105 protein-coding genes, 2 pseudogenes and 1 riboswitch (1 of these 108 running past the window's edge) are annotated in these 115,343 nt (G+C 44.8%); of the genes and pseudogenes, 50 read left to right on the top strand and 57 right to left on the bottom strand.

Annotation, left to right across the window (positions count from 1 at the left end; genetic code table 11):
* From pncB to R7P64_RS08985, 4 genes are all read left to right on the top strand, one after another.
* A protein-coding gene (gene pncB, locus R7P64_RS09000) for a nicotinate phosphoribosyltransferase (RefSeq protein ID WP_258457526.1) crosses the window boundary here: on the top strand, positions 1-647 show its final stretch. Its footprint begins 664 nt before the window's first position; the window shows 647 of its 1,311 coding nt (coding positions 665-1,311); its start codon lies off the left edge, out of view; the stop codon is at positions 645-647.
* Positions 648-967: 320 nt separating this feature from the next.
* Positions 968-1,327, top strand: coding sequence for a hypothetical protein (locus R7P64_RS08995; protein ID WP_005373947.1), 360 nt, complete (start codon positions 968-970; stop codon positions 1,325-1,327).
* A 214-nt stretch (positions 1,328-1,541) separates the two neighbouring features.
* Positions 1,542-2,060, top strand: coding sequence for a glycine zipper 2TM domain-containing protein (locus tag R7P64_RS08990; RefSeq protein ID WP_005373945.1), 519 nt, complete (start codon positions 1,542-1,544; stop codon positions 2,058-2,060).
* A 170-nt stretch (positions 2,061-2,230) separates the two neighbouring features.
* Entirely contained in the window at positions 2,231-3,010 is a 780-nt protein-coding gene (locus tag R7P64_RS08985; RefSeq protein WP_318118868.1) for a methyltransferase domain-containing protein, read from the top strand.
* A gap of 63 nt (positions 3,011-3,073) precedes the next feature.
* Here R7P64_RS08985 and R7P64_RS08980 read toward each other — a convergent pair whose 3' ends face one another.
* Positions 3,074-3,955 carry a DMT family transporter gene (locus R7P64_RS08980; protein WP_005373940.1) on the bottom strand — a complete coding sequence of 294 codons (882 nt, stop codon included), beginning with the start codon at positions 3,953-3,955 and terminating at the stop codon, positions 3,074-3,076.
* Positions 3,956-4,048: 93 nt separating this feature from the next.
* Between R7P64_RS08980 and R7P64_RS08975 the strand changes: the two genes are divergently transcribed.
* From R7P64_RS08975 to R7P64_RS08965, 3 genes are all read left to right on the top strand, one after another.
* A complete protein-coding gene (locus R7P64_RS08975; protein ID WP_213866887.1) occupies positions 4,049-4,933 on the top strand; it encodes a LysR family transcriptional regulator in 885 nt (294 codons plus the stop codon).
* A 180-nt stretch (positions 4,934-5,113) separates the two neighbouring features.
* Complete coding sequence (locus R7P64_RS08970; protein WP_005373936.1) at positions 5,114-5,728, top strand: outer membrane beta-barrel protein; 615 nt, start codon at positions 5,114-5,116, stop codon at positions 5,726-5,728.
* Between the two features lie 160 nt (positions 5,729-5,888).
* A complete protein-coding gene (locus tag R7P64_RS08965) occupies positions 5,889-7,556 on the top strand; it encodes an ABC transporter substrate-binding protein (RefSeq protein ID WP_225491676.1) in 1,668 nt (555 codons plus the stop codon).
* A 75-nt stretch (positions 7,557-7,631) separates the two neighbouring features.
* Here the strand turns inward: R7P64_RS08965 and ompV are convergent, their stop codons facing one another.
* The 4 genes from ompV to R7P64_RS08945 all read right to left on the bottom strand — a co-directional run bounded on the left by ompV (position 7,632) and on the right by R7P64_RS08945 (position 11,545).
* Positions 7,632-8,408 carry an outer membrane protein OmpV gene (gene ompV / locus R7P64_RS08960; protein WP_017635134.1) on the bottom strand — a complete coding sequence of 259 codons (777 nt, stop codon included), beginning with the start codon at positions 8,406-8,408 and terminating at the stop codon, positions 7,632-7,634.
* A 221-nt stretch (positions 8,409-8,629) separates the two neighbouring features.
* Entirely contained in the window at positions 8,630-9,163 is a 534-nt protein-coding gene (locus R7P64_RS08955) for a copper resistance protein NlpE (RefSeq protein WP_005373930.1), read from the bottom strand.
* 260 nt (positions 9,164-9,423) lie between these two features.
* A complete protein-coding gene (locus R7P64_RS08950) occupies positions 9,424-10,653 on the bottom strand; it encodes a glycine betaine/L-proline ABC transporter ATP-binding protein (RefSeq protein ID WP_318118870.1) in 1,230 nt (409 codons plus the stop codon).
* Complete coding sequence (locus tag R7P64_RS08945) at positions 10,646-11,545, bottom strand: ABC transporter permease (RefSeq protein ID WP_064354518.1); 900 nt, start codon at positions 11,543-11,545, stop codon at positions 10,646-10,648. The genes R7P64_RS08950 and R7P64_RS08945 overlap by 8 nt, the downstream gene beginning before the upstream one ends.
* A gap of 500 nt (positions 11,546-12,045) precedes the next feature.
* Here R7P64_RS08945 and R7P64_RS08940 point away from each other — a divergent pair, with 500 nt between their 5' ends.
* From R7P64_RS08940 to nqrM, 3 genes are read left to right on the top strand one after another with little or no spacing between them, the layout of a single operon-like run.
* Positions 12,046-12,336 (top strand): DUF134 domain-containing protein, encoded by a 291-nt coding sequence (locus tag R7P64_RS08940; protein WP_005373924.1) that lies wholly within the window; start codon positions 12,046-12,048, stop codon positions 12,334-12,336.
* The gene (locus tag R7P64_RS08935; protein ID WP_064354519.1) at positions 12,333-12,839 is read left to right on the top strand and encodes a NifB/NifX family molybdenum-iron cluster-binding protein; all 507 of its coding nucleotides are present in this window, start codon (positions 12,333-12,335) and stop codon (positions 12,837-12,839) included. The genes R7P64_RS08940 and R7P64_RS08935 overlap by 4 nt, the downstream gene beginning before the upstream one ends.
* A 1-nt stretch (position 12,840) precedes the next feature.
* Positions 12,841-13,050, top strand: coding sequence for a (Na+)-NQR maturation NqrM (gene nqrM, locus R7P64_RS08930; RefSeq protein WP_017635136.1), 210 nt, complete (start codon positions 12,841-12,843; stop codon positions 13,048-13,050).
* On the opposite strand, the gene R7P64_RS08925 is transcribed toward nqrM, so the two are convergent.
* Positions 13,028-13,840: an aminoglycoside phosphotransferase family protein gene (locus tag R7P64_RS08925; protein WP_318123401.1), complete on the bottom strand. Its 813-nt coding sequence runs from the start codon at positions 13,838-13,840 to the stop codon at positions 13,028-13,030. The genes nqrM and R7P64_RS08925 overlap by 23 nt on opposite strands.
* 187 nt (positions 13,841-14,027) lie before the next feature.
* Here R7P64_RS08925 and R7P64_RS08920 point away from each other — a divergent pair, with 187 nt between their 5' ends.
* Positions 14,028-14,222, top strand: coding sequence for a hypothetical protein (locus R7P64_RS08920; RefSeq protein WP_021484414.1), 195 nt, complete (start codon positions 14,028-14,030; stop codon positions 14,220-14,222).
* A 75-nt stretch (positions 14,223-14,297) separates the two neighbouring features.
* Here R7P64_RS08920 and fusA read toward each other — a convergent pair whose 3' ends face one another.
* The 5 genes from fusA to R7P64_RS08895 all read right to left on the bottom strand — a co-directional run bounded on the left by fusA (position 14,298) and on the right by R7P64_RS08895 (position 21,009).
* Positions 14,298-16,322 (bottom strand): elongation factor G, encoded by a 2,025-nt coding sequence (gene fusA / locus R7P64_RS08915; RefSeq protein ID WP_318118874.1) that lies wholly within the window; start codon positions 16,320-16,322, stop codon positions 14,298-14,300.
* Positions 16,323-16,615: 293 nt separating this feature from the next.
* Entirely contained in the window at positions 16,616-17,608 is a 993-nt protein-coding gene (gene dgcA, locus R7P64_RS08910; protein WP_318123399.1) for an N-acetyl-D-Glu racemase DgcA, read from the bottom strand.
* A 50-nt stretch (positions 17,609-17,658) separates the two neighbouring features.
* Complete coding sequence (gene dgcN, locus R7P64_RS08905) at positions 17,659-18,663, bottom strand: N-acetyltransferase DgcN (protein ID WP_005373907.1); 1,005 nt, start codon at positions 18,661-18,663, stop codon at positions 17,659-17,661.
* Between the two features lie 101 nt (positions 18,664-18,764).
* Positions 18,765-19,646, bottom strand: coding sequence for a LysR family transcriptional regulator (locus tag R7P64_RS08900; protein ID WP_005373905.1), 882 nt, complete (start codon positions 19,644-19,646; stop codon positions 18,765-18,767).
* A 154-nt stretch (positions 19,647-19,800) separates the two neighbouring features.
* Positions 19,801-21,009 (bottom strand): MFS transporter, encoded by a 1,209-nt coding sequence (locus tag R7P64_RS08895; RefSeq protein ID WP_213903207.1) that lies wholly within the window; start codon positions 21,007-21,009, stop codon positions 19,801-19,803.
* A 201-nt stretch (positions 21,010-21,210) separates the two neighbouring features.
* On the opposite strand from R7P64_RS08895, the gene soxR reads away from it, so the two are divergent.
* On the top strand, positions 21,211-21,645 hold the full coding sequence (gene soxR / locus R7P64_RS08890) for a redox-sensitive transcriptional activator SoxR (protein ID WP_005373898.1): 435 nt from the start codon (positions 21,211-21,213) through the stop codon (positions 21,643-21,645).
* Between the two features lie 9 nt (positions 21,646-21,654).
* Here the strand turns inward: soxR and R7P64_RS08885 are convergent, their stop codons facing one another.
* Both R7P64_RS08885 and R7P64_RS08880 read right to left on the bottom strand, forming a co-directional pair.
* The gene (locus R7P64_RS08885) at positions 21,655-22,050 is read right to left on the bottom strand and encodes a DUF2391 family protein (protein WP_005373896.1); all 396 of its coding nucleotides are present in this window, start codon (positions 22,048-22,050) and stop codon (positions 21,655-21,657) included.
* Between the two features lie 13 nt (positions 22,051-22,063).
* On the bottom strand, positions 22,064-22,909 hold the full coding sequence (locus tag R7P64_RS08880) for a tetratricopeptide repeat protein (RefSeq protein ID WP_005373890.1): 846 nt from the start codon (positions 22,907-22,909) through the stop codon (positions 22,064-22,066).
* 200 nt (positions 22,910-23,109) lie between these two features.
* On the opposite strand from R7P64_RS08880, the gene R7P64_RS08875 reads away from it, so the two are divergent.
* Complete coding sequence (locus R7P64_RS08875; RefSeq protein ID WP_005373887.1) at positions 23,110-23,580, top strand: ASCH domain-containing protein; 471 nt, start codon at positions 23,110-23,112, stop codon at positions 23,578-23,580.
* A 54-nt stretch (positions 23,581-23,634) separates the two neighbouring features.
* On the opposite strand, the gene R7P64_RS08870 is transcribed toward R7P64_RS08875, so the two are convergent.
* Positions 23,635-24,222 carry a class I SAM-dependent methyltransferase gene (locus tag R7P64_RS08870; RefSeq protein WP_213972645.1) on the bottom strand — a complete coding sequence of 196 codons (588 nt, stop codon included), beginning with the start codon at positions 24,220-24,222 and terminating at the stop codon, positions 23,635-23,637.
* A 90-nt stretch (positions 24,223-24,312) separates the two neighbouring features.
* On the bottom strand, positions 24,313-25,830 hold the full coding sequence (locus R7P64_RS08865; protein ID WP_222712032.1) for a phospholipase D family protein: 1,518 nt from the start codon (positions 25,828-25,830) through the stop codon (positions 24,313-24,315).
* Positions 25,831-26,348: 518 nt separating this feature from the next.
* On the opposite strand from R7P64_RS08865, the gene R7P64_RS08860 reads away from it, so the two are divergent.
* From R7P64_RS08860 to R7P64_RS08845, 4 genes are all read left to right on the top strand, one after another.
* Positions 26,349-27,506, top strand: coding sequence for an efflux RND transporter periplasmic adaptor subunit (locus R7P64_RS08860; RefSeq protein WP_005373881.1), 1,158 nt, complete (start codon positions 26,349-26,351; stop codon positions 27,504-27,506).
* 13 nt (positions 27,507-27,519) lie between these two features.
* On the top strand, positions 27,520-30,678 hold the full coding sequence (locus tag R7P64_RS08855) for an efflux RND transporter permease subunit (RefSeq protein WP_213972647.1): 3,159 nt from the start codon (positions 27,520-27,522) through the stop codon (positions 30,676-30,678).
* A gap of 344 nt (positions 30,679-31,022) precedes the next feature.
* Positions 31,023-31,289, top strand: coding sequence for a hypothetical protein (locus R7P64_RS08850; protein WP_005373876.1), 267 nt, complete (start codon positions 31,023-31,025; stop codon positions 31,287-31,289).
* A gap of 395 nt (positions 31,290-31,684) precedes the next feature.
* Positions 31,685-32,533, top strand: coding sequence for a DNAase (locus R7P64_RS08845; protein WP_238844270.1), 849 nt, complete (start codon positions 31,685-31,687; stop codon positions 32,531-32,533).
* 498 nt (positions 32,534-33,031) lie between these two features.
* Here R7P64_RS08845 and R7P64_RS08840 read toward each other — a convergent pair whose 3' ends face one another.
* From R7P64_RS08840 to R7P64_RS08800, 9 genes are all read right to left on the bottom strand, one after another.
* A complete protein-coding gene (locus tag R7P64_RS08840; protein ID WP_318123396.1) occupies positions 33,032-36,133 on the bottom strand; it encodes an efflux RND transporter permease subunit in 3,102 nt (1,033 codons plus the stop codon).
* A complete protein-coding gene (locus R7P64_RS08835) occupies positions 36,130-37,458 on the bottom strand; it encodes an efflux RND transporter periplasmic adaptor subunit (protein ID WP_042523281.1) in 1,329 nt (442 codons plus the stop codon). The genes R7P64_RS08840 and R7P64_RS08835 overlap by 4 nt, the downstream gene beginning before the upstream one ends.
* Positions 37,445-38,101, bottom strand: coding sequence for a TetR/AcrR family transcriptional regulator (locus R7P64_RS08830; protein ID WP_025767986.1), 657 nt, complete (start codon positions 38,099-38,101; stop codon positions 37,445-37,447). Before R7P64_RS08830 ends, R7P64_RS08835 begins: the two co-directional genes overlap by 14 nt.
* 192 nt (positions 38,102-38,293) lie before the next feature.
* Entirely contained in the window at positions 38,294-38,953 is a 660-nt protein-coding gene (locus R7P64_RS08825; protein WP_017633566.1) for an HAD family hydrolase, read from the bottom strand.
* Positions 38,954-38,955: 2 nt separating this feature from the next.
* Complete coding sequence (locus tag R7P64_RS08820) at positions 38,956-39,975, bottom strand: ABC transporter ATP-binding protein (protein WP_005373862.1); 1,020 nt, start codon at positions 39,973-39,975, stop codon at positions 38,956-38,958.
* Entirely contained in the window at positions 39,972-40,760 is a 789-nt protein-coding gene (locus R7P64_RS08815; RefSeq protein ID WP_017633567.1) for an ABC transporter permease, read from the bottom strand. Before R7P64_RS08815 ends, R7P64_RS08820 begins: the two co-directional genes overlap by 4 nt.
* A gap of 2 nt (positions 40,761-40,762) precedes the next feature.
* The gene (locus R7P64_RS08810) at positions 40,763-41,653 is read right to left on the bottom strand and encodes an ABC transporter permease (RefSeq protein ID WP_047102769.1); all 891 of its coding nucleotides are present in this window, start codon (positions 41,651-41,653) and stop codon (positions 40,763-40,765) included.
* Positions 41,650-42,474 carry an alkaline phosphatase family protein gene (locus R7P64_RS08805; RefSeq protein ID WP_054574544.1) on the bottom strand — a complete coding sequence of 275 codons (825 nt, stop codon included), beginning with the start codon at positions 42,472-42,474 and terminating at the stop codon, positions 41,650-41,652. The genes R7P64_RS08810 and R7P64_RS08805 overlap by 4 nt, the downstream gene beginning before the upstream one ends.
* A gap of 12 nt (positions 42,475-42,486) precedes the next feature.
* Positions 42,487-43,554, bottom strand: coding sequence for an ABC transporter substrate-binding protein (locus R7P64_RS08800; protein ID WP_318123394.1), 1,068 nt, complete (start codon positions 43,552-43,554; stop codon positions 42,487-42,489).
* Between the two features lie 210 nt (positions 43,555-43,764).
* On the opposite strand from R7P64_RS08800, the gene R7P64_RS08795 reads away from it, so the two are divergent.
* Positions 43,765-44,493, top strand: coding sequence for a UTRA domain-containing protein (locus R7P64_RS08795; protein ID WP_005387087.1), 729 nt, complete (start codon positions 43,765-43,767; stop codon positions 44,491-44,493).
* 62 nt (positions 44,494-44,555) lie between these two features.
* Here R7P64_RS08795 and R7P64_RS08790 read toward each other — a convergent pair whose 3' ends face one another.
* On the bottom strand, positions 44,556-46,142 hold the full coding sequence (locus tag R7P64_RS08790; protein WP_005373846.1) for a BCCT family transporter: 1,587 nt from the start codon (positions 46,140-46,142) through the stop codon (positions 44,556-44,558).
* 303 nt (positions 46,143-46,445) lie between these two features.
* Here R7P64_RS08790 and R7P64_RS08785 point away from each other — a divergent pair.
* Positions 46,446-48,843 (top strand): annotated as a pseudogene (locus R7P64_RS08785) (glycosyl hydrolase 2 galactose-binding domain-containing protein).
* A 101-nt stretch (positions 48,844-48,944) separates the two neighbouring features.
* Here R7P64_RS08785 and R7P64_RS08780 read toward each other — a convergent pair.
* Positions 48,945-49,199, bottom strand: a complete 255-nt coding sequence (locus R7P64_RS08780; RefSeq protein WP_005387084.1) for a hypothetical protein — start codon at positions 49,197-49,199, stop codon at positions 48,945-48,947.
* A 167-nt stretch (positions 49,200-49,366) separates the two neighbouring features.
* On the opposite strand from R7P64_RS08780, the gene R7P64_RS08775 reads away from it, so the two are divergent.
* Entirely contained in the window at positions 49,367-49,732 is a 366-nt protein-coding gene (locus R7P64_RS08775) for a DUF6559 family protein (RefSeq protein WP_054576155.1), read from the top strand.
* Between the two features lie 137 nt (positions 49,733-49,869).
* Entirely contained in the window at positions 49,870-50,904 is a 1,035-nt protein-coding gene (locus R7P64_RS08770) for an ABC transporter substrate-binding protein (protein ID WP_064369399.1), read from the top strand.
* Positions 50,905-51,011: 107 nt separating this feature from the next.
* Here R7P64_RS08770 and tyrS read toward each other — a convergent pair whose 3' ends face one another.
* From tyrS to ppsA, 4 genes are all read right to left on the bottom strand, one after another.
* Positions 51,012-52,271, bottom strand: coding sequence for a tyrosine--tRNA ligase (gene tyrS, locus R7P64_RS08765; protein ID WP_213969605.1), 1,260 nt, complete (start codon positions 52,269-52,271; stop codon positions 51,012-51,014).
* 82 nt (positions 52,272-52,353) lie between these two features.
* Positions 52,354-53,160 (bottom strand): response regulator transcription factor, encoded by an 807-nt coding sequence (locus tag R7P64_RS08760; RefSeq protein ID WP_021707696.1) that lies wholly within the window; start codon positions 53,158-53,160, stop codon positions 52,354-52,356.
* A 193-nt stretch (positions 53,161-53,353) separates the two neighbouring features.
* Positions 53,354-54,133, bottom strand: coding sequence for a hypothetical protein (locus R7P64_RS08755; protein ID WP_005373824.1), 780 nt, complete (start codon positions 54,131-54,133; stop codon positions 53,354-53,356).
* A gap of 170 nt (positions 54,134-54,303) precedes the next feature.
* On the bottom strand, positions 54,304-56,676 hold the full coding sequence (ppsA, locus tag R7P64_RS08750) for a phosphoenolpyruvate synthase (protein WP_005373822.1): 2,373 nt from the start codon (positions 56,674-56,676) through the stop codon (positions 54,304-54,306).
* 251 nt (positions 56,677-56,927) lie between these two features.
* Here ppsA and R7P64_RS08745 point away from each other — a divergent pair, with 251 nt between their 5' ends.
* On the top strand, positions 56,928-57,764 hold the full coding sequence (locus R7P64_RS08745) for a pyruvate, water dikinase regulatory protein (protein ID WP_005373820.1): 837 nt from the start codon (positions 56,928-56,930) through the stop codon (positions 57,762-57,764).
* 71 nt (positions 57,765-57,835) lie between these two features.
* Here R7P64_RS08745 and ansB read toward each other — a convergent pair whose 3' ends face one another.
* Together ansB and R7P64_RS08735 are read right to left on the bottom strand one after the other, a co-directional pair.
* Positions 57,836-58,900: an L-asparaginase 2 gene (gene ansB, locus R7P64_RS08740; protein WP_053304594.1), complete on the bottom strand. Its 1,065-nt coding sequence runs from the start codon at positions 58,898-58,900 to the stop codon at positions 57,836-57,838.
* A 370-nt stretch (positions 58,901-59,270) separates the two neighbouring features.
* The gene (locus tag R7P64_RS08735; RefSeq protein ID WP_005373814.1) at positions 59,271-60,527 is read right to left on the bottom strand and encodes an adenylosuccinate synthase; all 1,257 of its coding nucleotides are present in this window, start codon (positions 60,525-60,527) and stop codon (positions 59,271-59,273) included.
* 105 nt (positions 60,528-60,632) lie between these two features.
* Between R7P64_RS08735 and R7P64_RS08730 the strand changes: the two genes are divergently transcribed.
* From R7P64_RS08730 to R7P64_RS08720, 3 genes are all read left to right on the top strand, one after another.
* Positions 60,633-61,502: a LysR family transcriptional regulator gene (locus R7P64_RS08730; RefSeq protein ID WP_005373812.1), complete on the top strand. Its 870-nt coding sequence runs from the start codon at positions 60,633-60,635 to the stop codon at positions 61,500-61,502.
* A 19-nt stretch (positions 61,503-61,521) separates the two neighbouring features.
* On the top strand, positions 61,522-61,914 hold the full coding sequence (locus R7P64_RS08725) for a ribosome recycling factor family protein (RefSeq protein ID WP_017819813.1): 393 nt from the start codon (positions 61,522-61,524) through the stop codon (positions 61,912-61,914).
* 77 nt (positions 61,915-61,991) lie between these two features.
* Positions 61,992-62,606 (top strand): LysE family translocator, encoded by a 615-nt coding sequence (locus R7P64_RS08720; protein WP_017633575.1) that lies wholly within the window; start codon positions 61,992-61,994, stop codon positions 62,604-62,606.
* A 93-nt stretch (positions 62,607-62,699) separates the two neighbouring features.
* On the opposite strand, the gene R7P64_RS08715 is transcribed toward R7P64_RS08720, so the two are convergent.
* From R7P64_RS08715 to doeA, 6 genes are all read right to left on the bottom strand, one after another.
* A complete protein-coding gene (locus tag R7P64_RS08715; RefSeq protein WP_054574550.1) occupies positions 62,700-63,221 on the bottom strand; it encodes a DUF2058 domain-containing protein in 522 nt (173 codons plus the stop codon).
* Between the two features lie 172 nt (positions 63,222-63,393).
* Positions 63,394-64,797, bottom strand: a complete 1,404-nt coding sequence (locus R7P64_RS08710; RefSeq protein ID WP_053304591.1) for an aspartate aminotransferase family protein — start codon at positions 64,795-64,797, stop codon at positions 63,394-63,396.
* A gap of 41 nt (positions 64,798-64,838) precedes the next feature.
* On the bottom strand, positions 64,839-66,359 hold the full coding sequence (locus R7P64_RS08705) for an NAD-dependent succinate-semialdehyde dehydrogenase (protein WP_318123392.1): 1,521 nt from the start codon (positions 66,357-66,359) through the stop codon (positions 64,839-64,841).
* Between the two features lie 155 nt (positions 66,360-66,514).
* The gene (locus R7P64_RS08700) at positions 66,515-66,994 is read right to left on the bottom strand and encodes an Lrp/AsnC family transcriptional regulator (protein ID WP_005373784.1); all 480 of its coding nucleotides are present in this window, start codon (positions 66,992-66,994) and stop codon (positions 66,515-66,517) included.
* 123 nt (positions 66,995-67,117) lie between these two features.
* The gene (gene doeB / locus R7P64_RS08695; protein ID WP_115386511.1) at positions 67,118-68,125 is read right to left on the bottom strand and encodes a N(2)-acetyl-L-2,4-diaminobutanoate deacetylase DoeB; all 1,008 of its coding nucleotides are present in this window, start codon (positions 68,123-68,125) and stop codon (positions 67,118-67,120) included.
* Between the two features lie 54 nt (positions 68,126-68,179).
* Entirely contained in the window at positions 68,180-69,367 is a 1,188-nt protein-coding gene (gene doeA / locus R7P64_RS08690) for an ectoine hydrolase DoeA (RefSeq protein WP_005373780.1), read from the bottom strand.
* A 271-nt stretch (positions 69,368-69,638) separates the two neighbouring features.
* Between doeA and R7P64_RS08685 the strand changes: the two genes are divergently transcribed.
* Positions 69,639-71,072 carry a PLP-dependent aminotransferase family protein gene (locus tag R7P64_RS08685; RefSeq protein ID WP_213969601.1) on the top strand — a complete coding sequence of 478 codons (1,434 nt, stop codon included), beginning with the start codon at positions 69,639-69,641 and terminating at the stop codon, positions 71,070-71,072.
* 20 nt (positions 71,073-71,092) lie between these two features.
* Here R7P64_RS08685 and R7P64_RS08680 read toward each other — a convergent pair whose 3' ends face one another.
* A complete protein-coding gene (locus tag R7P64_RS08680; RefSeq protein ID WP_318123390.1) occupies positions 71,093-72,115 on the bottom strand; it encodes an AraC family transcriptional regulator in 1,023 nt (340 codons plus the stop codon).
* A gap of 131 nt (positions 72,116-72,246) precedes the next feature.
* On the opposite strand from R7P64_RS08680, the gene R7P64_RS08675 reads away from it, so the two are divergent.
* Genes R7P64_RS08675 through R7P64_RS08665 form a run of 3 tightly spaced genes read left to right on the top strand, consistent with a single transcriptional unit; the run spans position 72,247 to position 74,624 of the window.
* The gene (locus R7P64_RS08675) at positions 72,247-73,008 is read left to right on the top strand and encodes an SDR family NAD(P)-dependent oxidoreductase (protein WP_054576147.1); all 762 of its coding nucleotides are present in this window, start codon (positions 72,247-72,249) and stop codon (positions 73,006-73,008) included.
* Between the two features lie 40 nt (positions 73,009-73,048).
* Complete coding sequence (locus tag R7P64_RS08670; protein WP_318123388.1) at positions 73,049-73,561, top strand: 2,4'-dihydroxyacetophenone dioxygenase family protein; 513 nt, start codon at positions 73,049-73,051, stop codon at positions 73,559-73,561.
* 4 nt (positions 73,562-73,565) lie between these two features.
* Positions 73,566-74,624 (top strand): zinc-binding dehydrogenase, encoded by a 1,059-nt coding sequence (locus R7P64_RS08665; RefSeq protein WP_017633585.1) that lies wholly within the window; start codon positions 73,566-73,568, stop codon positions 74,622-74,624.
* Positions 74,625-74,707: 83 nt separating this feature from the next.
* Here the strand turns inward: R7P64_RS08665 and R7P64_RS08660 are convergent, their stop codons facing one another.
* Both R7P64_RS08660 and grxB read right to left on the bottom strand, forming a co-directional pair.
* Positions 74,708-75,832: an alkene reductase gene (locus R7P64_RS08660; protein ID WP_047008063.1), complete on the bottom strand. Its 1,125-nt coding sequence runs from the start codon at positions 75,830-75,832 to the stop codon at positions 74,708-74,710.
* A gap of 10 nt (positions 75,833-75,842) precedes the next feature.
* Complete coding sequence (grxB, locus tag R7P64_RS08655) at positions 75,843-76,472, bottom strand: glutaredoxin 2 (RefSeq protein WP_137282799.1); 630 nt, start codon at positions 76,470-76,472, stop codon at positions 75,843-75,845.
* A gap of 198 nt (positions 76,473-76,670) precedes the next feature.
* Here grxB and R7P64_RS08650 point away from each other — a divergent pair, with 198 nt between their 5' ends.
* The gene (locus R7P64_RS08650; RefSeq protein WP_213906697.1) at positions 76,671-77,606 is read left to right on the top strand and encodes a LysR family transcriptional regulator; all 936 of its coding nucleotides are present in this window, start codon (positions 76,671-76,673) and stop codon (positions 77,604-77,606) included.
* Here the strand turns inward: R7P64_RS08650 and R7P64_RS08645 are convergent.
* A complete protein-coding gene (locus tag R7P64_RS08645; protein WP_069494270.1) occupies positions 77,559-78,470 on the bottom strand; it encodes a LysR family transcriptional regulator in 912 nt (303 codons plus the stop codon). The two genes, R7P64_RS08650 and R7P64_RS08645, sit on opposite strands and share 48 nt — an antisense overlap.
* Before the next feature lie 220 nt (positions 78,471-78,690).
* Between R7P64_RS08645 and R7P64_RS08640 the strand changes: the two genes are divergently transcribed.
* Positions 78,691-81,570, top strand: coding sequence for an MGH1-like glycoside hydrolase domain-containing protein (locus R7P64_RS08640; protein ID WP_318123387.1), 2,880 nt, complete (start codon positions 78,691-78,693; stop codon positions 81,568-81,570).
* Between the two features lie 106 nt (positions 81,571-81,676).
* Here R7P64_RS08640 and R7P64_RS08635 read toward each other — a convergent pair whose 3' ends face one another.
* Entirely contained in the window at positions 81,677-83,245 is a 1,569-nt protein-coding gene (locus R7P64_RS08635) for a DEAD/DEAH box helicase (protein WP_213871445.1), read from the bottom strand.
* Positions 83,246-83,393: 148 nt separating this feature from the next.
* On the opposite strand from R7P64_RS08635, the pseudogene R7P64_RS24840 reads away from it, so the two are divergent.
* Positions 83,394-83,471 (top strand): annotated as a pseudogene (locus R7P64_RS24840) (VOC family protein); the annotation flags it as partial.
* Between the two features lie 59 nt (positions 83,472-83,530).
* Here R7P64_RS24840 and R7P64_RS08630 read toward each other — a convergent pair.
* Positions 83,531-84,241, bottom strand: a complete 711-nt coding sequence (locus R7P64_RS08630; protein ID WP_005373753.1) for a biotin/lipoate A/B protein ligase family protein — start codon at positions 84,239-84,241, stop codon at positions 83,531-83,533.
* 224 nt (positions 84,242-84,465) lie between these two features.
* Between R7P64_RS08630 and R7P64_RS08625 the strand changes: the two genes are divergently transcribed.
* On the top strand, positions 84,466-84,792 hold the full coding sequence (locus R7P64_RS08625; RefSeq protein WP_167416172.1) for a DUF4156 domain-containing protein: 327 nt from the start codon (positions 84,466-84,468) through the stop codon (positions 84,790-84,792).
* Positions 84,793-84,871: 79 nt separating this feature from the next.
* On the opposite strand, the gene R7P64_RS08620 is transcribed toward R7P64_RS08625, so the two are convergent.
* Both R7P64_RS08620 and R7P64_RS08615 read right to left on the bottom strand, forming a co-directional pair.
* Entirely contained in the window at positions 84,872-85,900 is a 1,029-nt protein-coding gene (locus R7P64_RS08620) for a hypothetical protein (protein ID WP_053349297.1), read from the bottom strand.
* A 410-nt stretch (positions 85,901-86,310) separates the two neighbouring features.
* The gene (locus R7P64_RS08615; protein WP_017819834.1) at positions 86,311-87,459 is read right to left on the bottom strand and encodes a PLP-dependent aminotransferase family protein; all 1,149 of its coding nucleotides are present in this window, start codon (positions 87,457-87,459) and stop codon (positions 86,311-86,313) included.
* Positions 87,460-87,584: 125 nt separating this feature from the next.
* On the opposite strand from R7P64_RS08615, the gene R7P64_RS08610 reads away from it, so the two are divergent.
* Positions 87,585-88,454, top strand: coding sequence for an AraC family transcriptional regulator (locus tag R7P64_RS08610; RefSeq protein WP_005387011.1), 870 nt, complete (start codon positions 87,585-87,587; stop codon positions 88,452-88,454).
* A gap of 80 nt (positions 88,455-88,534) precedes the next feature.
* A complete protein-coding gene (locus tag R7P64_RS08605; RefSeq protein ID WP_167416170.1) occupies positions 88,535-89,431 on the top strand; it encodes a LysR family transcriptional regulator in 897 nt (298 codons plus the stop codon).
* Between the two features lie 80 nt (positions 89,432-89,511).
* Here R7P64_RS08605 and R7P64_RS08600 read toward each other — a convergent pair whose 3' ends face one another.
* Positions 89,512-90,549, bottom strand: a complete 1,038-nt coding sequence (locus R7P64_RS08600) for a DUF4382 domain-containing protein (RefSeq protein WP_213866906.1) — start codon at positions 90,547-90,549, stop codon at positions 89,512-89,514.
* Positions 90,550-90,781: 232 nt separating this feature from the next.
* On the opposite strand from R7P64_RS08600, the gene R7P64_RS08595 reads away from it, so the two are divergent.
* Positions 90,782-91,021 (top strand): YdcH family protein, encoded by a 240-nt coding sequence (locus tag R7P64_RS08595; RefSeq protein ID WP_005373737.1) that lies wholly within the window; start codon positions 90,782-90,784, stop codon positions 91,019-91,021.
* Positions 91,022-91,094: 73 nt separating this feature from the next.
* Here R7P64_RS08595 and R7P64_RS08590 read toward each other — a convergent pair whose 3' ends face one another.
* The gene (locus R7P64_RS08590; protein ID WP_137282793.1) at positions 91,095-91,766 is read right to left on the bottom strand and encodes a cupin domain-containing protein; all 672 of its coding nucleotides are present in this window, start codon (positions 91,764-91,766) and stop codon (positions 91,095-91,097) included.
* A gap of 208 nt (positions 91,767-91,974) precedes the next feature.
* Between R7P64_RS08590 and R7P64_RS08585 the strand changes: the two genes are divergently transcribed.
* The 6 genes from R7P64_RS08585 (at position 91,975) to R7P64_RS08560 (ending at position 98,786) form a co-directional block, all read left to right on the top strand.
* Positions 91,975-93,117 (top strand): hypothetical protein, encoded by a 1,143-nt coding sequence (locus R7P64_RS08585; protein ID WP_318118905.1) that lies wholly within the window; start codon positions 91,975-91,977, stop codon positions 93,115-93,117.
* Positions 93,107-94,033 carry a metal ABC transporter solute-binding protein, Zn/Mn family gene (locus R7P64_RS08580; protein ID WP_318123419.1) on the top strand — a complete coding sequence of 309 codons (927 nt, stop codon included), beginning with the start codon at positions 93,107-93,109 and terminating at the stop codon, positions 94,031-94,033. Before R7P64_RS08585 ends, R7P64_RS08580 begins: the two co-directional genes overlap by 11 nt.
* A 3-nt stretch (positions 94,034-94,036) precedes the next feature.
* Positions 94,037-94,831, top strand: coding sequence for a metal ABC transporter permease (locus tag R7P64_RS08575; protein ID WP_318118907.1), 795 nt, complete (start codon positions 94,037-94,039; stop codon positions 94,829-94,831).
* A 300-nt stretch (positions 94,832-95,131) separates the two neighbouring features.
* Complete coding sequence (fabG, locus tag R7P64_RS08570; RefSeq protein WP_318118908.1) at positions 95,132-95,851, top strand: 3-oxoacyl-ACP reductase FabG; 720 nt, start codon at positions 95,132-95,134, stop codon at positions 95,849-95,851.
* Positions 95,852-96,164: 313 nt separating this feature from the next.
* Complete coding sequence (locus R7P64_RS08565; RefSeq protein WP_025767960.1) at positions 96,165-96,893, top strand: hypothetical protein; 729 nt, start codon at positions 96,165-96,167, stop codon at positions 96,891-96,893.
* 519 nt (positions 96,894-97,412) lie between these two features.
* On the top strand, positions 97,413-98,786 hold the full coding sequence (locus R7P64_RS08560) for a carbohydrate porin (protein ID WP_318118935.1): 1,374 nt from the start codon (positions 97,413-97,415) through the stop codon (positions 98,784-98,786).
* A 63-nt stretch (positions 98,787-98,849) separates the two neighbouring features.
* Here R7P64_RS08560 and R7P64_RS08555 read toward each other — a convergent pair whose 3' ends face one another.
* A complete protein-coding gene (locus tag R7P64_RS08555; protein WP_005373712.1) occupies positions 98,850-99,836 on the bottom strand; it encodes a LacI family DNA-binding transcriptional regulator in 987 nt (328 codons plus the stop codon).
* A 235-nt stretch (positions 99,837-100,071) separates the two neighbouring features.
* Here R7P64_RS08555 and R7P64_RS08550 point away from each other — a divergent pair, with 235 nt between their 5' ends.
* The 3 genes from R7P64_RS08550 to R7P64_RS08540 all read left to right on the top strand — a co-directional run bounded on the left by R7P64_RS08550 (position 100,072) and on the right by R7P64_RS08540 (position 104,086).
* A complete protein-coding gene (locus R7P64_RS08550; RefSeq protein ID WP_318123383.1) occupies positions 100,072-101,511 on the top strand; it encodes a sucrose-specific PTS transporter subunit IIBC in 1,440 nt (479 codons plus the stop codon).
* A gap of 165 nt (positions 101,512-101,676) precedes the next feature.
* Positions 101,677-102,600, top strand: coding sequence for an aminoimidazole riboside kinase (locus tag R7P64_RS08545; protein WP_318123381.1), 924 nt, complete (start codon positions 101,677-101,679; stop codon positions 102,598-102,600).
* Positions 102,601-102,631: 31 nt separating this feature from the next.
* A complete protein-coding gene (locus tag R7P64_RS08540; protein ID WP_318123379.1) occupies positions 102,632-104,086 on the top strand; it encodes a sucrose-6-phosphate hydrolase in 1,455 nt (484 codons plus the stop codon).
* 64 nt (positions 104,087-104,150) lie between these two features.
* Here the strand turns inward: R7P64_RS08540 and R7P64_RS08535 are convergent, their stop codons facing one another.
* On the bottom strand, positions 104,151-104,693 hold the full coding sequence (locus R7P64_RS08535) for a dihydrofolate reductase family protein (RefSeq protein ID WP_054576134.1): 543 nt from the start codon (positions 104,691-104,693) through the stop codon (positions 104,151-104,153).
* A gap of 99 nt (positions 104,694-104,792) precedes the next feature.
* Here R7P64_RS08535 and R7P64_RS08530 point away from each other — a divergent pair, with 99 nt between their 5' ends.
* The 4 genes from R7P64_RS08530 to R7P64_RS08515 all read left to right on the top strand — a co-directional run bounded on the left by R7P64_RS08530 (position 104,793) and on the right by R7P64_RS08515 (position 109,405).
* Complete coding sequence (locus R7P64_RS08530) at positions 104,793-105,359, top strand: TetR/AcrR family transcriptional regulator (protein ID WP_213972663.1); 567 nt, start codon at positions 104,793-104,795, stop codon at positions 105,357-105,359.
* Positions 105,360-105,575: 216 nt separating this feature from the next.
* Positions 105,576-106,433, top strand: coding sequence for a glutathione-dependent disulfide-bond oxidoreductase (gene yghU, locus R7P64_RS08525; protein WP_005373705.1), 858 nt, complete (start codon positions 105,576-105,578; stop codon positions 106,431-106,433).
* A gap of 1,183 nt (positions 106,434-107,616) precedes the next feature.
* Entirely contained in the window at positions 107,617-108,786 is a 1,170-nt protein-coding gene (locus R7P64_RS08520) for a D-alanyl-D-alanine carboxypeptidase family protein (RefSeq protein WP_017819852.1), read from the top strand.
* A 211-nt stretch (positions 108,787-108,997) separates the two neighbouring features.
* A complete protein-coding gene (locus R7P64_RS08515) occupies positions 108,998-109,405 on the top strand; it encodes an SPOR domain-containing protein (protein ID WP_005373701.1) in 408 nt (135 codons plus the stop codon).
* A gap of 50 nt (positions 109,406-109,455) precedes the next feature.
* Here the strand turns inward: R7P64_RS08515 and R7P64_RS08510 are convergent, their stop codons facing one another.
* The 5 genes from R7P64_RS08510 to R7P64_RS08490 form a co-directional block, all read right to left on the bottom strand.
* Entirely contained in the window at positions 109,456-109,929 is a 474-nt protein-coding gene (locus R7P64_RS08510) for a peroxiredoxin (RefSeq protein WP_005373699.1), read from the bottom strand.
* Positions 109,930-110,055: 126 nt separating this feature from the next.
* Positions 110,056-111,072: an adenosine deaminase gene (locus tag R7P64_RS08505; protein WP_213970327.1), complete on the bottom strand. Its 1,017-nt coding sequence runs from the start codon at positions 111,070-111,072 to the stop codon at positions 110,056-110,058.
* 89 nt (positions 111,073-111,161) lie between these two features.
* A riboswitch (purine riboswitch) is annotated at positions 111,162-111,261 on the bottom strand.
* 237 nt (positions 111,262-111,498) lie between these two features.
* Complete coding sequence (locus R7P64_RS08500) at positions 111,499-111,639, bottom strand: PA3496 family putative envelope integrity protein (RefSeq protein ID WP_017633782.1); 141 nt, start codon at positions 111,637-111,639, stop codon at positions 111,499-111,501.
* Positions 111,640-111,689: 50 nt separating this feature from the next.
* Entirely contained in the window at positions 111,690-111,899 is a 210-nt protein-coding gene (locus R7P64_RS08495; RefSeq protein WP_005373692.1) for a hypothetical protein, read from the bottom strand.
* A 240-nt stretch (positions 111,900-112,139) separates the two neighbouring features.
* On the bottom strand, positions 112,140-112,349 hold the full coding sequence (locus R7P64_RS08490; protein WP_005373691.1) for a cold-shock protein: 210 nt from the start codon (positions 112,347-112,349) through the stop codon (positions 112,140-112,142).
* 401 nt (positions 112,350-112,750) lie between these two features.
* Between R7P64_RS08490 and R7P64_RS08485 the strand changes: the two genes are divergently transcribed.
* Positions 112,751-113,599: a pirin family protein gene (locus tag R7P64_RS08485; protein ID WP_213972664.1), complete on the top strand. Its 849-nt coding sequence runs from the start codon at positions 112,751-112,753 to the stop codon at positions 113,597-113,599.
* A 142-nt stretch (positions 113,600-113,741) separates the two neighbouring features.
* Here R7P64_RS08485 and R7P64_RS08480 read toward each other — a convergent pair whose 3' ends face one another.
* Positions 113,742-114,590 carry a patatin family protein gene (locus R7P64_RS08480; protein ID WP_206957468.1) on the bottom strand — a complete coding sequence of 283 codons (849 nt, stop codon included), beginning with the start codon at positions 114,588-114,590 and terminating at the stop codon, positions 113,742-113,744.
* A gap of 257 nt (positions 114,591-114,847) precedes the next feature.
* A complete protein-coding gene (locus tag R7P64_RS08475; protein WP_017635147.1) occupies positions 114,848-115,186 on the bottom strand; it encodes a hypothetical protein in 339 nt (112 codons plus the stop codon).
* Positions 115,187-115,343: the final 157 nt, after the last annotated feature.

Below are 115,343 nucleotides of genomic sequence, written 5' to 3'. Positions count from 1 at the left end.
ATTTGACGCCTATCGGCACCGTTGCTCATGAATGGTTTATGGGACACCAAGCTCTGGTGAATGTGCGAGATTCGCAAAAAGTGGCGTTGCAACGTTGGCAAAAAATGTTTGATGGTGCACTAGGTATTGCGTTAACCGATACGATTGGTATCGATGCTTTCCTTAAAGACTTTGATGAAGAACTAAGTAACGCGTACTTCGGTGTACGTCACGATAGTGGTTGCCCTTATAGCTGGGGTGAAAAAATGATTGCACACTACCAGTCGCTGAATATAGACCCATTAACAAAAACACTGGTGTTTACCGACGGACTTAACTTCGAACAAGCGTTAGATATTTGCGAGTATTTCCAAGGACGTATTCAGGTGAGTTTTGGTATCGGTACTTTTCTTGCCAATGATATGGGTGATTATGTCAATAAAGATGGTGAAGCCTACCAGCCACTTTCTATCGTGATAAAAATGGTCACGTGCAATGGTTCACCGGTCGCCAAAATTAGTGACGAACCTGAGAAAGCCATGTGTGAAGATATCTTCTTTTTGATGAATCTCAAGCGCCGCTTTGAACAACCTCTTGATTTAAATGAGTGTCGTAAAATGATCGATCGTTTAGAAACTGAAGGTCAAAATTATCTCATCGACGCGTAGGCGTTATCCTCTCTCCATGATAAGCACCCTCTATCGTTACGACAAATTTATATAGGTAAACGTGGAGGGTGATTTCGTTATAGTAATATACAGAAGTAACCAGATACAGCGCAGGAAAGCACTCAAAAGTTGATGTGTTATCTGCCTTTGATTGGTGTAAATCGATACGTTACAGCATCGTGGACGGTGTATCTCATCCGACACTAAACTTAGTCTAATCACGTAGTTTATTCCCACGTACCATGAGCTCACTCGGGTATAGACGTCTATCTGCTTTTATGACTTTGGGCTTCACGTAGTTGCTTGAATCAGGAGTCAAAATGAACCTAGTAGTACATTTGCAAAAGAAAGCGATCCGAAAATATGGCTATGAGATGGCCACTCGCCAAGCATGGAAGTGTGGTATCAAGGCAAATCTTGTAAAGCGCGTGATTGGCCTTTTTAAAGGACAAATTGTTTGTGTGGTTGAAGGTTGCCGAGCAGAGTTTTCTTCTCCTCTTAATAACCCTCTTCACGAAGATGACAAGCAGGGGCGATATGTGTTTGTTGGCGGTGTATGCTGGGAACCAAATAACATTATAGCGCCTGGTTTCCCTGATTTTATGTTTATGCACGTGCGTAATCTAAGCCACCGTCATAAGTATTTAACGGATGACGAACTATTTTTGAGCTTGGCTTAAAAATAAATCTCATAGACTAGTCCAGCCCAATCATAATCAGTAGTGATACAGTTTTAGCTCTGTTGACATTCTGCTGAGTGTTTCTTGACGTACCTCTTATAAAACAGTGTTTCTTTACTTGTTAATAACAGAGGGTTTGTTTTCGTCTGATGTGATTTCCCTTTTGCGATTTACCATAACGCTCATCAAAGCAAACCATACTGGGATGTAAATCATGAATATGAAATCTATCGCAATTGCAACGGCAGTTGTTGCTGTACTAGCAGGCTGTAAAGACAAAACGCCACCAGCTCCAACTCAAGCAAACATTACTTTGGTTGAAGCGGTGACTGAAACGGTGAAAAAGCCGCACCAAGTATGTAAAGACGTGGTAGTAACCGAGCAAGTTGCCCCTGCGGATGACAATAAAATTATTGGTACGGTTGGTGGCGCAGCAGCTGGAGCAGCGCTGGGCAACCAAATCGGTGGTGGCTCAGGTAAAGTGATTGCAACTGCAGCTGGTACGATTGCTGGTGCACTGACAGGTCGTAAGATCCAGGAGAATGTGCAAAAAGGTGATGTAGTAACAACGACGAAAAAACAGTGTCATACAGAATATACGACATCTGATAAAGTAGTGGGTTACGACGTCACTTACGAAGTTTCAGGTGCACCAACGACGGTTCGTTTGGCGAGCAAGCCAGCGACAAAAACGTTCCCAATTCAAGATGGTAACGTTGTTCTACCACAATAGTTAGCGACTTAACCGAAGCGATTAACAAGCCCTTTTATCTTTGAGATGAAAGGGCTTTTTCACATAAGCGGCGTTTTCATCTGTTTTCCTATTGGAATGTGCGGCCAGAAATACCCGTTAATTTCCGCGTTCGATACAATCACTTTTCTTAAAGTACGAACGGAAAAAACATGGAAGATTTTTACCTGACCGAGCACGGTCTGGCTGGTTATTTCGAAGCGCAATGGTTCGACAAGTTCATTGAGGATCAACAGATTGAGATGATAAGCAGTCGCTCAAAACAAGTCCCACTTTCTTTTTTGTCATCACCTCACTGCTCTCAAGTTGCTGATTTTATTGCGCAGGCGGTAATCGAAAGCAGCGTTCAGCCGTATTCCCTACTTGAGGTTGGGGCGGCGCTGGGAAGAAATTATTATGAGTTAGTGCAACGCTTACCTAACCTTAAAGAAGCGACGCTTGTGGAGCCTTCAAATAGGTTAATGGATGGCTTGAAGCAACTATTAATAGAAGAACAACGCGTCGAGCTTACTTACCTTCACGATGTGAACACCTTAAACACTTTAGAGGTAGAGAATAGAGATATCGTACAGAAATGTGCTCATGTTGATTTGACGCTAATTAACCAGCCTTTTGAGCTCGATACTCTCCAATCTCGCTTTGATTTAGTCGTATGTTTAAATGTGATTGATCAATGTGAGTCGCCACTTAGCGTGATCAATGCTCTAAAAAAAACCACCAAGGTGGGTGGGCTGATCGTTGTCTCTTGCACTTATCAGTGGAACGCGAAACACATCAAAAATAAAGAAGAGGCGGTTGATGATATCAAAGAATACTTTGCTGAAGGCTGGCGTCTAGTGTCGGAAGCCGAGCATGAATATCGCATCCGGTTTAATGATCGCTTTGCAAGGCAGTTTTTATCTCACGTAGTCGCTTACGTAAAAACCGATTAGAGCCACATAAAAAAACCGAGCACTTACGGCTCGGTTTTTTAGTCTTTGGGTTAGAGCACAACTTTAAGTAACGTGCGCTTCTTGTTGCTCTTGCAACTTTTTCTTTCGACGCTCTCGTTTAGAAAGCCAAACGAGAGGCACAACAATCATAATGGTTCCTATTGCCATAAATATATCAGGCACTTCTCCAAACCAAATCAATCCCACAAACACGGCACCAATTAAGCCACTGTATTCAGCGCTGGCAATTTTGTTGCTATCGATCGAGCGGTAAGCGATGACACATGTTGCTGCATAAATCATGATGAACAAACTTGAGCCAGCAGCAACAGGGAAAGCACTCCAGTCCCAAGGTTCTGCTTCGATCAGAACAAGCAAGAAGGCTACTGGAATACCTGCCAAGTTTGTCATCAATAATGTTTGCATCACAGACTGATTTTTTGGCAGTTTTCGAATGAGCAAGTTATTGATTGCTAAAGTAATTGCAACAACTAAAGCTGAAATTGCTGCCCAATCGATTTGGTCTGGACGAATGATGACTAACACACCGGCAAAGCCCATTATCGCTGCGGCGACCGATTGCTTAGACAACTGTTCTCCAAAAAAGATTGCTGCAAGTGGCAACATGATCAATGGCGCGGCGTAAAAGATCGCATTCGCAGTTGCGAGCGGTAAAGATGAGATCGCCAAAACCATGAATATTGCACCAAGTAACCATACGTGAGCGCGAACAGCATGCCACTTAAACCCTTCAAGAAAAGGCGCATTTTTTGTTAGCAAGTAGACTGGCAGCAGGAAAAGCACCGCTGAAATTTGTCGGAAAAAGACAAATTGAAAAATAGGCACTTCATTTCCGACACTTTTAATTAAAGAGTCCGAAAGCACCGCAATGAGATTTCCAACAATTAATAGCAGCATCGCTGCTCCGACCGATGTAACTTTCACTTTTTCCTCTCCTCTGTCTTTGCCAAAGAGTAGGTGATGTCATAGGATGAAGTGAAGTGATATTTATTAGTTTAAGTATGAGATTTTTAGATAATGAAATTGCCACCACTCAGAGCGGTTCACTGTTTTGAATCTGTTGCCAGAAACTCTAGCTTTTCGCTTGCTGCTGAAGAACTCAATGTGACGCAAAGTGCCGTTAGTCACCAGATACGACTATTAGAAGATTATTTGGGTGAATCATTATTTATCCGTCAAGGCAGAAAGCTCTCTTTGTCCGATACGGGCACCCGCTATTTAGAGGATATTAGCCCAGCAATTAGCTCAATTGCGATGGCCAGCCAAAAGGTGCGAGAAGGGGACAAAGGCAGCATACGGTTGGCGATTTATAGCTCGCTTGCCGTAAAGTGGCTTATTCCGCGTTTGTCTGATTTTAAGCGCTTACATCCAGAAATCGATCTGACACTCAATATGGTCGTTGGTGATCCTGAACAGACAGACAGCGTTGGCGATTGTTTTATCACGGTAGAAAAGCCAAAGCGAAACTACATGTCGGTAAAGTTATACGCGGAGACGCTGTATCCGGTCTGCAGCCATAAAATTTGGAAAGAGTTGCAAGATCAACCGATTCCAGAAGCGCTTTGGCGATACCCTATTTTGTCGACAGACTCAATTTATCGTGAGAGAGGAAAAGACTGGGCTGAGTGGTGTATAGCGGGCGGTTACACCTTGCCGAAAGATGTCGATGTTCAACATTTTAGTCATATGTTGTTGGCAATTGAGGCGGCGCGTTATGACCAAGGCATCGCATTTGCGAATGATTTTATGCTTAATGAAAGAGATAAAGCGCACGATTTGGTGTATATCCCTTCTCATGGATTGGAAACCGGCGACAGCTTCTATTTTATTCATAAAAAGAGTCGAGCCAAGCAAGCGGAAATCATCAAGCTCACTAACTGGTTGAAGCAGCAATGCTTGTGAAATGACTAAATTGTCAAAATTAAGAAAGAAAGTGGCAAAGTTGTGTCTAAATATTTCATGTTTTATTGAGTTTTTATTCATTAACATCCACTTGGTTTTGAAACCAAGTGAAATGGATAGCATGGCATGCTTAAGGATGGGCAAAACACAACCTCAATAATTAACAGGCAGTGAAATACAATGTTTAAAAAAACATGGCTAATGACAGCCCTTCTAGCAACATGTTCTGTTGCAAACGCAGCTCCTTACGTTGGTGCATCTGTAGGTCAAGCATCGTTTGGTGATGTTAATGGCTCTATCAATGGTGGTGGTACTAACGCTAGCACTAAACTTAAACTTGAAGATGACTCAAGCCTTTCAGGCAAAGTATTCGGTGGTTACAAATTCAACGAATACATTTCTCTAGAAGCAGCCATTGGTGGTTACGATGCTTTAGACGGCAAAGTTGTTACTGTTGGTGATATGAAGTATCTATCGATTCAGCCAAAAGCGACTCTACCGATTGGCGATCGTTTCAACCTTTTTGCTAAAGCTGGTCTTTCTTACTTCAATGCTGAATTCAAAATTAGCAACTCTGTGATTGACGGTAGCGCAGGCCATACCACCATTTCTGACAGCACTGTAACAGGCATGTACGGTTTAGGCGCAGAGTTCGCTATTACTGAAAACTTTGCTCTACAAGTTGAATGGGAATACATGATGCCTGAGCTAGACATTGCGAAATTTGGCAATGAAAAAGTAACGGTTGATGCAGACATCAATGTATTCTCTGTAGGTATGAGCTACCGTTTCTAAGAATACTTATTCAAGTTACCTCTTGGCTTAGTAAACGTTTGTGACTTCTGTTGGTCGAGCTGAGTCCAAGATTTGAATTTGTTTAGATATAGCACAGGAAGTTTAGTTGCTAAGCGTCCTGTGCTATTTTTTTGCTTTGGAATAACTCTTAGGAATCTTTGTGAACGATGTCAATCTTAGGTATCTGGATCTACTGTTAAAGCACTTTGAACCTCACCAGTATCACCTTGTTACGCTTTCTGAGCTAGAAGCGGTGGTTTGCACGTCGAGGCGCAATGTTTCTATTGTGATGAAAAAGCTTGCCACTTACGATTGGGTCGATTGGCAACCTGCGATTGGCCGAAGTAACGCTAGCCGTCTCAGTATTAATATTTCCCTCCAACAAGCGATGACCGAGTTTTTGGTTGAGGAGCTTGGCAGAGGAAGAATGAACTCAATAACGAAACTTATTGATTGGTTCGGTCAAACCGCGGTTAGAGCACTAACTATCGCATCTGAAAAAGTGAATCGATTGAATGAATCAAATAACGCTATTTTGATTTCTTCTTACCCTTGGGTATCCAAAATCGACCCTGCGAATACTTACCGTCACACTGAATTACACGTCGCGAAAAGCGTTTATGACGTATTGCTGACCCAAAATTCCAATGGTGGTATCGAGCCATCGTTAGCACACGAATGGAAAATGGAAGGCAAGGTAATGACGTTATGGTTGCGGCCAGGCATATATCGCCATGATGGCGAGCCCCTTAACATACAGGATGTGGTTTGGAGTATAGAAAGACTTAGGGAGATAAAAGGACCAGTTCACGAGCTCTGGCAATGCATTGATAGCGTGGTTGCAGAAACATCTAACTGCTTAAAAATCATATTGAAGTATCCGAACAAGTTGTTTCCATACATGCTAGCAACTCCTCATGCGTCTATTCTGTGTCGAGATGTCGTCTCTTTCGGTTCTAGTTATTCCTACCACATAGGGACTGGGCCATTTAAAATCAGCGGCTGGAACCAGGAGAGTATGACTCTTGAAGCGCACAAAGAGTATTTTTCAGCACGCGCATTGTTAGATCAAATAACGCTGTCTCATGGTGATGTTAAAACCTTAAATATGTTGAGCTTTAACCAAAGCTCCGATCACGTTGAAGTGGAAAAAATTAGCGCATTTTCATATCTGACCTACCGCGAACGCGTGGAATCCCAACTCACAAAAGAGACTTGGTATCAACTCGCTGATTACATCCATGTGCAAAAGCAAATTTATGATGCGCCAAGTGCCGTTGACAGCATTCAGTTAGAGACTCACGAGCAAGATTTATCAATAACAGATGGTGTTGTGATACCTAAACTGAAAGGTAAAGTGGTATTAGCTGAACCTGTCTGGACGATTCCGAGTTTAATTCGTCATTCCGAATGGTTGCACAGTGTGATTCGTGCAACGGGATTAGAGTTAGAGATCATTGTTATTGATGACATTAGTTTTCCTGAGGTAGTGTCTCACCAAGCAGATTTGCTCTTCATTGAGGAAGTCATGGAAGCACCATTTGAATATGGCATCTTCGAATGGCTGTCGATAGCAACTGGACTGCGTTTTAGTTTTGATCAAAGCCAGATGTTAAGCCATAGAGAAAAGGTTCGCAGGGCGATGGCAGATGATCACTCGCTACAGTCTTTATTAAACCTAGAGAAAGCGCTGCGCGATCAGTACCTATATTTGCCTTTGTTTGTTGGCTACGAAGAAGTGACAAAAACACAGCAAGTGCGAGGTGTGCAGGTGAAGAATACAGGCTATAGCGATTTACATAGGTTATGGATTGCTCATTCACACTAACGTCGGTGTTCAAGATTATGCAAATGTCCAACGCATAAAGCCATCGAAATGATGGCTTTATAAGGGCGTATCGGATTAGAAGTTGTACGACACACTTGCGCCAACAACCCATTGGTTTGCGCTATCAACGATAGAAGAGTCGCTGATACCGCTGCCTAGGCGCGTGTATTGTGTCATTTGGCTTACTTGCCAGTTGTCGTTGATTGGCATAACAAGTTTGTAGCCCACACCATAGCTTACCGTTGAATCACCTTTGTATGCTTTGCGGTTTGCGTTTGCTTCGCGTTGTTTTACACCAAAGTAATAATCTACGTAGTCTTCACTTTGATAAGTTAGGTTAGCAAAAGGAACAAAATCAACACTACCGAATTTCATGATGTGGAAGTAAGTCGCGCCCGCTAAGTAACCTTTGTAAGCACCACTGATATCGTGCTGAAGGTACGTAGAAATGACGTTGTTTTGATCCAGTGTAAAGTCTGCGTTTAAACCTAGATCGACGGCGAAACGGCGTTTATCTGTGCCTTTTAGGCTTTTCGCTGTATCACCGTCGCGCATTACACCGCTACCTACAAGGTAGGCACTCATGTTGATTAACTCATTGGTGTTACCGAAGAAGCGGTAGTTAATGCCACTTAGGTCGGCATTAAAGTCGTCACCATGGTAACCACCGTTGAGAATTGGTGCTGTATTATGCTTTTGATCTTTGAAAAGATCGCTGCCTTGAGCCACACCAGCTTCTACGTTCCAACCGCCTTCGTTGTTGTAGATGTTACCGTTACGAATGTAAGTATCGCCAGCGAAAGCTGAGCCAGCAGCTGTCAAAGTAAGTAGTGCAATTAATGTTTTTTTCATCATTTTTCCGAGTTGTTCTGTTTTGTTTTGAACACTGTACAAAATGATGTTGTAAGCATCTATCGGCAAAGCGTATGGAAATGTAATGAACAATCAGGGTAAGAAGCAGAATGTTGCTTCAGAATAGAAAGGTTGCTGGAATAGCTTTCGTTAAAATAACGAAAAATCCGAGCTGGGGTGGCTCGGATTTGAGGTATTTATCAGGTATTGATACTAACTTCTTACTGTTTCGTTAAGTTGTATAGTGGTGCTAGGTCACCCGTTACTTTTTCGCCATTCATGTCTAGCTTCATAAGTACGTTTTCACCAACAAAGTATTGGTTTGGTGCATCTTCATTTGTCAACGTTACGATGCTGCCATTTGCGTCCCAAGTGAATTGACCTTCAGATTTTGATTGACCGTCTTCTTTGTCTTGGTAGCTTTCTTCAAGTACGTAAGTGCCATCTTGATTTAGTGTGATGGTCATATCGATACCAGCACAATCCGCGCAAGGTAGTGTTCCTTTGTAGGTGCCGTTCCAGTCCAGAGCACTTTGTGCGTTGTGTTCAGAGTCTACAAATGTCTCTTCAGTAATTACTTGTTCTTCTTCTACTGGTAACGTGTCAATTGTCTCAGTCGTAACGTCTGCACTGGTGGTGACTTCAGTTTCCGTTGCTTGAGGTACTTCAACTGCGCTTGTTTCGGCAGGTTTCTCATCTTGACAGCCTGCAAGAATGATTACCGCGCCTGTTAGTGCCAACATTGTCTTTTTCATTTTATCCCTCTTTAAATCAAGATTTTGTATGAGAGTAATAGTAGACATTTATCGAGGATTTGCGTCATCAAAAAGCAATAGAATGATCTAACTATGTCAATAAAACCGGATATGAGCATGAAATTGTCAGGAAAATCAGAACAATGTAAATGTTGCTTTGGGTATCAAGCTTGAGCCCACAGACAAATATCTAAAAGGGGATTGTGAGCGAGTTAATTGATAACAGCCCACATTGTTGTGAGCTGTATTATCAACATCATCTAAGAGACGTTATTGAAGCTTGAGCGTGAAGTGCCCCGTTTTGTGCTTCGTTGATCAGAAAACAGCTCCGCAATAACCTGACGATTTAATTCGCCTTTCAAATGGCCGTGCTCATCGATGACGGGCAGTGAATATTCACACGACGTGACTTCAGTCAGCACTTGCTCAATGGCTAAATGTGGAGAGATGATAGGCACCTCTTCATAGATATCATCACGCCAATCTGATATATGAGTTAACTTCGCTGCGTTTAGCAATCCTTGCTGTGTTATCACGCCTTGATAGCCTGCATTGGTCTCATGGTAGGCATAATCACGTTTAACACGTTTCATTTCACTCAGTGCATCTTCAATGGTTTCAGCGCGAACACAGTACGAAGGTGGCTGCATCAGCGTTTCGACCGTCAGTGCTCGCGCTCTATTGACGTCTTTTACAAAGGCTTCAACGTACTCATCGGCAGGATGCAGTAAAATTTCGTCTGGTGAACCTTGTTGGACAAGTTCACCGTCTTTAAGAATCGCGATGCGATCGCCAAGTCGAAGCGCTTCATCTAAATCATGAGTAATGAAAATAATGGTTTTGTGCAGCTTCTGTTGCAGCTCTACCAGCTGATCTTGCATTTCGCTCCGAATCAGAGGGTCCAATGCCGAGAAAGCCTCGTCCATCAACAGTATTTCGGCGTCGGTAGCCAGTGCCCGTGCAAGGCCCACACGCTGTTGCTGTCCACCCGATAGTTGAGCAGGATACTGGTGCTCATAACCCGTCAGTCCAACGGTTTCTAACCATTCATTTGCTTTTTCTAAGCGCGCCTCTTTATTCATTCCCTGAACTTCCAAACCATATGCGATGTTGTCGATAACAGTGCGATGAGGCAGCAAGCCAAAGCGCTGGAACACCATAGACATCTTGTGACGGCGAAACTGTTCAAGCTCTTTGTTCGAAAGTTGTATGACATCCACCCCTTCTACCAAAATCTGCCCCATGGTTGGATCGATTAATCGGTTGAAGTGGCGAATCATGGTGGATTTTCCAGAACCGGATAATCCCATAATGACAAAAATTTCACCCTTTTGAATTTGCAGGTTGATGTCTTTTAGTCCGACCGTGTGGCCCGTTTCCGCTAAAACCTGCTCTTTACTATGTCCCAACTTAACGCGCTCAATCACGCTATTGGGTTTGGGGCCGAAGATTTTATACAGACCGCTGATTTCGATAAGTGGACTAGTCATGTTTTGAGTCTCCTAAATGAGCTTGAGTGCGTTTCGCATACGCTTGTGAAGCACGATCAAAAAGGATTGCTAGGGCGACAATTGCTAAACCATTGAGAAGACCAAGAGTGAAATATTGATTGGTAATAGACTTTAGAACAGGCTGACCTAAACCTTTTACCCCAATCATTGATGCGATGACCACCATTGACAGTGCCATCATGATCGTTTGGTTAATTCCCGCCATGATGGTTGGCATTGCAAGCGGAAGCTGAACCCCAAAAAGCCGTTGCCGAGTGCTGGCACCAAATGCGGTTGCGGCTTCCAATACTTCTTTATCAACTAGACGAATGCCCAAATTGGTTAAACGAATAACCGGTGGAATCGCGTAGATCACTACTGCGATAAGGCCAGGAATTTTCCCAATGCCCAATAACATCACAACTGGAATGAGATACACAAATGCCGGCATGGTCTGCATGACGTCGAGTAATGGTGTTACCACCGACTGAATGCGATTAGAGCGCGCCATAGCGATGCCGATAGGGATACCAAGTGCGATGGCAAGCATAGTACATACAGTGATGATACTGAGCGTACGCATAGTGTCTTCCCACATTCCAAAATAGCCAATCAGAATCAGCGAACCAAAACATGCAGCGGCCAGTTTCCAAGAGCGGCTGGCGGCATAAACGAGAGTGGTGCAGACACCTAAAATAATGAACCAAGGTGTAGAAATCAGAAGTTTTTCAAACCAGACAAGAAACGAAAGGAGCGGATCAAACAGAGACTCAATGAGTTCACCATACTCGCGAGAGAAATCTCTGTAGGCGCCGTCGAGTGTTTTGCGAATCGCCCTGAGATCAGAGGCATCCATTTCCGGGAATTCGCTGAGCCAATTTGAGTCAGACATATGTACTTCCTTTTTCTGATATACCTAAGCGCTTTCAAGAAACTTAATTTGGCAAGAAGAGTAGGGCACCTAGGCCAAGTAATGGTCGTTCGACAGGTTCTGTATCGAACGTATTACCCTTTAAGCTCAGACCAATGTTGTCAAACTTCTCTTTTTCGTTCCTTAGGTATACATCCTTTTAAATAAAACAATCATTAGTGTTCAAACTAATGATTTGCTTGGATTATAGTTTTTCTTCTTCAATAAAATGAACACATTAGCGTGTATTTGTATGAAAAATCTGCGCAAACTAACGTTTTTATTATCCGGTTAATTAGAATTGATCTTTTTGTTCGTTTGTCATCAAAATTCCTAAATTATTAGATGTCTAATTAATGCTGATGTATTACGTATTTGTCGTGTTGATTTTTGCAAACTTAGTTTATTGGCATATGCTAAAAATGTTATTGGCATATGCCAGTTTAAGGCGTAATTTGACTCTGTGTTTTTGAGGGACAATGATGGCAAGACCAAAGATAGAAAGACGAATATGCGGACGTGCGGCTCACCATTGCTTTAAGCCCAATGGCATTCCATTTAATCAGTTGGAGCAAGTCGCCATATTACCAGAAGAGTTAGAAGCGCTACGTTTAGCCGACTTAGAGGGGCTTAGCCAGCAGCAAGCTGCGGAGCAGATGGGCGTTTCCAGACAAACTTTTGGTAACACAGTAAAAAGTGCAAGATTGAAAGTCGCAAAAAGTTTAGTTGAAGGTCATGCATTAGTTTTTCCGAATGAGGAGTCAAACTTATGATTTATGCTATTCCTAATGATGGTGAGCGGGTGGCAAACCACTTTGTAAAAGCACCATACATTGCTATTTATTCTGATACTGACGGTATGCTAAAAAACTTAGCGAACATTGCTTCTATGCCACAAGCTGGTTGTAATGCGAAGTCTCAGTTGATTCAGTCTCTACAAGGGTACAATGTGGATGCTGTTCTTGTGCGAAATATCGGTGAACGTGCATTGGCAAAGCTACTTAGCAGTGGCACGCCAGTATTTAGGCTGTCTACTCGTAGTTCATTGGAAGATGTGCTTGCGGTTCCAAGAGAGCCTTTGATTGAGCCCTCTCAAGGACGCCCATCAAACAATCATAAGAAAAGTGTTCACAAACAAAAAGGCGGCTGCGGCTCCTGTGGTTGTGGTGGCCAAAAATCAAAACCCTCCTTGTTGGCAAGACCTAAAGCGCTACTCAAAGCAACATCTAGCCCTGCTATACTTAAGCTAGAGTCGATGGCTAATAAGGCAGGTTAATATGGTTTGGTTATTTACCTTTCTTGGTTTTCTCGCAATCATTTTGTTGATGTCACTTGGCGTCATTTTTCATAACAAGCGTATTCAAGGAAGTTGCGGCGGTTTAAACAACGTCGGTGTTGATAAAGTATGCAACTGCGAAACCTCATGCGCAGAACCTGAAAGGCGTTTATATCAAATCTCAGAGCCTAACTCATCACCTGAGCGCTAAGGCTTTTGGCCCATTGCGGCAAGGTTTGCCGAAACCAGTCCAAATACTTGCTGGTCTGCGGATTCTCTCTGGAGACCAGTATGTTGACTACCTCGACAACGATCCACGCTTTTGCTAGTCCGATATCGCGCGCCAATTCTGTTGTTTCACCTTTCTCTGAGCACTTTATATACTTGTCTGCTACGTTCAAGTAATCATCAAATGTGCCCATGCCCTCGATGAGCGGCGCTAAATCTATCGCGACATGCCCTGTAGAAAAACGCTCCCAGTCGAACGGCACCAGCTCGCCATTTCTACGCTGTCCCCAGTTTCCAGCATTCGAGTCTCCGGAGATCAAGTTCTGTCCATCAAAAAGGTGCGCCGATCGTTTTTGTAGCTGGTGGAAGAACTGTTCTGTCTCTGAGCCCAGTTTAAGTGTAGTGAGTGCTTGTTGAGTCGCTTGTGGTGTCCACTGGTGGCGGTGATAAACACCATCTGATGTTGGTGGAAGTCGGTGCAGTTTGACGAGTTGTTCAATGACTCGATCATCTTCAAGTAAGAATGCTTGCTCGACTGCGTGGGGAACGTATTCAATGTACAGAACGTTTTTCTGGTCGTCGAGTTGAATCAAGCGCGGTACGTGTATTCCAAGCGCGTTAAACTGCTCGGCATAGCGTTGATAAAACGCCACTTCTATTTGAGTAGGGTTACGTTTTTCTATTACTTGGACGCCATCTTTTTCGATGAGAAAAACTTTGGCACTGCCCATTTGGTTGAGTTCTTGTTGCGACACCGGACTTCCTGTCTTCATGTAGAGAGAGCTCACCTTAATCGCTGCACTCACGTTTGCCAATAGCCACGACAAAGTGCCTCAAAAATATTAAATGCAACTGTTTAAATATGATTTTGCTGTGAGTGTCTAAATTTTACACAGTCTCGTCTGTACTCCGATAAATTCGTTCTACGCTTACTATTCGTCTTAATAAAGGAGAACCAAAATGGCTGTAATGAAGCAGGATATTCCAAATCGTGTAACGGTTTACCATGACAATATCGACCAAGAACAAGAGCTGAAAAATGCGATGCTGCCAGAGAAACCGCGCTACTTTAACGGTGCTCCGACTTACAAAGCGAACAGCATCGAAGAGTTTGAAAGCAAAATCAGTCAGATAGGTTTTTCTCTCGATAAATAGTTTTTCTTTTACCTAAAAGCGCCCTCAAAATGAGGGCGCTTTTTTGTTTATGTGATTGATTTGAATCGTAGGGAATTAACCTTGTTGTGCACTGCCTTGGCAGACCTGTTTTTGCACTGCTGGTGGCGCGGGCTCGTAATGGCTTAAGGTCATACTAAAGCTGCCTTCACCACCAGTGATGGAGCGTAATCGACGAGCGTAATCTTGCAGCTCGTTTACTGGTGACTTGGCTCTGAGTAAGGTGAAGCTGTTATCTATTGGCTCGGTACCTTCGATCAAGCCTCGGTTTCCAGATAAATCTCCAGAAACATCGCCAACGTTCGCGGTTGGGATGTGCAGTTCCATCTGGACAATGGGTTCTAGCACAATAGGATCGGCGTTGTTAATCGCATCTAAAAAGGCTTTCTTACCTGCGATGACAAACGCTATTTCTTTCGAATCGACGGAGTGATATTTACCGTCATAAACGGTGACTTCCACATCCTTAATTGGGTTGCCAGAAATCGCGCCTTCCTCTAACGCTTGCAAAATACCTTTTTCAACAGCAGGAATGAGCGCGGTTGGAATAGCGCCACCCACCACTTTGTTGATGAACTTAAATCCAGCGCCACGTTCGAGTGGACGAACCTTCAATTGCACTTCACCAAACTGGCCTGCACCGCCACTTTGTTTTTTGTGTCGATAATGCCCTTCGGCAGGTTTGGTGATGGTTTCAAAGTATTCGACGCTTGGTTGGCAGGTTTCGACGTCCAGTTTGTACACGTTCGCCATCTTTTCTAATGCGACTTTGAGGTGAAACTCCCCTTGGCCGCTGATGATGGTTTCGTTGGTGCGAGCGCGATGTTCGATGCGCAGCGAAGGGTCTTCACTGGCAATTTTATTCAGCACATCTCCTAATTTTTGCTCATCTCCACGCTTAAGAGGCTTCAAGCACAAAGAATACATGGAGTCAGGAAGGTCCAACGTTTTGAGTTGAACACCATCTTCTTCGTGAGAGTCATGAACGATTGAATCGAATTCGAGATCATCCACTTTGGCTAAAACGCAGAAGTCGCCCGCAAGCGCACGAGGGATCTCGGTTCTATCTTTGCCCTGCAGTTGATATAAGTGCCCAACTTTAAATGCCTTGTTGCTTTCGCCAATATAAAGCTGGCTGCCCGCATTGATTTCACCCTGATACACACGTAAGTAGGCAAGTTTTCCCATGTATGGGTCGACGCTGACTTTGTACACGTGTGCGACGGTGTGCTCTAAGGTTTCGCAATTTACTTTGATTTTTTTGCCGTTCTTTTCCAGTAGAGGAGGATTACCCTCGTTTGGCATGGGCATGATCTCCGCCAAGGTGCGCAGCAGCAACTCGACGCCCGCGCCGGTTTGTGCTGAGGCAAAACAGACCGGAATCACATGTCCAGTTCTCAGTGCTTCTTCAAACGGATCATGCAGTTGCTCCGCGGTGAGTTCGGAGCCTTGTTCCAGATACAGTTCCATCAGTTCTTCATCGACTTCGATAACTTGGTCAATTAAGGTCTCATGAGCTTCATCTACCGTTGCAAGTAAGGTTTCTCGTCCCAATTCTGGTTCGAAATAGCAGTCAACTACAGATTCCCCGTCAGCCGAAGGTAAGTTGATCGGCAAGCAGTGGTCCCCAAAATGCTCAACGATGTTCTCCATCAATCTTTCTAACTGATTACCGTGGTTATCGAGCTTATTGATGATGATCATCTGACATTTTTGCTGCTCTTTAGCAAAGGTGAATAAGCGATCGGAAGTTTGGTTTAGTGGTGTTTGAGGGTCGATGACAAGGGCGGATGTTTCAACGGCAGGAAAAACGCTGATAGTACGGCCAAGTAACTCGTTTTGTCCCGGAGTGTCGATGATATTGAGCCGGTGTTTATTCCAGCGCAGTGCGACTGGCGTTGCTTCAATACTGTGTTGATATTGGATGGATTGAGGGTCGAAGTCGGTAACGGTATCGCCTTTTTCTACGCTGCCTAAATGGTGCGTGGCATCGCAGGTGAAGAGCAGTTTTTCTATCAGCGTGGTTTTACCGGTCCCGGTTTGGCCGACAAAAGCGATATTGCGTATTTTGTTGATAGGCATAGAGCCTCCTTGCAAGATGGCATGAAAAACCTACGAATTGCTAGGAAGTGGGTTGCTATAGAAACCCACGCACTGCATTGGAGTAGGGCGGGATTACCGCCTATTCGTCTTCCATGTCATTTTCCGGATGACTCGATGCATAAGACCACCTTCTTGGACTACTGTAATCTTAGCATGCCGTAATAACCGTATAATTTATGTGACTTATTTCATGATGGGGCTGATTGTTTTTTAATCGAGTTCATAAACTCAGAGGTTCTGACTTTTCGATCAAAACCTCGGGATTATTTAGGCTATTTGGAAAGAACGATTTCGCCGTCGCGATAAACTAAGCTCGGCGTTACATCTTGTCCGAGCAACACCGGGCCATCAAGATCGACAACGCTTGCCTGAGCAGCAATAGGTAACGCAGCACGCATCGCCAGCGACGTCCCCAACATACAACCGGACATGAGGCTAAAACCGAGTTTTTTTGCATCGTCGGCCAGCAATAATGCTTCACTGAGCCCGCCTGTTTTATCTAGCTTAATGTTCACCATTTCATATTTTCCAACCAGTTGATGCAATTGCTCTCTGGTGTGACAACTTTCATCGGCGCAAAGTGGAATGGGGTGCGGAATGCTGGTGAGTACGTCGTCGCAGTCTTGTGGCAACGGTTGCTCGATCATGGTGATATTAAACGGTTCGAGTTGAGCAAATACCGTAGCGAGGTCGAGGTTTTGCCACGCTTCATTCGCATCTAAAACAATTTGCGCGTGCGGCGCGGCGTCGCGTACTGCGGCAACGCGCTCAATCACGTTTTCACCATCCAGTTTTACCTTAAGCAGTTTTGCGCCTTGACTAAGGTAAGCTTGCGCCTGTTTGGCCATCGCTTGCGGCGTGTCGATAGAAACCGTCATCGCCGTCACAATCGCCTCGGGTAACGTAAAGAGGTCGTTAACCTGCTGCTTGTGGCTCAAAAGCGCGTGAAGATGCCAAAGGGCGCAATCCAATGCATTTCTTGCCGCCCCCGCGGGCAATAACGATTGAAGCTGGCTTTTGAGAACCATGACATCAGCTTCGCCTTTGGCATACAAACTTTGCAGTTCATGTGCGGCGTGAGAAATCGCCTTAATCACCGATTCAACCGATTCACCATAACGAGGGTATGGCGTGCATTCACCTTGGGCGGTCATGCCTCGATGTTCAATTGTCACTCGGACTACGTGGCACTCTGTCCGACTGCCGCGAGAGATGCGAAATGGTGTCGCCATGGCAATCGTGACAGGTTCTACATGAATTTTCATCTCACTAGTTTTCCCTAAACCGCAGTTATTTTCTAAACCGTAAATGTTTCTTAAATCGTAAGGAGCCTATCTGCAACCGCATCAACGCCAAAACGTACAGGGTCGGTGACGGGCACTTGGTATTTGTCGCTCCAATCCTGGCATAACTGGGCAGCATCTTCTTCGCTGAGCGCCGAAGTGTTTAAGCAAATACCCACTAATTGAGCGTTTGGATTTGTTAGGCGAGCAGCGGCCAGATTCGCTTCTATCGTTTGTTCAATGGTTGGCAAGCTCGCATGTGGTAAGTTGCGGATGTGCGGGCGACCAATCTCATGGCACAGTATCAGAGCGTCAGCTTGTGCGCCGTGAAGTAAGCCCAAACTTACGCCAGCAAACGAAGGGTTAAATAACGAACCTTGCCCTTCGATGATGTCCCAATCGTGATCGGTGAACTCAGGGCTGATCGTTTCTACTGCGCCGGAGATAAAATCGGCAACTACGGCATCAATTGAAATGCCACTGCCTGCGATGAGAATTCCAGTTTGACCCGTTGCTTTGAACTCTGCGCGACAGTTTTTACGCTTTAATGTGTGCTCAATGGCGAGGGCAGAGTACATTTTGCCAACGGAGCAATCTGTTCCTACAGTAAGTACTCGCTTGCCTGCGCGAGCTTTGCCATTGCCGACCTTGAGCGGGGCATCATAATGGCGAACATCATACAGTTTGGTTAATCCGCGTTGTTCTAGATCGGCAAGAGGAGAAAGTTCCGCCAAACGTTGGTGCATGCCCGATGCAATTTCAAATCCCATCTCTGCCGCTTCAAGTAAGGTTGCTTGCCAAGCTTCGGGAATGACGCCTCCTGGATTTGCCGTGCCGAGCACCAGCGTTTTTGCTCCTTGCTGCTGCGCTTGTTGTAGTGTCATGTCGGTTAAACCAAGCGATACGGTTTCTGGCGTCAGGCGGATTTGGCCAAGACAAATCTCAGGTCGCCATTGGTATATGCCACGCGCGGTTTTTGCTGCGAGTGGATCGGTTACATCGCCAAGAAAGAGTAGGTAAGGTTGAGCAATTTGCATGATGGTTCCCTTCGTCATCGTTATTGCTCATTAATGTAGCCAGACTGATTTAGGAAACCGAATGCTTATTTGTTAGGCAGGTATAACTTCAGGTTATACCTTTAACCCATCTGTTGTTTTAGGGCGGTGATAAATTGCTTTGTCGCAATGGATTGAGGTGTGTGCTCTGCGAATAAAATAGAGACGGAGAAGGACATATTTGGCTCCAAAGCATGCACGGAAACGGCATTATCTTGGCGATATTGTTTTGCAGTCCAAGGGTCTACAATCGCGAATCCTGCTTCGTTTTTCACCAGTTCAGCCGCCGCGGAGTAGCTGCGGACGGTAATGGCATGTTGATAATGCTCGTCACGCGCTGACAAGGTTTGATGTAACAGCAAGCCCAGAGGGTCTCGGCTATCTAAACCGATAATGGGTAAATCGTGACTGATGAGTTCTTCTAAAGTGACGGTTTTTTCTGTGGGTATCGCTGCGCTTTTAGGGGCAATTAGCGCCAAGTTTTCTTTTAATAACATGTGTCCCATGATCGCTGGTGGCGTTTCTTCACCGAACGCAATGGCGACATCCAGTTCATGTTTCAGTAAACCTGAGCACAGCTCATCGCGATTAGCCGTTGAGAGCTCAAAGGAGATGCCGTGCTCTTTCGACAGCAACGCGACAGTCGGCGCTAACAAGTGTGCGGCCAAAACAGGCGGAGCACCAACTCGTAAATGTTGAGTTCCCTGTTTGACTTTGTTGGTCAGAGAGCGAAATTGTCCGAGTTGTTGATAGACTTTTTCAGCCTCTGGCAATAAGGCTTTGGCTTCTTGAGTTGGAACGAGACGGCCCTTTACACGCTCAAATAAAGCGAAGCTCAGTTGTTGTTCTGTATGGGCGAGAACTCGAGTGACATTAGGTTGGGAAACGTGCAGTAAGCGAGCCGCGCCTGACACCGTTCCTGCTTGCATAATGGCGTAAAAGACTTCTAATTGCCTTAAGTTCACTGCGATTTCCCTCTGCTTATGTTGGTCACCTCAGAATACCCAACCTTGCTGATAAGCGATAGAGGCAAAAGTGCTAGCGTAAAAAATAGGAAGACGATGTTGGTTGCCTTCCTATCTCGCTTTTTCAATTTCTCAACTTCTCAATTTCTATGCTTCACTTTGCTGCTGCATGAAGGGGCAGGTCGTTAAACGGCTCGACGTCTCGGCTGAGTAATCCCATCAAAATCACTGCTAACACCATGACAGCGGCTGCGATTGCAAAACCGTATTGTGTTAGTTCGTAATGACTCAATATTGCAATCAGGACGTAACTGAGAGATTGAATGGTGGTGGCAAACATGCTGATGCCGCCATCGACGCGACCTCGTTGATGAACCGCTACGGTGTGATGCATCCAGTTGACTCTCGCAATGCGATTTAGCGCGTTAAATACGCCAAACAGCGCCGTAAACAACAAGATGATCAGCGGGCTCATCGCAAAACTCATCCCGATAAGCGCAAAAGAGACCATAACCATCGAAGCGAACATAATGTGGCTATGGGAGGCACGGCTTAGCACTTTGGTGACAATAAAGCCGGTTAGCAACGAGCCGAGGCCAAAACTGATGTTGAACCCTGCAAACCAATCGCCAGAGATGCCTTGTTCAGAAAACCAAATCGGCACCAGTTTGCTCAAATACGTCAATGCAGGATAAGAGAGGCAAGAGAGCAGAATAAAGCCATAAAATCGAGGTTCGAGACGGAATATTTGTTTGCTCTCTTTGAGTTGCGCGATGAAAGCAACGGATTTTGATGCCCTTAATTGTTGGGTATAAGGCGTCAGAATATAGAACATCGCTGCTAACGCAGAGGCGCTGGCCGCAAACAAAGCAAACTCTTTCATACCCCACATTTCAAGCAAAACAATACCCAACGCGCCAGCTCCGAGGGTCGTGGATTGCATTACAATTTCTTGCTGACCCGAAATTTTCGCATACTCATGGTGCTGATAATTTTCTTGGGTGAAGGCATTGTTGGTCGTCCATGCAAAATTACTCGAAACCCAATACACCAATTGCGCAAAAGCCAGCAACCAGTGTGACTCAAACCCTAACCAATAAGCAATGAACACCACCAAAGCCATACCCGATTGAATCCATTGATTGAGCACGAGTAGTACTTTGCGTGAATGTCGGTCAATTAAAGTGGAAAAGAAAGGCGTTGCTAGAAAAGAAATCGCGGTGCAGCTCAGAGAAACTAAAGCGACGAAAGTGCCCATGTTAGGTTCGGAAAGCATGACCCATGGCAGTGCCATCATGAATAAGCCAGAGGAAATGCTGTCGAAGAAGCGGCCAGCTAAGTACGGCTGAGTTTTATTTTTCATTATGTTTGCCTCTAACTCCCGATGTATTTCAAAAGGTTGATGTCCAACTGTCTTGTGTTTAACAACCAAGTCGTTCGCGCTGAACACATTATCTTGAGATCGCCGGGGTTTAGCGTTAATTAAGATGGTGCAACTTTAAAACCTCAAGTAAACTTGAGGTAAAGCATTTTTTTAACAAAATTGATACACAGGGAGTCAAGGATGGAAATCAGCGTAGGAGAAGTGGCAAAACGTTCTGGAGTGAAAGTATCTGCCCTACATTTTTACGAGCAAAAAGGATTGATTTCGAGTTGGAGAAATCAAGGTAATCAGCGTCGCTACCATCGCAGTGTGTTGCGCCGTGTTGCGGTGATCAAAGCAGCGCAGCAAGTTGGGTTGTCGTTAGAAGAAATTAAACATGCGTTAGATGAACTGCCGAAACACCAAGCCCCTAACAAAGCGCAATGGGAAGAAATGGCAAGCCATTGGCATGAACAGTTAGAACAAAAGATTCAAAAACTTAAAGCGTTGCAAAACGATTTAGGCGGATGCATTGGCTGCGGGTGCTTGTCGTTAGAAACCTGCGCACTGCGAAACCCAGAAGATGTATTAGGGAAAGACCACTCGGGGTCGAACTTAACGTTAGAAGAAGAGTAGCGATTATCTCTATTCTTTGTCGAAACTGTCGACTACGATCGCGCCCATCGAAGCAGGCATTGTGATGACGATAACGCGCTTTATCGCAACCAAAGGCTCATTCATGAGTGGCAGCTTATCAAGACAGAAAAGAACTAACGCTACCACAACGGCCGCAATGAGGTACGCGATAACCACACGAAAAATAAAGATGGATACGCGATTCTTGATGTGGCTTTGAAACACGCTTTGATACGCGAAAAAACTGAGGAAAATGACAGAAAGACTTAACAGCATGAGCAAGTTTGCCATTGGTAGGCTCTCACCCAATCGCCACGCTTCCTCCGAAAATGAGATCGGGACTGCTAGGGCAAAAGCGCCAACCAATACTTGGCTAGCGTCTTCTAGATTAAAGTGGCTGCTCATGCTGTTTATTCCATTATTCGCTTGCTAGATGTAAGAGCTTTTCAAAACGCTCATTACCGTGCAGCAATTCGAGGTCTCGTTCTTCGGCAAGTAAATCACGAATGGATGGGCTGTATTCAATTGCGCGTTCCAAGTCTTCAATAGCTTGCTCTTCGATACCAAGGCGAGAGTATGCACACGCGCGTTGATACAGTGCAGGGCCGTTGGTGTAATCGACTTCAAGTACGCGGTTACAAATGCTAAGTGCCCAATGGTATTCGTTGATTTCCATCGCTGCGTCGGCTTTGTAAGTCAATGCTTCTAAATCACCTGGACGAATTAATAATATTTCATCATAGATTTCAATACGTTGCTCTGGAGTTTGAGAGCTTTGTGCACGTAGCCATAAGTTATGGATCTCGTTGATTTTCTCAATCTCTTTGTTGTTTTCACTGATAATGCGAGTTTTGCGTTTTAAATCTCGCTCAAGGGCGACAAACTTTTTCTCGTATTCTTGGGCGATCTTCTCCAATCGTTTATCAGCCATCTCTTTGGTGTTGTGTTTAAACTCACGCAGAGATTGCCATCCGACAAAGGCAATCAGCGATGCGACACCAGCAATGATGTAGAAGAAGTATGTAACGGTCACGTTGGCATAGTTCAACGATTTATCTGCGACCGTTAGCTCGCGATCGGTGATCTCTGTGATCATTCGCTTTTCTAGGCTTTGATAGTCCTGACGCAGCGCTTTTAGTTCATCTAAAATATAGCGTTCCATTAATGGCCTATCTAACAGATCCGATTCTGAATACTTTTCCTCCGATGCCATTGTTGGCAAGGCAAGTATCAGCGAGAAAAAAATACCAATAAATAAGCGCATATAACGTCCTTTCACGAGAAGAGTACAGATAGACCATGCAACAATAGCAAATAGCACAAACGTTTAGCAAAGTTATTACAAAAGAAATAACAGTCGTCTACGTAGAAGTCATATTCTTGTTGTTTTTCAGTTTGTTCCTGGTGGTTATTTGTTGTGATATCTTTTATCCTCCTTGCGAATTTATGATTAATGGAGTGAGCATGGACGCGCGAGCTAAGGATTACTTAGAACAATTCCTAGAATTATTATCACCAGAACAAAGGGAAGCTGTACCATCAGTCAGTGCTGACTATTATTGTGCCGACGAATACAACGCGAATGTATGCGCAGATTTGGTTCGTATTGGACAGAAAACTGCATCGTGCAGTTTGGAGCTTTGGTATCGAGAACATGGTGAAACCATGCCCCAAGTCGGTCATTTACAAGTAGTGACGAATTGGGATGGGGACCCGGTTTGCGTGATACGAATTACTGACGTAAGTACATGCAAATATGAGGATGTAACCGCAGAGTTTGCCTTCGCAGAAGGCGAAGGTGATAGAACCTTAAACTGGTGGCGTGATGCTCATACTGCATTTTTTAAAGCTGAATGCGATGAGTTGAACATCGATTGGCATGAGAAACGTACGCTGGTTTTAGAGCGTTTTGAAGTGGTGTATCCCGTCAATTAATCTCTTATAGCAGCACTGATTTGAAGTGCTGCTTTCTTTATCGAGAGACCATTTTTAGCGCTTTCGAGCGGTCACACTAAACATGTGCCAATGTTTTTGGCTTCCGACTACAGTGGTCCCGTCTTCATCTCTTTCATGCAATGAAATGAGGTCGTAACCTTCGAATAAGCTTTCCACTTCCTTTTTTGTTAATGCGGTAATGTTTGGATGCATTTCGGAGGTAACCCAGGAGTCTTTCACTCCCAAGAAATCGCCGCAGAAGATACCGCCCGGTTGTAATGCGCTGTCTATTTTTGTCCAGACTTGTTTGAAGCCTGTGTCAGGGCAAAAGAACAAACTGGCATTTGCGATAACCAAGCTGCACTGAGGGTAATTAAATTCAGTAAAACAGCACTGCGAAACTGAAAATCGCTTATTACCTTCAAAGCGTGTTAAACAAGTTTTTACTGCATCTTCATTGCTATCACATGCGTGAACCTTAAATCCCTGTTCGAGGAGAAAGTGGCTGTCTCGACCTATTCCGCAGCCAATATCGAGAGCGACTTTGCCTTCTATCTTAAGTCGGTTTACGGCATTCTCCACGTTTGGGCGGTGAGGTTGGCTTAAAATTTTCTGATAGTATTCATTCCATTGCGCTGGCATTGAACTTCCTTATGTTGGTTGTGCCCCCTGCCCAAAACTAGCGTCCATTTTGTTTTGCTTGACTGGGGAGGTTTGCAGTATTGGCAGCTGTTATAGCTGATCTTCAATCGGTAATATTCCGGAGAACCAAGCGCCCATTTTTCGCCATACTCCTGCTTCTGGTTCGGAGTCGTATTCTTCGCCTGTTTTTACGTCGATCCAGACAATGTCCCCGTCGCGCAGAGTTAAGGCGTAGGCGTTACTCGACAGTTGATTCGGCAGTTGTTCTAGAAACATTTGCACATATTCTGGCTGTTCTATAACAACGGCCATTTCGGTATTCAAAGCTGCCGAACGTGGGTCCCAGTTCATTGAACCAACGAAAAGTGTTTTGTTATCAATCGTCATTGCTTTAGCGTGTAAACTTGCTCTGCTACTCCCCGTGAGGCTCCACTTACTTTTGAGTTTCGCGCTCGCTTTTACTTCCCAAAGCTTGATTCCAGCTTCGAGTAGATCTTTTCGATATTTTGCGTACCAACCATGCACGGCAAACACATCGTTAGACGCGAGGCTATTGGTCACAATCGTGATATCAACGCCTCGCTTGGCCGCGTTACTTAATGCTTGAGTACCTGCTTCAGTTGGAACGAAATAGGGAGAAATGAGCACAAATGAATCCTCAACACTTTTAACCAGTTCCGACAAATTATCAATAAGTTGGCTCTCTCGGGTCGCGACTTTATCGGGCAGATCAAACCATACTTTCGCTTCTCCCCAGTAGAGCTTGAGTTTGCCTTGTTTTAGATCTTGGTACATATCCAGTTGAGTGAAGTCATAGCGGCCGGTTGAAAACTTTTCCTCTAACCGGAGTTTATTGACCTGCTTTTGAATCGCTTGGTCGGTAATTTGCTGTGAATTCGGTGTAATCCATTCCATTGGTATCGAATAGGCGCTATTCCAGTAGAGGTCGAACTGATCGGCAGTTTGTTGTACCGCCTCACCATAGAGCAGAAGATCAAAATCACCAAACTCAACTTGCGATTCAAAAGAGAAGTATTCATTGCCGATATTTCTACCTCCGACAATGGCGGAAACACTGTCTGCAATCAGAGACTTATTGTGCATACGACGATTAAGACGTTCAAAATCGCTAGCAAGAGCGAACCAACGGGAGTCGCGATACTGATGCGGGTTAAATAAGCGGATTTCTATATTAGGATGTGCATTGAGGGCAGCCATCACATCGTCGTTTCGCTTTTGCATATCGTCAAGCAACAGCCTTACTCGAACACCACGCTTTGCCGCTTCATACAAGCGCCACGTTATTAGCTGACTCGTTTCGTCACCGCGGTAAATATAGTATTGAAGATCAAGGCTTTTCTGGGCGGACTCGATCAAAGAGGTTCGAGCAAGAAGGGCATCGTGTCCCTGATTTAACGGTGCAAAGCCAGTTATGGACTTGGGGTCTCTCCCGTAAGCTTCAAAGTACTGCGCAAGAACAGAATCCTTTTGATAACCGAGCTGAAAGCTGGTGGACTTTTCACTGGCGTCATTCAACGATACGGATGAGCATGCCGATAAAATAGTGAGCAGCGAGGGGAAGAGCAACTTGGCGAGCGTTTGTAACAAAGCACATTTCCTTGTCTTACAGAGTGTTACCTACTCCAAATTATAGACTTAAGCTGACGCCACATGCACCCAGAACCGTTTGATAACGAGCGATTAATCAATGAATTGCCATAGAGCCTGCACTAAGTTCAACTTTTAGAGCGCAGATAATCATTTATTTTAATTATCATTATGGCCGTATTGGTCATAATCACTAATATCTGGTGATTATGACCAATAGCACACTGGATAAAATAATGGTTTTTATATAACCATATGATTTTTAATAAATAAATGCTTGGCATGTCATTTGCTGTTTAGAATACAAGTTAAGTCAGAGCAACTTGCGCAGTTGGTTAATTTTTTGTTAATTTTATTAACTTTGAATTGGCAATAACTATCTAGTTCGCTGCTTAAAAGACTAGGCAAGCGCCGCTTTGATGTTTATTCAAATTCAATTCTCTCACCACCATGCTTACCGGGAGCAATGGACTGAATAAAAGTGTGGTGTTGAAAACAACAATAAAAAAGGATTTTCGATGTTAGCAAAACCCATATTACGTTGGCTTTTACCCTTCGCCGTCGTTGGAGGCTCTTATGCAGGATATGCTGCAATTGCCGCAACTGCGCCGGAAAAAGAGTCAACCAAAGATGCAATTACAGAACCTACTGTTCAGGCTTCTTCTCTTTTTCCTACCGATCACAAAGTGGTGATTACTAGTCACGGTGAATTAGTCCCTTTTGAAAAAACACACCTTTCCGCGCAAGTTAGTGGTGAAGTTACAAGTTGGCACCCGAATTTTGTGACGGGTGGCATCGTAAAACGAGGAGAGGTTCTTTTCACAATTGAAAGTGACAACTATGAAGCGTCGGTTTTACAAGCTGAAGCCGATTTAGCTAGTGCACGCGCAAACTTGATTGAGGAACAAGCGAAAGCCGAAGTGGCAAAACGTCAGGCAAAGAGACTGAGCGATAAGCAAGTGACGGATCTGTATTTACGCAAGCCTCACGTTTTGAGCGCACAAGCCCAAGTGAAGTCGGCTCAAGCGGCACTCAAACGAGCAAAAAGAGAGTTAGAAAATTGCAAAGTCGTTGCACCTTACGATGCGCTGGTTGTTGAGCGTGATATTGGTGTTGGTCAATTTGTTACATCTGGTTCTCGAGTTGCCACGTTAAACAACATCGAAGTGGCAGAGGTGCACGTACCCATTGCCGGTTTTGATAGTGCATTTTTACCCGAATCCATTGGTGAACTCACTGCGACAGTGACGCAGCAAGGTGTGTTTTCTACCACTAGAGAAGGTCGAGTAGTTCGTGATTTAGGCATGATTGATAGTGCTACCCGAATGATTAACATGGTCATTCAAATCGCGGACCCATACGGTGTCGATAACCAGCAGCCTCCAATTAAATTCGGCTCCTACGTTGAAGTGAGCTTCACTGGTAAGGAACTTAAGCATATCTATCGCTTACCACAGGAATTAGTTAAAAACCGTACCGTGTGGGTGGTGAATGGCGATAATCAACTTCAACCCAGAACTGTCACGGTTTTGAGAGCAGAAGGTGAGTTTTTGCTGGTGGGCGAAGGTTTAGAGCAAAGTGATAAGTTGGTACTGACCTTGCCCGAGTACCCTCAAAAAGGCATGGCGGTACAAATCGCAAAAAAGAGTGACGACTCCGAAACCGTCGTACAGTAAGTAGGAGTTTGTCATGGAAGATACTAAACAAAAGGGCCTGATTGCCTATTTTGCGAATAACCCCGTCGCTGCCAACCTTTTGATGGTGTTCATCATTATCATGGGTGTGGTGAGTTTTCTCTTTATTCAAAGGCAGATGTTTCCGAATATTGAGGTGAACTACATTGATGTTCGTGCGACTTATCCTGGCGCTTCTCCTCAAGAGATAGAAGAGAGTATTCTCGTTAAGATCGAGGAATCGATTAAAGACGTCACCGGGATTAAAAAAGCAGTCTCAACGGCCTCTAGAGGTAGCGCGTATGTTTCCATCGAGGTAGACGTTAATGCCGATATCAAGCGTGTCTTAGATGATGTAAACCAACGTATTGATACCTTGTCTAACTTACCAGCGGGTATGGAACCAATCAATGTCTACCAAGTTGAATGGCGCCAAGATGTAATCGAAATGGGGTTAGTTGGGGACCGACCGCTCGAGGAGCTTAAACCGATTGCTAAGCAAATCGAAGATGAATTACTTCAGTTAGAAAACGTCATGCTGGTGTATCTGAGTGCGCCAGAAGAAGAAATAGCGATTGAAGTTGACCCACTTGTTCTTCGTAAATACGACCTGACGTTGAGCGATATCAGCAGCGCGATCAGCCGTTACTCAGCCAACTTTTCTGCGGGCGAAGTAAAAACAAACTCAGGGATGATTGCAGTAAGGATTGAAAACCAATACTACCGTGGTGATGAGTTTAGAAATATTCCTGTAAAGCTTGGCGCAAATGGTGCGAAGGTTTTACTGCAAGATATCGCCACGATCAAAGATGGCTTTACGGAAGAAGAGCGCTATTTTGAATACTCAGGGCAAAATGCGATCTACATGTCTGTTGAAGCCACTCGTGATCAGAACATTATCCCTGTTGCACAGTCCGTTCGTAATTATATTGAAGCAAAAAACAAGACATTGCCGCAGGATGTTAAGCTCAAAGTCTTAGTTGATACGACTTATTATTTAAATGGGCGTCTCGACATGATGTTGAAAAACTTGCTGCAAGGCGCTGCATTAGTCGCGATTATGCTGACCATTTTCCTACGTTTCCGCTTGGCTATGTGGGTAATGATTGGGCTACCTGTCTGTTTCCTCGGTGCTGTAATGATGATGCCAGCTTTGGGTATTACAGTGAACATCGTCTCGCTGTTTGCTTTCATCATGGTGCTCGGAATTGTGGTGGATGACGCCATCGTCATGGGAGAAAGTGCGTACAGTGAAATCGAAGAAAAGGGCGGCGGTGTCGAGAACGTGGTACGCGGTGTCAAACGTGTTGCTACGCCAGCGACATTTGGTGTTCTGACAACGATTGCTGTATTCGCACCATTCTTGCTTTCGAGTGGTATTGATAGCGCTTTCTTTTACGGCATTGCTGGTGTCGTGATTCTGTGTTTGATCTTCAGTTTGATTGAATCGAAGCTGATCCTTCCTGCACACCTTGCGCATACTCATTTTAAGCCAGTTAAACCAGGTGGTTGGCGTGACCGATTTAACCAACGTTTTTTTGGTTTTGTAAATGGTCCATATCGGAACTTTGTAACAACATGCACCCATTGGCGCTGGACAGTGTTTGCGGTGTTCTGTGGTTTACTGCTGATCAGCGCGGCTTTGATCAACGCGAATTATGTTCGGGTGATCCCTAACCCTAAAGTGCCGACCGACTATCCTGCGATCACTATTGAAATGAATGATACCGTTTCAAGTGAGCAGACAATCAGTGCACTCAAGACTATTGAACGTGTCATGCAAAAGATCGAATCTGAGACCATTGCAGAACATGGTCAAGGAATGATTCGTGATGTGCTGTCGTACAACAGAAGCCGCACCGAAGGTCGTGTATTAGTACCTCTGGTTGATGAAGAGTTACGCCCGTTCAATACATTTGAACTGGCTCGACGTTGGCGTGAAGCTATGCCTGTTATTCCAGGTATGAAGAGCATCAAAATCCGCGAGCAGAGTGCGGGTGGTGGTGACAGAGATGAGTTTGGCTACTTGTTGTTTGGTTCTAACATCAATGAGCTCAACGAGGCTGGGCGTTACTTGATAGAGCGTTTACAGCTGGAAGAAGGGTTATATGATATTTCATCTTCTATTGATTCTGGAAGCAAAGAAGTACTCCTGTCTCTTGCGCCTGTAGCGTACGATCTCGGTCTGGATCTCACCATGATCGCAGAGCAAGTTGGTGGCAGCTTTTATGGTGGCGAAGCACAGCGCATTATTCGTGATGGTGAAGAAATTAAAGTTATGGTGCGTTACCCGCAACTGACGCGTGAAGCATTCTCATCATTGCGTTACGCCGTGATTACAACACCAGCAGGTAAGAAGGTCATGCTAGGTGATGTGGTGAAGATCAACGAGCAGCCGGGCGTGAGTAGCATTCGACGTGAAGGCGGGTATCAAACCGTTTATGTCTATGGTTCGATAGACGAAGAATTGGTTGAACCTCAAGAAATCGTGAAGGTCATTGACGACAATATCTTACCGGATATGAAGCAAGCGTTCTCGAGTGTGAAAACAGAATTGGGTGGTGATATTGAAGAGCAGGCTGCGCAGCGTAATGAACAGATTTTGTTCTTTATTGCAGGTATGATCATCGTCTACATCTTGTTAGCTGTACCGTTAAAAAGTTATACCCAACCTTTGATTGTAATGTCCGTCATTCCGTTTAGTCTGACGGGGGCGATTTGGGGCCATTTCTGGCTAGGTTTAGACATCAGTATGATGTCGACATTTGGTTTGATCGCCGCTGCTGGCGTGGTTATCAACGACTCTCTGGTTATGACAGATTACGTAAACCAAGTGAGAGAAAGGGGTATGAACATCAAACAAGCGGTTGTTGAGGCGGGTTGTGCTCGTTTTCGAGCTATCACGCTCACCTCAATAACGACGTTTGCGGGTGTATTGCCGATAATGTTTGAAACGAGTTTGCAGGCGCGTTTTGTCATACCGATGGCTGTCGCTTTGGGCTTTGCGGTGTTGTACGCAACGGTTCTGACTTTAGTGTTGGTGCCTTGTTTGTATTTAATGCTTGAAGATATTAAAAATATTTTCAGATCGATTAAGAGGTTTATCCATCGTTTGATTAATCGTTTCAGAAAGTCGCCAGTGACGTCGAGCGTTGAAGCAAGCGTATCGAGTTAACAAGCTTGGTATTAACGATTAGGAGCAGCCTTCGGGCTGCTTTTTTGTTTCCGCATTTTGATTCAAAGCGATTTTTTAGTGGGCAGTTACGTAATTATCTGATGAGAAAACTGCCTGACAAAGTATTTCTAATGTGTATGTTTCTAATGTTTTAAATTCGTATGGTTAATTTGACGCTTGGTTAGCGAAATTTACCAGACGAAGATAACGTTGAATATGAGGGCTTGTTTAAGTTGTTGAAAAATAAAAAAATAAAAGTTGGCATCGTATGTGCAATATATAAATCGTATGTGCAATATATAAATTGTAATTAAAATTAACTGCTAATCCTCAAGGAGCTTATTATGAAAAGCGTATTTCTATCTACTCTAAGTCTTATTGCTGTAATGTCATCACCAATCGCTGCTGCTAACACTTTAGACAAAGAGGAGTGGAGCTCAGATTTACGTCAGGACTTTTCTGAAATGAAACATGAAGCTATAGCAGATATTCAGCAAATGAACATGGATGCCATTCACGCACGTGATGAGCGTATCGTGAAAAACATTAAAGATGAGCAAGAACAGTTAGTAAAGGTAACGTGCCACAAAGAGAAAGCAAGCAAGTCATAAACGCCGCTAAAAGAGACTAACAGACGAAAATGAATCCAATACGAGTTCGGTGTTAGTTAGCAGTAAGCACTGACCTTGTTGCTCTACTTGCCAGCCTTTTAAGGCTGGCTTTTTTGTTTCTCATTTCATGGGTAGGGATCAGACCCTCAAGCTCATTATCAATAGTTGGCGTGTTTGATGAGCTATTGCTGGATGGAGCGGATGTAACTTTTAAAAGTGTAGATTTCAGTAAAGTGGAGGTGATGTTAGATATTTAAAATTTAGAAAAGATCCGATCTCCTTTTTGACCTTCATAATACCTTAGTATGTGGCTTACCTTTACTTGAATTAGAACTCATATTGCAGGCTCTCGTTTAAAGGTATTGATGCATATTTGAAGAGTAAGAGATAGACATATGAGTTTTATTAAAATGTGTAAAGATGGTTTTAGAGGAAAGCCGGATTTCTCTGACTTATTACATAATGCGTTCCAGATAGATGACTTAGTGCTGTCATTTGAGTGTCCGAACAACATATATGAAGGACATGTATACCAGGATCTTGTTAATTTAGAACAGTTCGATGTTGAATCAAAAATAGAGAGGCATGAAAGGTTTGTAAAGTTAGCTACGGTATATTTTTTGTTTCAGAAGAAAATATTAAACCCTTTGCTTCCTATTAACAAACAAGGTGGATTATATATTAGGCTACGGGTTAAATCTACTGGAGAAGATATTGATAATATTAGTCAATTGTCCTCATTTTTAGAGAGAGAATATTATGATTTTTATCATGCCCCGGAGCAAAGTGAAGGCTCTATGAGGGGGTATCATACAGACTTGATGAAAGAATTGACTAAGCGTGCGAATAAACAATGGGGAGAAATTCCAGAAAGTGAAGACCGAAAAAGAGAAAAAGAAGAATATTTAATTAGAGGTTTCTTAAGTGGTTATCCACCAATAAAGTGTGAGATAGTTGAAGTTGGAAAAAACAAATACTCAAAATACTCAGAAGGTAATCTTAAGTATAAGAGTGAATTACGAAGAGTATACAATTTACCCATAAAAAATGAATTCTACCTGAGCATCGAGTTTTGGTATAAGTACGAATCGATGTTTGCTAAGCAGAAGTTTTTAGATTGGGTGAGAAGTGCTGATGAAACTTTTGAAAAAAAAGTATTGGAATTACTGGACTTGTCTCCGGTAATCGAATCGTATACGACTGGAAAAACAGAGAGATTGAGCAAAGAAACTAACGCAGATTAAGCCCATTTCAGTGGGAAGAAAAAAGCCCGCGAAGAATGCTTTCACGGGCGAAAAAAGGGCACCAAATTGGGTGTCTATTCATTTTGGAGGTGGTCGAACGTCCATATAAAACTGACAATAGGCTTGGTGAGAGGCTTACCACCAGCGCGACCAACGAGGCTAAAGTTAACATTGTTGTAATGATTGTTAAAATGTTAATTCTTCAATCAATGTTTTCATTATCGTGAGTTTAAATTGTGAATGTGTTGCCTACGTGTATTTTTACTCTGTGAAATTCCGTTTTTGACAATAAGACATATTATAAATCTTGTGTTGGTTATTTGATTTGGTTATATAAAACTCAACATACTTAATCCTTAACTGTTCATATTCACACTTAATGAGACACAATAACCCTCTGTTTGTTAAGTGATTGTGTGTTTTTTAACGCATTGGTATTGAACAAAAAGCGACCTAAGCCGCTCTTGTGCATTTTGATAAGTTTACTTATCAGTCGTTTTAGATTTCTTCGTGCTTATGGACTAGGCCGAAGTCAGCTAAAATGGCATACGCAGCAGGGATCATAAACAACACCAGCAGAGTGGATGCGAAAATACCAAACACGATGGAGATAACCAGTGGTTGGATAACCTGTGCTTGCAAACTGGTTTCAGTCAGTAACGGAAGCAAACCTGCTGCAGTGGTCATTGATGTCAGGAATACTGCTCTAAAGCGTTCCCGACTGGCTTTGACTACTGAGTCGTGCACATTATCCCCTTCATCGACATGATGGCGTATGTACTGAACTAACAGAATCGAGTCATTCACCACAATCCCCGCTAGTGAGACAAAGCCCATCATACTCGGCATACTTAATGAGTGACCGAGTAGGATGTGTCCCCATACCACGCCAATAAAGGCGAGTGGAATCGCAAGCATGACCACGAATGGTTCCAAATAACTGCGGAATTGGTAACTCAGAATCGCAAACACGCCAAACAAACCAAGCAAGAAGCCTTTACCCATTGATGCGCCAGTTTCAGCGGTATCTTTGGCTTCGCCTTCAAAATCAAAGCGAAGACCAGGATACTTTTGCATAAGCTTTGGCGCTTCATCCTGTTGGAACTGACGAATAATGGCGGTTGAGTTGGCTTTCGTATTGTCGATATCGCCGAATACGCTCACGGTGCGCAAGCCATCAATGCGCTGGATTCTTACGTAATTACGTTGGAAATCCAAAGTAGCAATGGTCGCGAGCGGAATTTGACTTCCATCGGACAAGATAATTGGGAAGTTTGCCAATTGCTGTAAGTCACCAGCTTGCGCTTTATCAAGGCGAACTTCGATGGAAATATTTTCTACTCCAACTTGGATTTCGTCTGCGGTTTGGCCAAAGAAAGCCGCGCGCAATTGATTGGCGATGAGTTGGCCGTTAATCCCATAAGCTTCCGCTCCCGGACGCAGTTTAACCAAGACTTCTTCTTTACCCATACGCATGTCATCCAACACGCCATGGACACCGTCAAACTCATTCAAGTATTGCTGAATGTCGATAGAGGCTGCTTTGAGCGCATCAAGATCATCATGTTTCGCTCGAATTTCAATCGCTCGTCCACCCGGCCCCATGGTCGGTTGTTTAAATACCAGCGAGATAGGATCGGCAAGTTCACCAATGTCTTCACGCCATGCATCGACAAATTCATCGATGAGTGTGTTACGACTCTCTGCACCCTGCAAATCCAGACGTACCGTGGCAATGTGAGGGCCAGATTCATTCGCGTCGGCGTTAGCGTTGAATTGACTGGTGATGTGTAGAACCAATGGATTGCCGTCTTCCACTTTCTCTGTCCATTCTTTATCTAGCTTTTGAGCGGAAGCGACGATCTTATCGACGACAGCTTCCGTTTGAGACAGAGAAGAACCCGGAGGAAGAATAATACGCGCTTCTGCAATGTCGCCATCCAATTCAGGGAAGGGTTGGAACTTGAGTAAACCACCTACTAACGTGGCCGCGGAGATAAGAAGCAAGGCAACCACGCCACCCATAAAGGCATAGCGATACTCGACCACTTTATCTACTGCGTTGACCAAGGTGGTGTTGCGGAAGTTTTCAAAAGAAGCGAGCAGCTTTTGTTTGAACTTCGGTGTCTTTCGCTCTTGCTTTTGTTTATGCAGTGAATGAGAAAGGTGGTTAGGTAGGATCAAGAAGGCTTCCACCAAACTCAAACTCAAAACGAGGATCAGAACTTGAGGAACTGCTTTAAGTACCGCACCCATTTCACCTTGCAGGAATAACAAGCTACCAAAAATACACACCGTAGTTAGGAAGGAAGAAATTACCCCCGGCAGTACCTTTTTTACCCCTTTAGTTACGGCATCATCGATCTCTTCTCCTCGGTCGAGGTGAGCGGCAATCGATTCGGCAATAACGATGGCGTCATCCATCATGATACCGATGGCCATGAGTAACCCGACCAAAGACATGATGTTGATGGACAGGCCAAGTTGCGCCATCAAAAATAACCCACCCAAGAAGGCAACGGGCAAACCAGCCGCGACCCAAAAAGAGTAGCGAAAACTAAAGAACAACCACATGGTGGCGAAGACCAGAATGATACCTTGCCAACCGTTTTTGACCATCATGGTCAGGCGATCCCAAAGTACGGATGAAAGGTCATTGGTCATTTGTAGCATCACACCGTCTGGCGCGATAGCTTGTTGTTCTTCTACAAATTGAGCAACCCGTTCCTTGATACGCAGTGCGTCATCTTCTTTGTTTTTGCTGACTTTTAGTAGGGCAGAAGGGTGACTATCGAAGAGGACTTTCTGTTCGTCCAATTCAAACCGGTCGGTAATCGTCGCAATGTCTCTTAGACGGATGATTGATCCATTTGTACCAGAGCCCACGACAATAGTCTCAAGCTCTTCTGGCGTCACACGTCGTTCATCAAAGCGGATCAGAAAGTTCTTATCTGGCGTCTCGACATTACCACTTGGCAACTTGACGTTCTGACGACCAATCTGCTCAGCAATATCGCCAACACTTAAGCCAAGTTGTCGAATGGCTTGAGTGTCCAACTCTACTCGGTATTGGTGGTCAGAGAAGCCTGCAACTTCAACCAAAGACACATCGTAATCGAGCTTTAATGTGCGCTTAAGTTGTTCTGCGTAAGCTTTTAACTCTGGCCATGTGGTGTCTGCGGTGATCGCGACATCCACAACTGGCTCATTCCAATCTAGCTCTTGTACCACAGGTGATTCAATCTCTTGCGGGAAGTCATTAATCGAGTTGATCTGAGTTTGAACGTCGACCAGCATACGGCCGATGTCGGCTTCTTCATTCAGTTTTAAGATAAGACGCGCAGAGCCTTCAATCGCTTCACATTGCGTTTCTTCAATGTTGGCAAGGCCATCAACAGCATCTTCCATTCGGACACAGATACTCTCTTCGACTTCTTGCGGGGAAGCGCCAGGGTAAACCACACCAGCAAGGATGTAGGGCGGATCAAACTCAGGAAAGGTTTCCCGCTTAATCGTGGAAAGCGAAGAAATCCCCAATATCAGCAGCGTTAGCATCAGCAAGTTGGCTGCTGTTGGATGCTTGGCGAAGAATCGGATCATGAATCAGACTCCTCAATAGCCGTTTCTGACTGTTCAGGTGACTCTTTCAATAGCATGCCGTTAATCGCAGGCAGCAAATCGTTGATGATCAGCTTTTGGCCTTGCTCCAATTCACCATCGATCACCACTTGGTTATTGCGACGATATAACACTTCAACCGTGACGACTTGCAGACGGTTGTCATCTCCCATCAGGTAAATCTTATCGCCATGAAGCGCACGCTCTGGGATGACCCAACTCGGGTTCTCTTGTCCCTCAATTAAGGCACGCACAAACATGCCGTTCACCAATGGAGGCGCAGACGTTGGGTTTAATGCACGGTAGTCTTGTTCAATTTCCAGAATCACACCGGCAGTCGCTTGGCTTGGATCAACCGTTTCGCTGATGCGTGCAACTTTCGCAGGCCAGCTTGCAGAGAGGTTACCGCTGCTGAGTTCAATGTTGGCATGAATCGCATTCATATCAGGTTGTGGAATACCAGATTCATCGCGGACAAACTCACCGATGCTCGCCGCCAAAGTTTGCATGTCATGAATGGATAGTTGAGCTTCCACTTCCATGACATCAATACCATGTCCTGTCACCATGGTTTGTTGGAGGTTAACCACTTGCTTTTTCTCAATTTCTACGTCAGCAATACGCAAATCGTAAGGAAGCGTGATGATGGTTTTATCAAGCGAGCGTTCGGCCTCATCCACTTTTGATGCATTAACTTTAACTAGGGCTTCCGCGACTCGTTTCTCATCCGGCATCAAACCAATTTGATTTTCAATATCCAGCACTAACTTACGTTGAGAGAGCGCGCTTTGCTCTTGCTGATCTACATCCGATTGCGAGGTTAAGCCTTTCTTACGTAGGTTTTGTTTACGGTCTAACTCTTTGTTGGCGATAACCAGACGGTTGGCTTCTATCTTGAGTGTGCTTTTGAGATTCGCTTCTTCTTGGTTCAGCTTAGCCAGAGAGGTTTGAGCAGATTTGAGATCGGCTTGAGCTTGAACCAGTTTCAACTCGTAATCGAGTGGGTCGATTCGCAAGATTTCCGTTCCTGCTTGCAGCACTTGTCCTTTTTCCAGTTGCGGATGACGGTAAACCACTTTACCGGTCACTTCGGCTATCGCTTTCCATTCAACTTTCGGTGCGATTTTACCAAAGCCAATAGCAACAGGTGCAATCGCTTTCAGCTCAAGTGGAATCGTCTCGACCAACCGTGCACGATCTCCAGCGGGTTTTACGGGCAAATCTGGTTTGAGGCTAATCGCCAAAAACAGAATGACGACCCCCACCGCAAGAGCAGGAAAGAACAGCAGCTTTTTATTTATCTTCATATTGGTCGCCCGAGTCTAAAAATCCATGTTTCATCAGTTGTATGTTGTGTTCGAATAATCGGTTCAAGAAGGCTTCAGAAAGTTCAATGCCATGAATGGCGAGCAGTGCTGGTGGTGCCATAAAAGGAAACACCATCAAGCTGATGTAAGAGACGCGACAAAGTTGAGGGTCGGCGTCTTTTCGTAAAACGCCACTGTCAATCAACTTATCAAAGATCACGCCTTGCATTGGCTTGCTGATATCTGCGAAGACTTTTTCGAGCAGTTTGCGTTGGGTTTCCGATGGGGGCATATGCATAACTTGGGCAACTAAGCGTGGGAACTGTGGTACCTTGATCATTTCGCGGTAGTAGGTACGCATTAGATCGAGAAAGTTTTGCTCGTTACTGTTGGATACCAACGTCTGCATCTGCTTTTGCATCGGTGACAGTGTTTCGCGCAACATGGTCTCGAACAGGCCTTCTTTGTTGCCAAAGTAGTAGCGAATCATCGCAACGTTCACGCCTGCTTTCTGCGCGACTAGGCGAGTAGAGACCTTGTCATAAGCCATAATGGTGAAGAGTTCGCGCGCGTGGAAAATCAGTTTTTCCCGTGCGTCGATATTATCTGTGGGTCTTCCCGCCCTTCGATGCGCTTCCGTCACAATCTTCTCTCAAAATATTAAACATTTGATTAATTATAAGACGCTGATTTCTCATGCGACATGTGAAAAATTAATCAGTATTTAATCAAGTGATTAATTTGTGATGAAGAGAAGTAAAAAAGAGCAGAAAGAACTGCTCTTTGAACAAATAGAAAAGTATTTACTTAGGAAGAACGGTCTTGTGAGGCTATATCACCCCCAACTTAACACACTCCAATTCGGTCTGTTGGCGTGTTCTTTTAGTTGTGGGCATGGATTTACCAGATAAGCGTAGTTCGCGTATTCACAAAGCGGTAAATCGTTGATTGAATCGGTATAGAAATGGATTTCGGAATAAGGCTCAGGCTGATTTTCTAGCCACTGTTTTAATCGCGTGACTTTGCCTTCACGATAACTCGGGATACCGTCGATTTCAGCAGTATAACGGTTGTTTTTCTCGATTAAATCAATTCCGAGTGCGGTTGGAATATTAAGACGGCGACCAACGGCTTCCACCAAAAAAGTGACGCTGGCAGAGATGATAACCATATCTATACCATCACGAGACAGTTGCTCAATCAGGGTTTTGGCTTGAGGGAACTGTTTAGGCAAAATATGGCTTTCAACACATTCTTCAACCAAGGCGTTTACTTCTTCAATCGGCATGTTTTCTAGTGGCTTCATGGAGAACGCTAGGTAATCTTCCATGTCCATTTTGCCTTCAGAGTACAAGGCCATTAGACGCTGATCTTCCATAATAAATAAAGGATCAGTCGCGATGCCTTTCTCAACCATAAACTCGTTCCAAATCATTGCGCAGTCAGCGTTTATTAGGGTTTCATCCATATCAAAAACATACAAAGGTTTGGACATGTTTAGGCTCTCACTGGTTGAATTTCGTTTAGGTTAAAGAGTAGTTCTAGTTGGCTGCCATTCGCTAGTAAGCGTTCTGAAGAGCGGTTAAGTAAGTCAACAGTGAGCTCACACTCTTCAACGTTCACTTGATAGCGAATAACATTACCTAGAAGCTGGTGGTTGGTGATCGTACCTACTTGTGGCGCTGAGATGTGGCTATCATATTGACGACCTTGCTCTTTTACATATATAGACTCTGGGCGAATCGCCACTTTCCATTCGGTATCAATGTTGAAGAGTTGCTTGGCTTTATTGGCCTCTACAAGGTTGTAGTGCCCCATGAAACCGGCCACAAACTCGTTAGCAGGATGAGTATAGATTTCTTCAGGTGTTCCTGCTTGAACAATTTCTCCTTTACTCATTAGGAAGATACGATCAGACATAATCATCGCCTCTTCTTGGTCATGAGTTACGAAGATAGTGGTGAGATTCATCTCTTTCTGAATATCTCGGATTTGCTGACGAAGGTGTTTGCGGATTTTGGCATCAAGCGCAGAAAGTGGTTCATCAAGCAATAATATGCGAGGTTTCACCACCAACGCTCGAGCGAGTGCGACACGCTGGCGCTGACCGCCAGAAAGTTGATGCGGATAGTGTTTTTCTTTACCTGCCAGATCCACCAGTTTGATGACTTTAGCCACTTCACGTCGAATATCATCATTCGCAAGCTTTTTCATTTTTAAGCCAAATGCAATGTTGCCTTCGACGGTCATATTGGGAAACAGCGCATACGATTGAAAGACCATCCCAATACCACGCTCTTGCGGGACTTGATGCGTGATATCTTCTCCGTTTACCCAAATCTCGCCTCCATCGACAGGGTTAAGCCCAGCAAGGCTGCGAAGTAGTGTCGATTTACCACAACCGCTAGGGCCTAAAAGCGTAATGAATTCACCTTGCTCGATGTTAAAGTGAATGTCCTCAAATACGGTGTTATCACCAAAACGTTTAGTCAGATTTTTCGCTGTTACGTAGCTCATTGTTTGACTCCTCGGCTGAAACGACTTGCCAACCAAGTCAGTAAAAAAATAAATAGGAAGTAGGTCATCACTAAGGCAGACGTAAAGTGGCCGCTCGTCTGACGCATGTTATACAAGTAGATTTGCAGGGTTTCATAACGTGTGCCGACTAAAATATTGGCGAACACAAACTCTCCCAATAGAAATGAAAATGAAAGGAAAAGCGATGCCATCAGTCCTTTTTTGAGGTTAGGTAAAATGACCATCAAAAACGCTTTGGTTGTGCTTGCCCCTAGCAAGTGTGCAGCGTCCATTAAATCGTTAAGGTTAATTGCTTCGAAGCTATTAGAAATCGCACGATACATGAACGGTAACGCGATGGTGAAGTAAGTACCTACTAGAATCCAAGGAGTACCGATAAGGGAGATTTCACTGTCAGCATAAAGTTGAAGCAAGCCGACGGAGGACACCACTGGTGGTACAGCGAATGGTAGCAAAATCAATACGTTCATGAGCTTATCGAGCTTCGGAAAGTAGTAAAACACCACGAATATCGCTGGCAGAACCAGAAGCACACTGAGGGTTAGCGAAGCAATACAAATAAACAGCGAACGCCCAAACGCTTGCAAAAAGCGTGGGTCGGTCAGCAATTTAACGTACCAATCAAAAGTGAAACCATCTGGAAGCACCGTGGCACCCCAGCGTGATGAAAGCGAATAGACAAAGGTCGCTAAAATCGGGATGAGCATGATCCCAACAATGGAATAAACCACCGTTTTATGGAATCGAGTATTAACGTTGTTCATGACTACTTCCTACCTGCATAGCTTTTCGAAATGAGCCATTGGTTAATCACTGTGATAAAGGCAAGTAACGCCATTAGAATCACTGAAATTGCAGCGGCGAGATTAGGTTCAAGGAACAGGTCTCCCGATACCAGACTCGCAATTCGAATTGTGATGACGTTATAGTTACCGGAGGTCAGCGCATAAACACTCGCATAAGCGCCAATTGCGTTGGCTATTAAGATAATAAAGGTACCGAATAAGGCTGGTGAGAGCACTGGCAGAGCGATTTTCGCCCAATACTGTGATGTTTTGGCTCCCAGTAGCGCAGCTGCTGCTTGCCAATCATCACTCAACGCGTCGAACGCAGGGTAGAGCAACAACACCGCCAGCGGGATTTGGAAGTAGATGTAAATGGCCAGCAGGCCCCATTTACCATAAAGGTCGAAATCACCGAGTAAGCCATACTGCTTGAGCAAAAGGGTAATCGCCCCATTGGTGCCCAAAATAATAATAAAAGCGAATGACAGAGGTACGCCTGCAAAGTTGCTGCTCATGTTTGTAAACGCAATCACACCGTCGCGGACTTTAGAATCGACTCTGCGTAGAGAAGAGACCAACAGAGTCGCAATGGCTAAGCCAAAAATGCTCGACCATACAGCTAACCACAAACTGTTGCCAAACGCCTGCATCATAAAGGCGGAGTCGAGCACTTCAATGTAGTTATCGAAGGCAAACTCGCCATCGTAGATAAAGCTGTTTAACAGTACCCAAATCATCGGTGCGAGTTGAAATAGGTAGAAAAACAGCGCGAAAGGCACCAACCAAATGGCTGGCTTAAAGCGCTTTAACCAAGTACTTGCCAAATTTGAGCGTGATTCGCTGGAGCTTGGGGAGAGGACTGAACTGCTCATAGTGCTAACAATTCCTGAGTGTATGGCTTCGTGTGGTCAAGGTTTAGCAATTGACAAACGGTGCCACAAATATCAGTCTGCTTAATATGACAATCTTGATGGGTAAACTTATCACCAATGACAAACAGGGGAACTTCTCGTTCTTCAGGTAAAATCCCACCGTGAGAAAGATCGTTGTTCATGCCATGATCGCTGGTCACAATGATTTGATACCCATCAGCAAGCCATTGATCGATGTAGTTGGAAAGAATAATGTCTGCACCTCGCGCACAATTGCGGTATTGGCGAGAGTCTAGGCCAAACTTATGTCCTGTATCGTCGATATTCATCGGGTGGATCAGTAAGAAATCAGGTTGATAGTTTCGACGTAAATACTCTGCGTCCAGGAACAAGGCTTCATCAGGATAATGATCCCAATGGTAAAAGTAGCCGTGCTGGATATTCAGGGTTTCATCATGCGTGAAACGATCGCGAACAGGTTCAAATGGCGCGCGATTATAAAGCTCACTTACCCAGTGGTAGGCAGCCGCAGCGGTCACTTTTCCTTGGGCTTTTGCCAAACTGAAAATGGAATCGTGTTTGGATAGACGAACGATATTGTTGTTTACGATGCCGCTTTCTACAGGGCGAACGCCCGTTAAAATGCACTCATAAAGTGGGCGAGACATAGAGGGCAGCTCACACTGCACAGGATAAAGCGTTGCGCGAGTTTCTTGTTGGGAACGACTTTGCTCTAGAAGACCATTGAGGTAGCCCATGCAATCACGGGCTACCTGATAGTTCAGTCCATCTAGAACAACAAGGATGACCTTATTGCTCATAACGACTTACTCTTATTGCTGGTGGATTAAGACACTTTCTTGCCATTGACGTGGCAGCTTACGTGCGGACTTTTCCCAAGCTGAGAAGTCAGTCACTGGGTGAACATTGCTGTATTGGTCATTAGCAATTAGCTTGTCTTGCACTGCTTGAGGCAGTGTGATGTTGGTGCGGATTGGACGCGCATAACCTTCTGCTAAGTTGATTTGCCCTTGATCGCTGAAGATGTATTCACGAGCAAGCTTTGCTGCATTAGGGTTCTTCGCGTATTTATTGATTATGGTTGTATAACCAGAAATCACAGAGCCATCTTGAGGAATGCTCACTGTAAAGCGGTCGCGGTCAATTGTGTCGCGGTAGTTCAATGCATTGAAGTCCCACATGATCGCCACTTCCACTTCGCCTTTTTCTAGGTTGGCGATGTTCGGATTGGTAAATGAAAGACGACCTTGCTTCGCGAGTTCAGAAAAGAATTTGAGCGCAGGCTTGAGGTTGGATTCGTCCCCACCGTTGGCGAACGCTGCGGCGAGAACCGCGTTGTTTGCCTGTGCTGCTACGCCTACGTCACCTACGGTCACTTTGTAGTCGCCTTTTAATAGGTCACCCCACGTTTTTGGCGCGTCTTTTACGAGGTTATTGTTGGAGATAAAAGAAATAGTGCCAGTGTAAGCAAGTGCCCAATGACCATCTTCGTCTTTTGCCCAATCTGGGATGTCATTCCAAGTTGTTGGTTTATATGGCTGAGTGACGCCTTTTTTTACCGCTACACGTGCGAAGGCAAAGCCTACGTCACCAATGTCTGCGGTCGCGTTTTTCTTCTCAGCTTCGAATTTTGCGATTTCTTGAGCCGAGCTCATATCCGTGTCTTGGTGCTTAAGGTTGTAATTTGACTTTAAATCAGCCCAAGTGTCTTTCCAGTTTGCCCAACTGTCAGGCATACCCACACTGTAAACCGCCCCTTCTTTTTGTGCTGCTGCTACCAAAGATTCAATATCGGCTTCTTTCGCTACTGTTGGCGTAGCGAGCGTTACCGCAATGATTGCCGCTGGTGCGGTAATTGAACGACTTAGCAAAGTTTTCATTGTCTCCATCCTTCTGGACTAGGTCAGTAAGTTCGCTTTGTATGCTATGGATGGAATGTGACGATTTAGCGCAAGTAATTTGACAGTTTTGCTGATTTTATATGGCACTTATATTTCATACGTTCAGTATGTGTTCTGTTGATTAATGTCATATTTTTGTTACGTAAACGCCTTATGTTATTCGTCAAATTATCGTTGGACTAGATCAGAATGAGAGCGACAGGCACCGGACAATTTGGTACTCAATTAGGAAAAATTAGAAGCAGCTTAAAACAGCAGATTCTTTCCGGCATCATGTCGGAAGGACAAAAACTGCCGTCAGAGAGAGAGCTCAGTGAGCTGTTTTCTACAACTCGAATCACTATCAAAGATGCGTTGGTGTCTTTAGAAACTGAAGGTCTTATTTATCGAGAAGAGCGCCGGGGTTGGTATGTATCTCCTGAGCGTATCTGTTACAACCCGTTGTCTCGTTCTCACTTCCATCAGATGATTCGAGAGCAGCATCGTATTGCAGAAACCAAGTTACTCAACGTGCGAAGTGAAATGGCCGCAGGTGAGTATGCCAAATCGTTAGAGGTTGAGCGAATTACCCCAATTTATGTGATTGAACGGTTACGTTTTATTGATGGGCGAGCGGTATTGTTTGTTGAGAACGTGCTCAAAGCGGCACTGTTTGAGGGTATATTGTCTGAGAACCTCACCATGTCCCTGACGGGCATTTATCGTGAGAAGTATGGTTACGAGACAAAGCGCTCTCGTTTTGATGTGATTCCCACGTCAGCTCCTGCTCATGTCGCTAAGGCGTTGAACCTAGCTGAAGGACAACCCGTTCTGAAAATTCGGCGGGTAAACTACAAACAAGATGGGCATTTAATGGACTGCGAATTCGAGTATTGGCGTCCAGACGCAGTGATGATTCGCATTGATAGCGTAGGATAAAGCGCAGAATTAAAAAGAGCCCAATGAAGGGCTCTTTTTCGCATATTGGTTAGAGAGGCGGTTTAAACGAGGCCTTGCTCTTTTGCCATTCTGCTTGCAATGCCGGGTGCTTTCCAAATGCTTGGCAGCAAAATGAAAGACACAGGCACGGCAGTAATTACAATGAAAGACTGCAATGCAGAAATACCACCAGAGCCCATTGAGATAAGCGCAATAGCGACAATACCCATAATCAGACCCCAGAACGAGCGAATCACTGCGTTTGGTTCTGTTGAGCCCGTCATCACTACACTGATTGTGTAAGTCATCGAGTCACCCGTCGTCACGATAAATGTTGTCGTTAAGATCAGGAACAGAACCGAAATGATCATTGGGTAAGGTAATTCACCAGTAATCGCTAGCAGTGCTGCGGGCAAGTTAAAGCCTTCAAACGCAGATGAAATCAAACCAGGGTTATCAAGTTCAAACGCAAGGCCACTGCCACCAACGATACTAAACCAGAAGCAAGTAATCAGCGGTGCCGCGATGCTAATAGACATGATTAATTGGCGAATTGTACGACCACGAGAGATACGAGCAATAAAGATCGCCATCATTGGGCCATAACCGATAAACCAACCCCAGAAGAATACTGTCCACCAACTTAGCCAGCCTGTATCACCACGGTAAAGTGCCATAGGGAAGAAGTTATCCACCATACGACCAACGCCTTGCACGTAGCCATCAACGATAAAGCTTGTCGGCCCGAAGAACAGGATGTAACCAATTAATAGTACAGACAAAATGATGTTGTAACGACTGACGATTTGAATACCCTTGCTCAAACCGCTCAGTGCGGAAAGGGTATACATCAGGATCGCCGCCATGATAACCATGCTTTGCGTTACGAACGTATCTGGCAGGCCAAACAATGAGTTTAGCGCGTAGCTAATTTGTAAACCTAAGAAGCCGATAGGACCGATGGTTCCTGCTGCTACGGCAATGATGCTACATGCGTCAGCAACATCACCAATCCAGCCTTTAATGGCTTTATCACCAAAAACAGGGTAAAGCAGAGTACGCGGCTTAAGAGGCAGGCCTTTATCGTAATGCAAGTGCATTAAGACAATGGAAGATAGACCACCAAGGATCGCCCAAGCTAAGAAGCCCCAGTGCATAAAAGACTGAGATAGGGCATTGATTGCGGCAGTTTTCGGTGAAGCTTCCCCGTATAGAGGCGGAGCAGTCACAAAGTGCGCGATAGGCTCAGCAGCGGCCCAGAACACACCACCACCTGCAAGTAGAGTACAGAGTACGATTGACAACCACTTAAAGTTATCAATATCAGGTTTCGCTAGACCACCTAGGCGCACATAACCAGTGCGACCAAACGCAAGAGCCAAACCAATTAGGAAATTCAGAAGAAGCAGTACTTGCCAGTAAGCTCCGAAATATTTAGTAGCAAAGCCGAAGCCGGTGTTAACCATTGCGGTTAGAGAGTCGGTATTCGTTAGAGCAAGTAAAACGAATAGAGTGAGGAAGCTACCACTTAACCAAAAGACAGGATTGGTGAGTTCGAGGCGCTTGAGTAAAGATGGGGGATGAATAGCAGAATAGTCAGCATCCTGAATAGGCGCTGTGTGGGAGGCGGCATTCGTCATATTTGACATAATTACTTCGCTTTTTAGGGCTATGAAGCCGTGCATTTCCCCTCACATCGTTTCAACGAAAAGTGTGAGGATGTTCAAAAAGCCGATGATGTTAACATGTCGAAGTTGCAAATATAACCTTAGATTTCGATTAATTTTTAACAGGTTAGCCAAGTTGCTGATTTTTGGGTAGAGATCAAAAGAAAGAGTTTTTACGTGAAATGCACCGCATTTCGTATGTAATTAACATTTCCCTTATTTTTGCATGGGTTTATCAGGATTACATTGAGAAAACATGTTTTTCCCAAGCTAAGGTTTAACTCGATGGCTCACTTCGAACTTAACGGGCAGTGGATGCTTACCTCGCCACAGCGTCCCAATCTTGAAATTCCAATGTTTATTCCGGGCGATAATGTGTCGGCGCTTTTACAAGCAGAGCAGATTCCAGATCCTTATTTTGCCGATAATGAAAACAAAGTTCGATGGATTGAAGAGTGTGAGTGGCATATCTCACGTGAGTTTGACGTCGACGCGTTTACGTTGTCTGCCAAGCAAATTTGGATGACGCTAACTCGTGTCGATACATTGGCAACCTTCTATGTTAATGGTGAGTTAGCACTAACTTGCAGCAACATGTTTACCCAGCAACGTGTGGATATTAAACCGCATTTAAAGCAAGGTACTAACACGATTCGGGTTGAGTTTGCTCGGGTGGATTTAGAAGGTATCGCAAGAGCAAAAAAACTGCCATTTCCTATTCCATCGGCAATGGGCAACAACCAAATTCCACACATGAACTTGATCCGCAAAACACAGTGCCATTCCGGATGGGACTGGGGCATTTGCTTGATGGTATCGGGTATTTACGACCCCATTCAAATCGACATTGTGAATGAGCTTTGGCTCAAAGGCTTCTCGACAGAGCAGCAATGGCAAGCCGATGGGAGTGTGTTTCTTGATGTAGTAGTTGAAGTGGAAACGGACAGTCAACGCCATGAAATGATGGTTGAATTTAATGGTGAGCGTCAATGTATTCAAACAAAAGGAAATGGTCATTATCATTGCCAGTTCCACATTTTGGAGCCTCAACGCTGGTGGCCATCGGGTTATGGCGAAGCGTATCTCTATCCCATTACCATTTCTTGCAGAGAGCAAAAGTTAACGCACAACATTGGTTTGCGTCAGCTAACTCTAAATAATCAAGCTGATGAGCACGGCTCTGCAATGGAATTTATCGTCAATGGCGTACCGATTAATGCTAAAGGTGCCAACTGGATCCCTATTGACGCAATGCCGGGGCGAGAGTGCGAAACACGTTATCGCAACCTTTTGCAAAGTGCGGTTGACGCCAACATGAACATGATTCGCGTATGGGGCGGTGGTCAGTACGAGAGTGAAATCTTTTATAACCTTTGTGATGAACTTGGCTTGTTGGTGTGGCAAGACATGATGTTCGCCTGCTCGTTGTACCCATCAAACGACGAGTTTTTAAAAGAGGTAGAAGAAGAACTTAGATTCCAAATCCCGAGGCTCAAGGAGCACCCATCAATCGCACTTTGGTGTGGTGACAATGAAGTGATTGGAGCTATTGGTTGGTATGACGAATCTAAGCGCAGTAAAGTCAAATACACGGTTAACTACGATCGCCTCAACCGCATGATTGAGAAGGAGATTACCGAGCAAGATAGCACTCGCCGTTTCTGGCCAAGTTCCCCATGTAATGGTGAACTGGATTTCGGTGATGCGTGGCATGATGATAGTAAAGGCGATATGCACTTTTGGGACGTTTGGCATTCAGGAAAATCATTCAGTGCCTACCTTGACGTGAATCCTCGTTTTTGCTCTGAGTTTGGTTTTCAATCTTGGCCATCTTTTGCTGAAGTTAAGCGGTTTGTCCCTGAGCAAGACTGGAATATTACATCCCCAACTTTCGAACAACATCAGAAGAACCCTCGAGGTAATAGTATTATCACAGAGATGTTCACGCGCTATTTTCGTTTTCCCTCTGGATTCGAGAGCATGCTGTATTTAAGTCAAGTTCAGCAGGCAATCGCGATCAAAACTGCATGCGATCATTGGCGTGCCATTTCTCCAGTTTGTCGCGGCATGCTGTACTGGCAACTCAACGACAATTGGCCTGTCAGTTCTTGGTCTAGTTTGGAATACAGTGGTCGATGGAAGCAGTTGCACTACCATGCGAAGCGATTTTTTGCGCCACAGTATTTGGTATTTTCCGAGCATACGCCTACATTTGCTCAATGATGCCAAAGAGTCCGCAAGCGTCAACACACTGCTTAAGTGGGTAGATTGGCAAGGGGAAGAAAAGCAATGTTGGAGCTTAGAACAAACAGTCATAGCAGACAGCAATACGATTTTGTGGCAATTGGATGAATCGATCGAGAAGGATGAACTTACGTCAGGCTTCTTCTATGTTGAAGCGCAAATCGGTGAAGACAGAATAAGCAACACATGGTTTAGTACTCACGAGCTAAAAACCTTGCCGATAGCGAAAGCCAATATAGATGTCTCTATTGAAGGGAGGCGAATTACATTGATTGCGGATAAGCCTGCGTTTTTTGTTCATTTGGAGAGTGATGCTGATGGAAGGTTCAGTGACTCTAGCTTTACTCTGTTGGTCAACGTTCCAATGACGGTTGAGTATTTAGGTGATGATGTTTTAGGTATGCAGCAGTCGTTGAGGGTATACCACCTTAATGATTAAAGCGGGCATAGAACATCTATATGCTGATAACTAAAAAGGGAGCGTTTGCTCCCTTTTTAGTTACCAAGTATCCGTTATTAAGCTCAGGTTGAGACAGAAGACTATTTAAGTTTCTGATGGACCCGATAGCTAACGACAAAGCCAATGTAGAATAGTGCAGCAAGAGTAATCACTGCCGTCGCGTACGCCAGCAGGCTGTTTAACCCTAAACCAAAAGCCAGAGTGAAGGCGATACCATGAATGGCTTCCGCAGGGATTCGGTACCAAGCAGCGTGGACGGAAGATCCGAAGAGGATAAAGGTACTAAGTAAGACAATCGTGCCGCCTATAAAGCCGACCCATCTGCTGTTGTTCATGTTGCAGTCTCAGGGGTTACCGAGGTAACGTAACAAAATATTTCAGAGTCGTATTATACAACCGATCATCGCGAAAAGCGCTAGAGAAATTTCGCGGATAAAACAGAGTGTTTTAATTCGAACAAAAGAATACGACCATAGCCAACTTAATACAGGAATAACAAAACATGTTGAGATTTATACAACGTCGCCGCATTAAGAAAGTGATTAAGCTAATGAGTACCAGATTGATAGTGGGATACGGCAGTCGTGAGTACTTTTCGGTTGGTCAGGTAAAGACGAGCACCAGCGAGTTAAGCTTAAGCGCGTGCCAACAAAAAATTGCGTTGGCGTTGTATGCGAATCCGCAAGATCTTGATTTGGAAAACCAACCAGAATTGCAAGCCATCCGCTCAGACGTGGCGCATGATTTCTTTTCTGGTGCCGATTATACCGCTCAAGATGTGCTTAATTTACTCGGCTCTGGTGGCTGGAAAGGCGGTCGAATGGAAGATGGAATGTCTCATCATTTTGGTATGCACAGTCGCTATTAAAAACATGCGTTAATTTTATAAATTCGATAAATATTTTTGCTGTTAAAGATTAATTAAATTTTCTTTCAATTGGGTAACAATTACCTAATTATGCACCCGAATCCCAGCGCGTCGCTGGACTGGTTGGATTGCATACCATGAAATTAATCATCAAAGGATTGGGGCTGAGTGCTCTTGTGCTCAGCATGTTTGCTCATGCAGATAGCAAAACGTTGAACGTTTATGCATGGGGTGGCTATTTGCCGGAATCATCGTTAAAAGCGTTTGAAAAACAAGAAGGCGTTACGATTAATTATTCGACCTTTGAGAATAATGAATCAATGTACACCAAGCTAAAATTGCTAAAAGGTTCTGGCTACGATGTGGTTTTTGCTTCTGCGTACTTCATTGAAAAAATGGGGCGAGAAGGGCTGCTTTCGAAAATAGATCACGCTCAAGTGCCAAACATGCAAGACACAATGGACGGTTTACTTGGCCAAGCGCACGATCCGAAAAATGATTACTCGCTGCCTTATATTTGGGGCATTACCGGGATCAGCTACAACGAATCCATGGTTGAGCAACCAGTGACCAAATGGGCAGACTTATGGGAGTCTCAATACGAACAACAAGTCATGTTGATCGATGACGTGCGCGATGTGTTTGGTATGGCGCTTAAGAAAAATGGCCATAGCGTGAATACAAAAGACGAAGCTGAAATCGAACAGGCTTTTGATTCTCTAGTTGCGCTGAAAAACAACGTATTACTGTATAACTCAGATGCGCCGCAAGTCCCTTACGTGTCCGGTGAAACATCGGTCGGCATGCAATGGAACGGCAACGCATTCCAAGGGCAGGTTGAAATGCCTGAACTGAAGTTCGTGATGCCGGAAGAGGGCGCGGTATTGTGGATGGACAACTTCACTATTCCGTCTGGCAGTAAAAACAAAGCATTGGCGCATAAATTTATTAACTTCATGTACCAATCAGAGAACCAAGCGGAAATCGTGACCAGTTTGGGTTATGCGTCGGCAACAAACGCTGGGCGTGACAAATTGCCAGAAGAGTTGAAAAATAACCGTACTATTTTCCCTTCATCAGAAGACATGAAAAAAGGCGAGTTTATTAATGATGTTGGCGCAGAAACGTTAGCGATTTACGAAAAGTACTGGCAACGTTTAAGAACGCAATAAGCAACGTCTTTGCCTATTGTTAGGCTTAAAATCGTTCAAATTTGGATTCCCCTCATCACGAAAGTGGTGAGGGGAATTTTTTTATAGGTTTTGTACTGCGAGTGTTGCTACGCGGCACGCTTTACGAGGCAGAAGTGCTTTTTACCGCGTTGCAGTAACCAATATTGATCAAACAGTGGGAAGCTTAAACTCGGGTTATCAGCCGCCACTTTTTCACCGTTTACACTGATGGCGTTGTTGCTGATGTGTTCGCGTGCAACACGCTTCGAACTTGCTAAGCCCGACTCAATCAACAGCTCAACCAAATCTTGTTGTGTGCTCTCAATGCTTGGTAAACCATCCAACTCCAACTGTTTTAATTCACCCAAACTCAGTTGTTGCACATTACCGCTGAATAAAGCTTGAGTGATACGCTCGGCACTGGCTAGGCCTTCTTCGCCATGAACAAATCGCGTCATTTCTTCAGCGAGAATACGTTGTGCTTGTGGCTTACCTTGGCTTGCTTGGTCTTGCGCTTCAATGCTGGCAATTTCTTCGCAGCTCAAGAATGTGTAGTAACGCAAGAAGTGGTAAACGTCGGCGTCTTCTGCGCCAAGCCAGAACTGGTAGAACGCGTAAGGAGAGGTCTTGCTAGGATCTAGCCATACTGCACCACCTTCAGTTTTGCCAAATTTGGTGCCATCGGATTTGGTGATCAGCGGCAGAGTTAAGCCAAATACTTGCTCACCATTTTGACGGCGAGTTAAATCGATCCCGCTGACGATGTTTCCCCATTGGTCATTGCCACCGATTTGCAAACGGCAACCGTATCGACGGTTTAGCTCGGCAAAATCATACGATTGCAGTAGGGCGTAGCTAAATTCGGTGAAGGAGATACCTTGGTCAGGTCGTTGCAGGCGTTGTTTTACCGATTCTCGGTTAACCATAGTATTGATCGAGAAGTGCTTACCCACATCGCGGAAGAAGTCGATCACATTGATCGCTTTCATCCAGTCAGCGTTGTTCACCATGATCATCGGCTTGGTCAGTTGGTGATTCATCAACTGCTGAATTTGATTAGAAAGATCGTTAACCCAGCCTGAGACGATTTCCTCTGAGTTCAGACTGCGCTCAGTCGCTTTAAAGCTTGGGTCACCAATCATACCCGTTGCACCGCCAATCAAGGCAACAGCTTGGTGTCCGGCATCTTGAAAGCGCTTAAGCATAATCAAAGGCACGAGGTGGCCGATATGTAAGCTGCCAGCTGTAGGATCGAAGCCGCAGTAAACGGTTTGTGGCTGTAAGAGAAGTGTCTGAATTTCTTCCAAATCGCTGGCTTGTGCAATCAAGCCGCGATCTTGTAAATCTTGCAGTAATGGTGTCGTCATTCTTTTTGTCTGTTTTAGTGGTTGTTACATTCAGACTAAAACGCGACACCTTTTCTCGATATATCCCTTAAGGGACAGTTTTTTATCTTGAATGGAGAATGAGGTGATTGAGGAAAAGCTGGAATAACTCACTCAATGAAGACACATTTAATTGCGAGTAAATTCGCTTTCGATGATTTTTGACCGTGCCTTGAACTAAGTGTAACCGCGCGGCAATTTCTTTTGTGTCAAACCCTTGAGCGAGAAGCGAAGCTACCTCTTGTTCGCGACGGGTGAGTGATTCTACGCCAAACGTTGCTAAAGCTTGCTCAATGGCTAATCGCATACTGCCAGAATAAGCACTCTGTGCAAAAACAGGCTCAGAAAAGGTAAATTCCGTTTGTTTCCAATGCTGCTGACAAAGCGACTGAATTATCGGGAAATAGGGCTTTAGCTTATTGATTTGTTGCTGAGAAAAGTATTTTCCATCAGTCATATATCCGAAGTACAGCATGACCCAACGGCCAGATTCAACTTCGACTAGCATGCTAAGCTCGTCTTTCCACCCTGTTTGATGGTAGAACTGTTCGCAGTAGGAAGTAAAATCAACGCCTTTACGCGCCACGTCTTTGAGCGTAAATACGCCTTGTTGCTTTGTCTCGTTTAGTTTGAGAAAAAAAGGGTCATTTTGAAATGAGTCAGTAAGGTAGCGTTGAAAAAGTAACTCTCGCTCGTTCTCAATTGAGTCGTAGAGATAAATAGGATGTTTACCTTCTCGGTAACCTAAAATAACTGCGCAATCAAAATGAAAAAGAGTGCGAATGACACGCATAAGTTTAGGAGTAAAGTTAGGCGTGTTAAGAGCAGAAATTGCTTCTGCTAGCAGATTATTAAAGTTATTGTCAGGCATGGGATACCGAATTGCAGGTGGTTTTGCGCAAGCATAACCAAAAGCAATCCAACGAGAAAGGGAAGTCGCCATCTTCTGGTGACTTCCATAGAGAAAGTTGCGTAAGTGCTCAGTTTTGAGGAATCATATCCCCGTTAACTTATTGATAAGGGTGCATAACAACGGTTTTATTTAAGCAATTAGTTGCTATGCATTACTGCGAGTTAGTGAGCTCTTCGTTAACCCAATATTTAGAACCAGACACGTTAGCATCGATGAGCAAACCTTTAGCGTTCAACTGATAGACGGCGACGCCGCTGTTAAATTGTTTTGAAAGTTGCTCTGAATCTTCGCCCGCAACAGCAGAGGCTTCACTTGTGGCCTCCCATCCTTCGTTGACGAACGTATCAAAGTCTTCTTTGCTCTCAAACAGAACCACTTGTTGGTAAAATTTGCCGCCAGCCCCAAGTGCAACGCCCAAACCAAACATATTCATATAAGTGCGTTCTTCTGTTTCCTTATTCACTGCGACTCCTGACCCTGAGTTGGTGTGAAACAGCAAAGATAATTTACGAGAATCAAAGACCGCGTAGCCGTACGCGTTGTCGTAAATAGCTTTTGCCTCCGGCTTTTCATTAAATAACTTGAGCAAAGCGCTATCTGCCATTAAGTCCACGGCTTGGCGAGCTTCTTCTGGCGTATCGCCTTCCATCAGCTCATCAATTTTTTTGTCAGCAGCATCTATCCATTCTTTGCTTTTCTCGATGCTGGCTTCTGTCCATTCGCCTGCGGTATTGATCGCTTCCTCGGACCAATTCGTGAAATCTTGCCACGCTTGTTTTGAAAACGCTTTGGTGTCGTCCCAAGCATCTTGGGCAGTATCAGAAACTGCGTCGCCAAGCTCAGACATTTTATTGGAAATTTCATCCCAATCGGCATAAGCAGGGGATGCCAGGAGCATCAATGTAGTAAGGAGTGCGATAGGCTTTTTCATCAAATTCTCTCTGGAGTTATCGATATACCATTCATTTTAGGTCATCAGACTTTGATAATGAAATTGACTAAATGACGAACTTGAGAGAGGAATCACGAACTGATTGTGAAATGACGTGTGAATAACAAAGCCCTCACAAGGGGAGTGTGAGGGCTAGAGTTTATCGTGTGTTACTTGCTGCTAACTTTACCTAGTTTTAACCAAGTATCGATAACCGTATCTGGGTTTAGTGATACAGAGCTAATACCTTGATCCATTAGCCATTCCGCTAGGTCGTCGTGGTCTGATGGGCCTTGACCACAAATACCAACGTATTTGCCTGCTTTTGTTGCTGCATCAATCGCCATCTGAAGCATCACCTTAACCGCTGGGTTACGCTCATCAAATAGATGTGCAACATCGCCAGAGTCACGATCAAGTCCAAGCGTTAGCTGAGTCATGTCGTTTGAGCCAATCGAGAAGCCATCAAAGTACTTTAAGAACTCATCGGCAAGGACCGCGTTGGATGGCAGTTCGCACATCATGATGACTTTAAGACCCTGATCGCCACGGCGCAGATCAAACTTCGCTAGCAAATCAATCACTGATGCTGCTTCGCTTGGTGTACGAACAAATGGGATCATGATTTCAACGTTTTTCAGACCCATTTCGTTACGAACGCGTTTGATTGCTTGAGTTTCTAGCTCGAAGCAGTCTTCAAACACTGGAGAAATGTAACGAGACGCGCCACGGAAGCCAAGCATTGGGTTTTCTTCATGCGGTTCGTATGCTTTACCGCCAACCAAGTTGCTGTATTCATTAGACTTAAAGTCAGACATACGAACAATAACACGTTTCGGCCAAAATGCCGCAGCAATGGTTGCGATACCTTCTGTCAGCTTGCTTACGTAGAAATCGATAGGATCTTTGTAACCACGAATACGCTGAGTGATTTCTGCTTTTAGCTCATCGCTTTGTGCATCAAAGTTAAGTAATGCTTTCGGGTGGATACCAATCATCTTATTGATGATGAATTCAAGACGAGCAAGACCAACACCTTCATTTGGAATTTGTGCGAAGTCAAACGCGCGATCAGGGTTACCCACGTTCATCATCACTTTTGTTGGTAGCAGTGGCAGTTCATCAACAGAAGAGCGTTTTACATCAAATTCAAGTTCACCTTGGTAAACGTAGCCCGTTTCACCTTCAGAACAAGATACTGTCACGGTTGCACCATCGGTTAACTTGCTTGTCGCATCGCCACAGCCAACGATTGCAGGAATACCAAGCTCACGAGCGATGATGGCAGCGTGACAAGTACGGCCACCACGGTTGGTTACGATTGCAGATGCTTTTTTCATCACTGGTTCCCAATCTGGGTCAGTCATGTCTGTAACTAGCACGTCACCTTCTTGGACTAAAGACATTTGGTCCAGAGAGTCAACCAAGCGAACCACGCCTTTACCGATGCGCTGACCGATTGCACGACCTTCAACTAAAACATCCGCTTTGTTTTGTAGCTCGTAGCGCTCAATCACGTTTTGTTCCGTTTGTGAACATACGGTTTCAGGACGCGCTTGAACAATGTACAGCTTGCCATCAATGCCATCTTTTGCCCATTCAATGTCCATTGGACGCTGATAGTGCTTTTCGATGATCATTGCTTGTTTTGCGAGCTCTTTAATCTCGTCGTCGTTCAATGAGAACGTGTTGCGCTCTTCATCAGAAGTATCAACGATGTCAACTTGTTTGCCGATTTCTTGGTTATCTGAGTAGATCATTTTGATCAACTTAGAACCAAATGTTTTCTTAACGATTGGGTGTTCGCCTGCTTCAAGCATTGGCTTGTGAACGTAGAACTCGTCAGGGTTTACTGCACCTTGAACGACCATCTCGCCTAGACCCCATGAAGAGGTGATGAAGACAACTTGGTCGAAACCCGATTCAGTGTCTAGTGTAAACATAACACCCGACGAGGCTTTATCTGAACGCACCATTCGTTGGATACCCGCAGATAGCGAGATGCCACGGTGGTCGAACCCTTGGTGAACGCGGTAAGAAATCGCACGGTCGTTAAATAGAGAAGCGTAAACGTGCTTAGTTGCTTCTAGTACTGCGTCGATGCCTTTCACGTTCAAAAACGTTTCTTGCTGACCAGCAAAAGAAGCATCAGGTAGGTCTTCTGCCGTAGCAGATGAACGAACTGCGACTGAAAGCTCAGGATTGCCTTCGATCAGTTCTTGGTAGTTTTCACGAATTTCTTGTTCAAGGTCCGCAGGGAAAGGGGCCTCTAATACCCATTGACGAATGTTTGCACCTGTCTTACGCAGAGCTTCTACATCTTCAACGTCTAGTTCATCGAGTAATTGGTGAATACGCTCATCCAAACCTTCGTGGTCAAGGAATTGGTTAAACGCGTATGAGGTTGTCGCAAAACCATTTGGTACAGAAACGCCTGCGTTTGCTAGGTTAGAAACCATTTCGCCAAGTGAAGCATTCTTACCGCCGACTTTGTCGACATCATCCATGGATAGGCCATTGAACCAGAGGGTGTTCTTTTGCATGTCTTTCTCCAGAAACATTGCAGCTTAGTAGGGGGACTTAAATCGATCTAAACAATCGCATGTTGGCTGTTATTACACGTTGACCATACATTGCTTCATTTAGATTGATATCAAAGGCAAACGATTACGTTCTGGCTGAAAAAAATTCAAAAGAATTTTTAAAGCTGTGGTGAACCTAACTGAAAGCCAAACTGATTTATTAATATTATGTGTACCATCCTACTCAAAAGATTTTGAAAAATTAAACAGAAATGCAAATAAATAACCAAAGTCGTGATGTGTTCTATGTTTCTGACGGTACGGCGATAACATGTGAGACATTAGGGCATGTTGTTCTCGGTCAATTTCCGTTCATTCCTAACGAAAAAACCTTTCCGTTTGTAGAAAGCCAGGACAAAGCTACTGACGTAGTCAAAGAAATTGAAACTTCCTACCAGCGCAATGGCGTCAAACCTCTGGTCTTTTTCTCAATTGTCGTTCCAGAAGTACGTGAAATGCTGCTTGAAGCGCCGGCATACAGTTACGATGTTTTGGAGAGTATTGTGCAGAAAGTGCAAGACGACATTCAGATGGCACCAAAGCCTAAGTTGCAGCGTTCTCGCAGCGTGGGGAAAGATTCCGACACCTATTTTGACCGTATTGCGGCTATTGAATACACATTGGCGCATGATGATGGCATCACGCTAAAAGGGTTGGAACAAGCCGATATTATCCTGCTGGGAGTATCGCGCAGCGGAAAAACGCCGACTAGCTTGTACATGGCGATGCAATTTGGTTTACGTGTTGTGAACTATCCGTTCATTGCGGAAGATGTGAAGATGATGCGTTTGTTGCCTGAATTTGAGATCCATCGTCATAAGTTGTTTGGGCTGACGATCGATCCCGAGCGCTTGACTGAAATCCGTGAGAATCGTTTGTCTGGAAGTGATTACGCTAGCACAGAGCAGTGCAAGCTGGAGCTAGACACTGTTGAGGCTTTGTTTAGAAGAGAGGCGATCCCATATATCAATACGTCCTCTCTGTCTGTTGAGGAAATTACTACGCGTATTCTGGAAAAAGCAGGAATGAAGCGTCGCTTGTTTGGCTAACAAGAGACGCTCATGTCGCTATGTGTAAGAGGAGGTGTGTACCTCCTCTATCGAATGAACCTTAGACAGAATTAATAGTATTGGAACATCTTTTGGATGTCTTGATAGTTTTTGGTCTGAGTCAGTGACAGCATCAGTAAGATACGTGCTTTTTGTGGGTTCAATGTACCAGCGGCAACAAAGCCGTATTTTTCGTCATCAATTTCAGCATCCAAAGTGGTTGAGCCGCTAGGCGTTCGGGAGCTTCTTACAACAACAACGCCATCTTTACTCGCTTTCTCTAGCTCATCAAACACAGTGTGGTACAAGTTACCATTACCGACACCAGCACTTACGATGCCGTCAAACTTCGCATCCACAAAGGCTTTCACTGGCAAATTGGAGGCATTTGCATAGTTATAAACAATACCGACCTTAGGCAACTTAGTAAGCTTTGATACATCGAATGGGGTTTCTGTCGTATGTTTACGCTCTGGGCTTCGTTGATATTTGGCATCGCTATTATGAATGTAGCCGATAGCACCAAAGTTGGGTGACTGGAAAGTGCTGACGGAGGTTGTATTGGTTTTTGTCACATCTCGCGCATCGAAAATCGTGTCATTCATTGCGACTAGCACGCCACGTCCTTCTGAATCTTCATCGGTGGCTGTTACGACTGCATTGTATAAGTTGACTGGTCCATCAGCACTCATTGCGGTGGAAGGACGCATTGCACCGACGATCACGACAGGCTTTTTGCTCTTGACGGTCAGATCAAGGAAGTAAGCGGTTTCCTCTAACGTATCCGTACCATGAGTAATGACGATGCCGTCAACATCATCTTGAGCGAGTAGCTCATTAACTCTTTTCGATAATTTTAGCCACACTTCATCATTCATATCTTGTGAACCGATACTGACCACTTGCTCTCCAGAAATATCGGCAATGTTGGTCATACTCGGCACCGCAGAAATCAATGATTCAACGCCGACTTTACCTGCTGTGTAGTTTGACTCGGTTGCAGATTGACCTGCGCCTGCTATGGTGCCGCCAGTGGCAAGAATTTTAATGTTCGGAAGATCGGATTGCGCGAAAGACAAAGAACTAAGGCACAAACCAAGGGTTATCGTACTGAGGCGGAAAAGATTTTTCGTCATGGGAATCACCTGCTGTTAGGTTGGATGTTGGGGAACTCATCTATCCTAAAAACAGCGGGTTAGATTTTTTGAGTACTAGTTCAACAAATTGCAGATGAAGATCGTGATCAACTAATCACTTAAAGAATATTAAATCAACCAGTTAACCTAATTGGCGTGCTTCTTTAACAAGTGAGATGTGCTAGTAACGTGCACAACGTGTTAAGTCCTATAATTTATTGATTTATAAATAAAGGAGGTAGGAGTCTCGTGATGAGGTTATTAAACATGAATTTAGCCGTGCAATTTTCCAAAGTTTACAGTGTAAAAAAAAGCGGCTTTACCCCGGAACAGATAAAAGCCGCTTGCCAATGATGTGTTAATTCACATCTTATCGCATAATCATTTGTTCACGACCAGGACCCACAGACACCATTTTTACTGGTACGCCCATGAGTTCCTCAATGCGTAGAACGTATTTCTGTGCTGCTACTGGAAGCTCTTCAAACTTACGACAACCTGTGATGTCCTCGCTCCAGCTTTCCATCTTCTCGTAGATTGGCGCAAGAGAGGCAGTTTGAGGCCAGATTGGGTTTTCGCTGTGGTCGCCTTCGTAGCCAACACAGATTTTCAGATCGTTAAGGCCAGTCAAACAGTCTACTTTCGTTAGTGCAATTTCAGTTGCGGCTTGCAGTTCAACGCCATTTTTCGTAGCGACTGCGTCGAAGTAGCCCATGTCGCGTGGACGACCCGTAGTTGCACCGAACTCGCCAGCAAGTTCGCGGAAAGCGTCTTGCTCTTCCATTGCAGTGATCAACGTACCAGTACCCACTGATGAGCTGAAGGCTTTTGCAACCGCAATAACGCGTTCAGGACGAAGTGCCGGAAGGCCACTACCGATACCCGCGTACATTGATACAACGTTAGAAGATGTTGTCCAAGGGTACTCACCGTACACAAGGTCACGACCCGCGCCAAGCTGCGCTTCGAACAATAGAGTTTTGTCTTTCGCTTGTAGTTCTTTTAGAGGAAGCGTTACGTTGCAAATTGAATCGCGCCAAGGTGCAGAAACTTCTAGCAGCCAGTTCGCCAGTTCTTCAGCGGTTTGTTCAAACTCGAATGTTGGGTAAAGCGCACGCAGTTGTGGCAGTTTCCAATCCATCATGAATTGAAGGCGTTCAACCAATACTTCTGGTTGCTTCAACCAACCAACTAGGATGCCTTTCTTCATTACGCGGTCACCGTAAGCAGGTGCAATACCTTGACGAGTTGAACCGTATGCTTTGTCGCCTAAACGTTGTTCTTCTAGCGTATCTTCTAGTGCGTGTAGAGGTAGACACAGTGTTGCGCGATCAGAGATGCACATATTCACTTTTACGCCCGCTTCTTCAACTTCCGCAATCTCCTGAGACAGCAACGCAGGGCTGATAACCATACCCGGACCTAACACTGCCAAACAGTCTGGGTTGAATACGCCACTTGGTAGCTGGTGCAGCTTGAACGTACCTAGGTCGTTAACCACGGTGTGACCCGCGTTGTTACCACCTTGGAAACGAATGCTCGCAGAAGCTTGCTCTGCCAAAAAGTCAACGATGCGGCCTTTGCCTTCATCACCCCAGTTTGCACCCACAACAACGATAGACGACATAATTTAATCTCCAAAAACAGATGCAAAAATCTTAAGGTGTTCGCCATAATAAGAGAAATTAATTATACTCATTAACTTGATAAGAATTTCATATCGGAATTGGCAATGTTAGATTTGAACTGGCTGCGAACCTTCGTAACTCTTGCAGAGGTAAAACATTTCGGCAAAACAGCGACGGAACTGCACATGACGCAGCCGAACGTAAGTTTGCATATCAAGCAGTTGGAGCAAGCCACGCGCACGAAATTGATTGAGCGAAATCCCGTGCAGTTGACGCAAGCGGGGAAGCGTTTGTTAGCTACGGCGCAGCGGATGCTCAATGAGCTGCAAATTTGTCAGTCAGATCTCAATGCCATCAACGATCTTACGCAGGGGACGCTTTCTATTGCGGCGAGCGATATTGTTTCACGTTTACTGCTTATCAAACCATTTCAGCAATTCAAAAGTGAATATCCGGGGATCGACTTGGCATTGTTCAACACCACATCTTCTCAAGCGGTGGATTTGGTGAAAAGTGCGCGTGCCGATATCGGCTTTGTTATCGCACAAAAAGAGAGTCAACCGCTGCATTTTACGCCTCTCACGCAGATTCACTGGTGTGCGTTTGGCGATAACATTTTTGAGTGGCAAGACAATCGAAAAGAGAGCCAGACGCTGATCCTGCTAGGGCACGATACTCGAACCCGAGAGCTGATTGATGCGTCTTTACCTGAACTAAATCTGCCTAAGCATCGCGTGATGGAAGTGGGCAGTGTGGAAGCACAAATCGACTGGGCGGAAGCGGGGTTTGGGACTGCTATTGTGCCGGATTTCTCGCTCGATCCGAGATTAAAGCTTTCTCGTGAAGTTACGCCTTTGCCAAGTTTTCCAAACACTGATTTCGGCTACATCGTGCGTCAAAATCAGGTGTTATCCAAAGCGGCAAAACAGTTGTTGGCTTGGGTTGGCGAGAATGTGTCGGTGGTTGAGGGCTAAGGCGATGAAAGAAAAGGCCATGAAAGAGACGAAGATTACGATTTCGCTCCCATCCTTGATTCACCGTATTGGGGGCGACCATGCCAAGCGAGCGAAAACACTCGCAGCAGAAAAACAGTGCGATCTTAAGCGAATTAGACGATCTCGTCACTGGCAAATCTCGGGCGAGGCTTTGGATGTAAAAGCGTTTTTAGAGCATCTCAAAAACGAAGAAGCAGAGACGATGCGATTTGCGATCAACAAAATCGAACAAGCTCTACTTGCTCACCAAGACAAATTGGAACCTTTGGACGTGAAGTTGATACGTTTGGTGAGACAAAACCCAAACATCACCTTAGCGGAGCTGATGGCTGAAACGAACTGCACGTTAGTTCAAGCTCGCACGGCACGATTTGATGCTGAGTTGCTTTAAGATCGGTTTGTGGTTTACTCACTTTATTAACAGATGTTAGGGTACCGATCAATATCACTCACTAAGACCATTTTATTATGGATATTTGGCAGCTTCTCCTTTTTATTCCTGCTTGCTTCGCTCTAAATATGGCTCCAGGCCCAAACAATTTATTGGCAATGAATAATGCGCGTTGTTACGGCTTTAGGGCCGCGTTTACGGCCAGTTTAGGCAGAATTGCCGCTTTTTCAGCAATGATTGCGTTGTCTGCATCAGGTCTGGCTGTGATTTTGTATACGTCAGAAATGCTATTTTTGGCAATAAAGCTGGTAGGGGCGCTGTATCTACTGTGGATTGCGTTCAACCTTTGGCGTTCAGAGTCCAGTCCGATCTCTGACTTGGACAATTCGCGCAATTACGCAGGACTTGCGAAGCAAGAATTTACGCTTGCTGCTGGCAACCCGAAAGCGATTCTTATTTTTACTGCATTCTTGCCGCAATTTGTTGATGCCAATGCCAACGTTCAAGAGCAGTTTTTTGCCCTTGGCTCGACGTTTTTGATATTAGAAATGGTCGCCATTTCAATCTATGCCATCTTTGGTTTGTACTTGAGACACTGGTTTTCAAATCCAAAAATGGCGAAACGTTTCAATCGCGGATGTTCGTTGTTTTTAGCTGCATCAGGTGCGAATTTGCTTCTAAGTAAGCAATAACAAAACATCATCTCTGTAGATTATTTTTCTATAAAAAAAGCCGCTGATGTTACATTAGCGGCTCTTTTCGTTGATGTATCGATTAATTTATTGTTACCACATCAAATCGTCAGGCACGACGAAATCTGCGTATGGATCGTCTTCTGCTGGAATGTCCGATTCAGGTTCTTTTTGTTCGATGATTACGGACTCATCACGTTGAGTAATTTTATTCGCTACTCCACGTGGAATGACAACATAGCTTTCACCAACAATTGCGATTGCCAAAATACCTTTGATCAACTGCTCGCGGATAAGTGAATCTACATAAAGTGATTTCACTAGCGTACCGTGAGTGAAGTTGTATTTGATGTCGCCATCTTTTAAGTCGATCTTGTTCATCTCAATCAATTGATTGATCTGCGCTTTGATCTCTTTATTTAATCGCTCAGCATTTTGTTGCTCGCTCAATTGTTTATCACGCTCTAACTGTTGGCGTTTATTCTCTTCAACCGCCGCTTTTACTTCGCGTGCTTGAACGCGTGATTTTTTAGAGCCTTTCTTCGCTTTCTTTAGTTTCTTTTCATTAACTAAGCCAGCTTTCAACATTTGTTCTTGAAGGGTAAGTTTTGCCATGTTTTATCCAGTTAGTGCGCAATTTTGGGCATTTTACCCACTATTGCCACTTGTAGTAAATAATAGTGCTTTCTATGGGTCTAAAATGTTTGGTTGGCTTGTTATCTCTTTAATGGAAAGTGCAAAGCGGGCCTTCTCCAAAGCCCGCGAGCATTACTGAAATCTAGGTGGGTTATGGTTGCCACTGTTTAGATGTGACGAGGTTATCCATCACTTTGTTTACCGCTTGATGCGCTTTGTCGACAATGGTGTCTATATCGTTGCGATTCGCGATAAGCGGTGGAGCAAAACCGAGGATGTCACCATGTGGCATAGCGCGAGCGATTAAGCCTTGCTCTAAACAGGCCGCCGCGATTTGCGGGCCTACTTTCAAGTTTGGATCAAAGTGTGCTCGGCGAAGCTTGTCTGAAGAAAACTCCAACGCATGCAACAAGCCAACGCCACGAGTATCACCGACTAATGGATGATCGTTAAACGTCTCTGCCATACGTTGCTGCAAGTAAGCGCCGACTTCGGCCGCGTTTTGCACTAAGCCTTCACGTTCAATGATATCGAGGTTGCAGTTCGCGGCTGCCGCTCCCATTGGGTGACCAGAGTAGGTATAACCGTGTCCGATAGCGCCCCATTGGTCGGTGCCGTTTTCTAGCACACTCCAAACTCGTTCACCGACGATCACGCCAGACAGCGGTTGATACGCTGAGGTTAACCCTTTCGCTACCGTGATGAGATCTGGTTTCATGTCGTAGTGGAGTGAGCCAAAATCGGAGCCGAGGCGACCAAAGCCACACACCACTTCATCCGCAATCAAGAGTACATCGTATTTGTCGAGTACTTTGCGAATCGCCTGCCAGTACCCTGCTGGTGGTGGCACAATACCGCCAGTACCGAGCACTGGTTCCGCAATCATTGCTGCTACCGTTTCTGGGCCTTCTTCCAAGATCATCGCTTCGAGTTGATCTGCGCAATATTGAGAGAATTCAAGCTCAGACATACTCTCGTCTTCACGGCGATAATAATATGGCGCGATGGTGTGTTTGATACGCTCAAGTGGTAAATCAAAATGGGCGTGGAACAACGGTAAACCTGTCATTGAACCGGACGCGATACTTGAACCATGGTAGCCGCGGTCACGCGAAATGATTTTTTTCTTCTCTGGTAGACCACGAGCATTGTTGTAATACCACACCAACTTAAGTTGAGTTTCGTTCGCGTCGCTGCCTGACATGCCGTAGTAAACTTTGCTCATGCCTTCAGGCGCCATTTTGATGATGCGATCTGACAGTGTCACGAGCGCTTCGTTCGTATGACCGACGTACGTGTGGTAGTACGCCAGTTCTTTGGCTTGCTCATAAATCGCATCGGCCATTTCGGTCCTGCCATAGCCAATGTTTACACAATACAACCCGGCAAAGCCGTCTATCAGCTCGATGCCTTCTGAATCGGTGATGCGTATTCCGCTTCCGCTCGAGATAATTCTTCCCGGAAGCTCCCCGGCCGCATACTGCTTTAGGTGGGTTGAGGCATGAAATACTCTCTGACGATCGATCTCTAAAAGTTGTTGGGTTTTGTTACTCATGATCCTTCTCCTCGAATAATTGGATATCCATATTTCGTGTCTCAACTGCCACTGACGGTTGGTAAAGCGCCTAAGCAGCAGTATTTGATTTCGCTGTATTCTTCAAATCCGTGACGGCTTCCTTCTCGACCAAGACCAGACTGTTTCACGCCGCCGAATGGGATAGGGTGCCCTGTCATTTTGACGGAGTTCACGCTCACCATGCCAAACTCCAAACCGCGCATGCAGTGCCAAATTTGGTGAATATCGTGACCATAAACATAGGCAGCTAAGCCGTACTCAGTGTCGTTGCTCATTTCAATCACGGTATCTAAGTCTTGGTAAGGCAATACGCCTGCCACAGGACAAAAATTCTCTTCGCGATACACCGCCATTTCAGGGGTTACATCGGCTAGCAATGTCGGCGCGAAGAAGTTTTCGCCTGGTACGGGCTGGTGGTATCCCGCTACCAATCGCGCGCCTTTGTCGAGCGCGTCACGCACCAAATCATGCGCTTTATCCACCGCAGTGCGATTAATAAGCGGTCCCATGGTGGTTTTTTCGTCTAAGCCATTGCCCAAAACGATGTGGCTCATTTCTTTGGCAAACGCTTCCAAAAACGCTTCGTACTTATCGTCGGGGACGAAAATACGGTTTGCGGCCAAGCAGTCTTGTCCTGCGGTTTGAAACTTCGCATCCACGGCGGCTTTGGCTGCTTGCTCAACATCCATATCTGGCAGCACGATGAAAGGGGCGTTACCACCGAGCTCCATACTGCACTTCTTCACGGTTTGTGCCGCGTCGCGTAGCAATAGTTTGCCTACTCGAGTTGAGCCTGTGAACGAGAGCGCTTTGACTTTATCGGAGTGACACAAGGTTTGTGACACCATCACCGCATCGCCAGTGATCACGTTAAATACACCAGGTGGAAAGCCAGCTCGGTCTGCTAACTCTGCCAACGCTAACGCAGAAAAAGGCGTTTCACTGGCGGGCTTAATGAGCACCGGACAGCCTATTGCTAGTGCGGCTGCGGCTTTGCGTGTGATCATGGCATTAGGAAAGTTCCATGGCGTAATCAGTGCTGCGACACCAATCGGCTCGCGCACCGTTGATAGCTGCGCATTCGGAATATGACTTGGGATGGTTTCACCATAGCTGCGGCGTGCTTCTTCGGCAAACCAACGAACAAAGGATGCGCCGTAGTCAATCTCACCTACAGCATCACCTAGTGTTTTTCCTTGCTCCATCACCATCAAATGAGCAAGATCTTGCTTTGATTCTAGAATCAGGTCGTGCCAACGCATGAGAATTTCAGCGCGCTCTTCTGCTTGCATTTTTCGCCATTGACGAAAGGCTTGGTCGGCTTCATCAATCGCTTGATAGAGTTGTTGCTGAGATAGCTTAGTGATGTAACCGATGACCGTGCCATCTGCTGGATTATCCACCGGATGAAATTGATCACCACTTACCCATTTGCCATTCACGTACGCTAAACCTCTCACCAAACGTACGTCTTTCATTATCGCCATCATGTCGTGCGAGGCTTTTAATTCTTCAGCGTGTAAGCTGTGCAGTGCTGCCATGAGTCCTTCTCCCAGCATCGTTGTCCATAATGAAACTGTAATGGAGAAGTGACCGAAATAATTTCTGATACCGAGGTTTAAAACGTCAGAACTTTCTTTTTAGTGCCGTAAAATATGGTGTTTTTTCTGTTCACGCCTGATACGCATTTTCCCTTTTATAACAAAGCGTTTTGGTTTACTTCGAATGTGCCCGCATCACGTTTGATTGTTTTTGTCACAATGTAAGTAAAGTAGCGCTCAATGCCCACATCTGAGTCTAACCAGTTGTCGATAAGCCGCTGATATTGGTCGATATCTTCTGACTGAATTTTAAGGATGTAATCGACACCACCGCCCGTGGCATAGCAATCAGTGACTTCTGGTGAATGTTGAACCAGTTGCTCGAAGCGTTTGAACGCTTGGGCGTTGTGTTCTTTGAGCGTAACTTCAACCATAACTGACGTTCGTTTGAACAAAATATCGGTATTTACTTTTGCTCCGTAACCTTCAATGATGCCTGCTTCTTCCAGTTTTTTGACGCGCTCCCAGCAAGGGCTCACGGATAGGTTGATGGCCTCGGCAAGGTGAGATTTGGTGATACGACCATTATCATGAAGTATTTGTAGAATTTTTACGTCGTAGCGATCGAGGCGCATTATGAGTCTCCCTGTTGAATACTAATCATTTCATAAAGGCTGATGACTGGTCGCTGTTATAAGGTGCTTTCCAGTTTGCTTCTGGTATGCCATTTGTTTTGATTTCTTTAGTTGGCTTTTCAATCAGCCTATCTCGCCGCAGTCTTCGGCTATAACTGCGATAGTGTCACCGATATTCACCATAGCAGGAAAACGACGTGCCGCGAAAATACCATTGCGCTGTGACTTGTACTCAACGGGGGCGGTACCTGTGCGCTCGGTCGAGAAGATTCTCACTAATACATCTCCCTTTTTGACGGTATCGCCAAGATCAAATAAGTATTCTGTGATGCCGTGGTGCTGGCTTTGCACATAACAACTTGCATCAGGCATATCTAATAACTTAGTTGGTTGGGTTGGTTGTTCGTAGTCACCGGGCAAGTTGCCTGAGAAGCGCAAGAAGTTGCGAATGCCACGGTCGGAATAAGCGATTGTTTCTGGAGTGCTTGTTCCGCCTCCTCTGAGTTCGGTGGTAACAAAGATTTTTCCCTGAGACTCCACGGCAGTGTCATACAGGCTGGTGGCGTCCATTTCGAGCAAGATCATGGTGTAAGGTGCGCCAAACAGTTTTGCACCTAATATGCAGGCTTCTTCTTGATCGAGATTGTTGAGACGATGGGCAGCGGCGAACGGAACGATATCTAACGTTTTACCACCTGAGTGAATGTCTAACGCAAAATCGCACTTAGGAACTAGGTAACGAGTAAAATAATCCGCAATTTTCTCGGTCACTGTGCCTATGGGGTTGCCGGGAAAGCTGCGATTTAAATTCCCCTTATCGATAAACGACGTACGTGAGGCATTTTGTACCGCAGGTAAGTTCATCATGGGTACAATAATGACACGACCTTGGATTTGATCTGCCTGAAGCGAGTTCGTCAATTTTAGCAGGCTGGTGATGCCTTCGTATTCGTCACCGTGATTACCGCCAGTAAGCAGTGCGGTTGGTCCGTGACCATTTTTGATCACGGTGATAGGTATCATAATACTTCCCCAAGCGGAGTCGTCATGTGAATAGGGCAGCGTTAAAAAGCCGTGCTGTACACCTTCTCGGTCAAAGTCTATGGTGGCTGTGATCGAGCTTTTTTGCATATCAAGTCCTTTTAGTTCTCAGACCTGGCTCAACAGAGCTTAAGGTTTGAAAAATTAGTGTTTAACAAATAAGTGGCGTGGAAAATCACACAATGTTTTTGCTCCATCATGGGTAATGACGATACTTTCCGTTGTTTCTAACCCCCAATCTTTGAACCACAGCCCCGGCATAAAATGGAATGTCATACCTTCTCTCAAGATGGTTTTATCGGTGTCTCGCAAACTCATGGTTCGTTCCCCCCAATCTGGCGGGTAGCTCAAACCTATTGGATAGCCACAACGGGCGCCTTCGCGTGAGAATCCCGCTTTATCGAGAACCTGGTTTAGTGCATTGGCGATGTCGGCGCAGGTATTTCCGGGCTTTGCCACTTTCAAGCCCGCTTCAAGTCCTAGAGTTAGGGCTTCGTCGGCTCGTTTGAACTTGTCGTCAGGCTCGCCAAGAAAAATAGTGCGTGAGAGTGGGCAATGGTAACGGCGGTGCGCCCCTGCGATTTCAAAAAACGTCCCTTCGCCTTTCTTGAAGGGTCTGTCATCCCAAGTCAGGTGAGGTGCGGAAGCATCAGAACCTGATGGCAAAAGCGGCACAATCGCGGTGTAATCGCCAAAGTGGTCTTCATGCCCGAGCACGGCTTGGCGGTTAATCTCGGCAACAAGGTGGTGTTTCGGTAATCCTGGTTCAATCATGTCGAACGCGACACGGTGCATATTTTCAACAATGCGAGCGGCACGGTACATGTACGCCAGTTCTTGATCGGATTTAACGGCGCGGCACCAGTTGACTAGTCCAGTTGCATCGAGAAGTTGAGCATTCGGTAGGTGCGTGGTGAGTGATTCGTAAGCGGTGGCGCTAAAGTAATAGTTATCTTTTTCTACACCGATGCGACCACGATCCCAAAGGCGCGGAGCCAGTACGGCTTCGACCAGGAAATCCATCGGGTGTAGCGGCGGATTCATTACATAATGGTCTGGATAGTAGGTGATGTTTTCTGCCGACATATACGCAGTCCTGTATGCTCCGTTGGCATCTTGGCAGCGTCCAAACCAAACTGGCTCATCAGATGGACCAACAACGACACATTGTGGCACGTAAAAAGACCACCCATCATAGCCTGTCAGCCACGCCATGTTAGAAGGGTCATGAATGATAAGGACATCCAATTCTCTTTCTTCCATCGATTGCCGAACTTTCGTTAACCGATCCTGGAACTCATCCAGTGTAAAATGCAAAGCAACGCCTCTCATATTTTCTCCTTGTTAGAAATCCGACGCCTTATGGGCCTTCGGAGACGCTGAGGTATTTCTACCTTCTACCAGCTAGCCAGATCTGCGTTAAAAATGATTGCAATTTACCTCTGGGGTTGTATTTGGATTAAACGATGCTGTTTAACATGTTTGTTTAACCCATACATTTCATGTCAATCATTACAATTGTGGTTTATTTTTGTGCATTTCACCTCGTTTTGTGAGTTAAAGTTCGCCATTTGTTAAATGGAAGTTACAATGAGCGTTAAAAATGAATCAATTAAAATATTGTGTCATGACAATTTCTTTGAACCCGATCATTCGGCCAGGCACCGCTAAGTACATCTCCATTGGCAACTATCTTGTCGAATGTGTCCGCAGTGGTTATCTAAAACCGGGGACTCGATTACCCACACATCGTGAGTTTGCAGAGCAAATTGGCGTCAGCGTACAAACGGTGAGCCATGCATATGGTTATGCAGAGAAAAAAGGGGCGATCGAGTCTTGGGTTGGGAATGGTACTTTTGTCAAATCAGGTTTTGTGGATGAAAGTACAGACACGGAGTTCATGCTGACACAAGAGATGAAAGAAACGCCGGATGAAATTGATATGTCGATTGCACATCCAGTGGTGACCGATCGCCACATTACGCTTTTTAATCAGGCGTTAATGGAGATTGCTGGGCAAACAAACAATCGTGGTTTGATCAGTAAAGCAAAGCCGGTAACAGGTCAGCCTCATCATATTGAGTCAGGAGCACGATTTCTAAGTAGCCAAGGGCTGGATGTGGGTGCCGATCAAATATTACTCACAAATGGTGCATGCCATGGTTTAACGTTGGCTTTAAGCACAGTTGTTGAACACGGTGATGTAGTTGCTTGTGGTCACTTGGTTGATCATGGCTTGATCTCTCGCTCGAGAATGCTTGGATTTAAGTTGCAACCACTTGAAATGGATGAGTTTGGTATAACGCCGGATGCATTTGAATGGGCATGTAAACACAAACCAATCAAGGTATTGTGTTGCACACCGAGCATGGCTAACCCGACTAGTGCGCATATGGATGTTGAACGCCGAGAGGCGATAGCGAATATTGCGCAGAAATACGACATCTATGTCATTGAAGATGACGTGTATGGAGCACTAGAACCTAACCGTGTCCCACCCCTTGCCACATTGTTACCCGAACAAGCTTTCTATGTCACCAGTTTAACCAAAGTTGTAGCGCCAGGCATGCGCACTGGCTATCTGACGGTCCCACGTCATTTTTTGCAGCACGCGATTGGTCGTTTAGCGGCAACGAGTTGGTCTGCGACTCCATTACCATTTGAAGTTGCTCATTTGTGGATCGAGAACGGTACGTTAAATCGACTTATTCGCTTTCAAGTCAATGAGTTTGCTAAGCGACAGCGAATAGCAAAAGCCGCTTTAGAAGGGCATGTTTATAGCTCGCACCCGAATGGACAGCACATTTGGTTGAGACTACCCGAGCAGTGGAATAGCGATGACCTGGTTGCTTCGGCAAAGCGTTCAGGGGTGCAGATCACTGGATATAAACCGTTTGTTCTCGATACAAATCAGCCAATGCCTTACGTGCGAATCAGTTTGGGAGCAGAAACAAACCGAGGCTACATCAAACACGGGTTATCTGTGATTGCTGAAATTCTCGATACCAACCCTCCCACCTCACACTTTTTGGTCTGAGCGATAGGTTATTTATGCTTTTATCTGATGGGCTTAAACGTTTGTAACTGAGTTTTTTCTTGTCGCCATTGTCTCGGCGATTTCCCCGTCCAACGGCGAAAGTGGCGGCTGAAGACCGCAGTTTCTGCATAGCCCAGTTGCAACGCGATATCGGTAATACTCTGAATATTCTCATGCAATCGCTGTTCGGCGAAATCCTGACGCACTTGTTGTAAAAGCTGCCGATAATTTGTGCCCTGTTGTTTCAGCTTGTTTTGCAGCATTCTCGGATGCAGGTCCAATGCTCTTGCAACGCGCTCAACGCTGCATTCTCCGGTTGAGAGCAGACGGCCAATCATGTTTGCTGCTTGGTCACTGAGATTGTTGGGGTAACGGGTTTGCAGCTCTTTGAGGTGCTGTTGAAAATGGCGCTCTAGTGCGTCTTCATCTTGGTGGTTCTTAGCGTTAAGCAGAGTCGCTTTAAGTAGGATACCGTCAAACTTATCACCGAAACGCAGTTTGTTCTGCTGGGCAAACTTGCTTTTTTCTACTTCCAATGTTGCGTGTTGAGTCAAATGTAGCGCGAAGTGACTTGCTTCAATATCAAGTAAGCTAGCAACAAACATCGCCAGATGCGACACACTGAGCTGCATCAACTGCGCGATACCTCGTTCGCTGTGCACATCAATATTGAGCGACAACCGTACCCAATCATCTTGTGGCGTCATGTTGAGAGTGACCCCTGACGAATGCAGATAGAGATAATCATTCACCCGCGCCAAGGCTTCACCGACCGTTTGCGCCCGGGAAACCAGCATTGGCAAGTCTCCCAAGCTCTGTAGGTTTTGACGCTCGGCGAGCAACACGCCAAACAGCGGTTGCTGACAACGAGCAGCCGCTTCCTCCAGCAATTCAGCCAGCCTAGGGTAGGCGAGATACGTATCGGGATTGCGAAACTGCGCCGCAGACAGCCCGACGGCAGCCATAATCTCAACCGGATTCTGCCCCAGTTCGGAAACCAAGCTATCAAATTTATCGGCAGCGCCACTTCGTACGATATACATGTCTCGATTTGTAAATGTTAACAGGTTGTAAATCGCAATGTATCAAATTTACTTCGCAAAAGGTCAAGTGAGTGTCAGTGAGTTGATCTAGGTTACATTTTGATAACAACAACGCGTGGATGAGAAGGTGTATGGAACTTATCAATAAAACGGCCATTGTGACTGGGGCAGCTGGTGGAATTGGCCAAGCCATCATTGCAAAGCTGAGAGAGCAAGGAGCCAAAGTGCTTGCTGTCGATATTTCAGAACAATCACTGCAAATGTACACAAGTTTTGACCCAAAGCAGTTGGGAACCTTTGTCGCGGACGTCACCGATTACCAACAAGTTGAAGCTATGGTGAAGTACGCGGTTGAACAGTTTGGCTCGCTTGACATCATGGTTAACAACGCAGGCATTGGCGCGCCGAAACCTCTGCTTGACCACGACCCAATTGCCGATTTTGAGCCGATCTCAAAGGTCAACCAAAATGGTGTCTACTACGGCATTCTCGCCGCTGGGCGACAATTCCAAGCACAAGGCACGCCGGGCGTGATCCTCAATACTTCTTCTGTTTACGCACGAATGGCGTCTGAGATGACCTTTACCTACAACGTCAGTAAAGCCGCAGTCGATATGATGACCAAATGCGCCGCATTAGAACTCGCACCATTGGGTATTCGTGTTTGCGCTGTCGCTCCGGGACGCGTTGATACTCCGATGTTAAGGCAATACGAAGAGATTGGCCTGTGGGACCACATCCGCAAAGAACAGATGCGTCAAAACTTCACACAACCAGAAGAGATTGCTGATGTGGTGGCGTTTCTGGTCAGCGAGAAAGCCAACTGTATCAACGGCTGCACCATCAGCGCATCTGACGGTTTCGAGAATTTTAAGTACCCACTTATGGGATAGGCGAGTACGCCACATTACAGCAATAGCGAGGATGTAAGTTATGTCATTACCAGAAGTTATTCAGCATCAAGATTTCCTATTAACTCTTAATACCAATGAAGAGTCGATCATCAAAGACGCGCTACCGGGTGTTGATGTTTACCCGTTGTTTCTAGACCCAGAAAATGGTACTTGGGTGGTTCGCGCCAAATTCAAACCGGGTATCACTCTGCCTAAGCACTACCACACTGGTGTGGTGCACTTCTATACCCTGAGCGGCGCTTGGCACTACATCGAGTATCCAGACCAAGTCCAAACCGCTGGTAGCTACTCATATGAGCCGGGCGGTTCGATTCATACCTTCCACTGCCCTGAAAGCTCAGGCGGTGCCGACGGATTTATGGTGATCCAAGGTGCAAACATTAACTTTGACGAAGATGGTAACTTCATCAACATCATGGATGCGGGTTGGATTGAGCAAGTTGTTATTGCAACAGCGAAAGCACAAGGCTTCACCGCGCGCTACATCAAACCGGGTGCGATTGCTGGCCTAAGCGATGAGCTAGCGGAGTAACCCCATGCAACAGATGAACAGTATTGTAATGCAGGATGGCCGAGTCCGCCTGCAGCAAGTCGAAATCCCTCAACCCGAAGCGGGACAAGTGTTGGTTCGCAGCCTTGCCTGTGGCATTTGTGGCTCCGACCTTCACATTACTCGACACGCGGATGAGGTATTTGATGTATTCCACCAGCTCGGGTTGATACCTGATGAATCCGGTGAGCACGCTCAAGTGATGTTAGGGCACGAGTTCTGTGCGGAAATTGTCGAATACGGTGCCGGTACGCAGCAAACGTTGTCCGTTGGTAGCCGAGTCACCTCTGTGCCGATGTTGCTCAGTCAAAATGGCGCAGGCGTTGGTGTTACTCCGGGTACTTATGGTGCTTACTCTGAGTACTTCCTGCTTGATGAAGCGTTATTGCTGCCTGTCCCAGACGAAATGCCGTCTGAGGCGGCGGCGTTAACCGAGCCGCTGGCGGTCGGTTTGCACGCGGTCAATCGCAGTGAAATCGAAACGGAAGAAACCGCGCTGGTTGTCGGTTGCGGCCCTATAGGGCTGGCGGTGATTGCTGCACTGAAACAACGTAGCGTGAGCAATATTCTTGCGGTCGATCTTCAGGAAGAGAAACTGCAACTTGCTAGTGAGTTTGGCGCAAATCGATTGATCAACCCGACCAAGGAAGACGAGATCGCCGTTGGTGAGCAGTACGCGATGAACTCACGTCTGGTCATTTATGAGTGTGTGGGCAAGCATACCTTGATTGACGATTTTCTGCGCCGTGCTCCTGCCCGAGCGCGAATCGTCATCTCGGGTATCCATACTACACCTGCAATCATCAACTACGCGTACGCGACGGTAAAAGAGCTCGATTTGAGATTCTCTTACTACTACCAACCGCACGAGTTTGAGCAATGCCTACAAGCGATTGCCGAACATAAGTTGCCTTGGCAGAAAATGCTCACCGCCAAAGTGGGAATCGATGGTGTCGAAGACGCATTTACAAAGTTAATGACGCCAAATGATCACATCAAAGTCGTTATCGAACCTTGGCGCAGCGGCGCGTTAGAAGTGATTTAACTCTTAGCCAGATTAAGCTAGCTAAAACCAATTTTAGTTTGGTGACAGCCCCAACCGTAGCAGCTAGGTTGGGGCTTTTTTTGTTAGGCCTGTTCTGCGTATTCCTGTTGCAGAGCAGGGTAATCGGTGTAGCCTCGTTCGTTTCCGCCAAACAACGTTGAGCCATCGAGTTCTGCCAACGGATGGTGATGTTGCAAGCGAGAGACTAAGTCTGGGTTTGCTACGAATGGCCGTCCGAATGCGACAAGATCCGCGTAGCCTTTCTCTAATACTTCGTTTGCTCGTTGAGGATCGTAGCGACCGGCAACAATAATAGCGTTGCGAAAGCGCTTTCTAAGTTCGATTCGAAACGTCTCAGGAATCGTTGGTGCATCGGCCCAATCGGCCTCGGACAAGTGCAAGTAGGCAATGTCGCGCTCCTGTAGCTGTTTTGATGCCTCTAAGATCGTTTGCACGATATCTGGGCAGTCCATATCTTTAAACGTAATGAATGGTGCCAATCTCACCCCAACTCGATGCGCACCAATAGCGGCGATAACTGCATCCACTACTTCGATAAGAAAACGGATACGATTTTCTCGTGAACCGCCGTAGTTGTCTATTCGATGGTTTGAGTTGGTTCTTAAGAACTGATCGATCAGATACCCATTCCCGCCGTGGATTTCTACACCATCAAAACCCGATTCAATGGCGCGTTTGGCTGCGTTCGCGAAATCACCGACAACTCGGTTGATATCCGCTTGTGTCATGGCGCGAGGCTCAACACAATCGACCATATTGCCGTTGCCTTGTTCATCTGCAATCCAAACTTGCGTCTCTACCGGAGCGAGCGCAGATGGTGCGATAGGCTGTTCACCATTTTGGAATGTTGGGTGAGACACTCTGCCCACATGCCATAGCTGACAAAACATCGCTGAGCCTTGTGATTTGACCGCTTGAGTCACACCCTGCCAGCCCGCCACTTGCGCATCGGTGTAAACGCCAGGGGTGAACGAATAGCCTTGAGAATCGTCCGAAATTTGCGTGGCTTCGGAAATGATCAGCCCGGCAGAAGCGCGCTGTTGATAATACGTTGCCATCATCTCATTTGGGATGTTGCCCGGCTGAGTGGTGCGTGCGCGAGTCATTGGTGCCATGACAATACGGTTTTGTAGTGACAACGCTTTCAGTTGAGCTGGTTCAAACAGCTTATTTGTTCTTTGTTTCATGTTGCGCTCCTCAGATAAGTACTGGCACGTTGGTCGCTTTACGAGCGGTTGCCATCCAGTGAAGTACGGCTGGATCCCATTGCACTTCGGGCGCACTGAAAAAACCGCGTAGAATGGAGAACATAATGGCCTGATCAACCAGTGACGTTTGCTTTTCTGAACTTAGGTTGAGCAAGGGTTTGGTTTGTTCTATCAAAGCGGCGACTTCTTTCGCAATCGCAGGTGTATCGTTAATCAAGGCTTCAAAATTTAACGCTTCGGTTTCTTTTTTTGCACGCCATGCTTGTTTAGCGGTTTCTGTTGCAAATTCCGGTAACGTCATGTTTGACCAACGCGGATACCCGACTTTTTGTAGCGGTAAAAACGCTTGTTTTTGCCAGTCTAAAACCGGTGCTGAGGGTTGGCTGCTTTCATTGGAAGATGCCAATTCAAGGAAGTAGTTGATGATGTCTAAGCTTTCCGCCATGGCTTCACCATCGTCTTTGATCAAAAGAGGAACTTGTTTTGCGCCGATGAGGTTTGTGGTGGTGCTCTCGTCGTCATAAGCAATGTTGATGACATCGAGCTGAATATTCAGCATGCCTGCAACAAAACGGACGCGGGCGCTAAAGGGGCAATGTTCATAAATGTACAGTTTCATTTTTGTTTCCTATCTCTTGGCTGGGCAGGGCGTGTTGTTGTGCGTTGAACAGCGTTACGGCGTTTAACTTTGCCCTGTCACATAACGTTCTGGGTCTAAACAATGTCGATAGGGTCAGTATATGGATTCGACTTAATTTGATAATTGGGTTATATCTGAATTGATTATTCAGTTTTTCCAAATAATAAGGGCGCGAAGGTGGATAAGTTTTCGGATATGACGTTGTTTGTCGCCATCGTTAAACATCAAGGTCTGGCAGCGGCGGGAAGGGAGTTAGGTTTGTCTCCGGCGACGGTAACGGCAAGGCTGCAAGCGATAGAAGAACGCTATGGCGTAAAGCTGCTCAACCGAAGCACACGCCACGTATCACTCACGGACGCAGGGGCAATGTACCATCAAGCTTGTCTGAACATCATTGATAGCGTGAAAGAGACGGAAAACTTACTGCAAACGGGTATTTCGGAAGTGCGCGGAACGTTGAAAATTTCAGCTCCACGAGATATTGGCAAACAAATTATTTCGCCGATGGTGTCGGCTTTTTCTGAGCAATATCCGGATGTGACGCCTTATCTTTATCTTAATGACAATTTATCGAACTTGGCTGAATCGGGGCTCGATTTAGTGATTCGTTACGGTGAGTTAGCGGACAGTAATCTCATCTCGCGCAAGCTGGCATCGAGTCAACGTGTGCTGTGTGCGTCACCTGATTATTTGTCGAAGCAAGGTGTCCCAAACTGCCCACAAGATCTCGCGGATCATCGCTGCTTAGCGATGGTGCGCAGCAATGAAGAATTAAAAACGTGGCACTTTAAAGATGAAGAGTCTCACCAAACGATCACGGTCACGCCAAAGCGATTTTCTGATGATGGTGAAGTGATTCGACAATGGGCGTTGGACGGTGCGGGGATTGCATTGAAATCGATTTTAGATATTCAGCAAGACCTCAAAAAACAACGTTTAGTAACGGTTTTGGATGGGTATATGAAAAACTTCAGCGCCTTTTCGCAAGGCGCTGAAGCGGATCTACATGTCATTTATCAAAGCCGCCAATATCAACCGAAAAGAGTTCGCCTGTTTTTGGACTTTCTAGTTGAGCAATTTAGCGCGCTGAGTGATGCCAGCAATCAGATCTAGATGCGATTCAGAGGTTTCTCGGCGGTGGCGATAAATCCCGACGGTGCCAGGGTTTGGTTCGTTTTCCATGGTTAAGCATCGTAAGCCAAAGGATTCCAAATACGGTTTGAGGTGGCCGGTATAAGACATCACCGCGACGCTTTCTTTCAGTACATCAATACTGGCGAGCAGAGAATCCACTTCGTAAGTCGGTCTGTCATCCAGTTGCTGCCTTTCGCGTTCATTTTGCTTCGGGATTGGGTTATCGATGACGTGAGCGAATTTCTTAGCGTCATAAGTGACCGAAAGAGCGGGGTATTCGTGCAGCATATCTTCGGTGACGGTTTTCCCTAGCAGTGGGTGGTTTGGGGAAACAAAATAGGCATCAACCGTTTGAAATAGCGGAATAAACGTAACATCGCATTTAGACGACAAGCCGACAATCTCGTGGCCGATGAAGAATTCAATCTGTTCGTTGATTAATGAATCCATCAAGCCTAAGTGGTTGCCAAATTCGACGTGCGTAGATGCCGAAGGCTGCTTGGTCAGATGTTCATTGAGTGCTTGTTTGACGAACAGCGGCCACCACGCATCGCCAGTACCCATTTTAATTTTTCCGACTTGGTATTGTTTCCGTTCATCAATGCTTTGCATCATTTGGTTGTATTCATGCTGCATCGCGTTGCTATGGCGATAGAGGATGCGTCCGTATTCGGTCAACACCATGCCATTAGGGTGACGTTCAAACAGCGTCACGCCGAGATTCTCTTCCAGCTTCTTTAAATTGCTTGTTACCGTTGGCTGGCTTAACCCTGCCATTCTTGCCGCAGCGCTGATGCTTTGGCAGCGTGCAACCAGTAAAAATTGCTGCAGAGATTTGTCCATTTTCTTTCCCCTCTAAGAATGAGGGGTATTTTGCACAATTTCATTTATAAATCACAAATCTGTAATCTCATTTGATTGAAATTATGCGCATTTCATAGATCTACATCACTGTTGGAGTCTGACGTATAGATGTTATCTATAGCTCGCTCCTGACTTCCTATTTTCCCCTCAAAAAGGTGTTCTTTAGACTGTCGCCAAAACAACAATCTAAGGGATGAACATGAAACCGAGTTTTATTGCGCTTGCTGTCGCGTCTTGTATTGGTCTTGCTGGATGTGGATCAGATTCTTCTGATGCGCCTGTGCCGGTCGACAAACCAATTATTTCAGCCGACTTATATTTACGTGGTTTAAATGGGGATTGGGGCACGGCAGAGCATGTCAAGCTAAACTATTTGGGTAATAACGAGTACGAAACCGTACTGCGCGTCGCTCGAGGTAGCAATCAGTTCAAGATTGCTGATCCGGGTTGGCAGATCCAATACACCTATTTTGAGGAGCCCGCGGCGTTCGATAAAGCTCAGGAGTACCTACCAAAACCAGACACGAATGAAGCGTGTATGAACGATGATTGCAACTCTGAGATCACGTTTGAAGACAAAGGGTATTACAAGTTTTCTGTGAGCTTTGCCGATGAAAGTCGTGCGACAATGACTGTGACGAAAGCAACGCAAGAAGAAGCGGAAAAATACTACTCTGATGCGATTCTCGACCCTGCAATGGTGCATGAAGGGCATCAGAATAAAGAAGTGAAACTGTTCGCCAATTACGATGACTCGAGTGATACCGTGATTTTCTCGGTGAAAGATCCTAAAGCTGAGCTGCGTGAATTTGGTATTTCAACGACGACAGAATTGCGTGATGCGCTCGACCAAGGCTTAGTGATTAATGAACAAACAGGGCCGCGAGTGGTGTCGGGCGATGTCGCGTTTGATGCGTTGTTTGCGTTGACGATGAAAGAGCTAGACCAGCTTGCCGTTTCTGAAATCAAAGACGGCAATTACAACTACAACAACCCAATCAAAGCGGAAGTTTTTGAGACGGGCGCGAAGTGGCATTATGTATGGACGCGTGATTTGGCGTACGCAGCAGACCTTTCGCTTGCATTGATGAATCCAACTCGCGTGCAAAATGGTTTGAATTTCAAATTGTCCGCTTTCCGCGATACGACCGATCAGCAATACGATGGCGAGCAGATTGTGCAAGATACGGGCACGGGCGGTAGCTGGCCAATTAGTACCGACCGCACGACTTGGGCGCTTGGTGCAGAACGCTTACTTTCGGCATTGGATGGGGAAGAGTACAACCAATTTGCTGAGCGCGCTTACAAAGCGATCAGCAATACACTTGAAGCCGATCGCCTGGCGGCTTTTGATGCGAAATCCGGTTTATACACTGGTGAGCAATCATTCCTCGATTGGCGTGAGCAAACGTATTCAACGTGGACGCCAAACGATGTCAATACGATTGGTAGCAGCAAAGCGTTATCGACAAACGTGGTTCACTACCGCGCGATTCAGCTCGCGGCTAAGTTGGCAGAGAAGTACGATTCAACCAACGCGGTCAAATACACCGATTGGGCTGCACAGCTAAAAACCGCTATCAACGAGCAGTTTTGGAATGCCGAACGCGGTATGTACGTAAGTTATTTGTTTGACAATGGCAAAGACATTGCGGTCGACAAATATGACATGTTGGGCGAAGCACTTGCGATCATCAGTGGTGTGGCAAGTGATGCGCAGGCGAAACAAATCATGGCCAATTACCCACACAGTGAGTTTGGCGTGCCGGTTTACTTCCCTCAGCAACCGGACGTGCCTGTGTACCATAACCGCGCAATTTGGCCATTTGTTACCGCGTACAGCTTGCGCGCCGCGCATCAAACACAAAACGTGGCAGCAGTGAACAATGCCATTCAATCGTTGGTTCGTGGTACGGCAACTAATTTATCCAACATGGAAAACTTAGAGTGGCTTTCTGGTAAGTCATTCATCATCCATAGTGATCATGGCGAAGATCCGAGCTTGGATGGCCCAGTGATTAACTCTCAGCGTCAGCTTTGGTCTGTGGGTGGCTACTTGAACATGGTGGTAGAGACCCTATTCGGCATCCATACCGAAACAGGTAAGTTGGAAGTGAAGCCATTTATCACAAGTTGGGTGCGCAATAATTTGTTGGCTCAGTCTGAACAAATCACGTTGGAAAACTTTGCCTTCAAAGGAAAGAACTACTCGGTAACGATTGACTTGCCTGAAGTAAGCAAAGATGAAACAGGTTACTACCCAGTTGAAAATGTCACGATGGACGAAGAGGGGCATTTCCACGTGACACTGGGCGCGCTTGTGAATGTAGATAGTAGCATTACTTTAGTTTCTGGGGTGAAACCGTATGTGAGTGAAGATAGCCGCGTATATTCTCCGCAAGAGCCAACATTGGTGGTAAAAAGCGTTGATAATTCGGTTTCGATTGACGTGACGAGCAAGTACAACGTGAACTTGTATCGCAATGGCGAGCTGATTCAAAAGAACGTGATTGCTCAATCTTATTCCGATACGCCAACAGGTTTTGCTTGTTATTTGGCTGAAAGCATTAACGATAAAGGCTTCCGTTCTAACCCAAGCCAACCAGTTTGTGTCGGTGAAGAGATCCGCATCAAACTTGATGGCGAATATCAGCCACTCAAAGACAATATCTCAGTGGTTACGGTGAGCAAAGAGAGTGGCGTTGTAAAAGGTTCAGAGTCGTTTACAGCCCCTGTAACGGGCACTTACCAGTTTGATGCTTGGTACAACAATAACCTAGGGCAACTTAATACTGGCATCACGAACACCGTGAAACTGTTAGAGGTATTGGATGATGCAGGTAAAGTGGTTGATCAAGGTTACTTGCAGATGGGCCATATTGGTGAAAACCAAGGTATGCGTTACTCAACGCCAATAGAAGTGACGTTGGAGCAGGGAAAAACCTATCAGATCGCGTTGAAGGACCACTTCAATATGAGTTACCTCAAATCGAATGAAACCTACATTTACGCTGGTGGTATTGAGGGTGAAAAAAACGAAGCGCAAATCGCAGATATTCGAATCACACCTTTAATGTAGGCTGTTTTAACAAAGCAGTGTTCTAGAAAACTGTGTTCTAAGAAAGACAAAGCCGCTGAGATTATCAGCGGCTTTGTTGTATTTGCTATCGGTGGCCGTTTACAGATTAGTTTGCAGCCTGCGGACGAGGTTTACGGCGCTGACCTGACGGTTTGTTTCCTGCAGGCTTAGCATTGTTTGGCTTGCGGTTACCAGACGGTTTACCAGCGTTGCCACTCTTATTACCGTTTGGTTTATTTCCACTCGGTTTATTGCTATTTGGTTTGTTGCCGTTAGGTTTACGGTCATCTGGTTTACTGTTTGCACGACCTTGGCCTTCACGGTTGCCTTTAGGCTTGCCCGCACCGCCCTGGTTGGTGCTGTTTTTGTTGCCGTTGTTACCACCGTTGAAGCGACGTTTAGGTTTGTTTGCACCATTGCCTGCTTTCTTTTCGGTTGCCGGAGCGTTTTCGCCCGCAGCATTTGGCGCTTTTGGTTTTTTCGGCTTCTTAGGTTTTTTCGGTTTGATTGGGCGCGTATCCAGTTTAGATTCTGGCACCACATTGGTTGGCGCAAAACCTTCCAACTCTTTACGTGGTAGTACTTCTTGAATCAAACGTTCAATCGCAAACAACTCAGATGCTTCTAGCGCACACACCAGTGAAATCGCTTTACCTACTTCGCCCGCGCGGCCAGTACGACCAATACGGTGAACGTAGTCTTCTGCCACTTTCGGTAGCTCAAAGTTCACCACTTGCGGTAATTGCGGAATATCGATACCGCGCGCAGCAATGTCCGTCGCGACCAACACACGAATTTCACCCGATTTAAAATCCGCCAGTGCTTTGGTACGCGCGCCTTGGCTCTTGTTACCGTGGATGGCAGCAGCAGGTAGATTTTGTTCTATAAGGAACTTCGCCAGACGGTTTGCGCCGTGTTTCGTTTTCGTAAACACCAGCACTTGCTTCCAATCGCCGTCTTTGATCAATTTAACCAACATCGGTGCTTTCTTCTTCACGTCTGCTGGGTAGATGCTTTGCTCAACCGTTCTCGCCGTCGAGTTAGCCGGATTGACTGAAATCTCAACCGGGTTGTTCACCAAGCCTTTCGCAAGATCGCGGATTTCATCCGAGAAAGTCGCCGAGAACAGTAGGTTCTGACGTTGTTTTGGTAGCAGAGCTAGGATCTTACGAATGTCACGGATAAAGCCCATATCCAACATACGGTCTGCTTCATCCAGTACCAGAACTTCTAGTTGGTCGAACTTCACTGCATTTTGGTTGTACAAATCCATCAGGCGCCCTGGTGTCGCGACCAACACATCCGCACCTTTGCGAAGACGCAGCATTTGCGGGTTGATCTTCACACCACCAAAAACAACCGCACTGCTTAGTGGAAGGTGACGGCCGTACATAAACACGTTTTCTTGCACCTGAGCCGCAAGTTCACGCGTTGGCGTCAGGATAAGTGCACGAACTTGGTTAGCACGAACGCGAGGGCCGTTCGATAAACGCTCAAGAATCGGTAGCGTAAAGCCTGCAGTTTTACCTGTACCAGTCTGCGCTGCTGCCATTACGTCTTTCCCTTCCAAAATAGCAGGAATTGCTTTTGCCTGAATTGGCGAAGGGGTGTCGTAGCCTTTCTCTTGAATAGCTTTAAGGATTGGAGCAGATAGACCTAACGAGGTAAAACCCATATGTATGATTCTCAATTGTAGAGTTAGATAACAACGCGCCGAAAACAAATCGGTGCGAAAAGTGCGACATTCTGAGGCTTTTACGCCCAGGCTTCAACTAATTCCGTCATGGATAAATATTTGAACTGGATCTCATTTCTTTTTGGCAGGCAAAACTGATAACTGGTTTGGTCGATCGATTGAATGGTTTTACGTTGGCGATGCCCATTCTTACATCGCTATCACGGTATGCAGTTTTAGTTTATCAAATGCTGTTCGGAGTGTGGGGGAGGCTTGCTCCTTTCATTACTCCGCTTTTGCATGCGTTAAAAACGCACTCGTCAATTGCTGAAAGAGCGAATCTACCGATGGGCGGTCGGATACATGATGGAAGAGCGGTGTGTGGACATCACCACGAATATCATCGCTGTGACCGCAAAGCTGATTACACATTCGTACTGGTTCGACAATCTTCTCGACGTCGGCATCAATCAGAATGCATGCTTGTGACAATACCACTTGTCCGCCGCCTTTTTTAAGTAAAACACGCTGCGCGGTTCCCACGACTTTTTGCCCGCCAATGTTGAGGTTGTACTCGCCATCGCAGTAGGAATAAGGCGTAGCATGAACATCCACTTTCACGCCGAGCTGTTTAAAGAAAACCGTTAATATCGCACATAAATCGAGATACGCTTTTTTGATGTTGTAAGGCTCGCCTTCTGGCCAGTGGTAAATGTGGGATAGATTGATAATACCTGGCACCTGAGGGACTGGGGCACCACCGGTTTTACGAGAAAAGAGCTTCCAGCCAGACGTATTTAACGCATGTTCTAACTCATTAGACACTGGCCATTTCTTACCCGCGGGAAGCACGAGCGTTGGACTTTTTACTTGCCAAAGCAATAGCACTTGCGAGAGTTGGTTGGACTGAACTTGTTTAATGAGCTCATCTTCTTTGTCAAATGCATCAGCGACTTCCGTAGCTGTGTAGCGAATTAGCTTATTTTTAGCAACCAAACTCTATCCCTCGCGGCTATTTAATCGTTACTGTTGTATCTCAGATACAGCTTTATTGCTAGGTCTGAGTGATTAGGCTTTTGCTCGCTAGCTGCATGATCACCTTTTGGATCTTTTCCGTTGTCCATTAATTCTACTTGAACACGCGATAAAAAGTTTTTGCTAGTCATCACATCAGCCATTCATAAAATCTGCCATCTATGAAAAATTTTGGCGATATAAGTATGAAAAAGCGAGTGATGACTCTCGCGTTAGCGGCATCATTAACGGGATGTGTGACGTTCCCAACTCAAGAATCTGAGCAAGTACAGGTGCTTTGGGGCAATGTGAAGGCGATTGAAAACTGTGAACTAATGGGTACCGTGATCGGCTCAGAAGGACACTTTTACGACTACTGGCTTCATGCAGATAAAGACATGGTTTGGGGGACGCTAAACCAAATGCGCATCAAGGCGGCAGATTTAGGCGCAGATACCTTGTACTTATATCAACCGTTGAGCTTTTCTACGTCAGTGACGATGTTTGCAAATGCTTACAAGTGCAAACAGTAGCTATTGGCTTGATCATAATTGAAAGACAGGCGCTGCTCGCCTGTCTTTGATGCGCTCTACAAATACTGGCTACCTTGCGTTAATTGACGTTTGCTGTCGCCACCGCTGATGTATCAGAAAACGACAATGTAAAGTCTCGCTCAGTATTAAGCACTTTGGCTGGAAACTCTAAGCTCAACTGCGTATGTGGCGCGACTTCTGAAGCAATGCTAGTAACGAATTTTCGGGTTTCTCCAGGAGAGATCGATATGTCACTTCCACCTTGTGATGAGAGCTCAGCGATACCCATTGTTTCAAGTGTGTTACCTGCAGTATCCGCCAGGTGTAATAAAGATTCTGACTTGTAGATTAATTCTCCACTTTCGGTGCGATAGGCATTAAACGTGTTGAAATTTGGTTGTAATGATCCTTGTGATCCAATGTTAGTAACGGAAAATGTCACATTAGCGCCATCAAAGTTCTCGACTCTTACGAGTACGTTACCGTCTTGGTAACGAGCGGCTGCTGCCGCGGTTGCTTGTTGTTTCTGCCGCTGTTTCTCTTTTTCAATGTCGCTTAACTGTTTCTGCTCATTAGCGATTCGATTCTTTGCCATGGAGTACGACTGATCGACCATTGCTATTAAAGCGGGGATTGAATACAAAGTGAGGCCTTCCAAATGGTCAAAGTCGATTTTGGCATGTTGAGTACGTTTATGATTAGAAAATTGGCAGTAACCATCAATCAAACTGATGAAAGCCACTTCAAAAGTGCCCTGTAATCGGCTTACTTCCTGTGCTGCTTTCTCTAGATTTGAGCGGACTTTCCGAATCTCGTCCAAACTCTTTTGTGAAAGACGACCGTTTGGCGATACGTCGTTAGAAACCGAAACCAGTTCTTCGGTCACAAATGGATTGTTTTCGGCAGGAATCACCGTAGTGATACGGTTGGATTTGGTGATGTCTTCGCCCAATAAAACCATCATTTTTTGCGATGCGGCGGTTGTGTTGCCCGCTAATACGTCACTACAGTTTGGCGACGTATTGGCATATGCGGCGAATGCGGTAAAAAGTGAAAGTGTAACGGACCAGCCGATGGTGACAAGTCCTGTCGTGATTCGAGTATTCATCCTGATAACCCCTCTGTCATTTGGTGCGATTCACTGACGTAATTGCCAATCAAAAGATTGGCTCGCGACATTCAGAATGGTTCTGGTCAACCCTTCGTAGTGGGTATGCCCACAGATGCTTTTTTAGTCGTTTATCAACCGCTAAGCCACGATTGATAAAGTGTCTGAAATTGGGAGCATTAACGCTGCGAAGTTGATGTCTTTGACTGAAAGATAGACGTAACTTTTCTAACCATCAAATACGTGATTGAGTTCTCATTTTTATATGAGTGAGAGGTTCAAGAGAAAACAGGTACTTACTATAGAGAGTTGATTTGAAGGAAAAATATAAATTTTTTGGGGAACTTTTTTGATGCTGCCTTTGAGACTTTTTTTGAATCTCAAAGGCAGGTTCTTACACTCGCGCTCAATTACAACGTGTTGAGGACATCCGCGAGTCGAGAGACAGCCGTCGTTAGTTCTTCTGGCGTGGCATTGGTAAAGTTAAGACGCAGAGCGGCTTTTACCTTTGAACCTTCTGGATAAAAGACCGGGCTCGGCACTACAGCAACCCAGTTTGCGAGAAGGTTTTTCGCCAGTTCGAAGGTGTCGCATTCTGGAATTTCGACCCAAACGAACATACCACCATCGACGGGTTTGAGTACGCAACTTTCTGGCAGCTGTTTTTGCAGTTCAGCAAACATGACATCGTAACGTGATTTGTAAAGCGCACAGATGGTTGAAATGTGCGTTTCGAAGTTGTCATGTTGGAGCAGGCCATGCAGCAAAGCTTGCATAGGAATACTAGAGTGCAGATCGGCACCTTGTTTAATTTTGATAAGTGGCTCAAGGTAGCTGCTTTTGCCCGTAACTACACCAATACGCAAGCCCGGTGAAGCTATTTTGGAGAAAGAGCGCAATACGATGGAGTGCTGTGGGCAGAAGTCCGAAACCAGTGGAAGCGCTTCACCAGAAAAACGCAGCTCGCGGTATGGTGCGTCTTCAATGAATGCCACGTCGTATTGTATACAAAGCTCGGCAACTTTTTGGCGAGTCTCTAGCGCCCAGCATACGCCCGTTGGGTTGTGAAAATCGGGCACAGCATAGAACATTTTCGGTTGCTGTGTAGCAAAGCATTGTTCAAGTTCTTCAAGGTTTGGACCACACTCGGTTTGTGAAACAGTCACGATGTTGGCTTGCACTAGACCGAATACTTGCATAGCACCAAGGTAGCTTGGTGCTTCCATCACCACTTTATCGCCCGGATTCACGTACGCACGCGCAATCAAATCTAGCCCTTGCTGAGAGCCAGTTGTGATCATCGCCAAATGAGATTCTGGCAGCTGGTAATAATCGGTCAAAAAGTTAAGTAGCGGGGCGTAGCCTGCTGTTGCGCCATATTGAAACACCTCTGGCATATTCGCGAGGTTTTCGAGCGTCGGTTTCATTAAGTCGATCGGGAAGGTTTTTTCGTCCGGTAAGCCACCTGCAAGAGAAATGACGTTCTTATCGCTCGCTGCTGCGAGGATTTCTCGGATGTAGGATGACTTAGTTTGTTGTAATGACTGTGCGATTTCCATGTGCTGTGCTTCTCGTAATTGTCTTTTTTTATGTCAGAAATAGTATAGGTAAATTGCCAAGCTTGGTGTGTTCATTTATGCTGTTAAACATGTCCATTTATGCTATTTAAGCGAAAATTTACTCCGTGAGCCACCAACAAGTTTCTAGGATCAATGACGTGCTGTTTTACATTCACCAGGACATTAGCAGAGATTTATCGGCTAAAGAGCTAGCAGATGTAGCAGCCTATTCTGAACAGCACTTCCATCGTATTTTTAAAGATGTGGTAGGGGAGTCTGTCCATCAATATATCCGTCGTACAAGAATGGAATACGCCGCCAATCAACTGATGTTTGATACCAGCTCGTCGGTGTTAGACATTGCTAACAAGTGCGGCTTTAGCTCGGTATCTTCTTTTAGCCGAGCGTTTAAAGCAACGTTCGCTATGTCTCCTGGCGCGTGGCGAAAGCATGATTTACAAGTTGCAGAAAAGCCGTATCTAAAAGATCCGGAAGTGGCTGCGGGTTATCATCGGGTTGCTAAACGCGAGTTGCCAGAACCTAAAATTATGGAGGTCCCACAACGCTTTGCGGCTTATGTGCGGCATGAGGGTTATAGCCGTTCCATTCGCAATGCGTGGCTGATTTTGAAGGCGTGGGCAAGCTCTGAGAATCGGGACTTTTCGGTTCAATACGGTTTGCATCACTCCAACCCCGCTTGGGTCGAGCTCGATAAGTGTCGCTATGTGGCTTGTATGGCGATTGATAAGCCGCTTAAAGTACGCGGTGTCGTGAATCAAATGACGATTCCGGGTGGTTTGCATGCTGTTTTTCGCTTAACAGGGGTATATGGAGAGCTTCTTCCTCAATTGAGTATGGTGTTAGAGAAGTGGTTGCCGAATTCAGGCTTTAAGCAGCGTTCTACACCCGCTTATGTTCACTATCATAAAAACCATTTCCTTAGCCATGATGAGGCGTTTGAGCTGGACTTCTATCTGCCCATCAGCTTTTTCTAATTGGAGTCTTTATTTACTATCCGTAAGGAAGAAAATGCTAAGCTCTATATGGTAATTTTTTACAAATAATTGAAAATTAAATGAACATCGATCATGTAAAGCTATTTGTCCGTTTGGCTTCGACACACAACATCAGCATGGCTGGTCAGGAGCTTGGACTTTCTCCTGCTGTCGCTAGTGCGCACATCAACAAACTTGAGGACAGCTTAGGAGTTCGTTTAGTTCATCGCACCACACGCAAAGTTTCCTTAACTGAAGAAGGGCAGGCTTTTTTACCTCACGCGGAGGAGGTCCTTGCAACAGTGGAGGCAGCAAGGGGAGCTGTTGGCTCAGGGCAGAGTGCGCCAACGGGAGTATTACGTATGACCGCTTCTGCAACTTTTGGTCGCTTGCATATTGTGCCCGCATTAAAAGGTTTTATGGCGCGTTACCCAGGGTTAACCGTGGACTGCCGATTTTCTGATTCCATTATTGATCTGGTTGAGGGAGGTTTCGATGTCGCCATTCGTGTCGCTGAGTTGAAAGATTCTTCATTGGTCGCAAGAAAGCTTGCGCCAGATCGTCGTATTATCGTTGCATCACCAGATTATATTGAACAATTTGGGAGACCTAACAAGCCCCAAGACTTGACGAATCATGAATGTATTAACTTAGTTGGAATGAATAATTGGTCATTCAATACAAAAGATGGAATGTTCAATGTAAGAACTTCTGGTCGTTTTAAAACCGATAATGGTGATGCGATGAGAGACGCGACGGTAAACGGGTTAGGTATTTCTATCAACTCGGTTTGGAGTGTTTATCAAGAATTACAAAGTGGTCAGCTAGTGGAAGTACTCGAAGATCACCCTTTAGCGATGGATGCTGGGATTTGGGCTGTGTACCCAAGCTCTCGTTTAATTGCGCCTAAGGTGCGTGCCTTTATTGATTACTTTGCTGAATACTATGGCACGCCACCTTATTGGGAAGAGGTTTAAAAGTCACAAAGACCATGATCCGTGCTCAGTTGGAATAGCAAAAAAAGCAGACCCATGCAGGGTCTGCAGTGTTAGAGAGATTAAAAGTCTGCGTTTGTATCGGTACCAACAAAGACGCTAATTCCGCTGGTAGATTGATAAATGCTAAAGGTTTCACCTGCAACAATACCATCTACAGAATCGTCATTTGCGGTACAGGTATAGCCGACGGAGTACGTACCGGGCTCTACAAAGCCAAATTCATATTCGTAATTTGCTTCATCAATGTCTTCCACTACGTTCGCCGCTGCGATTGGCATTATTTGGCCTTCTGCGCCTGCAAATGGCCCCATGTTCTCTTCGGCGATATTTCCTTCATATAGGTAGACCGCGTGTGCATACCCATTTGCGCTTGGGGTATCCGTTTCGCAGTTTTGGTAGGTTAATGTTGCGATATCTCCCTGAATTTCACCCGTTGTAACCGTGTTAATTAAAGTGACTGAGGTGCGCTGAATACTGTAGCCCTCGTTTTGCCCAGTTCCGTCTTTTAAGCCACGACGCAGGTCAAACTCCACCACAAATTCGTTGTTGTCAGGGTTGACTGCGAAGGTATCATTAAAGAACAGTACCCCAGAATTCGGATCTTTTCCGACCCCCTGCGGACAAGCCCCATTACCTTTTACGGTCAGTGGTATTTGATTGCCGGTCGCTTCATCAACAACATAGGATGGATAATCCGGATGATCGCCATCATTCGCAAACACGCAGAGTTTGTAATTGCCAGTGGGTATCAGCTCGTCGTCCACTAACTCTTGAGCGTTACTGCCTTGGAAATTGAGTAAGTTAACACTTAGTGGGAGTGGATCTTCACCTTCGGGAAGGGGGTTACCATCTTCGTCGACCAAATTGCCTTCTTCGTCTGTTTTATACACATCGAAAACTAGTGGTGTACCACCATCCAAAGGGAGGAATGCCACTTTGTTGTATGCGATAACCACTTCTGATACGTCATCAATAGGGGCATCTGATACAGACAAAGTAACCGGAGTCATTGTGCTGACAGAGTCACTGTCTGAATTACAGCCAATCAACGCAACTGTTATTGACGCACTGATCAAGCCAATTTTCATGCTGTTCATTTAGATGTACCTTTTTATTAGAAGTGTATTAAATGTAGTCGATTATTGATAAAACACAGAATAATAACGAGCGGAGTCGCGCGGTTAAAAGAGTGATAAACCATGACTAAGAAGTTCAGTAAAAGTGTGCTCAAATCGACGATATTGTGCTATTTGAAGTGCTATGGTTAGAAATGTGTCGCTCAAAAAATGAGCGGATAAATACATCAACAACTCTAGCCAAGAGGTCTCTATGTTAGGTGAAAATCACTCATTAACTCATGAATTCCCAGAACATTTGGATACCATTACTCAGCTTACCGAAAACGATGCATCATTTGCTGAAACCGTTAAAAACTACAATGCTTTAGATAAGGAAATCCGCGTACTAGAACTTCAAGGAAGCCCGATTGATGATCACGAAATGAACGTATTAAAACATAACCGGGCTGAGCTCAAAGACTGGCTCCACTCGCGAATAATGGGTTCTTAGTGACGAAATGATCATCGGCTCGTAAATAGCGGGCCGATTTTAGTTCCAATGGACGATGCCAAGTGTGCAAACATTAGGAGTGCTGAGCAGGAGCTTGGAGCGGCAGGTGACCAGTTTTTACCCAAATGATCGTTTCTTGCTCTACAAAAGGAAAATGCTCGCTCATATGTGGGCTTCGGATCCAAGAGTAGGGAGGATAGGTTCCTAGCTCGTCTTTAAATTCCCCCGATAACACAAAAATTTCTTCACCACCAAAGTGACGGTGTGGTTGAAACTTCTCGCCTTTCGGCCATTTAACCAATGCGACATGTTCATGCTCAAAATCATGCAGAGGCATGACTTGCAACCCACCGACACCACTCTGCCAGCTCGCTTGGTTTGTATTAATGCGAACTGTTTCAAGATCCTCAGATTCGAACTGATTTAGTTTAACTAAAATCACACAGCCTTCTTTGCTAAATGGTGCGTGTTGACTTCCTGGAGGGTTACGAAGGTAAGTGCCGGCAGGGTAGTCACCGTATTCGTCAGAGAATACCCCCTCGAGCACCAATATTTCTTCTCCTTGAGGGTGAGGATGAGTCGAAAACTGCGAATTTGGCTCGTACTTAACGACGCTGGTGGTATGCCCTGATTCTTTGGCTTCTCGTTCCAAAGGTTTGCGCCACACACCTTTGGAAGGGCTGGCGATCCATTCCTGTTGAGCAGTATCTATCACGATTCTTTTTGAAAAATCCATATTCAACATATTGAAATTCCGTTACTTATTTAATTACTAATTCTCATTAGTATACGTATAAAAAACATCAATTGATTCATTTGTTGATAGCCCAATTCATGGATTGAGTACGAACATGAAATCGGAGCCTAATTTAAATTTCTGCTTGTGTAATGAGAATTGTTATATTATAACATCGCAAAATTAAATGTTATAACATAACAAAAGGGAAAAAGTAGTGAATAAGAAATTGGTGTCTCTCGTGATCGGTAGCATTTTTGCATCCCCTGTTTTTGCCGACACACTATCGAACCCACAGATTGGTGTTGTTGTTGATGGCTACTACCAAGATGGCCAACGTCATAATTCTGAGCGCGAAGAAGGCTTTGGTCTAGGCCATACGGAATTAAACTTCTCATCAAATATCGACGACAAGTTTTACGGCGCATTGACCGCGGTTCTTGAAAGTCATGGTGATGATACAGAATTAGAGCTTGAAGAGGCATTCATCGAAACTTTGGCATTGCCATATGGTGTAAACGTGCGCGCTGGCCGATTCCTATCTGACTTTGGTTACCTGAACAACCAACACATGCACACCGATAGCTTTGTTGAGCGTCCAATTGCTTATCGTACTTTCCTTGGCTCGCACTACTACGATGATGGTGTACGTGCAAACATCGTGTTGCCAACCGACCTTTATGTAAAACTTGGTGTAGAAGCGCTCAGTGGTAGCAAAATGTCTTCTGTCGAAGATGGTTCTGAAGTTGGCGTGTACACCACGACGCTGAAGCTTGGTAGTGACTTCTCCGAATCTTCAAGTTGGCAGTTTGGTTTAAGTTACCTGCGTAACGAAAACGGCAAGGTTAAAGAATTCGAAGATCACGACCACGGTCATGAAGAAGCGCATGAGCACGAGCACCATCATGGCGCAGCAGTGACAGGTGCGAACCTTTACGGTGCTGATTTTGTTTGGAAATGGGCACCAGACGGTAATTACAAATACAGCAACTTCACGCTATCGGCTGAATACATGCTGTTAGACGGTGTGGTAGATAGCAAATATAAAAACGATGCAGAGTCACCAGACAACTTAAGCGCTTACTATGTTTCGGGTGTTTATCGCTTCAACCCAAGCTGGTCAGCAGGTCTACGTTACGGCGAAGCAGAAAGCTACGATGGTCATGCACATGGCGACCACATGCATTTTACTGAGCTGAATGATAAAGAAATGGATGCGATGATCGCATGGGATTCTTCTCACTTCGGTACTATCCGTGCGCAATACACTCGGATTGATAACCAAGACAGTGAGACAGACAACGTGTTCACTCTGCAATACGTGATGACATTTGGAGCGCACGGTGCTCATGCGTTCTAAGCTGACATTAAATAAATGTAGTTTGGTGATGATGGCGGCAGGAGCTGCCATCATTGCTTCGCCTGCTTCGGCTCTAAACATTTTCGTTTGTGAGCCAGAATGGAAAGCCTTTCTTGAAAGCCACGCGCCAGATGCCAGTATTTATTCAGCGACAACGGCTAAGCAAGACCCACATTACGTACAAGCTCGTCCTTCTTTGATTGCGAAGATGCGCCAAGCGGACATGGCAATGTGTTCGGGCGCAGAGCTAGAGGTGGGGTGGTTACCTATGCTGCAAGTTCGTAGCAGCAATGCGGCGGTGCAAAATGGTGCGCAGAGCATGATCTACGCGACGGACTTCGTGCGCATGTTAGATACTCATGCTCACGTTGACCGTAGCATGGGAGATATACACGCTCACGGTAACCCACATGTTCAATTTGCGGCAAATGACATGATTCCATTATCTCGTAAAGTCACGGAGCGCCTAAAAGCGATTGATCCCGACAACGCACAAAGTTACCAAGTGAATGGTATGAAGTTTCGTGCTCATTGGCGTAAAAAGCTTAAAGAATGGAATGAGAAAGGGGCTGCTTTAAAAGGTAAGCAAGTTGTCGGTTATCACGCGACGTATCGTTATTTGTACGATTGGCTCGGAATGAAGCAGATTGCCGATCTCGAACCTAAACCGGGCATTTCACCGACCACATCTCACCTGCAATCGCTTACCAAGTTAGATGCTGACAGTTTTGATGCGGTTGTTTACTCCTCTCATCAGGATCAGCGTCCAGCGAACTGGTTGCAAGATCATACTGACAAACCTGTGATTCAACTGCCATTGACCGTTTCTGAGGGTGAAAGCTTGGATGAGATGTACGATCAGGTCATTGATGATTTACTGGATGTGTTAGTGCCGCCCGTTCCTGAGAAGATCTAAGTCATGGCGGATTATACATGGCTTTTACCTGCGGTTTTGTGTGGTTTAATTGCGTTAGTTGGCAACATCGTTCTGGGGCAACAAGTTCTTAATCGTCAGATCATCTTTATAGATTTGGCGGTGGCGCAAGTCGCGGCATTGGGGGCAGCACTAAGCCACTACTGGTTGAGCCAATACTCGCTGTTCTCAGGCTCATTTTTTGGCGAAATGATTGGCCCTTGGGTGATGTCTTTGATGCTTTGCGGTTTGATTGCCTTAATGGAGAAACGATACCAGCAACATTTAGAGCCCATGATTGGCAGCTTGTTTGTCGTGTCTGCATCGCTGGCGATCCTGCTGGTGAGCAAAGACCCACATGGCGGAGACTTTATTCAGGGCATTCTTAATGGGCAACTGTTATGGGCGACTTGGGCAGACGTTTGGCCTTTGGCACTTATTACCGCTGCGATGTTGCTATTAGTTTGGTTAAAACCTGCGTTTATGCGCGGTAGTGGTTTTTATCTGATCTTTGCTATTCTGATGCCCATTACGGTCAAGTTAACCGGCATTTATTTAGAATTTGCTTTGTTGGTGATTCCAGCTTTATGTGCGGCAGCATTGAAGGGAACTCGATTCTTTGTCGCCAGTATCAGCATTGGTATTGTTGGGATCTTATCGGGTATTGCCGCATCGGCTCGCTATGACTTACCGAGTGGTGCGAGTATTGTGATCACCCTGTTTATTGCTGGCATGTTGTTTAATCTCTTGCTTCAGCCTTTTCTGGTGAAAATAACAAAATCAGCTTTTGTAAGAGATTAAGAGACAAGTAATATTGGTCTGATGAAGTAGTATTTGAGTAATCAGACCAATACTTTTCTATCCAAGCCCTCCAATCGTGTAACTTTGCGCCTTCCAACACACTTTCTTACGTTGATCTTGCCATAGTCATCAAGTTGCCTTGATTAGTTCACATCCGACTCCCAGACTGTTTCTATAGTTTTTGTAAGATATAAAAGACCCTGCGTATGAGAAGCGCAGTTGTAACGCGACTAGGCATAAAAACAAAAAACGCTAGGGATACAAGCGAATTTGTAATCTCAACATTTAAGGAAGACCAAGATGAAACCGGAAAAAGTAGCAGTAATCACTGGTGCGGCTCGTGGTATTGGCCAAGCGATTTGTGAACAATTACTGGAGGATGGATTCCATGTTGTCGGGCTAGATATAGCGCCCGTGGAATGGAGTCAGTCGGCGCAGCTAAGCAGTTATCAAGTCAACTTGTGTGATGCCGAAGCCGTCAGTGAAGTAGTAGAAAGTGTTGTAGAGCAGCACGGAAGAATCGATGCTCTGGTTAACAACGCGGGCATCACTCGAGATGCATTGTTGCCAGATATGTTAGAGCAAGACTGGGACAGCGTGATCGACGTGAACCTAAAAGCTGTGTTCTTACTCACCCAACGTGTTGCTCCTGTCATGCTAGAGCAGGGCACAGGCAGTATTGTTAGCATTTCTTCTATAGTGGGAACGGATGGTAATATCGGCCAGAGCAACTACGGCGCAAGTAAAGGCGGCGTCATCTCAATGAGCAAAGGCTGGGCGAAAGAACTTTCAAGAAAGGGTGCACAGATACGCGTCAACTGTGTCGCGCCAGGCTTTATCGCCACCGACATGACCAAGAACCTGCCAGAGAAAGTCATTCAAATGATGGAAGGCAAAACCCCATTAGGGCGCATGGGCTCAGTTCAAGATATTGCCAGTGGCGTCTCTTTCCTAACCTCAGACAAGAGCGCCTACATCACAGGCCAAGTGCTCAAGATTGACGGTGGGCTGGTGTTATAGCTCGCTAATCAAAACGTCAAATACCAAACGCCCTTTACTTATATGAAGGGCGTTTTTGTTTGAGGAATGTTATTCGGGCTTTTGACACTTTCACTTTATTCGTTTCGCACTGCCGGACTTGTATGATTAAGTATAGAGTGAGTACACATAATTCACTTTTACATCGTTCTCTGTTATTAACCTAGATATGTAGCTAATCAAAAATATTAACTTCGAAATAGAATAGCTGTTGAGGTATTAAAGTATGATTTTGTTGCCCATGGTATTAATTTAAATGATAATGCCAAGAAATAATTAACTTTGAATACTCACTATGTACTTAAAAACTGTACTGTTTAGCGCGTCAACTCTTCTTATTTTGGGTTGTAACTCCGAATCAACTAACCCATCTACTGAAGAAAGCGGATGGATAGTTGTAAGCTCTCACTCCGAGCCAAGAAAGCATCAGGTAATTTACGAAAAACATAGCAGGAAAGGTCTAAGTCTTGCCACTAACGTTCCGGATCTTGACCTGCCTTTAACTTACCAACTGGCGAACCAAATTATTGAGGTCAAAGAAGAGCTTACATTTGGTGAAAATATTGACGGGAACCGCCTAACTTGGAAAGCTATTGGCAATGCTAAACTTAGAGAAAATCAAGTCCACTACGGAGTTAATAAAGATTACTCAGCTTCTAATGAAGGTATTGCTATCGGTTATGTTAACTTTGAGTCGAGGTTTGAGGCTGAAGGACAGCTTGGAATCGAAAAGTTAGTAATTGCGATGTATGACGATGTCAAGAGTGTCGAATTTTACTCTGGATGGGATAGTTCTAAAATATCTTGTTACCAAAATACGTTTGATGAAGACTTAGCTTGTTACGGTGAAATTTTAATTAACGACGATATAGTTCATGTTTTTGATAAATATCTGTCGTATGAATATGTAAACATGGTTTACGACACCGTTATGTCCAAAGGTCGAGAAGATATAATTGAGGCAGATTTTCAGCATCAAATTAAATACTTACTAGTCGAAGAGAATAACGTTGAGATGCATTAGCTTGATTACTTTTTGGTAATGAGTGGCTTTTCGAAGCCGAAGTGACCATGAGCAAGATTATTAGATTTTACAAAACTCATTTATGTTCAAAAAATGAGTTTTGTAGATATTAAAATGCATGGAGCCAAATTCTCTCACTGATTCTATGAAGTTTTTGTGCGCTCTAACCACAAGACAATCTATAAAAGTCGTTGAGCCAACGTCTTTGCCACAATGCCACCTGTTAATAAGGCTTTCAATGCCTCTTTCTCATTACTATTCAAATGTGCGCTGGTTAATGATTTTTCTGTAAGTAACACAATTGAACGTGATAGAAGTAACAAAATGGCCTCTTAACGGTAACGTTCCCGAAAAGTTTATATATTATCGCCCTCATTGATATAAGTAGTAGAGACGCTCTGAGTACGAGCGCTCTGAAATTCAGACTTTAGATGGACATTTAAAGTCACCATAAGTTTGCGATTTTTCTTGGGAACGTTTGCAATATGCCTAAGTATAAATTTACGTGAGACTATGGAAATGAAACTACACACTTTGACGATGGCAGTAGCGCTTGGACTGGTTACTGCACCTGTATTCGCAGCAACAGATGTTGACGCTCTTGAAAAGCGAATTAATGAATTAGAACAGAGACTTGAGCAGACAGAAAAAGCATCCACAGAAGCAAATGAGAAAGCCTCAAGCTTTGAGTTTCATGGCTACGCTCGTTCCGGGCTACTGATTAATGACGATCTGAATGGTGCAGTGGGTACTGGTCCTTACATGACGGCAGCTGGTGCTATTGGCGCTCCAGTTGGGCGATTAGGGGTAGAGGATGATCATTATGTGGAAGCAAACCTTATTCACAAACGCTTTGCAGATGATGGCTCTAGCGCTTTGTTCCGAATCATGTTGGCAGATAGTACGGAAACCAATAACGAATGGACGGCGAGCGAGAGTCAATTAAACGTTCGTCAGGTATATGCTGAGCTAAACAAGTTGAGCATGTTCTCTGAATCAAGAGCTTTTGCTGACGCGACGTTTTGGGCTGGTAAACGATTTGACCGTGATAACTTTGACATTCACTTCTTTGACTCGGATATTGTTTTCTTATCTGGCACTGGTGCTGGTGTGTATGACATCCAAATGAGCGATTCGTGGAAAGCAAACTTCTCGATCTATGGTCGTGATTTTGGTGAGATTGATAGCTCGTCAACAGATGTTGAAAACTATATCGCGACAATGAACAACCGCTTCGGTAATTGGCAATTGATGCTGAGCGGCATGACGTCTGCTGATAACAATGATCGCGTAGAAGGCGCAGCGGACAAAGGTTTACATGCGATGTTTGCTTACCATGGCGATAACTTCTTTGGCATGAGTGAAGGCTTCTCTAAAACCGGTATTTTGATGGGTGATGGACTGGGTGCGGAACTTAAAGGCATCGGTTCAAACGGAGATTTGTTAGAAGACGCAAAAGCCGTACGCTTGTTCAGCTATGGTGTAACACGCATCGGCGACAACTGGCGTGTAGCACCTGCGTTGCTAGCAGAACACAGCCAAGATCGCTTTGCTGAAAATGATGAATTTACGTGGGCATCGTTCAACATCCGCTTAGCGCAAGAGTTTACGCAGAACTTTGAGATGGTTTATGAAGGCTCATACCAATACATGGACCTAGACAATGCGATTGATAAAGCAAGTGGCAGTTTTTACAAAGCGACAATCGCACCAACGCTTAAGATGTCTACCGCTGCAGGTTTCTTTGACCGTCCGGAGCTACGTTTTGCAGTTAGCTACGTTGATTGGAGCGAAGACTTGAATGGCTACTCGATTAGCCAGGATGCGGGTGCTGCAACGATGGGTGATGGTGGTGAAGTTCTGTTTGCACTGCAAATGGAAACTTGGTTCTAAAGGGATCTAACCGACAAAGAGTAATAAGAAAAGCGCCAACTGATTTCTGTTGGCGCTTTTTCATTAACAGGACTGACGCTCAATTGTTTTGAAGGTTAGTACCATCTTACTCATTTCAAAACTTCTGTTGGCAATTCTATCTAGTAGCAGCTTCGCACCATTTTCACCTGCTTTATCAAATGCATAGTTAAATGTTGATAAGGTTGGGGTGCACACTGATGCGAGCTCATCATCACCAACTCCTAGCACTAAAACGTCTTTACCCGGTGTTAACCCGAGCTCTTGAATCGCTCTCATCGCACCGATAGCAATACGGTCTGTCGCACAGAACAAGCCATCTAGCTTAGGGTTCTTTGTTAAGTGTTGTTTTGCCAATGAATAGCCAGAATCGATGGTAAAGTCACCACGAGCATGGAAGGCGATCTCAAAACCATGGTGTTGCAGCGCTTGAACAAATCCTTCAGAGCGTTGCTTATCTACCGCGATATCGTCACCTTGCACACCAATAAAACCCATAGTTTGGCAACCTTTTGCAACCAGTCTATTTCCCGCTTCAAACCCTACTCGTGCGTCATCATGAATGATGCTTGGAATGTTAAACATGGAACCATCTTGACCGACGAGCACAACTGGAACGGCTGAGTTTTGAATTGCTTTTACCAGCTTGGAATCGAGGTGGGTGGCGTAAAGAATGATCCCTTCAACCCGTTTTTGGTTAAAGATCTGAATGTATTCCAGTTCTTTTTCGTGGGCTTGGTGAGTGCTAGCAAGTAAGACATGCTTCCCGGCTTTTTCAAGGACATCGGTTAATCCATCGACACCTTGGGATGTGGCATGAGAGGAAACCCGAGGAACAATGACACCAACCAGATTGGTCTTTTGAGATTTTAGATCTTTAGCGACTTGGTTCGGCACATAGCCACACTCCGCTACTGCTTGGCGGACCTTCAGTTTTGTCGCTTCTTTTACGCCATATTCATCGTTTATAACCCGTGACACTGTTGATTTTGATACGCCAGCCAGACGGGCGACATCATGCAGACTCGCCATTGTTCCTATCCATTCTGTTTTTCGTTTTTGGGATTGTTTGCAAAGAGAAGATGAAAAGCTCTTTGATAAGTAGCGATTCTAACCCCCTATACTGCTCTTAGGGAGAGAATTTGACGATCATTCTCACATTCTCTCTGCTTTATCTTTGATCATTTGGTTTTATTGAGCAAAAATCTGTCTTGCAAACGTTCCCGAAAATTTCGCAAGCTCAGATAATAATCCAATGGGGTATGAAATGAATTATCCGGCAGTAGCAAAAGAGTTGTTAACTCTATTAGGTGGTAAAAGCAACATCACCGCACTTGCGCATTGTGCGACACGCTTACGCCTTGCCGTTGCAGATGAGCAAAAAATAGATGAACAAGCGATTGATAGCCTTGAAGGAGTAAAAGGGCAGTTCAAAGTTGCGGGTCAGTACCAAATCATTTTTGGATCAGGCATCGTAAACCAAGTTTATGCAGAAATGGCGAAGTTGACGGGGATGAGTGAAATGTCCACCAACGACGTTGCGTCTGCTGGCGCAGAGAAACAAAACATCGTTCAGCGCGCGGTGAAAGGGCTGTCTGATATTTTCGTCCCAATCATTCCCGCAATCGTCGCTGGCGGTTTGTTGATGGGTATCTATAACCTATTGACTGCTCAAGGTTTGTTTATCGATGGCAAATCTTTGATTGATGCCAACCCAGGACTGACAGACTTGGCGAACATGATCAACACGTTTGCGAACGCTCCGTTTGTTTACCTGCCTATTTTGCTGGCATTTTCAGCCAGTAAGAAGTTTGGCGGTAACCCTTATTTAGGGGCGGCGTTAGGTATGTTGATGGTTCACCCTGACTTGTTGAATGGTTGGGGGTTCGGCGGCGCATCTGTGTCTGGCAACATTCCGGTTTGGAATATTCTTGGCTTTGAAATCCAAAAAGTGGGTTACCAGGGTTCGGTGTTACCGGTTTTGGTATCGGCATTCATTCTTGCGAAGGTTGAGCTAGGCTTACGTAAAGTCATACCTTCTGTTTTAGACAACCTTTTAACGCCATTACTGGCGATTTTCATAGCGGGTTTGCTAACGTTTACTGTCGTCGGTCCGTTCACACGTGATATCGGTTTCCTATTAGGTGATGGTCTGAACTGGTTATACAACACAGCTGGCTTTGTTGGTGGTGCGGTATTTGGTCTTATTTATTCTCCGTTTGTTATTACTGGTATGCATCACAGCTTCATTGCGATTGAAACTCAACTTCTTGCGGATATTGCGACGACGGGTGGCACTTTTATCTTTCCTATTGCGGCGATGTCTAACGTTTCTCAAGGAGCGGCAGCGTTGGCGGTGGGCGTGATGAGCAAAGATAAGAAGATGAAAGGTATTGCGATTCCATCTGGTGTTACGGGTTTGCTGGGTATTACAGAACCGGCTATGTTTGGTGTTAACTTAAAACTACGTTACCCATTTATTGCGGCAGTTTGCGCCGCGGCGTTATCGAGCGCGTTCATTACAATGTTTAATGTAAAAGCTCAGGCATTGGGTGCAGCAGGTCTTCCAGGCATCATTTCTATTACGCCAGAGAAGATTGGATACTACATCGCGGGTATGGTGATCGCGTTTTTGACCGCATTTGTTCTCACCATTGTTCTTGGTATGCGTGACCGCGCTAAAGTCGGTAGAAAAGCAGCGGCTTAATCTGAACTCCTTAAGGGTGGAGTCCCCCAAAATCCACTTCTTTTCCTAAATGTTTGGGGTGCTAGCCAAGCACTAATGGCTTGGCTAGCCTTTTTCAATTTTTACTTGGTAGTGAAAGTGTTCAACACGTTGGACTATCAGGGCTTTAATTTCAAGGTAAGCAAGATGAATCAAGTGTGGGTAACTGGTGATGCTGTTGTCGATCTAATACCGGAATCTGAGACTTCTTTACTCAAATGTCCCGGAGGTGCACCAGCGAATGTCGCCGTAGCAATTGCTCGTCTATCTGGTAAGAGTGCGTTTTTTGGACGTGTGGGTGATGACCCATTTGGTCGCTTCATGCAATCAACGCTCGATCAAGAGGGCGTGAGCACGGAGTTTCTCGTTAAAGACCCTGAGCAAAGAACATCAACAGTGGTGGTAGATTTAGACGATCAAGGGGAACGCAGCTTTACATTTATGGTAAAACCGAGCGCTGATCAGTTTATGTCTGTTGAAGACATCCCTAACTTTAAGCAAGGTGACTGGCTACACGTTTGCTCAATTTCACTGGCAAATGAGCCAAGTAGAAGCAGCACGTTTGACGCGATCAAAAGAGCAAAAGCCGCTGGTGGTTTCATTAGCTTTGACCCTAACTTGCGCGATGAAGTGTGGCAAGACCAGTCAGAAATCCAAGCTGTCGTGATGAAGGCTGTAGCGATGGCCGATGTGGTTAAGTTCTCTGAAGAAGAGCTTTTGTTCTTAACTGACTCAACATCGATGGCGCAAGGTTTACAACAAATAGCCTCTTTGAATATTGCTTTGGTCTTGGTGACACAAGGTGCGAAAGGTGTTTGGCGCGTCTTTGAAAGTCAGAGTGAACTGATCACAGGTCAAGTCGTAAGTCCGATTGATACCACAGGTGCGGGTGATGCTTTTGTCGGAGGGCTACTGGCATGCCTGTCTCAGTATGACGATTGGAAAAAGCATCCTGTTGTTAGCTCTGCGATTCAATGGGCAAATGGCTGTGGTGCATTAGCGACGACGCAAAAAGGCGCAATGACCGCGCTTCCGACCCAGACAGAGTTGCTGCAATTTATTGGGCAATGATCTTCAGATCCAATTTCAGTTGAGAAAAATTATGAGCTTAAACAACCGCTGGACTGTAGAGCAAAGATATCGCCGACTTGAGCAAATCCCTCAGTGTGATATCGAAGAAATGACACTTTCACGTCAGCAAGATAAAGGCTTTCCTAGTTTTCATATCGCCCCTAGATTTGGGCTGTTAAATGACCCAAATGGGTTGTGCTATTTCAATGGTGAGCACCACATCTTTTACCAGTGGACGCCTGTGGGACCAGTCCATGGAATGAAGTATTGGTACCACCTTTCTACTAAAGACTTCATCCATTTTACTGATCATGGTGTGGGTCTTCATCCCGACCAAGACTACGATTCACATGGTGTCTATTCGGGCGGTGCTTTGGTGGAAAACAACAAGGCTTTGCTGTTTTTTACTGGTAATAAGCGTGACCAAAACTGGAATCGAATTCCAACACAGTGTTTTGCCACCATGGATTCAAACGGCAACATTGAAAAGCATGGTGTGGTCATTGAGAACGAACATTACACGGAGCACTTTCGTGATCCAAAAGTTTGGAAGAAAGGCGACGACTATTTGATGGTGGTGGGTGCTCAAACCAAAACCGAGCATGGTTCAATGGCGCTCTATCAAAGTAAAGATTTGAAAACGTGGCTGCATAAAGGTCCAATTAAGACCAAGTTTTCTGACCTTGGGTACATGTGGGAGTGTCCTGATTTCTTTGAGATTAATGGTCAATCGGTGATGCTGTTTTCTCCACAGGGCGTGAGCAGTAGTAATCCTTATGATTTCAAAAACATCTATTCTGTCGCATATATCGTGGGTGATCAGTTGAACCTAGAGTCGATGACTTTAGAAAACCACCAAGATATTTTGCAGCCAGATTATGGGTTTGATTTCTACGCCCCACAAACCTATTTAGATGAGAATGGGCGTCGCATTCTTATTGCATGGATAGGGTTGCCAGAAATCGATACACCATCGGTCACACACCAGTGGGCAGGAATGTTGTCTCTTCCTAGAGAACTAACGTTGAAAGATGGTTTTCTTGTTCAAACTCCGCTCCCTGAGCTGAAGAATTTAAGAAAAGAAGAGGTGGTCTTTGCACAATCCCATACACTGGAAAGCACAAGTTGTTTGATCCAATTAGACCTTGAGGGCGATGGCTTTGAACTTGAGCTGAGTAACCTCAAAGGTGACAACATCGTCTTTAGTGCGACAGAGCACGAGTTTATGCTGGACCGTCGTCACATGTCTCATTTGTACGCAGAAGAATTTGGTAGCATTCGAAAAGCACCAAGATTGGACGCTAAGCAGACGATTGATATATATATCGACAATTCTGTCATCGAGATTTTCATTAATGGTGGCAAACACACGATGACCAGTCGTTTCTTTATTGATGATCTTAGTAAAGTAACGTTGATAGGGTTGGAACAAGCAAGGCTTTTCCCTTTGAAAGGTATAACTGGTTTGTTTGAATCAGCTAAGTAACGGTTTCGAATACATTAAAACACCCTTCATTGATTTAGTGAAGGGCGTTTTTCTTTCTAACTATCTAACTTAACTGCCTATCACGCACGTAAGTTGTTTGAACTAAGGTATCCAGAACAACTTCATTCTTGGTGACTTTGAAGTTTAGCGGTTGTTCTAAATCCCCAAATAGAGGTGCGCCGCCGCCAAGTAGGATAGGGAAGCGCGTGATCACCATTTCATCGATAAGATCTTCTTTCAGGAAGTTCTGAATCGTCACTCCGCCGTCGATGTAAAGATCGTTAAAGCCTTTTGCGTTTAGCTCCGCAAGCACATCTTTTTGCTCGCCTTTTACTAGAAAGACTTTGTCTTCGTAGCCTTGTGGCACTTCTGTCATGGTATTGCTGAGTACAAACACAGGTTTGCTGTATGGCCAATCGCAATCAAAGCTCAGTACGACATCTAGGGTGTTGCGTCCCATTACCAAGCCATCAATACGCTCCATCAGTGAGAAGAAACCAGTATCAATGTTGTCTGGATTTGGTACTGAATGTAGCCAGTCGAGTTTGCCCTGCTTATCTGCGATGTAACCGTCCAGACTGGTTGCAATAAATACGATATTTGCCATGAGTACCTCATCAAAATGGTGATGCTTGAGCCAAGCTAAAGTATGGTTTAAAATTAACTCTACAATGTAGAATAAGTATGAGTTTATCGAGAAGATCAAATGTCTGTCAACGAAAAGAAACGCGGGAGACCAGCCGCTAAGCAGTCGCAGTTAAGCGCAGAAAGCATCCTAGATACAGCTAAGTCATTGATGAAAAAGGATAGCAAGGTACCAAGTATTCGCTCGTTAGCGACGCAATTAAATGTGGATCCTATGGCGATCTATTACTACTTCAAAAACAAGAATGCGTTGCTTGAAGCGTTGACCACATCGCTGGTGGAGGAAATTTATCAACCGAAAGTGAATGAAGATTGGCAAGGCGAACTCAAAAATTTGTGTGTTAGCTACATTGAACTGCTGCGTGAGTACAACGGGTTATTGCAAACCATGCTGAGCATGACATCGTATGGCCCTGCTCAAGTGTTTACCGAGCGCTATCAAATCATTGTTCAGTCTTTGGCATTGTCTCCGCAAGTGGAGAGAGACAGTTTGGATCTATTGGCAGATTACCTACACGGGTTCGCGCTTTCGATCAGTTGTTGCCACGATACGAGCTTGATTAAGACGGAGATGATGGATGGGCCGTTGAATCTGATCTGTTCTTCGTTATTGGCATCTCGAACCTAGTTCACATTACCGTGACGTTTTTACTTATAGCGTGAAAGAAAATCCCATAACCAAAGGTTCTAACTAAAAGAGATTGCAGGACTTTTATTTAGCGAATTCGACCTAATATCTTGAGTATGCCTAATCGCAGTTGGCGAAGAGGTGATGTTAATAATGCTTGCTGGCGCGTAAGACCCGTCAGTTTGAAGATGCATTCAAACACAATAAGGGAAAACAATGGCTAACGAATACATTCCACCAAAAGTTTGGACAAACGATAATGAAAACGGCGGTCAGTGGGCGAGCATCAACCGTCCGGATTCTGGCGCACGTCATGAGCAAGAGCTTCCAGTTGGTGAGCACCCATTCCAACTTTACTCAATGGGTACCCCAAATGGTCAGAAAGTGACGATCATGTTTGAAGAGCTTTTGGCGGCTGGCGTAACGGCAGCAGAATACGATGCATACCTGATTAAGATTGGCGATGGCGACCAGTTTGGCTCTGGCTTTGTGGCTGTTAACCCAAACTCTAAAATTCCGGCATTGGTTGACCGTTCGGGTTCTGAGCCAGTGAACGTGTTTGAATCTGGCAACATCTTGTTTTATCTAGCAGAGAAGTTTGATCATTTCTTACCAAAAGAAGGCGCTAAGCGTGCTGAGGTAATGAACTGGTTATTCTGGCTGCAAGGTTCTGCGCCATATCTAGGCGGTGGTTTTGGTCACTTCTACGCGTACGCACCAGAGAAGTTCGAGTACCCAATCAACCGCTTTACAATGGAAGCAAAACGTCAGTTAGATGTATTAGACAAGCGTCTTGCGAACAATGAATTCCTAGGTGGCGATGAGTACAGCATCGCTGATATCGCAACATGGCCATGGTACGGCAACCTTGTGTTGGGTCGTGCTTACGATGCGGCTGAATTCTTAGACGTAGAAAGCTACAAAAACGTTGTGCGTTGGGCAAAAGTAATTGATGAGCGTGAAGCGGTAAAACGTGGTCGAATTGTGAACCGTTCATGGGGTGAAGAATGGGAGCAGTTACCTGAGCGCCACAGCGCAGAAGATATTGATAAAGTATTGAAACTTAAACCATAAGCAATCTTGGCCTAGCTACGTCAAATGAGTTTAGTTTTATCTATGCTTATACAGTGACCTTAATCAAATCTATAGCGCACCATATACGGTGCGCTATTTTTATTCTCATTTAGTCTCGAAATGCTAATTTATATCACCTCTTGAAGAGCATTTAGTTCGTAGATGAATCTTTAATGTATTTATATATTATGATGCAAAACAAAGCTCATATTTCCATGTTAAATATGGACTGGTCATACTACTTTCTAATAATTAAATTATTTAAAGATTATAAACTGATTTTATATCCATTATAAATAAAATTAATGATAATTAATATTTGACATAACCACTAAATTTATGTGGAGTATGCGGGTTGATTTGTTTTGAAGAAATAAAATTAATTTCTAGTACTTTTATTTAAGACAAGCTTAGCTTTTAGTGATGTTTAATTATTAATGCTTATATCATGAAAGAGGATATGTATGATGTCGTCGTTTGAGTCGTACTGGGTTGGGATACGTCAAAGAATAGCCGCACAAACCGAAGGTAACCGCAGTTTAAAGTCTCTAGTAATTAAAAAGCAGCGTGTGAACTTAAATAACAGTGGGTTATCCTTTCGCGCTAAGTCCGGATGCCTTATCCCTCACTGTTATACCAAGTTCTCTGATGAGATAAACCTAAAAACATCGAAAAAATCGTCTCTTAGTTTTAAGAAAGGAAAGCTGTATTTTTCTCCGATTTAATAATAAATGAAATTTACATAAATTATAATCTGAGGTTTTTAAATTTATCGATAATTAATTGCGATTTTATGATGCGTTTTCAATATGTTTTCTTGGTAAGTAATTAACTGGACTTATTGTTGGTTGTTTTTGTTGTTTCCTATTTAGATATGGATAAAAGCTCAACTACTTTTCCTATACCAACTTACTCCCTGAATTGACTTGTGCGCTTTTTCTCTCCTCTCAAAAAACATAGCGTTACGGAATTATTTTCGCTCCTGTTTCATTCTTCAAGACGAAACCTCTACCTACCTCTCATTATTTTCGACAAACATTGAGTAAAAGTAACCAATCGTAACAAGGTGGCTGTAACTGAGCGCCGTTTCAATATACTCGTTTTTTAACTAGGTAATCCCGCGCTTTGAATTCATTCGGGTACCGTTTGTAAGCCTTAAATGCTATTAAGATAAGATGTCATGATGAGAAAAAGTACTATATTACACACAGTGTTAATTACAGGGTTCGCTGCTGTATCCTCGTTGGCTTATGCTGCGCCTTCAGTTGTGCCAAATGCGCCGGAACTCAGTTCTCGTGGTTATGTTTTGATGGACTTCCATACGGGGAAAGTACTGGTTGAACGTGATGCCCACAAACGTTTAAACCCCGCGAGTTTAACGAAGTTGATGACTGCTTATGTAGCTGGTCAAGAAATTAATACAGGCAATATTACGTTGAATGATGAGGTTGTCATCAGCCGAAATGCTTGGGCAAAAAATTTCCCAGATTCTTCAAAAATGTTTATTGAAGTCAATACTTCCGTTTCTTTGTCTGACTTATACCGTGGTCTGATTGTTCAATCTGGTAACGATGCCAGTGTCGCTATTGCTGAGCATGTTGCGGGAAGTGAATCAGGGTTTGTGAGTTTGATGAATAGTTGGGCCGCCAAGCTTGAATTGTCTAACACGGCATTCACCAACCCTCACGGCCTAGACAGTGACGGTTTATATTCGACACCTTATGATATTGCCAAGTTGGGCCAAGCGATTATTCGTGACTTACCTGATATCTATCCGCTGTATAGCGAAACCTCGTTTACTTACAATGGCATCACTCAATACAACCGTAATGGCTTGCTTCGTGATCGTAGTATGAATGTCGATGGCATGAAAACTGGTTATACAAGCGGCGCGGGTTATAGTCTAGCGACTTCTGCAACACAAGGTGATATGCGTTTGATTGCCGTAGTGATGGGAGCGAAGAGTGAGAATGTTCGTGAATCAGAAAGCAAGCAGCTGTTGAGTTATGGCTTCCGCTTTTACGATACGGTAATGCCGACTGAGGCGGGTGCGGAACTTGCGAAAGCTCGAGTTTGGATGGGCGAAAAAGACGAGCTTACTGTCGGCGTAGCTAACGATGTTTATCTCACTTTGCCAAAAGGAGATGTAAAAAATCTGCAAGCGGAAGTTGAATACAACGGTGATTTAGTTGCGCCAATTTCTGAGCAACAAGTGGTTGGTAAAGTGCTTTACAAAGTCGACGGTAAGGTCGTAAATGAAGCCGAGCTCGTTGCATTGGAGTCCGTGGAGGAAGGCAGTTTATTCAAGCGAATTTTAGACTGGTTTAAGCAATTGGTCGCTAGCTGGTTCTAAACAGTAGCGAACTTCTGTCTATATCACTCTATCTTGTTAATTTTCTATTAAATCAGTTTACTAAGGCGACCAACGTGGTCGCCTTACGTTTTTGGAATACTCGTTGCGTTAAAACGCAGGCCTTCTTGTAAGGGTGTGTTTTACCTGACCAAGAGCGTTTTGTGTTTTTGGGTGCGAGAGAAAAGAAACTAGAACAAGAATGGAGTGACACGTGCACAAGATTTTATCTTTGACATTGATTTTATCGCTCATGGGCTGCGCTATGCCTTACCAGCAGGAGGTCGATAGCGGCCAATGTGTTGGAGTCATGACCTCTCAGGATGCATATGGTTATTTAAACCCAAACCATTACACGATGCAGGTACTCGCGCTAAAGCAAGAAAAAGATGTGAAAGATTATATTCGCTATATCGATCCTAAGCATCCGGTTTGGGTTAACTGGAAAAACAGCCGAGGCACGCGTTGGTATACGGTAACTGTTGGTGATTTTAAAACGAAACAGGATGCCTACAATGCGCTTTCTTCATTACCAAGCCGTGTAAAGCAGTCATCCCCGTTTGTGCTGACTTTTGCGGAAATGCAGCGTAAGCAACAAACGAGTGTTGTGAGAATGCGTTAGCCAACAAAAAACGGAAGCGATGGCTTCCGTTTTTGTATTTAGGAGTAAGCTTAAAGCGCCGCTAAAATCGTTTCTGCTTTGCTTGCTTCAAACTCTTTTGGCTCTTCAACGTTTAGCTTAGTCACTGTGCCGTTTTCAATGATCATTGCGTAACGTTGTGAGCGAATACCACCAAAGCCGCCTGTATCCATTTCAAGACCCAATGCTTTAGTAAAGCTAGCGTCGCCATCACCCAACATCAGAATCTCAGAAGCGTTTTGAGCTTCGCCCCACGCTTGCATCACAAATGCATCGTTTACAGAAACGCACGCAATTAAATCAACACCTTTTGCCTTTAGCTCATCAGCTAATACTACATAGCCTGGTAGATGGGCTTCTGAACAGGTAGGGGTGAATGCGCCAGGTACAGCAAAGAGTACGACTTTCTTGTTCGCAAACAGTTCTGTAACGTCGTGGTTAACCATACCATCGGCCGTCAACTCACTTAGAGTTGCAACTGGTAGAGCTTGGCCTTGTTGAATCATGATTCTATTCCTTTTTGTGTGCTAGTTTAGCTTTCTCAGTCTAGCGTTTATAAATGCGGTTAACCACAGAGTCTTTGTAGGGTTTTAATACCTACGCGTTTGACCTAAGGCGTGGTACTGATGCCTTTATTGCAACGCTTCGTGCTGGTTTACGTATTGGCTAACAAGGTGACGATATTTCGCCTTTAACTCGTTATCGATAAAGCTGGCATCAATCGCGTTCATTGTAAATTGGGCAAGTTCACTCTTACTCATTGGATGTGCGTTGTTGACGGCCAGAAAGTTATCCGTCATGTAGCCACCAAAGTACACAGGATCGTCTGAGTTAATCGTTACGGCGACACCTTTTCGTAGCAAATCCACAATATTGTGATCTTTCATATCGTCGAATACACATAGCTTAAGATTCGATAACGGACACACTGTCAGTGGCATTTGGCTTTCGATTAAGGATTCAACTAATGCTTCATCATCAACACAGCGAACACCGTGATCCACGCGGCTCACGTAAAGCATTTCAATTGCATCGCTAATATTTTGTGCGGGGCCTTCTTCACCTGCGTGAGCAACGGTAAGTAAGCCTTCTTCTACTGCTTGTTTAAATACGCGCTTGAATTTAGCTGGCGGATGACCTTGTTCTGAAGAATCTAGCCCAACACCAATGATCATATCACGGTGTTTCAGAATAGCCTGCAGGGTCTCTATGGCGCTCTCTTCTGAAAGGTGACGGAGAAAACACGCAATAATTTGCGAAGTAATGCCAAGTTTTTCGTGACCATCTTTTAGCGCACGAGCGATTCCATTGATAACAGTGTCAAAGTCTATGCCGCGTTCTGTGTGTGTTTGAGGGTCAAAAAAGATTTCGGTATGAATAACGTTGTCTTCTTTACAGTGCAGTAAGTATTCCCAAGTGAGATCGTAAAAATCTTGCTCCGTACGCAGAACTCCCGCTCCTTGGTAATAGAGGTCGAGAAATGATTGTAAGTCTGTGAACTGATATGCGCTGCGTAGTTCACTCGGAGAAGAGTAAGGGATCTCGATGCCGTTTCGTTTTGCTAATTTGAATAAGAGTTCCGGCTCAAGTGAACCTTCGATATGTAAGTGCAGCTCTACTTTTGGAAGACCTTGAATAAATGCGTTCATATTCCACCTTATGTGTATTGTGGATGCAGTTACTCTAAGAATAGGTATAGATAGAAATAAATCGAACGCTATCACAAAGAGTAAGACCCACGATGATCTCAACTCTTCGTAATCAGCACTTTGCGGGAACTGGTAGAGACCCCCAAACCATATCATTGGGGTTATACGAAGCAAACGAGAGGGATTATACGCAAAAATATCGCTTTGGCTATACGCAAATAACCTAACTGTCATTAGTCACGGGGTTTCCTGTGAGCGAAACGACTATTTGCAAGTCACTTGAGTATAGAGGAGCCAGTTGTTTTTGCGTGTGTGAGAGGCACGTGTAATTAGAAGAGTAGTCTAAAAGAGTGGAGATTCGTTTGAGCAAAGGTAGGTGGCGGTACCTTGCACAACGATAAAGGCAGAGAAAGCACTAGAGAGCATTTATAGATCGAATAACTTATCAAATTCTCTTTGTTCCATAATGTCTTCTATGCGGCGTCGAGTTTTCTGCTTTACCGCCGCCGCGTTTTGTTCAGACTCTTTTTTGTCTTTTTCTGACTGCTTCTTACTTTTTCTAGCCATTGGATACCTTCCAAATTAGTTGCATTATCCATTAATGCATGAAAACTGAATCAGTTAACAGTAAAACTTCCTAACTTTGAACCTGAATCACAGAGAATAGTTCCAGATTGCGTTTTCTCACAATATTCAAAATCGATCATGAAGCTATGAGAAAGAAGTTTCGGTAATACGTGCCTTCGTAAAATATCACCATTTAATTGATGTATTTTAGCGTTCCAAGAGGTTTGAGGTTGTTCTAAATTAAATTCAATTTCTAACATTTATTCTCCTGTTTTTTAGTGATTTTCTCTTTGTTAAGTAATTGATACCAATGCCTTTGACGGCCAGTTCTTTTTGAGGACATGATTTTTCCTATAAATAATAAATTAAGCAGTACTATTCAGTTTATTTTAGATAGCACAAAGCAATGCCTAAAATTAGGCTGAGTGATTGATGAAAGAATATTTTTGAAGGAGAGAGGTTTGGTGCAGCATGGGCATGCTACACCAAGAAAAGCAGTCTTATAGAGGAGTTACTTCAGTCGCTTGAGGACCTTTTTTACCTTGCTCTACATTGAAGCTTACTTTCTGACCTTCAGTCAGTGTTTTGAAACCGTCAGAAACGATAGCGTTAAAGTGTACGAATACATCTTGGCCGCCGTTGTCTTGAGATAGAAAACCGAAGCCTTTAGTTTCGTTAAACCATTTTACTGAACCAGTTACTTTAGACATAAAAATACCTTTGAATTAAACATTAAAATTATGATTTGTTTTGTGGATCTTTTCTAAGCTATTGAATGTTCAATCAAGAGGAAGTTGTACGCAGGTGTCTGAATTGGGGATTCAAGATTTTACTGAGAGGAAACTTAAACTAAATGTTGCATTAACAGCTCTCTTCTAAGAGCCAAGGCACACTATACACCTTGTTTAGAAAATAGCTACATTTATTTTAGATAAATTAAATGTGCTCATTATTAACTCGATAAATTGTATTGTTCGAAAAAGTTGAATAAGTAGAACGAATAGTATGGCTCATAATTTTAGCTCATCAACCTAAAATAGAACCTTATCGATAGCCATAGATTGAACATGCGATTTGCAAGCGGTCACAAAGATAAACTAGGAGAACTAGTATGAGTACATTCAGAGAAATTCGTCAGCTTATTCCTGCGCAACCTACTGCTGATGGTGATGGAGTGAAAATTCGCCGAGTAGCGGGTTTCAATCATGCTAGCTTTTCTCCATTTTTGATGATGGATGAACTCAAATCAGAAGACCGTGCTGACTATATCGGCGGTTTCCCTCCGCATCCGCACCGCGGTATCGAGACGCTTACTTATATGTTGAAAGGTCATTTCCAGCATCGTGATCATATGGATAATGTTGGCGAGCTTCGTTCCGGTGGCGCACAGTGGATGGCAGCAGGAAGAGGCGTCATCCATAGCGAAATGCCTATTATGAGGGAAGGCGAACTGCATGGTTTCCAAATTTGGATTAACCAGCCTGCGAAAAATAAGATGCAGCCAGCTCAATATCATGACTTTCAACCTGAAACGATCACTGAGTTTGATACTCCGAATACGGGGGTTGTACGTTTGATTGCGGGTCATATGACTATAAACAACGAACGAATTCAGGGGCCGCTAACAGAGACAGGTGTTGCTGCCACGGTAGCCGATTGGAGAGCGATGGGTGGTCAAGCTTTGAATTTGAACACGGATCAAGACAACAACATGATGCTCTATGTCTATAAAGGTCGTATTCAATTAAAAGGTCGTGAGATCAATCAAGGCGAAATGGCCATTTTATCGAAAGGTGAATGGGTTGAATTGCAGGCCGAAAAAGAGAGTGGTGCACTGATCTTTATAGGTGAGCCAATTAATGAACCCGTGGTGCATTATGGCCCTTTTGTCATGAATAGCATGGAAGAGATAGAACAAGCCATCCAAGACTACAACTCTGGGTTGTTTGAAACTTACTAGTTTTGACAGTCTACTCGCTTTCTCAGTTAGCGAGCAAATTAAAACAGTTTTGAGCCTGAATATTGGGCTCGACCAGAAGCAAATACGATAATCCACTGCCATCGAATTTGCGTTAGCCACGTTTAATCCACGTGGCTTTTTTCTACTTCTGACTCCAGCGTATGATGGCTTCCTTTCCTGCTTCAATTCCTAACTCATAAGCATGACGCAGTGGTGCTGGCGATCGACTCAGCCGTTTCAACTTGAATGTTTCAGGAGGACACACTTGAATGATTTCGATACCAGGTGGTGGGTTGTTGATCAGCGCTAAGGTCTGATTGTAGCGAACTTCACGTGTCAACATCGGTTCAATTAATCCGGGCGTTTCTTTCAACATCCTCCTAGTTAGGGCGCTGAATCTTCCTCTTGGCTTTTGATAGCTTGCGGGCTGACTGCGTAAAACCATAATCTTTTTGGCTCCTCGATTTATTGCTTCTGCAACAGGAAGTGCGTCTGAGACGCCACCATCAACGTATCTAATTCCGTTCAGTGATACGCCATTTCGGTAAAGTACAGGCAGTGCGCTGCTGGCTTTCATTGTTTCTGCCAAGTCGTCGACATCAGGAAGGTGGTACTCCGCTTGCCCATTGTCTTGACGCGTCACGCCTAAAAAGAAAGGTCGTGAATCAGCTTTGAGCGCAGATTTATCGATGCCAAGTTCTTCGAGGGTGACATTCCACATCCAGTCTAAGTTCATCATATCACCACCACGTAGAAGTTGAGATGGAGAGATAAATTCTTTTCTTAAGCTGTAATCGAGGTAGATTTTTAAGTTACGTCCGGGCATTTTAGCTAAGTAGGCAGCCAAGTTGCTAGCACCCGCAGACACTCCCCAAAAGCTATCAAATGGAGAGAACTCGCTAGCAAGAAAATGATCGAGTATGCCGCATGAAAATACGCCTCGCATGGCTCCACCTTCGACAATCAATGCTCGAGAGCCTACTTTTTCCATCACTTCGCTCCACTCTTTATCAATCGGATAATAGCGTGCAGCTTAACGCATAATGGTTTTATACCCAAGTGGGCCAAAGGTCTAGGTTGCGTTCCTTTGAATAAAAAGGGCATCAACGGATGCCCTTGTCACTTTTAGCCTATGGAATTGCGGGTAATTGAGTCGCTAATTTAGTGAAGGAGACCGAGCGAATTAGCCCCCTTACATAGAGCCATACCTGTAGTCCCATACTGATCGTTGTTGGAATAGTTTGATGATCACTTGTTAAATAGGCATACAAACACTATCCAGAGCGTTGTAAGCAAAAGTAATGGGGTGAATACTTTCTGGATAGAAGCGCCATCAGTTAAATTGTAAATTTTGATGGATTCATTATAGAACGCTCGTTTGAATTCTTTGAAGCTAATGTCGCTCTTCGCATGCGACTGTTCATAGTGCTGGTGCGCAGCGTCCGATAGCTGGTATTCCAAGTCTTGGAGCTCGTACTCCTTGTTAAAAAACGCATCCCAAGCCGAAAGGCGGGCTATCGTTTTAGGAGATGGATCCCCATTTAGTTTCTCTAGACGCTTAGCATAAGCTGCTTGATATTTATCCACGGTATATTCCTGTCTGAATAGACGTTGAGTTAGAACATATGTAAAAAGAAAAATAAGTAATAAAAGGTTTTTTACGTTCTATACCTGTGATAAATGCTAAAAAGTTCAATGCTCTAGCACTCCGATGTCGCAAATGATATTGATGGAATTGCTCTGC

The organism is Vibrio sp. 2304, from assembly GCF_033339475.1.
Classification (GTDB): domain Bacteria; phylum Pseudomonadota; class Gammaproteobacteria; order Enterobacterales; family Vibrionaceae; genus Vibrio; species Vibrio alginolyticus.
The sequence above is the reverse complement of the archived record's forward strand: the minus strand, read 5'-3'. Positions and strand labels throughout refer to the sequence as shown.

Bases quoted from the DNA above. Each gene is read 5' to 3' on its own strand.
- R7P64_RS08505 (WP_213970327.1), bottom strand. From the start codon at position 111,072: ATGAACGCATTTATTCAAGGTCTTCCAAAAGTAGAGCTGCACTTACAT.
- R7P64_RS08555 (WP_005373712.1), bottom strand. From the start codon at position 99,836: ATGGCGAGTCTGCATGATGTCGCCCGTCTGGCTGGCGTATCAAAATCA.
- R7P64_RS08850 (WP_005373876.1), top strand. From the start codon at position 31,023: ATGAAAAGCGTATTTCTATCTACTCTAAGTCTTATTGCTGTAATGTCA.
- R7P64_RS08950 (WP_318118870.1), bottom strand. From the start codon at position 10,653: ATGACTAGTCCACTTATCGAAATCAGCGGTCTGTATAAAATCTTCGGC.
- R7P64_RS08895 (WP_213903207.1), bottom strand. From the start codon at position 21,009: ATGAAAAATAAAACTCAGCCGTACTTAGCTGGCCGCTTCTTCGACAGC.
- R7P64_RS08520 (WP_017819852.1), top strand. From the start codon at position 107,617: ATGAGAAAAAGTACTATATTACACACAGTGTTAATTACAGGGTTCGCT.
- doeB (WP_115386511.1), bottom strand. From the start codon at position 68,125: ATGCAAAAAAGCTCGATCACAGCCACCATAGACTTTGACCGAGAAGGT.
- doeA (WP_005373780.1), bottom strand. From the start codon at position 69,367: ATGAGAGGCGTTGCTTTGCATTTTACACTGGATGAGTTCCAGGATCGG.
- R7P64_RS08550 (WP_318123383.1), top strand. From the start codon at position 100,072: ATGAATTATCCGGCAGTAGCAAAAGAGTTGTTAACTCTATTAGGTGGT.
- R7P64_RS08945 (WP_064354518.1), bottom strand. From the start codon at position 11,545: ATGTCTGACTCAAATTGGCTCAGCGAATTCCCGGAAATGGATGCCTCT.
- R7P64_RS08955 (WP_005373930.1), bottom strand. From the start codon at position 9,163: ATGAAAAAGACAATGTTGGCACTAACAGGCGCGGTAATCATTCTTGCA.
- R7P64_RS08545 (WP_318123381.1), top strand. From the start codon at position 101,677: ATGAATCAAGTGTGGGTAACTGGTGATGCTGTTGTCGATCTAATACCG.
- R7P64_RS08595 (WP_005373737.1), top strand. From the start codon at position 90,782: ATGTTAGGTGAAAATCACTCATTAACTCATGAATTCCCAGAACATTTG.
- R7P64_RS08675 (WP_054576147.1), top strand. From the start codon at position 72,247: ATGGAACTTATCAATAAAACGGCCATTGTGACTGGGGCAGCTGGTGGA.
- tyrS (WP_213969605.1), bottom strand. From the start codon at position 52,271: ATGACGACACCATTACTGCAAGATTTACAAGATCGCGGCTTGATTGCA.
- R7P64_RS08500 (WP_017633782.1), bottom strand. From the start codon at position 111,639: ATGGCTAGAAAAAGTAAGAAGCAGTCAGAAAAAGACAAAAAAGAGTCT.
- R7P64_RS08880 (WP_005373890.1), bottom strand. From the start codon at position 22,909: ATGCGCTTATTTATTGGTATTTTTTTCTCGCTGATACTTGCCTTGCCA.
- R7P64_RS08840 (WP_318123396.1), bottom strand. From the start codon at position 36,133: ATGATCCGATTCTTCGCCAAGCATCCAACAGCAGCCAACTTGCTGATG.
- R7P64_RS08825 (WP_017633566.1), bottom strand. From the start codon at position 38,953: ATGTCCAAACCTTTGTATGTTTTTGATATGGATGAAACCCTAATAAAC.
- yghU (WP_005373705.1), top strand. From the start codon at position 105,576: ATGGCTAACGAATACATTCCACCAAAAGTTTGGACAAACGATAATGAA.
- soxR (WP_005373898.1), top strand. From the start codon at position 21,211: ATGGAAATCAGCGTAGGAGAAGTGGCAAAACGTTCTGGAGTGAAAGTA.
- grxB (WP_137282799.1), bottom strand. From the start codon at position 76,472: ATGAAACTGTACATTTATGAACATTGCCCCTTTAGCGCCCGCGTCCGT.
- fusA (WP_318118874.1), bottom strand. From the start codon at position 16,322: ATGCCTATCAACAAAATACGCAATATCGCTTTTGTCGGCCAAACCGGG.
- ompV (WP_017635134.1), bottom strand. From the start codon at position 8,408: ATGAAAAAAACATTAATTGCACTACTTACTTTGACAGCTGCTGGCTCA.
- R7P64_RS08710 (WP_053304591.1), bottom strand. From the start codon at position 64,797: ATGAGTAACAAAACCCAACAACTTTTAGAGATCGATCGTCAGAGAGTA.
- R7P64_RS08860 (WP_005373881.1), top strand. From the start codon at position 26,349: ATGTTAGCAAAACCCATATTACGTTGGCTTTTACCCTTCGCCGTCGTT.
- R7P64_RS08670 (WP_318123388.1), top strand. From the start codon at position 73,049: ATGTCATTACCAGAAGTTATTCAGCATCAAGATTTCCTATTAACTCTT.
- R7P64_RS08870 (WP_213972645.1), bottom strand. From the start codon at position 24,222: ATGCCAGCGCAATGGAATGAATACTATCAGAAAATTTTAAGCCAACCT.
- R7P64_RS08645 (WP_069494270.1), bottom strand. From the start codon at position 78,470: ATGGACAAATCTCTGCAGCAATTTTTACTGGTTGCACGCTGCCAAAGC.
- R7P64_RS08755 (WP_005373824.1), bottom strand. From the start codon at position 54,133: ATGAAAAAGCCTATCGCACTCCTTACTACATTGATGCTCCTGGCATCC.
- R7P64_RS08620 (WP_053349297.1), bottom strand. From the start codon at position 85,900: ATGAATACTCGAATCACGACAGGACTTGTCACCATCGGCTGGTCCGTT.
- R7P64_RS08715 (WP_054574550.1), bottom strand. From the start codon at position 63,221: ATGGCAAAACTTACCCTTCAAGAACAAATGTTGAAAGCTGGCTTAGTT.
- R7P64_RS08635 (WP_213871445.1), bottom strand. From the start codon at position 83,245: ATGGGTTTTACCTCGTTAGGTCTATCTGCTCCAATCCTTAAAGCTATT.
- R7P64_RS08660 (WP_047008063.1), bottom strand. From the start codon at position 75,832: ATGAAACAAAGAACAAATAAGCTGTTTGAACCAGCTCAACTGAAAGCG.
- R7P64_RS08770 (WP_064369399.1), top strand. From the start codon at position 49,870: ATGAAATTAATCATCAAAGGATTGGGGCTGAGTGCTCTTGTGCTCAGC.
- R7P64_RS08975 (WP_213866887.1), top strand. From the start codon at position 4,049: ATGAAATTGCCACCACTCAGAGCGGTTCACTGTTTTGAATCTGTTGCC.
- R7P64_RS08580 (WP_318123419.1), top strand. From the start codon at position 93,107: ATGCGTTCTAAGCTGACATTAAATAAATGTAGTTTGGTGATGATGGCG.
- nqrM (WP_017635136.1), top strand. From the start codon at position 12,841: ATGGTTTGGTTATTTACCTTTCTTGGTTTTCTCGCAATCATTTTGTTG.
- R7P64_RS08665 (WP_017633585.1), top strand. From the start codon at position 73,566: ATGCAACAGATGAACAGTATTGTAATGCAGGATGGCCGAGTCCGCCTG.
- R7P64_RS08575 (WP_318118907.1), top strand. From the start codon at position 94,037: ATGGCGGATTATACATGGCTTTTACCTGCGGTTTTGTGTGGTTTAATT.
- R7P64_RS08480 (WP_206957468.1), bottom strand. From the start codon at position 114,590: ATGGAAAAAGTAGGCTCTCGAGCATTGATTGTCGAAGGTGGAGCCATG.
- R7P64_RS08535 (WP_054576134.1), bottom strand. From the start codon at position 104,693: ATGGCAAATATCGTATTTATTGCAACCAGTCTGGACGGTTACATCGCA.
- R7P64_RS08685 (WP_213969601.1), top strand. From the start codon at position 69,639: ATGAATCAATTAAAATATTGTGTCATGACAATTTCTTTGAACCCGATC.
- R7P64_RS08560 (WP_318118935.1), top strand. From the start codon at position 97,413: ATGAAACTACACACTTTGACGATGGCAGTAGCGCTTGGACTGGTTACT.
- R7P64_RS08600 (WP_213866906.1), bottom strand. From the start codon at position 90,549: ATGAACAGCATGAAAATTGGCTTGATCAGTGCGTCAATAACAGTTGCG.
- R7P64_RS08845 (WP_238844270.1), top strand. From the start codon at position 31,685: ATGAGTTTTATTAAAATGTGTAAAGATGGTTTTAGAGGAAAGCCGGAT.
- R7P64_RS08590 (WP_137282793.1), bottom strand. From the start codon at position 91,766: ATGTTGAATATGGATTTTTCAAAAAGAATCGTGATAGATACTGCTCAA.
- R7P64_RS08775 (WP_054576155.1), top strand. From the start codon at position 49,367: ATGTTGAGATTTATACAACGTCGCCGCATTAAGAAAGTGATTAAGCTA.
- R7P64_RS08720 (WP_017633575.1), top strand. From the start codon at position 61,992: ATGGATATTTGGCAGCTTCTCCTTTTTATTCCTGCTTGCTTCGCTCTA.
- R7P64_RS08800 (WP_318123394.1), bottom strand. From the start codon at position 43,554: ATGAAAACTTTGCTAAGTCGTTCAATTACCGCACCAGCGGCAATCATT.
- R7P64_RS08625 (WP_167416172.1), top strand. From the start codon at position 84,466: ATGAAAAAGCGAGTGATGACTCTCGCGTTAGCGGCATCATTAACGGGA.
- R7P64_RS08925 (WP_318123401.1), bottom strand. From the start codon at position 13,840: ATGAAGACAGGAAGTCCGGTGTCGCAACAAGAACTCAACCAAATGGGC.
- R7P64_RS08495 (WP_005373692.1), bottom strand. From the start codon at position 111,899: ATGTTAGAAATTGAATTTAATTTAGAACAACCTCAAACCTCTTGGAAC.
- R7P64_RS08760 (WP_021707696.1), bottom strand. From the start codon at position 53,160: ATGCCTGACAATAACTTTAATAATCTGCTAGCAGAAGCAATTTCTGCT.
- R7P64_RS08700 (WP_005373784.1), bottom strand. From the start codon at position 66,994: ATGCGCCTCGATCGCTACGACGTAAAAATTCTACAAATACTTCATGAT.
- R7P64_RS08875 (WP_005373887.1), top strand. From the start codon at position 23,110: ATGGACGCGCGAGCTAAGGATTACTTAGAACAATTCCTAGAATTATTA.
- R7P64_RS08730 (WP_005373812.1), top strand. From the start codon at position 60,633: ATGTTAGATTTGAACTGGCTGCGAACCTTCGTAACTCTTGCAGAGGTA.
- R7P64_RS08615 (WP_017819834.1), bottom strand. From the start codon at position 87,459: ATGGAAATCGCACAGTCATTACAACAAACTAAGTCATCCTACATCCGA.
- R7P64_RS08705 (WP_318123392.1), bottom strand. From the start codon at position 66,359: ATGGCAGCACTGCACAGCTTACACGCTGAAGAATTAAAAGCCTCGCAC.
- R7P64_RS08970 (WP_005373936.1), top strand. From the start codon at position 5,114: ATGTTTAAAAAAACATGGCTAATGACAGCCCTTCTAGCAACATGTTCT.
- R7P64_RS08790 (WP_005373846.1), bottom strand. From the start codon at position 46,142: ATGTCAAATATGACGAATGCCGCCTCCCACACAGCGCCTATTCAGGAT.
- R7P64_RS08605 (WP_167416170.1), top strand. From the start codon at position 88,535: ATGAACATCGATCATGTAAAGCTATTTGTCCGTTTGGCTTCGACACAC.
- ansB (WP_053304594.1), bottom strand. From the start codon at position 58,900: ATGACGAAAAATCTTTTCCGCCTCAGTACGATAACCCTTGGTTTGTGC.
- R7P64_RS08835 (WP_042523281.1), bottom strand. From the start codon at position 37,458: ATGAAGATAAATAAAAAGCTGCTGTTCTTTCCTGCTCTTGCGGTGGGG.
- R7P64_RS08510 (WP_005373699.1), bottom strand. From the start codon at position 109,929: ATGATTCAACAAGGCCAAGCTCTACCAGTTGCAACTCTAAGTGAGTTG.
- R7P64_RS08805 (WP_054574544.1), bottom strand. From the start codon at position 42,474: ATGAGCAATAAGGTCATCCTTGTTGTTCTAGATGGACTGAACTATCAG.
- R7P64_RS08990 (WP_005373945.1), top strand. From the start codon at position 1,542: ATGAATATGAAATCTATCGCAATTGCAACGGCAGTTGTTGCTGTACTA.
- R7P64_RS08735 (WP_005373814.1), bottom strand. From the start codon at position 60,527: ATGTCGTCTATCGTTGTTGTGGGTGCAAACTGGGGTGATGAAGGCAAA.
- dgcA (WP_318123399.1), bottom strand. From the start codon at position 17,608: ATGAAAATTCATGTAGAACCTGTCACGATTGCCATGGCGACACCATTT.
- R7P64_RS08940 (WP_005373924.1), top strand. From the start codon at position 12,046: ATGGCAAGACCAAAGATAGAAAGACGAATATGCGGACGTGCGGCTCAC.
- R7P64_RS08680 (WP_318123390.1), bottom strand. From the start codon at position 72,115: ATGTATATCGTACGAAGTGGCGCTGCCGATAAATTTGATAGCTTGGTT.
- R7P64_RS08985 (WP_318118868.1), top strand. From the start codon at position 2,231: ATGGAAGATTTTTACCTGACCGAGCACGGTCTGGCTGGTTATTTCGAA.
- R7P64_RS08745 (WP_005373820.1), top strand. From the start codon at position 56,928: ATGCAAATAAATAACCAAAGTCGTGATGTGTTCTATGTTTCTGACGGT.
- R7P64_RS08795 (WP_005387087.1), top strand. From the start codon at position 43,765: ATGAGAGCGACAGGCACCGGACAATTTGGTACTCAATTAGGAAAAATT.
- R7P64_RS08640 (WP_318123387.1), top strand. From the start codon at position 78,691: ATGAAACCGAGTTTTATTGCGCTTGCTGTCGCGTCTTGTATTGGTCTT.
- R7P64_RS08820 (WP_005373862.1), bottom strand. From the start codon at position 39,975: ATGAGCTACGTAACAGCGAAAAATCTGACTAAACGTTTTGGTGATAAC.
- R7P64_RS08885 (WP_005373896.1), bottom strand. From the start codon at position 22,050: ATGAGCAGCCACTTTAATCTAGAAGACGCTAGCCAAGTATTGGTTGGC.
- R7P64_RS08995 (WP_005373947.1), top strand. From the start codon at position 968: ATGAACCTAGTAGTACATTTGCAAAAGAAAGCGATCCGAAAATATGGC.
- dgcN (WP_005373907.1), bottom strand. From the start codon at position 18,663: ATGCAAATTGCTCAACCTTACCTACTCTTTCTTGGCGATGTAACCGAT.
- R7P64_RS08490 (WP_005373691.1), bottom strand. From the start codon at position 112,349: ATGTCTAAAGTAACTGGTTCAGTAAAATGGTTTAACGAAACTAAAGGC.
- R7P64_RS08485 (WP_213972664.1), top strand. From the start codon at position 112,751: ATGAGTACATTCAGAGAAATTCGTCAGCTTATTCCTGCGCAACCTACT.
- R7P64_RS08725 (WP_017819813.1), top strand. From the start codon at position 61,522: ATGAAAGAGACGAAGATTACGATTTCGCTCCCATCCTTGATTCACCGT.
- R7P64_RS08565 (WP_025767960.1), top strand. From the start codon at position 96,165: ATGTACTTAAAAACTGTACTGTTTAGCGCGTCAACTCTTCTTATTTTG.
- R7P64_RS08935 (WP_064354519.1), top strand. From the start codon at position 12,333: ATGATTTATGCTATTCCTAATGATGGTGAGCGGGTGGCAAACCACTTT.
- R7P64_RS08780 (WP_005387084.1), bottom strand. From the start codon at position 49,199: ATGAACAACAGCAGATGGGTCGGCTTTATAGGCGGCACGATTGTCTTA.
- fabG (WP_318118908.1), top strand. From the start codon at position 95,132: ATGAAACCGGAAAAAGTAGCAGTAATCACTGGTGCGGCTCGTGGTATT.
- R7P64_RS08855 (WP_213972647.1), top strand. From the start codon at position 27,520: ATGGAAGATACTAAACAAAAGGGCCTGATTGCCTATTTTGCGAATAAC.
- R7P64_RS08920 (WP_021484414.1), top strand. From the start codon at position 14,028: ATGGCTGTAATGAAGCAGGATATTCCAAATCGTGTAACGGTTTACCAT.
- ppsA (WP_005373822.1), bottom strand. From the start codon at position 56,676: ATGCAAAAGAACACCCTCTGGTTCAATGGCCTATCCATGGATGATGTC.
- R7P64_RS08815 (WP_017633567.1), bottom strand. From the start codon at position 40,760: ATGAACAACGTTAATACTCGATTCCATAAAACGGTGGTTTATTCCATT.
- R7P64_RS08810 (WP_047102769.1), bottom strand. From the start codon at position 41,653: ATGAGCAGTTCAGTCCTCTCCCCAAGCTCCAGCGAATCACGCTCAAAT.
- R7P64_RS08540 (WP_318123379.1), top strand. From the start codon at position 102,632: ATGAGCTTAAACAACCGCTGGACTGTAGAGCAAAGATATCGCCGACTT.
- R7P64_RS08530 (WP_213972663.1), top strand. From the start codon at position 104,793: ATGTCTGTCAACGAAAAGAAACGCGGGAGACCAGCCGCTAAGCAGTCG.